This window comes from Erwinia aphidicola, from assembly GCF_014773485.1.
GTDB lineage: Bacteria > Pseudomonadota > Gammaproteobacteria > Enterobacterales > Enterobacteriaceae > Erwinia > Erwinia aphidicola.
Genome location: NZ_JACXBP010000014.1, coordinates 1 through 86,078, shown reverse-complemented (window position 1 = coordinate 86,078; position 86,078 = coordinate 1). Strand labels below are relative to the sequence as shown.

Sequence of the window (86,078 nt, the reverse complement as noted above, 5' to 3'; positions counted from 1 at the left end):
CAGGATTGCAGGATTGCAGGATTGCAGGATTGCAGGATTGCAGGATTGCAGGATTGCAGGATTATTTTTGCTTAATGTTGTTGTGACTGCAACCCTCTAAGCATTTCAAGATGCTAGACTCTCCTGGTCGTTGCAACATTTGAAAGGATTTTCATACCGACGATTATGGAATTATGGAATTATGGAATTATGGGATTATGGAATTATGGGATTATGGGATTATGGGATTATGGGATTATGGAATTATGGAATTATGGGATTATTTTCTCAAATCCCTGCTACGGTTTCCAACTCATAATTACGGTGTCAAATCAGATCAATTACTGAACGACGAAGTAAAAGCGCATATCCCCAAAATATCACCACGGTCATCATGCATGAAGCCAGTAGCGCAATCCAGAAACCCCATCGTTGAAACATGAGGGGAAAGCAGAGAAACATCGGGAGGGTAGGGACCACATACCAAAATGTGTACCATGCATGACTGGCAATTTTTTCCTGTGTTTGCCCTTCCAGCTTCATCCATACGAGCACCAGAACGGTCACCAGCGGTAGGGCAGCCAGCAGCGCACCAAATCGATCGCTTCGCTTTGCCACCTCCGAAACAAGCACAACAACTCCGGCAGTTACCATATACTTCACAATCAACCAGACCATTGGACACCTCTTCTCAAAATGACTCGCATTTAATCGGGTTTCATCAGGCCACAAATCCGTTATAGCCCGCCAACGTTACCGCTAACATAGGCAGTAAATCCCCGCATCTGATACAGACTATATAAATTAGCGCTAAGAAACCTGAAGTACAAAGGCTGAGCATGTCGCCTTTGAAATTACGATTACCAATAATTCTGTGATTCTGTGATTCTGTGATTCTGTGATTCTGTGATTCTGTGATTCTGTGATTCTGTGATTCTGTGATTCTGTGATTCTGTGATTCTGTGATTCTGTGATTCTGTGATTCTTGCAGGGTATCTTATTGTTCCTGATAAGGGATTACTATATCCTGTAATCATATAATCCCGTGATTTAAAAATCCCAGAATCCTGGGATTACGTAATCCTGTGATTCACCAGAGATAAACTTTAGGGGGCGTCTGATGACAACCAAAATTATCTCCTTCCTGAACGGGAAGGGCGGGGTAGGGAAAACGACGACCTCCATCAATATCGCAACATGCCTGGCTCGCAAGGGTTTCAAGGTTGTGATGGTGGATACGGATCCTCAGGGTAGCATCAGCAATTGGTACGACGAAACCAAGTGCAAATTTGATTTGGCTGAAGCGGCATCCGAAAAAGAAGTTTATACCGTGCGTAAACAGCTGAAGGACTATGACTACGTGGTCATTGATGGCGCTGCGGCCATAACGGCGATATCTTCAGCAGCCGTTATGGTCAGCGATTTGGTGCTTATTCCGGTGACGCCTTCACCTCTCGATTTTGCTGCCTGTGGCGCGATTCTGGCGGTGGTCGAGGCGCGCGAAAACTTGCAGCCGGTGATTGCGCGATTCCTGATTACCAAAAAAGTTGCCTCTACGCGCATGCTTGAGGTCCTTAAAGAGTCAATCGAGGATACCGGTGTTCCGGCGCTTAAAACTGCGACGACTCAGCGACAGGTGTACATACGCACAATGCTGGATGGTGGAACCGTATTTGACACGACAGACGGCAGTGCAAAAGGGGAGATCGATGTGATGACAAACGAAATTCTGGAGCTGCTTGCATGAAAATGAAACTGGGACAACATCGGCAGTTAGCACCGGCGCTGGATGCAGTGAGTAAGCCACCTGCCGGGACTGTAAAAAAATTGCAGACTAATATCGACGAAGATCTGCACCGTAGGTTTAAGACGGCCTGCTTTATGCAGGGTCGTGAGATGAAGGATGTGCTGACAGAACTGATTGAGCACTGGCTTCCAGAGAATGAATCCCGCTAACAAGGATCCTCTTAGACTGGTCTCGCGGCATCTCTTTTTTTGAGGGATGTCCTTGCTTTAAGGATCGGTTTTTAGAGGATCTACTCAAAAAAAGATCCTATAACGTTTGTTCTTTTCTTTATAGTTTAGATCTTTATAGTTTAAGGGGGTGTTTTTTTGAGATAAATCATATAGTTGCAGATGTTTATGTGGATGTTTTTCCTGTCTGAAGTGGAGTGATTTTCTGTTATATGTGGAGTTTTTTCCTGCTATACGTAGAGTTTTTTCCTGTTGATAACTTTCTGATCTGGCGAAATATTTTATGTGGAGTTATTTTCTGTGGATAACTTCTACTCACCGTTGCCTCCTGATATTCATGCACGTTCCTGCCTTTCCTGATGAAAATCGAAGTTGTCACATCTTAAGAAATAGTCACGTTACATTGTCACATAAGTCAGTCTGAGTTAATCATTATCATAAAATTAAAGCGTTATAACAATAAGTTACTACATTTCTGTATTTCTTATGTGGAGTGATTTTAGGTTGTACCTGTTTGACTAAGACATACGTGGAATTCTTTTATGTATGAGTCGCGTAACAGGAAAGGCTAAAGGTGGAAAAATTTTCTGTACTAAATTTTGATTGTGACCATGTCACTTTTCTGTTCCATGTGTGGATGGATTTTATGTTTGGCATGCTGCCCAGTTCTCGAGTCGTACTCAAAGGTGGATAAATTTTCTGTTTACCTGCGCAAAAACGCCTAGCGGCACCCCTGTTGAATAGTTTTTCGCTAAAATGTGGAAAGATTTTCTAAGGAAATTTATTTTATCTTTTTGATAAACAAAGAAATAGTGGTGTTAGTGAAATTACTTATAGCCCCCTTACCATGGACAGAGGGAGCCTCAGAGATAAGCCTGGCCAAAGGTGGAGTAATTTTCTGTAGTGTGTCCGAAGGTATGTGGAATGATTTTCTGATGGCCTGTTTCAGGCTGCCGGGCATATGTGGAAGAATTTCCGGTTAAGTTGCGCTGAGTTCTGCTATGGATATGTGGAGTGTTTTCCTGTTGCCATCTCGCACTTTCAGGATCGAACCACGACTAAATTGGATCCTGTGCTGCCTGAATGTGGAGGAATTTTATGTTAACACAAACTGTGTTACTTATTAAATTATTGATTTTAAAGAGCTAATAATGATGTTATTTTACTTTACCTGAATATTTTTTGTGTGGAATACTCTGCTGAACATTCCACACAGGGATCCTGCTAAATGGAGCTAAACAAACTGACGGTCGTACAAGGTAACGATCTCCTTGAAGGGGCCTACAGTGTCACGCTGGATGAGATGCGGTTGCTGAACCTGGCACTTGCTCAAATCGACAGCAGGAAACCCCAGCCTGACGCGCTGTATCGCTTATTTCCCCATGATTATCAGCGTATTTATGGGTTAAATCCAACCAGTAGCCATCGGCAGTTGCGTGAAGCTGCCGAAAGCTTGATGAAAAAACCCGTTACCATCTATCAGCCCGATCGCAAAACCGGCAAAATGCGTACCGTCCAGCTTTCCTGGTTTTCCCGTCTTGAATACGTCAGCAGTGATGAGCAGAGTGCGGTGGTACTGCGCTTTGGTCAGGATGTTGCCCCCTATCTTTATGAACTAAAAGAGTCGTTTACCAAGCTTAATTTTATCAATATTGCCAAGCTTGATACGGCTTTCTCTGTGCGGCTTTACGGTTGGTTAATCAAAGCCAAAAACCTTTACGGACGTAAGAGCAGTAAGGCGATTGAAGTGACGCTGGCTCTGGACTGGATGCGTGAAAAAGCCGGGCTGCAGGGCAAATATGAAGATTATCGTGACTTCCGCCAGAAACTGCTGGAGCCCACGCTGGCGCGCATTAATGCTAATACGGATATCTCCGTTATTTGGGAACCTATTAAAAAAGGGCGCACCGTAGTGTCGATTAAGTTCTCATACGTGGACGAATCTTCTCATGAAGCCAGTAAGCCGCTGCGCCCTAAATTTCCCCGCAGGCCGCGGGCGACGGTGGGTTCAGACCTGGAAGGAGAGTGGGCACGCCGCTGTATACATATCATGGAGCAGTATCGGGAACGCCTGGCTACTTACGATCGGAACGAGAAAGTCCCGTTGACGGACGTCAGAAAACTGGCAGCCTGGTATAAGACAATCGGTGATAAAAGCAGCCATAAGCGTGTAATGACGGAAGTCAGCGAGCGCGCAAAAAAATAGGTGACTAATCATATTGATAAGCCGCTTATTAACATTTTTTAGTACGGGCTTACCTGAGTTACACACCAGATTATCCCCCGTTTCTGTGGATAAATATGGCAAGCTTGCTACATAGCGATTATCGCAGTCTCAACAGCATCTGAATCCGTTACGGGTTTGCATAAAATTCTTCCACATTAGGTTGCGAGTCGGCTCACAGGTGGAAGAATTTTATGTAAGAATTACCGCCTTACCAGCCCGAATCGATGGTTGCGGTATCCTGCAGAAATCACGGCGACGGTTCTTTATAGAAGTACGTCACCGTTAGCGAAGCGATGACTTTACTGTGGTCATAGTTATTAATGACTTCTGATACCGGCAGGCGCTGTGCTTTATGCTCAAGGCCGTAGGTATCAAAGTTCTTCGCCAACGCGCTAGCATCCAGCGGCGTACCGCCAGAGATCGTCACGCCGGGACAGAGTTTAAAGGTGTTATAGGCGTTGCGCGTCCAGCTTTCGGCAATTCATGGCTCCACCTGTAAGGTCGCGGGATTCTGCCACGTTAATGTGTCGGTAATCTGATTGAGGGTGCCGCCGTTGAGATAAGAACCCCCAGCGGGAGGGTAGCGGTTGGTATGCGCCTGCTGTTCCAGATAGATCAGCGTGCCGCTCTGAATCGGCTGTTCCCCGGCAGCGTTAGCCATTCCACTAATTAATGCCATTGCCCCGGTAATCCCCGTCAGGTGCCAAGTTACGTGCAGGATGAATGCCTTTATTGTCAGTTGAGTCGTCGCTGACGATAAATATGAAGCCTGACAAGGGGTAGAGTGAATCAGGAAATTCATCTAGCCATTTTCGTTTATTGCATGATGATTAAGTAATTTTTTTAACGTGCGTTGAGTCAGCCGAAATCTCTTCTCCCTGCTGATTCAGCACGCGCAATGCCGCCAGCGGCTGCCCGGTGGCACTTTCCAGCAGCTGCGAATGGGCTTCACCTGGGGAAAACAACTCACTCTCACCAAATTGACGCAGGGCGACAATGAGCGGAAAAAGCGCATAACCACGCTCGGTCAGCACATATTCCTGCCAGGCGGATCCGTCGGAGGCGGGTTGGATCGTTAACAGTCCGCCGTCAACCAGGCGGCGTAAGCGGTCAGACAAAATATTGCGCGCCATACCCAGTCCGCGCTGAAACTCGCTAAAGCGACGGCTGCCGTCAAACGAATCGCGCAGGATCAGCAGCAGCCAGCGATCGCCGATCAGATCGACGCTGCGCGCCACCGGGCACGGGGCCTGGCTTAAAGAGAGACGGTCCGCCATGTTTTCTTCCTTCGCTGAATTTGGTTGCATTTTAAAACCACTTCCGTCAGGCTGCAAATGGTTTTAATTCGAAACCAAATGGAGCGCAGTATGGTCAGTACGCCAGAGAACCCCCCTTTGTTGCCTAAATTGTCTTCGTGGCAACTGGCCCTGCTTGCCTGCAGCAGCGGCTTAAGTGTGGCCAACGTCTACTATGCCCAGCCGCTGCTGGATGCGCTGGCGCTAACGTTCGCTATAACGCCAGCCAGTGCTGGCAGCATGATTTTTGCCACGCAGGTGGGCTGTATCGCCGCGTTGCTGGTGCTGGTTCCTTTAGGCGATGCAGCCGATCGCCGTAACCTGATGCGCTGGCAGCTTTTGGGACTGATCGCGGCACTGTTATTAACGGCTGTCGCCAGTTCACCGCTGATGCTGCTTCTGGCGATGATGCTGACGGGCCTGCTGGGTACCGCAATGACGCAGGGGATGATTGCTTATGCCGCTTCAGCGGCCAGCGAGAGCAACCGTGGGCGGGTCGTCGGGATAGTCTCTGGTGGCGTGGTGGTAGGGTTATTGCTGGCCCGCACGTTTGCCGGGCTGGTCGCCGATGTGAGCAGCTGGCGTGGCGTATACCTCGTTTCGGCGCTGATGATGACGCTGCTGGCGGCGTTCATCTGGCGTAACCTGCCACAATTACCGCGCAGTGATTCAGGCAACGGCTGGCAGATGATGCAATCGCTGTGGCAAACGCTGTTGCGCAACCCCGTACTGCAGCTGCGCGGCATGCTGGCGCTGTTGATGTTCGCCAGCTTCAATATTTTCTGGAATGCACTGGTGCTGCTGTTACGCGATCCTCCGTGGCAGCTGAGTCATGGTCAGATAGGAGCGCTGGGACTGGCTGGCGTCATCGGTGTGCTGACTGCCAGCCGCGCCGGACGCTGGGCCGATCGCGGGCTGGCTCAGCGAACCAGCGGTGTTGCCCTGAGCCTGCTGCTGCTCAGCTGGTTGCCGCTGTGGTTAGGTGCGGGTTCTTTATGGTGGTTAATCAGCGGGATTCTCCTGCTTGATGCCGCCGGACAGGCGCTGCACGTCACCAGCCAGCAGCTGATTTTCGCCAGCCAGCCTGATGCCGGTGGGCGCCTGATTGCTGGTTATATGCTGTTTTATTCGGTAGGCAGCGGACTGGGTGCGCTGCTTTCCACTCAGGCCTATGTTCTCGGTGGGTGGTCGGCGGTGTGCCTATGTGGCGCGGCGGTTAGCCTACTGGCGCTGGTTATCTGGAGCTATTACGTGATGAAAAGGGGTCAACAATGAATGATCTGGAACTGCTGGCTGCAGCGGATGTGCGCGCCATGAATTATACGGCTTCTCTCCCGACGCGGCAGGTATTCCCCGACAGTGGTGCACTGGCCGGGTTGACGCGTTTTGATGAACCGCTGCCGCCGCAGGGGCTGCCGCCAGAGCAGACGCTGGCGCTGCTGGACGATGTTGGCTCCCCTGCCACGACTGCGTCTAACGGGCCCGATTACTTTGGTTTTGTCATCGGAGCTTCTCTGCCAGTGGCGACGGCAGCTGAGCGCCTGATGATTGCCTGGGATCAGTGTGCATCCAGCTGGGATAATTCGCCGGTGTCGGCCACTCTGGAGCTCCTTGCCGCAAAATGGCTGCTGGAGATACTCGATCTGCCCAGAGAAAGCGCGGTGGGATTCGGTACCAGCGCGACAGCGTGCACGCTCAGCTGCCTGGCGACAGCGCGGCGCGAACTGCTACAGCGTCACGGCTGGGACTTTGATCGGGATGGATTAGCTGGCGCACCAGAAATACGCGTCGTAATCTCTGAACTGACGCATATCACGGTAAAAAAAGCGTTGCGCATACTCGGGTTCGGCCTGCGCCATTTGATCGTCGCGCCGGTGAATGGCCGAGGGCAGATTGACCTATTACACCTGCCGGAGCTGGATGATCGCACCATTATCTGTCTGCAGGCTGGCGAGGTGAATAGTGGGGAATTTGATGACTTCGCTGCGCTGATGCCGCTGGCCAGAGCGGCAGGGGCCTGGGTACATATTGATGGCGCATTTGGTCTCTGGGCGCGGGCGTCAAAATTTAAAGCCTTCACGCAGGGAATTGAACAGGCAGATAGCTGGACCACGGATGGTCATAAGTGGCTCAATACCCCTTATGACTGCGCTATGGCGATATGCCGTCATTCCGCCGCGCTTTCGTGCGCAATGAATGCCGATGCGGTCTATTCTGCCGCCTCCCAGGATGCGCAAAAAAATCTGACGCTGGAGTTTTCCCGCCGTCCACGCGGTATTCCTGTGTGGGCTTCGTTGCGCACATTAGGGCGTGATGGCGTCGCGGCGATGATAGAGCGGCATTGTTTGCTGGCGCAGCAGATAGGCGAGGGGTTAAGTGAGGCCGGGTTTGAAGTCATTAACCGGGTCGTCATCAATCAGGTTCTGTTTCGGGCATCCAGCGAGGCGCTTACGCTGAGAGTACGCGAAGCATTACAGGCGTCGGGTGAGGCGTGGTTTGCCGGGACATTCTGGCAGGGTAAAGCGGCGCTGAGAGTCAGCGTGAGTTCATGGCGCACGGAGGAAATCCATGTACAGAAATTTATCGTACTGATGGCAAGAATTTATCGGGAAATATTAGCAGAAGGGTAATTGCATCCGGCCGCACGGTGAGATGCGGCCGGTCAGCATTTACTTGATCAGGAAATCTTCAAGTTTCTTGCCAGCATCCAGTGCCTGCTTAATAACGGCCGGGGTACGGCCCTGGCCAGTCCATGATTTTGCTTCGCCGTTCTCATCAGTATATTGATACTTAGCAGGACGTGGAGCACGCTTGGCACGTGTTTTGCCAGCGGTATTATCAGCTGCAGTCAGTTCGCTTAAATCGATACCATCTTCTAGCAACATCTGGCGATATTTAGCCAGTTTTTCTTCTTTTTCTTTAATCTCAGAAGCGATGGCCGCATCTGCTTCACGACGTTCGTTCACTACCGCTTCGAGTTTTTCCAGCATCTCTTCCAGTTCAGATAAAGACACTTCACGAGCCTGGGCACGAAGGGTGCGAATGTTATTTAATACTTTCAGCGTTTCGCTCATAACGGAATCCATAACCTGTGAGTTGGTTTAAATTTGTTCACTATTGTAACGGAGACCAGTGTACAGACAATTCGAGGACGAAAAAACATTAAATTAAAAAAATGTTTCTTTAAATGTTACCTGGATACCGTTTCTCTTAAGCGGAAAACAAGGGGGGGCATAGGTATATTTACAACTTATGGGATAAATCTTAACAATCTTTAAGGTTAAAAGAGCCATCTGAAAAGTTCTTAGCATATTAATCACTTCTTTTATGACTATGCCATTTTAAGATTAGCCTCGTGAAATCAGGCATTTTGAAGCTAACTCCTTTAAATCCTTACGCCATGCATTGGAGGGATAAGCGGATCAGGTGACGCTGTCACCTGCATGGATTCAACCCTGCGGATACTGTTCGAACTTTTATTCTCAGACAGGTCGCGTTGATTAGTGAAACTTTAAAGAATGGCAATGAGAAACGTAGCCAGATTGCTGTACAGTCGTTTTTTGAGGTGCAGTGCCGCCCGTTTCACCGGTTATTATCACTGAATGTCGGCCTGAAAAATTGGATGTGGTGATGCGGTTCACAGGATTCTTAGGGGCTAACCATCCAAAGGGGCAGAGGGATGTTTATCAGCTGAATGTTTTTGACGCGTTAACCCCATTCCTGCAGAAGCACCCTTATATCCTAAGTAGCAACCCGGCCGCGTCCCGCATTTATCCATACAGGGTGAAACCAAGTCTCGTTTTCGGATGCCATCATTCCACCGCCGGTTTTATACTTGCAAGAGGTCTCACCTTAAACATGATACCCGGCGGCGGTTTACTGCTGGTCACGACGGGTGGACGATAAGCCTGTTTATGCTGTTAGTCTCTTCAGTACAGGTGAAAAACGGAGAGGGATTGATACCTCCTGTGATTTCGTCCGTATTAAATTATGTCGTTGAGATATGGCAGTCAGACTAGACATATTGGTCCGCGATAGCGGGACACAGGTTAAGTCTGGAGTCCTTTCCGCTGTCAGGTTAAGGTATTTGCGGCTAACCCAATTCAGTAATCCAAGTTGCCAGGATTCTACAATCCTGTGATTACATAATCCTGAGATTACGAGATTACGAGATTACGAGATTACGAGATTACGAGATTACGAGATTACGAGATTACGAGATTACGAGATGGCAGGATGCTGCCGCTTTTTATGGAACCCCAACATGTCAACGACCAGGCAATACGCCAATGAGAAGTTCAGCCGCTCCCAGTTCATGGGCAGTATCGTTGAGCACTGCCAGTTTATTAATTGCGACTTTTCCTCGACAGACCTGACTGATACCCGCTTTCTCCACTGCCAATTCTACGATCGTGAAAGCGAGATCGGCTGTAACTTCAGCCGGGCAATCCTGAAAGATGCCAGCTTCAAGCTTTGCGACTTAACCATGAATAATTTCGGCTATGCCGAAGCGCTGGGCATTGAGATCGCCGAATGCCGCGTGCAGGGTGCGGATTTCCGTGGCGCCAGCTTTATGAATATGATCACGGCAAAAACCTGGTTTTGCAGCGCCTATATCACCAAAAGCAATCTGAGCTACGCCAACTTTTCTAAGGTGGTGTTGGAAAAGTGCGAACTGTGGGAAAACCGCTGGGTCGGCACTAACGTGCTGGGCGCCTCTTTTAGCGGGTCCGACCTCTCCGGTGGCGAATTCAGCTCGTTTGACTGGCGATCGGCGAATTTCACCCACTGTGATTTAACCCAATCCGTGATTAGCGAGCTGGATATCCGTACTACGGATCTTGAAGGCGTCAAGCTGAACAGCACGCAGCTTGCTATTCTGGCGGAACGCCTGGGAATTATGCTGGTCGACTAAGACTGGCGGGTGCGACGCCTTAGCGGGTAGGGCAGCCAGCGGCATTTTTATGATAAATTACGCTACTTTTTCGGCATGCAATGAGGCGAGATGAATATTCCGGTAACCCATACCACCCGTGAAATGAAGAAGAATAATATTGCGCTGGTGACCACGACTCTCAAGGCGTTGGGTACAGCGACCAAGGGCGATCTTGCGCTGCAGACCGGCCTGAGCAGTGCTACCTGCGGTGCAATACTTAACGAGCTGAGTCTGACGGGTGAGCTGCTGGCGCTGGAGCTGGAAGCCTCGCGCGGCGGGCGACCTGCTCAGCGTTACGCCTGCAATCCTGAATTTTTCTCGTTGCTCAGCCTGTATGCCGCAGGCAGCGATGAGGATGCGCAGCTGGTCTGGTCCCTCAGCTCTGCCGTAGGCGACACGCTCGCAGGCGGTGAGATGCCGTTTCATCCCCTCACGCCTGAAACCTTCCATCAGCTGATTGATACATTGCTGCGGCGCTGGCCCAACATCGCGGCTATCGGTATCGGTTTGCCGGGCGTGGTTGTTGATGGGGTGGTCACCTCGTGTGATATTTCACTCTTTAGCGGTCTGGCGATAGTGAAAGACGTGGCGATGCGCACGGGCCGCTTTGTCGAAGCGGGCAACGATATCAATTTTACCGTCTGGGGTTTTTATCGCAGCGACTGTGCGGGTGTCAGTGCCCCGGTTGCTTATATCTATAAGCCGGATGTTCCCTGTACCGGCTGTGGAATGGTGATCAACGGGCAGGTGTTGCACGGTGCCAATGATTTCGCCGGGGAAGTGTCCCGACTGCCGTTTCAAACCGATGCCGGATTACCGCTTATTGATGAGATGGCGAAAATTGTCATTTCGCTGGCCGCGCTGATTAACCCGGTCAAGGTGGCACTCGGCGGTACACGTCTTAAAGCTTCTCATTTGCCTGAAATACGCGAGCGCTGTCTGGCCAATATTCCTGTACAGCACCTGCCAAAATTGGTTTATCGTGAAGAAATTCGCCAGGATTATCTGCAGGGTATCAGTGAATTGACCCTGAAAAACTTCCTGCACTACCGTCTGTTTACCTCGCCCACGACCTGATTATTATCCGGCGAACGTATTGACTTCGTCGACTCTGCCAATATACTGCCTACTTATTAAAAGTCTTTTAATAAGTAACTTTCAATGAGGAGCGCTGCCTTTGTCACTTCAAGATACCGTAACTTTTGACGCCAGTCCGGCCAGGCGCTTTGGCACGCGGGCGATATTTTTTGTCACCGGTATGGCGATGGGATTATGGGCCGCGCTGGTGCCATACGCCCAGCAGCGCACGCACGCGGACCCCGGCGATCTTGGATTGCTTCTGCTGTGCCTTGGGGCCGGGTCGCTTATCGCCATGCTGGGTTCCGGGCGCGTTATTGGTGCGCTGGGTTGCCGTAAGGTGATTAGTGGATCGGTAGTATTGTATTGCCTGATGCTGCCTCTGCTGGCAACGCTCGGCGACATTCGCCTGCTGGCGCTGAGCCTGTTTATCTTTGGCATGGGCATCGGACTGGCTGACGTTGCCGTCAACGTTCAGGGGACGTTGGTGGAACAGGCGGCGGATAAGCCTTTAATGTCCGGTTTTCACTGTTTATGGAGTGTCGGAGGGATAGCTGGCGCCGGTGGCGGTGCGCTGATGCTCGATGCAGGAATGTCGCCGCTGTTCAGTAGCGGGGGCGCGATAATGCTGATCGCACTGGTCTTCACGTTTGCCTTTCGCGGATTGCTGACCTCATCGGGTAATGAACAGCAGCCGCAGGAAGGTGGAGCGGGGCGGCCCAACCTGCGCTTGATGCTAATGGCCGTCATGGCAATGATCTGCTTTATGGCTGAGGGCGCTATTCTTGACTGGGGTGGGATTTTTATTACTCAGGATCGGGGTATGGCACTGCAGCATGCCGGATGGGGATTCGCCGCCTTTGCCATTGCTATGTCCCTGATGCGCATGATGGGTGACGCCGTGGTGAGCGTGCTGGGGCGCAAGAGAATATTAATTATCGGTGGCGGCCTGGGGATTGCAGGGTATCTGATCGCCGTACTGCTGCCGGGCTGGCCGATGACGCTGTTAGGCTTTGCACTCGTGGGGGTTGGCGCGGCAAACATTGTCCCGGTATTGATAACTCTGGCCGGGCAGGAAAAAAGCATGCCGGTCAACCGCTCGGTGGCGATGGTGGCGACGCTGGGCTATTTCGGCGTGCTTGGCGGCCCGGCACTGATCGGCTGGATTGCGCATCTTGCCGATCTTTATGTGGCATTTATGGTGGTTGCCGCGGCTTTTCTGCTTATCGTAATCGGCGCTTTTCGCCTGAAATATTAGGCGGTGGCAGTGATATGGGGGCACACGCCCCCATCAACTTGGCGGTCCGATGATTTGATGAGCGCTTCCCGAAGAGCAATCTACTGGCTCAGCATGTCGATTTTTGCCGCACCAGGCTTAGGCATCGCTGTTTGTGTCATCGCACTGATAGCTGACTGGCTGTTTATGCCGTCAGCGAGTTTTCAATAAAGTCGTGTATATACTCTTTGATTTTGGCTTGCTGGTAGCGCCGCTGATCGAGCACGCGCGTCAGATAGACCAGTTCAACGCCCAGTGGATTGATGGCGCGGTGGAAAGGCTGATAGCCACGGCGTAGATAGAGTTGAGTCAGCCACGGGTGCTTAATCGCCGTTGCCAGATAGACGGCGGGCGATTTCAGAGTGTCGCGCAGAAAGCTCTCTTCGACATAGCGAATAATCCGGCTGCCGTAACCCTGCCCTTTGTAATCAGGTTCGACGGCGAACCAGTGCAGAAAAGGCCACGGTGCCAGCTGCGTATTATCCTGCGTCCAGGGAAAGCGCACGGTCAGCGTGGCGACTCGCTGGCCATCGCGCTCCAACACAAAGGTTGATTCACTGGCGATCACGGCAGCCACGTCGGCGACCGTGCTGCGGGATACGGTGAAGTTGATCCCCTGCGCAACCAGCGGAGTATAAGCACGCTGTAACAGCCCGTGCAGCCACTCTGCCTCTTCCGGCTTAGCTAAACGAATACGCTCGGTCATGATCGTCCCCCCTGAATACGTTAAGGTGGGACAATTATTAACAGCATGCGCGATCGCTTGGAAAGATGAAGATCTGATAACCATACGCGGTGAGCATCTTTATCCCTCGCGCTGCTGCCGATTAGCGGGCGAGCTGCGTGGTGTAATTTGCCGCGACCCACCGGTAACCACTGCCGTCGCTTTTAACATGGCCAAAGCCCGGGAACGCGATATGCGCCGCCGCCACCCAGTAACCCTCCTGTGCCGCCTGTTTTAACACCCGCTCACGGGTTTTTATCGCCTGCTGCTGATCAACGTCGAAGTGGATTGCTACATGTGGGTCCGGCATCTGCACCGCTTTGGCGTGAATGATATCGCCCCATAACACCAGCGTCTGTCCTTCACTCTCCACCCGATACATCACGCTGCCCGGCGTATGGCCAGCCGTTGAGGTGGCCTTAATCCCGGCAAATACCGTTCCCGGTGCGGTAAAGGGCTTCAGTCGTCCTGCCTGGATAACCGGGCGAATGGTCTGCTCAGATTCAGCAAAGGTGTGCTTCTGGCTGGCTTCTACCTTCTCAGCATTCGCCGGGTTGAGCCAGAAATCGACATCTTTCTGCTCGACGAACACCTGAGCGTTTGGGAAGGCGGGTTTGCCCTGGCGGGAGATACCGCCGGAGTGGTCGGCATGAATATGCGTCAACAGCACCGCATCGATGGTTTCCGCCGGATAGCCCGCGGCAGCCAGATTATCCAGCAGGTGCCCGCCGTTGTGGCCAAACAGATCGCCCGCACCGGCATCAACCAGCACCCGCTGCTGGCCGTTATCAATCACAAAGGCATTGATTGAGGTTTCAGCCTGCGGCGTCATGGCATCGTTCGCCAGCTGTTGGCGCAGCTTATCGGTGGAAATGTGGGTCAGCAGCTTATCCAGCGGGATCGTCACCGTGCCGTCGGAGACGGCAGTGATGCGCAGTTTGCCCAGCATCATGCGGTAATAGCCCGGTGCTTGCGCATCCAGTGGGGTAACCGGTGCAGTAGCTGCCAGCGAGTTTACGGAGATGGCCAGGGTGGTCAGCAGAGTTAGCAAAAGTTTCATTAAATCCTCGATAAGTTCTGTTATTTCAGTAAAGGCAGCAGTATCCTGCGGCTTTAAACATCATTCAAATTGATTAAAATAATGAGCACTATCAGGGGAAATGATTTAAATCGGGTCGACCTGAACCTCGTGACCGTGCTGCTGGTACTGCATCGCGAGGGAAGTGTTTCACGCGCGGCCAGCAAGTTACACCTCGGCCAGCCCGCGGTAAGCGGAGCGTTGGCCAGGTTGCGCGAGATGTTTGACGACCCGCTGTTTGTGCGCACGGCAAGGGGAATGGCGCCGACGCCGCGCGCGCAAGCGCTGGTGACTGCGTTACTGCCGATGATGGAGCAGATGCAGCAGGTGATATTTCAGGTGCCGGGCTTTTCTCCCGCTGAAGATCGGCATACCTTTCGTCTGGGAATGAGTGACTGGGTAGAGCGTTGGTTGATGCCGGGGGTGATGGCGGATATCGCCCAAACGGCACCCGGTGTCCGCCTGCAGGTCACGGCAACCGATCCGTTCCAGGATGGCGAACAGGTGCAGCAGGATAAGGTCGATGTGGCGATCTCCGTCGCTGAACGGGCCCCCGCTGGCGTGGTACACGAAAGGGTGACGCAGATGGGATTTTGCACGCTGTGGAACCCGCTCCAGTTAGCACTCACTTCACCGATAAGACTTGATCAATATAGTGCTAATGACCATCTTCTCGTCTCCTATCGTGGCGCCAGCAGTAGCCCGATAGACCAGCTTTTGGCGGACTGCGGGCGCAAAAGAAGAGTGCGCTACGTCACGCCGAACTTCTCGTCTTTACCGCTGTTGCTGAAGCAGATGCCGGCACTGGCTACGGTACCGCAGGGGCTGGCTGCCGGATGGGTAGCGGATTACGGGCTGCTATGTGCTGATGTCCCCCTCAAGGTTCCGGCCTTTACACTCTCTTTGCTGTGGAACAAACGGCGCGACAACGATGAGGCGCTGCGCTGGCTGCTGAAGAAACTGCGCGCTTGCATGCTGGGCTGAGGTTAGCCCCACTGCAGCATGCCCAGTTTGTCCTGCAGCTCCGTTAAGTCCTGGCAGCCGAGTTTAAGCATAATGCTGTCACTGCCCGGCACTACGGCGCGCTGGCTGTTCTTCTCACGCGCCAGGTTTTCCAGCAGCCGGAACTCTTCCGGCGTTAAGGTTCTGCCATCAGCGGAGAGATATTCCCAGATCATCGCCTGCGAAGAGCTGTTGAATTTATTACCGCTGTCGCTGGCGAAGATGCAGGATGCCAGCTGTGTGAAGCTGTCACTTTTCAGCACCAGATTGCAGTGGGGAACGTGACGTACCACAAAGCGCATCAGTACCGGGTCGGTAAAATGGGTGAAGAGGATCAGGCGCACATCCGGCCAGCGGCAGGTCAGATGCGTCAGATAGTCAATGCAGCTGAAAAGCGTGTCATCCACGGTCGCCAGCTCGGCAATCACTACGTGGACAGGTTGACCTTGCAGCGTGCTTTCCAGTTCTGCCAAATTAGAACAGGAGAGGGTGCGGATATCCCGGGTACTAAAGTAATCCGTGACACCTTTGCAGCTGAAGGTATCGCTGTCGAGAATGGCAATATTAAACATGGCAATGGCTCCCTGACTGCTCTCTCCTTATTAAAGCCCGAAGCCATGCGGGGAAACATCATCCCTTACTGATATTGTTGTAAGAAGTCTCTTACGTTATCTCATGGCCTGCTGCAAAACGTGAAAAACACGCTCATCGCTGAGGTGTGCCACGTTAAAACGCAGAAAGTCTCCAGCCGTTTGAGAAATGCTGAACACGTTGCCGGGTGCCAGCACGACGCCCTGCTGGCGACAGCGCCGGGCGACTACGGTTGAATCAAGCCCTTCCGGTAAACGGCACCAGAGATAAAAGCCGCCGCGTGGAACGCTCCAGGGAACAATCCCCAGCGCTGAGAGGCGGACGATCGCCTCTTTCCGCGCCCGGTCGAGGCGTTTGATCACCTCGTCCAGATGCTTCCGATAGCTGCCGCCCGCCAGTACGCCGGCGACCAGCTCGCTAGACAGCGGGCTGGGGCCGCCAAAGTTAGTGGCGATTTGCAGATCGACTAACCCCTCAATCCACTCTTCACGGCAGGCGATATAGCCGCAGCGTACCGAGGCAGAAAGCGTTTTAGAAAAGCTGCCCATGCGGATAACCCGCTCAAGGCCGTCAGGTATGGCCAGCCGCGGTGACAGTTCAGGCTCGAAATCGGCAAAGATATCGTCCTCGACGATAATCGTATCGTACAGCGTTGCAGCGCGCAGCACCCGGTAGGCCGCCTGGGCGGACAGGCAGCCGCCGGTGGGATTATGCAGCGCGGAGTTGGTGATATACAGTCGTGGTCGCGTGGTGCTTAGCACCTGTTCAAACATCGCGACATCGGGCCCTTCCGGGGTAAACGGCACGCCAACGATATTGACCTGATGCGCCCGCAATAGCGCCTGAAAGTTGAAGTAGCAGGGGTCATCAACCACCACTGTGTCCCCCGGACGCAGCAGGAGGCGGCAGATGAGATCGAGCGCCTGGGTGCCAGAACCGGCCAGCATTATCTGCGACATGGAAGCCGCCAGCCCTTCCTGAGCAAAACGCGCCAGCAGCAGGCGGCGCAGCGTGGCTGAACCGCGCGTACTGCCGTAATCGGTCAGGGTATTATCTGGCGATCGTGCCAGCTGGCGCAGGCCCTTGCGCAGCGCTTCCTGCGGCATCCAGTCAGCCGGTAGCCACCCACAGCCGGGCTTCAGTTCCCCCGCTGCGGCATCCAGCGACTGCCGCGAAACCCAAAAAGGGTCGACTTCGGGTTGGCGCTGGCTGCTCTCTGTCAGGCTTAACGGGGCGGTATGCGCGCCGCAGACGTAAAAACCTGAGCCGCGACGTGCGCGGATAACGCCTTCAGCCGCCAGTCTTTCGTAGGCTTCGACCACGGTGGATGGGGAAACATGCATCGTGGTGGCAAAACGGCGTACCGAAGGAAGGCGCTCGCCGCTGCACAGCAAACCCGCCGTAATACGCTGGCGAATCTCATTGATTAACGCTTCGGTACGTGTCATGGCCGATCCTGAATGTCTAACTGTATGGGTAAATGGAACCATACAGAATGGCGAAATTGTACTGTAGTGTATCTTCGCTGCGGCTCGTTTGCTTCTTACTATCGTGGAAAATTATTTTTCCAGTCATGATGAGGCAACATGGAACAAACTAAAGCAGGATGGTGGAGTGGGCTGGCGGGCGTGGTGATATTTAGCGGCTCGCTGCCTGCGACACGCGTGGCCGTCACCGACTTTTCCCCGCTTTTTCTTACCTCCGCACGCGCCGTTATCGCCGCGCTGCTGGCAGCGGGACTGCTGCTGTTGCTACGTCAGCGCCGACCGCAGCGTGGCGATATCATTCCGTTGCTGATTATCGCCGCGGGCGTGGTGGTGGGGTTCCCGCTGCTGACGGCACTGGCTCTACGCCATATCACCGCTGCGCACTCGCTGGTGTTTATCGGACTGCTGCCGCTTTCAACGGCAATCTTCGGCGTCCTGCGCGGCGGCGAGCGACCCCGGCCAGCCTTCTGGCTATTCTCCCTGCTCGGTGCCGCGACCGTGGCGGGCTTTGCGATCGCCTGCGGAACGGGCGGCTCATTCAGCGGTGATTCGCTGATGATCGCCGCTATCGTGCTGTGTGGACTGGGTTATGCGGAAGGGGCAGGGTTATCGCGACGGCTGGGCGGCTGGCAGGTGATTAGCTGGGCGCTGCTGCTGTCCCTGCCTTTAATGTTGCTAATCGGCCTGTTCACGCTGCCGACCAGCTGGCACAGCATCAGTGCACCGGCTTGGCTCGGGCTGGGCTATGTTTCACTGTTCAGCATGCTGATTGGTTTTATCTTCTGGTACCGCGGGCTGGCGCTCGGCGGCATTGCGGGAGTGGGGCAGTTACAGCTGTTACAGCCATTCTTCGGCCTGGTGTTCACCGCGCTGTTTCTGCATGAAGCTATAGCTCTGAGCATGGTTGTCTGCGCAGGGGTGATTATCCTGTGTGTGGCGGGCGCGAAGCGCTTTGCTCACTGAGTGAAGCACGCTCCGGGCTTAAGGCTCGCTGTTAACCCGAACTCAATTCATCGGTTATACAGCAGTTGGATAATCATGCGTTCCAACTCAGTTATTTAAACTAATCAAACGACATCAGGCCACATCGCTGATAAAAAAACCAGGCCGAAGCCTGGTCAGAGTGATGCTCAGCGGGTTACGCCTCAGGGAACGGCATGGTGTTGCCCGGCGCTTCACGGTGAATGTGCAGGAAGGTCATATGACGCTCGTACTGGTCGAGAATGTCATTGATGATCTGCTCACGGGTGTAGTCCATCAGGTCATTGCCTTGGGTGCCCTCCAGCAGGAAGGTTTCGAGGCGGAAGTAATCGGACTTGCCGCTGCGGGCGCGATAAGTAAACGCCGGAACCGAGTAACGCTGCGGCCAGATCTGATACAGGAAGCTCTGCTCCTCACCCAGATTCACCAGCAGCTCCAGGTGATTCAGGCGTTCATCTTCCAGCGGCGGCATCTCGGTGACTTGCACTTTCGCGCCCCGGCGTTCCAGCTCGCGCCCCACTTCTTCCATCGCCGGGCGACAGACCTCTTCCAGCATCTTGCGGGTATGCGTGGTGCCCGGATAGTTCATCACGCGTGAAATACGCTGCTTCCAGTTCAGACGGTCATCGCGCGAGACCGGCACCGGCGGCGTATTCACCGTGGCGCTGGCGCGGCGGTGATCCTCCACGCGCAGGGATTTATACAGCCCTGCCATCACAAAGAAGATCACAAAGCTGAACGGCAGGCCCATGATAACCGTGGTTTTTTGCAGTGCGGTCACGCCATTAACCATCAGCATGCCCAGCGTCAGTACCCCGATCGCCAGCGACCAGAAAATGCGCAGCCAGTTTGGCGCATCATTATTGATGTCTGCCAGGCGGGAGGTGAAGTTACCCAGCACCAGCGAGCCGGAGTCCGCTGAGGTGACGTAAAACAGCAGACCGGTGATGGTGGCGACAGAGGCGCTGAAGGTAAAGGCCGGGTACTGCGCCAGCAGGCTGTAGAAGCCGCGCTCTGGGTGCGCCATGGTTTCCTGGGCGAACGCCATATTGCCGTGAATGATCTCATACAGTGCGCTGTTGCCAAAAATTGACAGCCACAGCAGGGTGAAGATAAACGGAATGGTCAGCGTCCCCAGCACGAACTGGCGAATGGTACGGCCGCGGGAAATACGCGCAAGGAACAGGCCGACGAACGGTGACCAGGCAACCCACCACGCCCAGAAGAACAGCGTCCAGTTATTCATCCACTCGGTCGGGCGATCGAAGGCAAAGCTGTTCAGCGTCATGCCCATAAAGCGGTTGATGTAGTCACCAACGTTCAGCACCAGCGCATTCAGCAGGAAGCTGGTATCGCCGACAAACAGCACAAAGAGGATCAGGCCAAAGGCCAGCAGTACGTTCAGCTCAGAAAGGAAACGGATCCCTTTGTTGACGCCGGAGGTAACGGAAATGGTCGCCATAATCACCGACAGTACAATCAGCCCTGCCTGCGCCGTCAGTCCTTCTGGCACGTCGAACAGCACCTTGAGGCCATAATTGAGCTGCACCACGCCAATGCCAAGGGTGGTGGCGATACCGAAAATGGTCCCCAGCACGGCGGCGATATCCACCGTATGACCAATCGGACCGTTAATGCGCTTGCCAAAAATGGGGTAGAGCGCAGAGCGGATGGTCAGCGGCAGGCCATAGCGATAGCTGAAGTAACCCAGTGCGATCCCCATCAGGGCATACATCGACCAGCCAGTCAGACCGTAGTGGAACAGCGTCCAGACCATTGCCTGACGTGCCGCTTCCATCGTCTGGCCCTGGCCTTCCGGAGGCATCATATATTGCGTGACGGGTTCCGCGACCGAGAAGAACATCAGGTCAATGCCGATCCCGGCGGCAAACAGCATTGCCGCCCAACTCATCAGGCTGAACTCGGGCTTCGACTGCTCCGGTCCGAGCTTGATCGAGCCAAAGCGTGAACAGGCCATAAAGATTACAAAAACGATGTAAACCGTGGCCGCCAGCAGGTAATACCAGCCAAAGGTATTCGACACCCAGTCAAGGGTGAGATTGATCCAGCGGTCGGATAAATCGGTGAAGAAAATAGTGGTCAGGGAAAATAGCAGGATAAGAACCGCTGAGGTGTAAAACACCACGGGATTAATACGATCTTTTTGAGGTTTTGCAGGTATTTCGATTGACGGCATAATGTCTCCGCAAACAGTGACCAGAAAAATAGCCTGAAGTCCGCTCTGCGAAGCGCGCATTAGCGCATACTGGGTAAAATCCGCCGTATATCCGCTAATTACACTGGGAGAACTCTCAGGTGATGAGTGGTGTAACTTTATGATTTTATTGTTTTAGTTTTTCTGCAAATGGCCTCCTGACGCTAAGTTTTGAGTAAATTTGAGCACCGATGATAAGTTTTATTGATTGAGCATTCAATTAAAAAAAACTTTAGCGTCTCATTTTCAGCTATTTTTCGGCAGAAAATCGGTAAGTCTCGGCGATATTTTCCCGGGCAGCCTGGGGATTTATCGTCGTCAATTTCCTGTCTCTGGGCTGTTTATTCTTTATGAGAATTTACTTATAACCGCGTTAATATTGCGGTTATCCCCTCGTGATTAATTCTGCATGAATTTTATCATTAAGCACCGATACTGACTTGCTGCCAGGGGGGCATTAACGCCCGTCAAAACCATCAAGGTAGGCACCGGAGGCTTCAGTAATGAAGATGTGAACTCTTCTTTTACCTGCCGGAGAGTTGATGGTCTGGTTCACGAACGTCTCCTGCTTTTGCAGCCCATTTAGTGCTTCATCGTGATACATCGCCGCCGCTTTTTTCTCGGCCTCGCTGCGGCTTACTCCTGCCTGACGATCTTTCGTCCCCATATCGTAGAACTGAGCAAATACCGGGGTCATGGCTTTAATGGTATCGGACGTTTTGGTGTAGAAGTTAGGATCGAAATCCGTCTTCGTTTTGAACACATAACTTTTGGCATGAGCTTGCGGGCTGGGAAGGTGATTGTTGCAGCCGGTTAAGAACGGGAGCAATGAAGCGACAATCATGGCGAAGAATGTACGAGGCATAACATTTCCTTTTGTGGGGGTAACATCCTGTTTATAAAACTGTAGCGCTGCTGATTCTGTCGCAAAATTTCCTCCAGATACAGTTATTTTCACCTGCTGCTATGATGGCGGAGATTGCATAACGCGTTTGCGCTCAGTATGGTGTGCGCAATTTTCTGACAGAACCGGAATGACCATGACCACTCACTCTTCAAAAGATCCCCTGCACGGCGTCACGCTGGAAGCGCTGGTCACCGCGCTGGTTGAGCGATATGGCTGGGAAGATCTGGCGCAGCGCATCAGGATCAACTGCTTCAAAAGCGACCCGAGCATCAAATCCAGCCTGAAATTTTTACGCCGCACGCCCTGGGCGCGCCAGGAAGTGGAAGCGCTCTACATCGCCACGGTGAGTGAGCCTAAAGCCAGTGAGAAACCTCAGGATAACGATCCCTGGGCCAACGCGAAAAACCGCCTCCGTTCGTAGTCAAGCTATCTGTGGTTGCACCAATTATGGTGCAGCCTGCTCTGTTTTAGTGCGTCATACTTCCCTTCTGCGCTACCTGTTCCAGCCCACTGCGGCTCTTCCTCAATAGAAGTCCTGGCATAATTGTTGCTTCAGTTGTCTGTACAAGACATGACAAGTTACGGCAACATTTAATTAACCTGGACCAGCTCACAACTTTGTCTTTCGCCGAAAGCATTATTTGGTATTTACTTGTATATACATGACATAACCACTTAGACGTAGATCGCGTGTGCCTTTAGCCCGTTTTCTCTTTATCAGGCCAGCTGACCTGCTGCCAGTCAGCGGCCCTCAACGCCAGGAGCACTAAATGAAAAAACTGTTATTCCGCCAGGTACTGATTACCTCACTGATCACTTCCTCCATGCTATGTTCGCTGCCGCTGCAGGCCAAAGAGTGGAAGTCGATCACTATCGCTACCGAAGGTAGCTACGAGCCCTGGAATATGACATTACCCGGCGGCAAGCTTGGCGGTTTCGAACCTGAGTTAATGACCGACCTCTGCCAGCGCATGAAAATCAGCTGCAAACTGGTGGTGCAGAACTGGGATGGCATGATTGCCGGCCTGCAGGCGGGTAAGTACGACGTGATTATGGATGCCATCGTTATCACGCCGGACCGCCGCAAAGTGGTCGACTTTACTGTGCCTTATGCCTCCACTCCGGCCAGCTTTATCAGCGTGAAAGGCGATCTGCTTCCGAAGGCAGGTAACGCGGATAACGTCGTTAAGCTGCACAACGACCCGAAAGAGATCGAACCGGCGATTACCAGCCTGAAAGCGGCGCTGAAGGGGAAAACTATTGGTATTGCCTCTGGCACTGTCTACACACCGTTTATCGATAAATATTTCAAGGATGTCGCCACGGTACGTGAATACAATGCCTCGGCGGATGCCCTTCTCGATCTGCAGGCTGAGCGAATCGACGCGGTATTTGATGATGTGACCTTTGCTAACTCGATGCTGAGCAAGCCGGAAAATAAAGACCTGCAGCTTAGTGGTCCGCAACTGGGCGGCCCGATCTGGGGCGAAGGCGAAGCGCTGGGTATCCGTAAGTCCGACGCCGACCTCAAGGCCAAACTGGATGAGGCGATCAAAGCTGCACTGGCCGACGGCACGGTGAAAAAACTCAGTGAGAAATGGTTTAAAACCAACGTCACCCCGTAAGGAGCCGAAAGATGGCCATACCTGGATTTGAAGAGAATGGCTGGGGACCACTGATCCTCACCGCCGCGCTCACTACGCTGCTGCTGTCGCTGGTTGCGATGATGGTTGGTGCCGTGGTCGGCAGCGGCGTGGCGGCGGCAAAACTGTCATCGCGGCGACCGGTGCGTTGGCTTGGCGATAGCTATTCGGTGCTGTTTCGCGGCATCCCTGAGCTGCTGATAATCTATCTGTTCTATTTCGGTGGCTCCGGGCTGATTACCCAAGTTGGCAAACTGTTCGGTGCTGATGGCTTTATCGAAGTGCCGCCATTCCTGATTGGTGCGCTGGCGATTGGGCTGATTTCCGCCTCTTATCAGGCCGAGGTTTATCGCGCCGGACGACTGGCGCTCAGCCAGGGCGAGATCGAAGCGGCGCAAGCGATCGGCATGCCGAAGTGGCGTATTCTGCAGCGCATCATGCTGCCGCAGATTGTGCGCTACGCGCTGCCGGGCCTGTCCAACGTCTGGCAAATGAGCCTGAAGGACTCGGCGCTGGTCTCCGTTACCGGCATTGTCGAGCTGATGCGCGCCAGCCAGGTTGCTGCCGGTTCAACCCGTCAGTATTTCACCTTCTATCTGATTGGCGGTACCTGCTACCTGGTGCTGACCATACTGTCGAACACCGCCTTTAAGCGGGCAGAGAAGCGTCTTGGCAGGGCACATCAAAGCCGCACCGCGGCCCAGAACTAACGGAGCGCCAGATGATAGATTTTGCTTTCCTCAGTGAGACGTTTCTCAAGCTGGCCGCCGCGCTGCCGGTGACGCTTGGGCTGTTCTTCTCCTCATTCCTGCTCGGCGGGGTACTGGCACTGTTGATCCTCGCGCTGCGCATGAGCCGTAATCCGCTGTTGAGCGGTTTTGCCCGTCTCTATATTTTGGTATTTCGCGGGTCGCCGCTGATGATCCAGCTGTTCCTGATTTACTACGGGCTGGGTCAGTTCGAAGCGATCCGCCACAGCTTTGTCTGGCCGGTGCTGCGCGAACCGTTCTTCTGTGCGGTCGTAGCCCTGGCATTGTGTACCGCTTCCTATACCGCTGAGATTTTTCGCGGCGGTCTGCTGGCGATCCCCAACGGACAGATTGAAGCCGGGCTGGCCTGTGGCATGTCACGCTGGTTGCTGCTGCGCCGCATTATTGCACCAGTGATGCTGCGCTATGCGCTGCCCGCTTACTCAACCGAAGCGATCCTGCTGGTGAAGTCTACCGCGCTAGCCAGTCTGGTGACGGTTTGGGATGTGACCGGCGTGGCGCAGCAGATTATTCAGCGAACCTACCGCACCATGGAAGTGTTCCTCTGTGCCGCGCTGATTTACCTGATCCTCAACTTTATCATCGTGCAGATCTACGCATGGATTGAGCGCCGCCTGTCACCGCACTCACGCCCCGTCATGACCGATCTGCCCCTGCCTACTCCTTCTGTGATAGCCGGAGAGAAACATGACTAATTCCGCGCCCGTTACGCTCTCGATGCGTGATATCCGTAAATCCTTTGGCTCGCTGGAAGTGCTGAAGGGGATCTCCCTTGATGCACGCAAAGGCGATGTGATTTCCATTCTTGGTGCCAGCGGCTCCGGTAAAAGTACCTTCCTGCGCTGCATTAATCTGCTTGAGATTCCCGACTCCGGGGTGGTCAGCGTGGCGGGTGAAACCATCGAGATGAAGCGTCACGCCCGAGGTCATCAGTTGGCTGCTAACCACAAACAGGTTGAGACGCTGCGTTCGCGCCTCGGCATGGTTTTCCAGGGTTTCAACCTTTGGTCGCATATGACCGTGCTGCAGAATGTCATCGAAGGCCCGCACTTCGTGCTGAAGCGCAGTCGCAAAGAGTGCATCGAGCAGGCGGAGCAGATCCTCGATCGCGTTGGCCTGCTCAACCGTAAAGACTTTTATCCCTCGCAGCTCTCCGGCGGGCAGCAGCAGCGCGTGGCAATTGCCCGGGCGCTGGCGATGGAGCCGGAAGTGATGTTGTTCGATGAACCGACCTCCGCGCTCGACCCGGAGCTGGTCGGTGATGTGCTGAAGGTGATGCGCAGTCTGGCGGAGGAGGGGCGCACCATGCTGGTCGTCACGCATGAGATGGGGTTTGCGCGCAACGTCTCTAATCGCGTGGTGTTTATGCATCAGGGAACGATCGACTGTCAGGATACGCCGGAAGCGATGTTTGGTGCGCAGGGTTCGCCGCGCTTTCAGCAGTTTATTTCCAGCCACCGGGTTAATTGAGATGAATAACATTACCTGGGGTGATGCCCCGCTGCGCTGGCCGGATGTGGCCAGCGTTGCGCGCCATAATGCCACGCTGCAGCTAAGTGAAGCCGCCTGGCAGCGCATTAGCAACGCGCGCGAGATCGTTAATTTGATCGTCACCGAACGGCAGATTGCCTATGGCATCAACACCGGGCTTGGCGCGCTGTGCGACATTATTCTGGAACCCGATCAGCTGAGCCAGCTGTCGCGCAATACCCTGATGAGCCACGCCTGCGGCGTTGGTCCGGTATTGAGCGACGTGCAGGCTCGGGCGATTATCTGCGCCGCCATTGCCAACTTCAGTCACGGCAAATCGGGCGTCTCCCCGCACGTGGTGCAGGGGCTGCTGGCGCTGCTTAACCACCATATTACGCCGCAGATCCCCTCCCAGGGCTCGGTCGGTTATCTGACGCATATGGCTCACGTTGGCCTTGCACTGATTGGCATCGGCAACGTCAGCTACCGGGGTGAAATTGTTCCGGTAGCGCAGGCACTTCAGTCAGAAGCCCTTCAGCCGCTGTCGCTCGGCGCCAAAGATGGTCTGAGCCTGGTCAATGGCACGCCGTGCATGACCGGGCTCTCCTGCCTCGCGCTGGATGAAGCGCAACGGCTTATGGCATGGGCGGACGTGACCGGTGCGATGAGTTTCGAAGCGCTAAGCGGCCAGCTGGATGGATTTGACCCGGAAATCCTTGCGCTGAAGGGCAGTATCAACGTGCAGCGCGTTGGTGAGCGGCTTAACCGCCTGCTGGCCGGTAGCGCGATTGTGGCGGCGGGCAGGGGCATACGCACTCAGGATGCGCTTAGCCTGCGCTCAATGCCGCAGATCCACGGCGCCTGCCGCGACCAGTTCGAACACGCTGCAAATCAGATTGAGACCGAGCTGAATGCCGCTACGGATAATCCATTAGTCCTCGGCACGCCCGCCAGCTGGCGCGTGGTGTCGCAGGCGAATCCGCACGGCGAATCGGTGGCGATGGCCGCCGATCTGCTGGCTATTGCGCTGGCGGAAATGGGCAGCGTGGCTGAGCGCCGCCTCGACCGTCTGATCAATCCGCTGGTCAGCGGACTACCGGCGTTTCTGGTGGCGCAGCCCGGCGTCAACTCCGGCATGATGATTGCGCAGTATGTCGCGGCCTCGCTGTGCGGTGAGAACCGCCAACTGGCGCAGCCTGCGGTACTGGATAACTTTGTCACATCCGCACTGCAGGAGGACCACCTCAGCATGGGCACCAGCGCTGCGCTGAAGCTGCTTAAACTGGCAGAGAATGACTGGCAGATTCTGGCAATTGAATATCTGCTGGCGGCGCAGGCGTTAGACTTCCACGATGCCAGCCGGGCGGGGGAAGGCACGCGCAGGGCACATGCGCTGCTGCGTGAGCAGGTTGCGACCTGGACTGACGACCGCTGGCTTGCACCTGAGATTGCCAAAGCAGCCCTGCTGATGAAAACGCAGTCGCTAGCGGCCTAACCGTTTAATGTTGTCATCCATCCGCGCCTGCAGGGTACGCAACGTTTCCCCGGTGATTTGGCCGGGGAACATATCGCCAGCCTTCAGCGCAAAGCCCGCTGCCACATCACAGCACTTCGCAATAATATTACCCGCCTGCTGCGAACTCAGCTCGGCTTCCTGCTCAGCAAGCGCCAGGAGATGTTCACGGCCAATCTGTAACGCTTCGCCCATTACGTCCATTTGATGATAACCACCCGGTCCCTCGCACCAGGTGACATCGTAGGCCGGTGCCAGCTGCCACTGGCCGTTGTGCGTCATGGTGTAAGCAAAATTTTTCGGATGATCGTCGCGGTTATTGAACACGATATTGAACACGACGCGCTCAAAAGCCAGGGCTTTCTGGCGTACGTCGTTGGTACACAGCTGTGTTGCACGCAGGAAGCTGGTGTAATCCAGCGCGCCGGGTACCTGATAATTGGCCCCGGTGTAGGCCGCAAGGCTCTGCATCGGCACCCGCAATCCGTTCTGGCGGTCAAACCGTTTTGAGGCAAACGCCGCCTGACCATTAGGCAGAGAGAAATAAGCGGTGTCAGGCGTATCGATCTGACACTCGCGCAGGCACTGTGCATACACCGCCTCAATCGCGCACACTTCAGGATGTTCCTGGCGGGCGGGAAATTTAATCAGCCAGGCCTCCAGTTGTACAGAGGCGGCAGTGGTGAAATGGCCGCTGGCCGGATCGCGGTACAGTAGCGCTTTCGGCCTCGCACCCTGAGGCGACCCGCCCATCTGGAGTAGCCGCTGCAGAAATGCGCCACCTTCGCCGTCCAGAACTTCCTGAACCTCCGTCGCCAGCTTCGACAGCGTAATATCCTGCGCCAGGGCAGCAGCTTCCGATTGTGAAGGTTCAAACGACATTGCCCCCATCGCATTGCTACCGATGTAAGTCAGCCGTTCAAGCGGGCCAATGCGCGCTGCATTCAGCCCGCGCTGGCGAAACAGGCGATCCATTAGCAGCATGCCCCAACCATCGGGCAGCGCATCGTAAACCGGGCCGGGTAAGCCAAGCTGATGCGCGGGGAAATCTCTGCGCAGCCGCGGCCCTTTAAGCGCCAGGCGGAGCGACGAAAGCTCCAGTCCGCGCCGCGCCGCCTCTTCGCTGTATTCAAACATGATCAGCGGGCGACCGGTTAACGCGATCGATGACACCAGCGTTCCCCACTGCCATCGTTCACCCCAGCCCTCGTAGTAAACATCGACTTTACTGACCATGGGTTGAACTCCTTTTTACGCGCTGGCGTGCAGTACTCTTCTCGTAACGCAGAAGATCGTCGATGCTGTCGATCTGAGGCATAAACAGCGCCTCCAGCTCTTTCCCGCGCCCAAGCACCATCGCCACCCGTACCAGATTTTCAAACCCCACGTTGCGCCCGGCTTCGAGGTTTGACACCGTATTGACGCCAATCCCCGCCCGCGACGCGACGTCGGCCTGCGTCATCTGCTGCGTCAGGCGCTCTTTGCGTAGCCGCTCGCAGAGCAGCTTAACAACTTCGCCGGGTTTACTAAGGGTTAAATCCATCATAATAATGCTTATCTTTAAAATATGAGGTTAATACACGTTATTATAGAGTTAAGTAGTAATTGTGGCAAAATAATTAAATCCATAATCATGGGGTTTAACAGCTTAATATCGATACAAACTATGAAATTATGGAGTTAGTTGGTTGGCAAAAGCTGTTTTACAGGGAAATGGTGCAGTTTATCAGGTGCGCGGTAAAAGCCCGTTCTTCAGGGAGGGGAGGACGTCAATTCGCTGGTTGATTAAGCGCATTGGCGGCGGGTGAGCAGAAATAGTAGCCTGCCCATTTCCATGACCGAACTCGCGTTATTAACAATATCTTGTTTATCATGGACCGTTTTTTTGTTAGTTATCTGCGCCTCAGCGATCGGTGGAGAGTGCGCATGGAACGAAGCAAGATGCTGTCGCTGCTGACAGTCTGTTCACTGTTGATCGCCGCCTGTGCGCCGCTGCCGCTTTCTCAGTCTGCCGAACAGTTTTTCTCCGCGCTCGAACAGGCTCCGACTCGCATAGCGATCCCGCTCAGCACGCTGCAACAGCTGGACCCGTTGCTATTACGCCCTTCTTCACTTTATCCCGACTTTGACGACGTGCCATTACCGGTATTGTCGGCGTTGTACCATTATCAGCAGCGCTGTACCGGGTCACTTCGTGAGGTACCCAGGGCGAGCCGTCAGCTGGCGCTGGCATTGTGTCATGACACGCTGCTTACGGCTGACTGGTTTGCCGCACATCCCGTCTCTCCGCTTGGAGGAAGCAACGCCTGGTACTACTTGCAGCGCCACCCTGAGCAGCGTGCTGCGCTGGAAAAGGTGCTACACGTGCGGGAAAGACCGCAGGCGCTGGGAGGCATTGGCCTGCTATCTGATGAGAACCTTGATGCGTTGGCAAGTGGGCAGGGCTGGCTGATGCAGAACGGCACGCTGTGGCGATTACATCATCAACAGTGGCTGCTATACGCGCCCCAGGTCTGGCAGCCACTAGCCAGACGCGCAGGAATAACATTACTTGCTGCTGGCGGGCGTTGTGATATTGCCCTGAGCACGCTTTGCATCATACCAGGCGTTGAGAGCAGCGCAGGCTGGCGATCGTTACTGACCGGTGCGGCAATCATGGCGTCTGTATCCCTGATCTGGTTTGCCTGGCAGCGGCGACGTTTGCAGCAGCGGCATCGCTTTATCCTGCAGATGCTGACGCATGAACTGCGCACGCCCATCGCCCGCCTGGGCAACGTGGTGGAAGATTTTCGTCGTGATTTCGACACTCTGCCGCTGCCTGCACAGTCCGGTTTTGCCGCGCTGGCGGATTGCGTGCAGCGCATGCGGCAGATGGCTGAAGCCAGCCAGCACTATCTGACTGGTGACAGTCGGCGGAAGGTGCTGGAGGCCCCCACCGCGCTGTTACTGAGCGACTGGCTTAGCCATATAACGGGATGCTGGCCCGGGCTGACGTTTTGCCTCGCCAGCGATCGCCGGGTCGCACTGCCAATATATTGGGTCACCCTGTGTCTGAATAACCTCTTGGATAATGCCTTTCGCCACGGACGCGCCCCGGTTCGTCTGAGCGCAGAGTGGGGTAAAGGGCGGCTCACTTTGCGGGTGACGGATGCAGGTTCACTGCAGTCACCGCGTTTACCCCACCTGGGGCGGTCTCTTTCAGCGCAGTCCGGGATGGGCCTCGGACTGGCGATTGTCAGACGCATTATCTGGCGACTTAAGGGGCGCCTGACGCTCAGCGGGCCACCTACCACCTTCACTCTGGAGCTGCCTTGTGACAAGCAATAATACGCTGTTGCTGATAGAGGACGATCTTGCACTTGGTGAGGGGTTGACCTCCTTCCTGCGGCAGGAAGGGTTTATCTGCCACTGGACGCGCGAAACAGCAGCGGTATCGCACCTGTGGAATCTGGCCGGGCTGGTTATCCTCGACCGGCAGTTATCCGACGGTGACAGCCTGCGTTTTCTCCCGCGATGGCTGGCAAAAAAAGCGCTGCCGGTGATTGTGCTGACCGCTCGCGCCAGTATTGATGACCGGGTTGATGGTCTTGAAGCCGGGGCCCGCGACTATCTGACTAAACCTTTTGCGCATGTCGAACTACTGGCGCGCATTCGTGCTCAGTTGCGTACATTGGGCGAGGGGCAGCTTACGGTCGGGGAACTTCAGCTTTTCCCATCAAGGCAGGCCGTGATTTGGCAAAAAAGAGAGGTTACCCTGACGGCAACGGAATTCTCACTCCTGTCAACGCTGGTGCAAATGACCGGACGGGTGTTTACCCGTGACGAACTGCTGAATCAGGTCTGGGGCTACCAAAGTTTTCCCTCGACCCGCACCGTGGATACCCATATTTTACAGCTGCGGCAGAAGCTGCCGGATATCGCTATCAGCAGCGTGCGCGGTGTCGGTTATCGTCTGGAAAAACTGCCTTGATGCGTCCGTTTCTAACGTTTATCGTCGGGCTGCTTCTCCCCACTGGAATCGCAGCCGTCACGCTGCCCGCCACGCCGCTGACACCGCTCTATCACGCGCTTCTCACTAAGCGCAGCGATCTGGCCTGGCAACAGCTGCTTATCAGCTGGCCTCAGATAAGTAGTGCGGCGCAGCGTGATGCATGGCTACAGGCGCTGGATGCATTGATCACAGTCCAGTGTGGCAATGACCTGCCGGTAGCAATCCCGGACTGGCTGGATCACCCCTCGTTGTCGCTGATCCAGCGCGATATGCCCCTCAACCGTATTTACCGGGTGCAGCTGAGTGGGAACAGCCCGTCTCGTCAGTTACGTGTCGTGCTCTCTTCCCCGGACGGCAGGGATTTAATGGCGGGAGCTGAGCAAGAATATAACGGCAGTGATGGGTTCAGCATTCAAAGCCAGGACCTGAATAAACCGTTAGCCGCCGGTATCTATCTGCTGACGGTGCGTTCCGGCAGTGAAATGTGGCAGCAGCCGCTGGCTTTACAGGGCAGCAACCATCTTAACTGGATACAGCTTCAGCAGGGAAAGATTAAGCTACATCCTCCGACAGTAGCGGCTTCCTGCCCTGCTCCCTGGCTGGAGCAGGCACTGTTAAGGCGCGATAGCTTTGCGCAGGTAGCGTGGCATCGCAGCGATGACCTCCAGCTACATAACTGGCCGCCGCGTGATGATGCAGAAAATTTATGGGGCACTGCTTCCGTGATCCGCGTGGAAGCGCGGGGCGGGGTCACGCTGCGTTTTGAACACCGCATGGCCGGACCGCTACTCACGCTGAAAAACTGAGGGCGCGGGCATATTCTGACATTGCTCTGACAATTCGGCTTCCGGCGCAGGGGATACTGCCTCTCATCATTTCAAGATAAGAGAGATAACGATGATGAAAAATCTGCCCGTATCGCTGTGCCTGGCCCTGTTGCTCTGGGGAATACTGTCTGGTTTCTCGCGTGCCGCCGATGAGATCACCTTCTGGGACAGCCCGCGTCATGGAGGCAACAGCTTTAACCGCCTGCCGCCGGACAAGGCCTATTTTGCTGCATTACGTGGCTACGGTGCCAGCTGGGTACGTTTGTCCTATGACAAATGGCACCCCCAGCAGCGTGACTTTCTGATGGGCGATGCTGATCATTATCGGGGGCTACAGCCTGCGGATCTCAGCACGCTGAAGGCCACGCTAAAAAAAGCACATGATTCAGGCCTCAAAGTAGTCATCTCCCCGCTGAGCCTGCCCGGTATGCGCTGGTCGCAAAATAACGGGGGGAAATTTGATGACCGTTTGTGGCAGGACAAAAGCTACTGGAAGCAGAGTGCGGCTTTCTGGCGCGACCTGGCTGCGGCGCTGAAGGATGTTCCCGGGGTGGCAGCCTATAACCTGATTAATGAGCCCGCACCAGAAAAGCGTGCCGGGCTTGCCGAACACGCCGGCATCGAAGAGATGCAGCGCTGGTACCAGCATTATCAGGGCAGCGCACGCGATCTGCCGGCATTTTATCAGATGCTGATTAGCGCTATTCGCGAAGTAGATCCGCTTACGCCTGTCATGGTAGACGGTGGTTGGTATGGTGCAGCTGACGGGTTTGGCTACTGGCCCGCGGCGTTGGACGACACGCGTGTGCTGTACAGTTTTCATATGTATGAACCCTACGCCGCCACCAGTGGGCCAAATCTTAAGCGCAAAAAACCGTACTCGTATCCCGGAGTGGTCCTCTTCGGTACGGGAAAAGAGATGTGGAACGCGCAGCGCGTAGCACAGTATCTGCAACAACCTTTTATTTGGGCTGAACAACAGCATATACCGGCCAGCCGGATGGTAGCCGGAGAGTTCGGCTGTATCCGCATGCTGCCGGGATGCCAGCAGTACCTGGAGGATGTGCTGCAGGTACTGGATAAAAAGCAGTCGCACTGGGCCTTTTACAGCTTCCGCGAAGACAGCTGGGATGCCATGGACTACGAACTCGGCAAACGTAAGGTGCCGTGGTCGTACTGGCAGGCCATGGAGCAACATACTGCGGACACCTTACCGCGTCATCCGGGGCCTGAGTTTGAACCCATTCGCCAGCGTCTGGAGCACGGCAGAATAAAAGCTGGCCCGAAATGAATTCATAAGATGCCGGCAGATGAGCAGAGCTGGAAACAAGCACGACATCATTGCTTTGGACTGACATAAGTAGTACACATAATACATCTTATGTTAAATTAACATCCCTCTGCACATCCAGCAACTTTGACCTCATTACTTAACCCTTTTGACTCATACCCTTCGCAGTGAGCGATTAATAATCACTTTAAAAAATCGCATCCCGAAGGATAATATCCTAACCTTATATAATTAAGATTATATAAGGCCAGACATAAGCAATGAATCCCTGTATCATGTGGATCTGGGCCAGATCCTGCTCAGGAGGCTTTTGGTATCAACAGATATCCGACACGCTCAGGCTGGCGAAATGCCCGCTTTATAAATGATTAAAATATCGGCATCGCTACGTAAAGTTTTGAGGACGATACCCCTGCGAATTATTCAGATTTCACGTAGCGTTGCCAATCTCTGGCTGGATGAATACTGACCAATATGACTCAGATTGCCGGGTTCAGCAGCCCCAACTTGCTGACATCAATGGATGAAGACATTTCGCAAAGACTCGCCTCCTTCGTTAACCAGCGAGAGGCATTCTCGTCTAACACGTGGAAACAGCTCCTCAGCATCATGCGGGTGTGTTGGCGCTGGGCACAAGAAAACCATCGTTCATTCCTGCCGATGTTGGCGGAAGATCTGCAGGATTATCTGCTGCATCTGCAGAATGCTGGCCGGGCAGCGTCTACGATTTCAACGCATGCAGCTCTAATTTCTATGTTACACCGTAACGCCGGCTTCATTCCCCCTAACGTCTCGCCCGTTGTGGTGCGTGCCAGGAAGAAAATTAACCGTAAGGCAGTATCATCCGGTGAACGTACTGGCCAGGCGGTACCCTTCTGCAGGGTAGACCTCAATCGGCTTGATAAAATATGGCAAGCTTCACCTCGCCTGCAGCTGAAACGTGATTTGGCATTTTTGCATGTGGCATATAGTACACTTCTTCGAATGAGCGAGATGTCGCGCCTGCGAGTGAGAGATATTAACCGAACTGAGGACGGCCGAATCATCCTTGATGTCGGTTGGACTAAAACCATTCTTCATTCTGGTGGCATTGTTAAAGCGTTGAGTGCTCGCTCATCTCAGCGTTTAACAGAATGGATTGACGCCGCCGGACTGAACGACGAACCTGATGCGGTGCTGTTCTGCCCTATTCACCGTTCTAATAAGATTGTCAGTGTGACTACGACCCCTATGAGTGCGCCGAGTCTTGAAGATATCTTTTGTCGCGCCCGAAAAGCGATCTGCGAAAAAGAGCATGTGAAAACCAACAAGGGACGTTACGCAGGCTGGAGCGGACACAGTGCGCGCGTGGGGGCCGCACAGGATATGGCCAGAAAGGGCGTTCCACTCGCCCAGATTATGCAGGAAGGCACCTGGACTCAAACCCAGACTGTGATGCGCTATATACGTATGGTTGAAGCGCATAAAGGCGCAATGGTTGCACTGATGGAAGAAGATGACGGTGTAATTTAAGTGATTATTTATATTTTAATATTAGGTATAACTCACACTTAAATGCGTTTGTCGTCAATTGTCAGCGTCTTAACTGCTTCTGCAGGATCAAGTTCCAGGTAATTATCTCTAGCCAGTATTCATCCAGTTTCAATCCCTATGCAGTCGTGAATCCGGTAGAAATCGCTGGAAAATTGTAGCCTTAAAGCACTGTCCAGGAGCAGCCGAGCTGCACCCAGTATAGGAATCCGTTATACCATTGATGGCGCCCTGTAGTACCTGAGTGACGATTTCGTATGACCCCAATTTTTGAGCTCTATAATTAGAATCTCTATACTTCTGACCTCATTAGGTGCTTTTCTACTTTGTGCCTGTGGCAGGTTAGACAGCCACTACATATAGTGTCAGGGTGAAAATCCGCCGTCGGGAGGGGTGGGATCCGGTTCTGGCGGTTTTTCGAGCTGCGGGTTTAACAGGACTTTGTTGAATAAGGGGGGCAGTTTGGAGATTGGAGATTGGAGATTGGAGATTTTTGTACATTAATCGCATAATTTAACCAATCTCGATGCGTAACTTTTTTAGTCATTCAGTTTTACCGATGATTTTATCGTCATTTTTAAAAATTAATTTTATTATTCTACGACTCAGTAAAGAAAAAGATATCAGTGAGCTGATGGTGATGACAAATTTCGACACTTCAGCTGAAGGTGTAAAGGTGAAGAATTCCGGATAAATACCCACACCACTTAGGAATAAAAAACCAGTCATTATTGACAAGAGTAATATTAAATTTTTTAAGATTAACTTCAATTTATCCTCCTTATGACCCACCCGAAACACGCAGCGGGTGATGATTATTTATTGGGTGCAGGAGCCGCCCATTCCACCAGAGTTACAGCTTCCAGATGAATTATTACCACCGTTACCGCTGAAACAACCGCTGCAAACGTACCACCGGCCATGCCTAAATCTGCCCCGGCAATAACTCCACCGATCATACCATTATTACAGGATGCACTACACTCTGACTGTAGTTTGGGTTACCTTTATTTTGTGACCCCGCCCCTCACTCATTACTGCTGTTGTTACATTCTGAATTAAAGGGTGGGTCGTTACGACCGCCTGCGCCAGAAACTTCGGCTAAAAACTCTCTTTCGATTACTTTCATAAACAACTCCTTTGTTATGACATTGGTTAACTTCGTGACAATTCTTTGTCAGATAGACTAATACATTGCCACAGCATTGTTCTCAACTTTTATTTTTATAAAAATCGGAAAGTACTGGCGTTATCTGGCGTTTTTTCATTTCCCTCTATTTCTTATTGTTGAAATATATAGTCTTTTATTAAATCGCTTCATATTAATTAAAAAATCATGCCTCGATATGGGGGTTTTATGTATTTGAGTGGCTTTGTTGATTAAACCGAACGGTAGCACGCCTGCTGCGTGAGCTCGTCTGCTGCGCAGCCGAAGACCTTTCCACCTTCCTCGACGCATTTTATACTGTGTTTCATGTACATACCGCGCCCTGCAAAGCTTCTGTTCCAACACGATGAGGGCTGGGAACGCTTCCTTGAGAAGAATGGCCATCAGCTCACCGATTGGACCAAACTCTCCGTCGAGCGCATGCTTGCCTGCGGAACCTGCGCCATGGGCGTGCGCCGCTATTGCTGCAGTTCACCTGACTGTACGCACTCTCGTTTTCTCTGTCAGACCTGCAAGTCCAGGGCCTGCAGCAGTTGTGGCCTTAAAGGCACCGAGCAATGGATTGCCGAGCAGCAGCACATCCTGCCCGACTGCGACTGGCAACATATCACCTTCACCATGCCGCACCTGCTGTGGCCGTTCTTCAACAACAACTGGCCGCTGCTCAACGACCTCTTTCGCTGCGCCACCCGCGCCATGCTCAGGCACGCGCGAAAGTTGGGTGTCGAGGTCGGCATCTTCTGCGCGCTGCACACCTACGGACGCCAGCTCAATCAGCATCCGCACATCCACGTCTCAATTACCCGGGGCGGACTCGACGTTAAGCACGGCGTCTGGCGCGATCTGTTTTTCAAAAAACAGCAGGTTGAAGCCATCTGGCGTGGTGCCGTTATCCGCCTGCTGCGTGCCAGCTACGATCGCGTTAATCCCGCTAAGCTGCCCAGCTTCGGCCATATCCGCGATGCCAGGCAGTGGAAGCGCTACCTGCAGGCGCAATATCAGCGCCACTGGAAAGTCCACTTCGCCAAAAAGACCCGCGGTGCCTGGCGCAGCGTGAAATACCTGGGCCGTTATCTGAAGCGTCCGCCGGTGGCGGCGTCACAGCTCCGTCATTACCGTGGCGGTTCGGTTGTTCACCAGTATTACGATCACAACACGCAGCAGCACAAACGCCAGAAACTGAGCCAGGAAGAGATGCTGTGGCGTTACATAAGCCACATCCCGGCGCGACATTTTAAAATGGTGGTTACTACGGCTTCCTGGCCAACCGCAAGCGCGGCTCGTTACTGCCGAAAGTCTACGAAGCCCTGGAGATGACGCCACGCGAAAAACCGCAGAAGCCGGGGTTCGCTGTGTTGATGAAAGCGTTCCTGGGCACCGATCCGTATCAGTGCATTCTTTGCAAAGACCGGTTGCGTTTTGCCGGCGCTATGGCGGGCGAGCACGCCACAAAAATGCTCTCAGACAGGCTGTATCGGATGGCAAAAAAACGATGGCTTCAGGCACCGGCTCTGGATAAGTGCGCCTGAAAAACGGCATTTATATGAAAAAAAAGCAAAAACGTCTTTTTTACTCATTTTCAAACGACAGTTCCCATCCAATAATCCCCTTTCTCGCCAAGGTTCATGGTTAGGAAGCCCAAAAAGGCCGATTCAGTTTCCTAACCATGAACGGTACAGTTAAGATATGTGCCAGAAAAACATTCGAGTGTTATCTGGGGTCAGCGTTATTTCTCATCTTTAATTAACTTAATCAGGAAAGAGAGCGGTACTGCCGCTAATTTCACTGTAAATTTCCGAGACCTTGCCATGAGCGAAAAATTTCTGCGTTTTTATCAGCCAGCAGCCAGTGCACCATTACTGTTAATCTGCTTCCCGCATGCCGGTGGGTCAGCAAGCAGTTTTCGTCAGTGGTCTGATTTTCTCGATAGCTCTGAGGTGGAACTGGCAGTAATACAATACCCAGGCCGGGAAGACCGTTTTGATGAACCTTTAATTAATGATATGTTTGAATTGCTACACGCCTTGCAGCATGCGTTACTGCCGCACCTGAAAGCGCGTCGCTTTGCTTTTCTCGGGCACAGCATGGGTGGCGCAGTCGCGCATGAGCTGGCCCAACTGCTTGCAGCACTCAGCCTGCATCCACAACTGCTAATTATCTCAGGTCGTCAGCCACCTGAGTTTCATAAGCTGGATAGTCGTATTCACCTCAGCAGTGACAAACATATCCTCGAAGAGCTCGTGCGACTCAGTAGCAATAACCAGACATTGTGCCAGCATCCTGAGCTGGCTGAGGTATTGTTACCAATCATTCGCAATGATTACCGCTTGGTTGAAACCTACCGACCACAACCTGCTCGACCACTCTCCTGTCCGATTATGGTGCTGAGTGGCGAAGAGGATAGCGAACTGCCGCTGTCTCAGGCTCAGGCCTGGGCATCCTGCACAACGGAAGAGTGCATCGTACATCGCTTCCCTGGCGATCACTTCTTTATAGCCAGTCAGCGCGCAGCAGTGATTAGCTGCGTAACACGTGAACTACGTAACTATTACGTCACCCCGGCTGAACATAACGTTTAATTAAGTGCATTTAGAAAGATTGGCTAGGTTGACTCTCAGGACCTTACCCTTTCATATTCAACAGGTGTGGCGAATGCTGGTGTCGCTATCTTGCTAAAATCTGAGTTCGGTCATGATTATAATGGAACCTGACTGAAGAGGGGCAGATTTCATCCCTGATAACCCTCTATATATTGCAAGATGGCATCCGCTCCTTTCTCCAGGGTATCTAGAGAGATGCGCTCATCACGACCGTGGATCAACTGGTTGAAGGCAATGTCTGGTGGCATGATCATTGGCAGAAAACCGTATGTCTGGATCCCTAACGTAGAAAAATGCCTTCCATCAGTTACGCCCGGTAGCAGCATAGGTACTGGCGTTGCATCAGGTGCTACCCTGCTCAATATCTCGCTCAACTGGGAAAACTGACTTATATCCGGCTCCCGGGCCGACCTCGATGAAAATTTTAACGTAATTTGCTCGGTTTTTAGCCCAGCTTTTCTCAGACGCTCACGCAGATCTTGTTCACTGTCGCTGGCCAGCATGCGAATATCATATTCAAGGGTAAGGGCCTCAGGTATCACATTACGTTTAAGCCCACTGCGAATGACCGTTGGCGTCACTGACGTACGCAGCAGAGGTTCGAAAATCTTACGTGCGCCTCCTGCCAGCTTTAACCCAATGGGTATCGTTGGAGTAAATAACAATAAACTTAAAACCAGCTTTGGCATTCCATGCAAACGTGCACGAATACCCTTAATCATACTGCGTGCAACAGGGGTAATACTCCATTTCGCTTGGTTTTTTTCAATGGCTAGCATGACTTTTGCAGCAATCAGATTCACGTTATCTTTACTAGGTATTGACGCATGTCCGCCGATTCCGCTCAGGTTGATATCCAGTGAACAGTGTATTTTTTCCTGAATTTGTATCGGCAAAAAGTGACAGCCGCGGACATAAAAACTAAAGGCACCAAATTCTCCGATGGCATGTTGTACGCGCTGAAACAGATTAGCATGCTGCTCACACATAAAATGAGCACCATACTTTCCTCCCGTTTCCTCATCACTAAGTACCGTCAAAATGAGATCTGCCTCGCCCGGAGATTGATTGTAATGAAGAAAAGCTGCAATCAGCATCGCCAACCCGCCTTTCATATCCAAAGCCCCACGCCCCCAAAGGTATCCATTTTTTATTTCACCTGAGAACGGATCTGTAGACCAAGAAGATTCATCCACCGGCACCACGTCAACATGTCCATACAGCAGCAAAGGAGGGACATTGTTACTTCGCCCAGCAATACGCGCGACTAAATTGGGTCGATTAGGATCTTTACTATATAGATCGCAATGAATGCCATGGCGGGTCAGGAGGTCAAAAATATAATCAATAGCGGGCTTCTCATTGCCGGGGGGATTGACGGTCGGTATTCTAATCAGGTCTTGCGCAATCTTCACAACATTAAAAATGAGTTCTTGCATACGATTTCCATAATGAAAGCGGACACCGTCCGCTTTATATTTTTGTCTTAAAGCGCTACGTCATAGTTGGAAGCTTTAGTCGTAACAGGAATATCAATCCAGTGACGATTTTGTTCAAAAGCATAGGTAGGCAGCGAAATGCGATAGCGTGGGGACTCTTTATACCAGGCTTGCAGATCAACCCGGTGCCCGGACAGCCACAGCTCGCCAGCCAGTTTTAATACAGCATTTTCATTGTCTGTAAGATAATCGTCCCAGCCAATGACGCGTTCAGACGAATGGCCACATGAGATCGTGACCATTTCCCAGCTGCTGTCAAAGAAAACGTCCGGAGCAGCTGTGACTGCCGGGGCGACTGCCAGACGGTAGATCTCTCCCGCAGTCAGTCTATCACCGGCACCAATTTCCTTGTTGAGTATTTCTGAGAAGATGGCGTGTTCGGCCCCAGAGCGCTCACGCTGATCGATTAGCGCGTTAATTTTAATTTTGCGCTCTGCATTATCAGGTAATGCAGCAAGGCGGGTCAGCTCAAGAACTTCCTTTATAGTCAGGACGGAGGCAAGCTGTAGGGCAAGCAATTCATTTTCGCTGCTGACGCAGTCAAACTGAATTCCGCTATTGAGCAAATCGCTACCTAAGAGACTTCCTGCAATCAGGCTCAGGAGTTTATTCTGCAAGACATCAGAAGTGCCTGCTGCAAACGCAGCATCAAGCTCCGGTTCGGCAGCCAGGATCTGCTGGAATCTCTTATCCGAGAGGCCTAGGATCGACTTTGCTTCAGAAGATGCCAAGTAGAGCCCGAGATAAGAGCGCGTCTTATCTGAAGTATTAACGCACGGCGAAAATTGCAGAGAGCCCTGAAAACTCTGCTCACTTGCCAGCGCATAGCTACGATAGGAGAGCTGCTGCCGTCCCTGGTTGAGCGTGAATGCCACGCTGCCATAGTCCTGCTGCTCGCTGGCGAGAAATTCGCTCAGTTTATTCTTCCCCTGTTTCAGACTGTTTTCTGAATTAGCTGACAGCAGTAACAGATGATGCCGACGCGGGCTGGCGTCAATTGTACGCTCAGGGGCTTGTTCGAGTATCGCATGGGCGTTAGTGCCGCCCACACCATAAATATTCACCGCGGCCCGGCGTGGGCCGGGAATTTGTGGCCAAGGAGTCAGTTTGTCGCAAACATAGAAGGGGGTTTTAGAAAAGTCGATTGCCAGATTCGGCTTCTCAAAGTTAATTGAAGGGGGCACTTGACCCGCCTGCAGGGCGGCAATCGTTTTACATACAGCCCCCATCCCGGCCGTGACATTCATATGGCCAATATTACTTTTCACCGAGCCTAAAGGGATGGATTGAGGTTTTAGATCGTACTGGTTGTATGCCTCAGCCATGCCAGCAACTTCAATCGGATCGCCGAATAAGGTACCCGACCCGTTTGCTTCAACCATCCCGATGCTTTCAACGGGAACCTGAGCAAGTTCCAATGCCGCAGAGGATACGCGTTCAATCCCCTCAGCGCTTGGCATTCTGAACTGCGCTTTACGATTGCCGTCGTTATTGATCGCCGTAGAACGGATTACGGCATAAATATTATCGTTATCCCGCACGGCTTCTGAGAAGCGTTTCAGCAGAACGACGCCAACCCCGGAGCTATATACCGTTCCGCCTCCGTTGGCATCGAAAGAGCGCACATGGCCGTCAGGAGAAATAATGCTGTCAGGCTCATACAGATATCCTTTCACTTGGGGTGAATAGATAGTTACTGCCCCGGCTAAAGCCATATCACTTTCGCCCGACAGGATACTCTCACTGGCCATATGGATTGCGGCCATTGACGTTGAGCAGGCAGTTTGCACAGTGACACTGGGCCCGGTCAGCCCAAGCAGATAGGAAGTCTGCGTTGACAGAAAATCTTTATCCGTCATCACCAGATACTCAATTGAGTTAAAGCGATGGGTGAGATTACGATCGGCATGCCGCAGGTTATTAAGCACGTAAGTATTAATGGCGCAGCCTGCGTAGAGGCCGATTGACCCCGGGTAACGATGCGGGTCATAACCACTATCTTCCAGCGCCTCCCAGCACTTTTGGATGAATACTCGGTGCTGAGGATCCATTAACAAGGCACGGTCTGGCTCAATATTGAATAATTCGTGGTCAAAATTTTCCACGTTAGTCAAAATGCCTTTTGATTTAATATAGTTTTTTGCATATAGACGATCTTCACGTACGCCCGCCGCAAGCAACTCTTCATCGGTAAAGTGGCTTATAGTTTCTTCACCGTTTGCCAGCACTGACCAAAATGATTTGAAATCAGCCACCCCAGGAAATTGGCAGGCAACACCAACAATCGCGATGCCATGCTCATTATGGAGTTCGTTCGAATTTTTTTCATTGTTCATAACACATCATCCTTAAGTAAGTTAAATAGAAAACTAAAATGTCCTATTGCCTGATTTTCTGTGCACGTCGCTGCTGGGTTTGACGCTGACGAATTTGCAACCTTCGGTTTGTAGTCGGCACTTCAGCACTTTTTTTGGCAGTGCCATTCAACATCACTTTTTCTTCAATATGCCGTCCCAACTTTTCCGGCGTTGCAAAACGGAAGATGTCTGCAACCTGAACGCTGACGTTAAATACGCTCTGGATTTTAGACTGAACTCTGATCACCTCCAGTGAAGTGCCCCCTGATTCGAAGAAATTGGCATGTGGTTCCATTTGTGGGAGAGACAATATTTCGGAGAATATTTGACATACCGCATTTTGATAATGGTTGGCAGGAACTCGTGTGATCCTTTTCTCCTCTTCAGGCGGAACTGGCAGGGCTTTCCTGTCAATCTTGCCATTAGAGGTTAATGGGAAGGCGTCCAGCACAATGAAACGCGCCGGGATCATATATTCAGCCAGTTGTTTGCGTAGGACTTGGCGCAATGCGGAGCTATCTAGTGCGTAACCTTGTTCCACGACTAAATAAGCAATCAGGGCTTTGCCATTGCCAGCGTGTTGATGAGCAATGACCTGCGCGGCGGTGATGCCGGGATGGTTAAGCAGGGCATGTTCAATTTCACCAGGTTCTACGCGATAGCCATTAATCTTCAGCTGGAAATCTTTACGGCCAAGGAACTCTATCTCACCCTCTGGCATCCAGCGGCCAAGGTCACCTGTTCTATAGAGCCGCTCCTGAGTATCAGGATGGTGTATAAAAGCCTTAGCAGTTAACTCTGCGTTGTTCCAGTAACCGTCTGCCAGCCCGGCACCCCCGATCCAGATATCACCGACAGTGAGGCAGGGACAAGGATTAAGATGTTGATCAAGGATATACATGGTCTGGTTTGCCAGCGGCCGTCCGTAAGGAATACTCACCGGGTAGGCGCGCGTGGATATCTCATGATAGTTTGACCAAATCGAGGCTTCGGTTGCCCCCCCTAATGACACCAACTGAGCTTTGGGGGCAAGCTGGCGGATCTGCTCCGGTAATCCAGGCGGTATCCAGTCGCCACTCATCATCACCAATCGCAAACTGTCAGGCAGTCCGCGTTGGTTATCGAGGCAATACTGCACCAGCATCTGCATAAGGGCAGGAGCGCTGTTCCAGATCGTTACACGGTGCTGGTGCAGTTGCTCAAGCCAGTGTGCGGGTTCGCGCAGATATTGTGCATCTGGTAGCACTAGTTTTGCGCCTGCCGCCACTGCGCCAAAAATATCGTAAACTGATAGATCGAAATTCAGGGATGAGATCCCATATACGCAATCTGCTGTAGTGACAGAGAAGCGTCGGTTAATCTCCTGGATGGTGTTTGCCGCGCCAGCATGCGAGATGACAACGCCTTTCGGTTCACCCGTAGAACCTGAGGTGAAAATGATATAGGCAGTCTTCTCCAGTCCCTCATCTGGCTGTATCGGTAACGGGGGTGCGGCAAAAACAGGCTCAACCAGCTCAGGAGTCAAACAAAGCTGGGTTTGCGTCTTACGGCAGATTTCCCTGTGTTCAGCACTGTCGCTAAAAGCAAACTGACAGGCAGTGGCAGTCAGGATCTTCGCGATACGCTCCTCGCCTTGGCTGGTATCAACAGGTACATAGAAGCAGCCTCGCAGATGAGAGGCAAAGCAGGCGGCAATCTGATCCACAGACTTACGCAACATTATGGCTACTGGGCTGCCTTCCATCAGCGTCGTCGGAATCTGTGCAGCCAGCTGCGTAGAGCGCTGATAAAGCTCCTGCCAGCTGACCTGCTGCCCCTCTCCGTAGACTAGGGCAAGGGTATCCGGCGCGGCTGCACTGCGCTGACTTAACGCCGCTGAAAGTTTTTCCAGTTTAAACGGCTGGCGATTATTATTTGCCAGCTGTTGCATTTGCCGATCTTCAAACGACAGTGGTACCTGTATAGCTTCACGCCAGCACTCTGGGTTCGCGTCCAGTTTATCAAGCAGTGAGGTACATGCCGCAAACATGCCTCTAATGGTGTCCGGATAGAACACATCTTCCAGCACATCCCAGTAGAAGAGTAAGTTATTCTGCTCATCCTCTTCACACTGGCAATCAAGCCATACCTGCGGAGTGCGGGAAATGCCATACTCTTTATCCCCCAGCCAGGGGTAGCGCGTTCTGTTATTACGGCGTAACCCAAGTTTGCTAGTAAATACCACTGGCATAATTTGCATAGTGTTATCTTCAGCCGCCGACTGATTAATTTCACGAAGTACATCAATACCACTGAGATATTGATTCTCCATCTCTGCCAGCATGCTGGACTTATGCTCAAGACAATATTGCGTCAAACTCGCCTGCGCGGAAAAGTTCATTGGCAGCATAATGACAGAGGTGAAGTCGCCCACGATCTGATTCACATCGGGGTGCCAGGTTTTGCGGTCGAAGGTTGTGATATTCAGGGTAAACTCTTTTTGATCACACCACTGCGCTATAACCCGCCCGATAAGTGTAACCAGCAATACCGTTGGTGTAATCGATTGCGCTCGCGCGATATCCTGAATCCTTTTCCATTTATTTTCAGGCAGCTGGTAAGTTAACCGCTTAAAGTGCGGCTCGCTAATTTTCTCAGTCGTTTTAATATAGGGAAGCTGCGGTGCTTTAGGATAGCGACCAATTTCTGCTGCCAGTGTTTTCAGCGCCGCTTTTCGTGCCGTTGATTGCTGCCACTCTTTTTCTGCCAGCACATAATCGCGGAAGCTGATAGCGGATTTGGAGAGAGAACTATGTTCACCGCGATAAAACGCATCCAGATCACCTAGAATGATGTTCCAGCTCCAGGCATCGGCAACGATATAATCTATTCGGAAATGTAATAGCGAAGTTTCGTTGCCCAGCACGGTTTCTTCAATCAGGAACAATGGCCAGCTGTGCAGATCAAATTGCTGGTTCGAGAGCTTTTCCCTTTTACGCTGCAGATGAGCGGTACGTTCTGCCAGTGAATATTGTGATAGGTCTTCGCGCCGGATTGCATAATAAGGTACTTCTTCAGGAGAGAATTGCTGCCACTCTGCTGTAAGGCGGGCACGCAAACCCGCATGATGAGCAACCACTTTGTTCCACGCCTGCTCGAAAGCTAGGCTGTCCAGGCTATGCACGCGATATTCATAATAAGATTGTGAAGCGATATCGGTGGAGCTTAGCGCTTTTTGTCGACCAGCCACATAAGCTGACTGGATATCATTTAACGGGAATGGCTCACTTGCGGCTTGCGGGTATGCGCTGATGGCGGGTGAGCTCGTCCCCTGGCTTTCACCTATGGCTTGCATAATTTCACTGGCAAGCAATGCAATTGATGGGGCATTCAGAATGCTGGCCAACGAAATAACAGCCTGCCACTCCCTGTATACTTTGCTTTGCAGCTGAAGCGCCGTCAGCGATGAGCCGCCAGCGTGTGTAAAGGAGCGGCTGGGGTCGGCCCCATGCGCTGCAAGCGTACTCAAAATTAAGTCGATCGCCTGCTGTTGTTTTTCACCATAATGCCGATCGGCGTCCGGGGTGTTTTCGGTGACGTACAGCGCCAGAAGCGCTGTTTCATCAAGCTTACCGTTAGTAGTCAGTGGTACCTCGTTAATCTGCTGAATAGCGTTCGGCATCATCCAAGAGGGTAAATAGTTGCCCAGATGCGCCATCAATTCCTCTTTGCGCGCATCTGAGAGTACGAACAGGGTGATCTGATTCTGCTCCTCATTAACCAGCAAGCGGGAAAAAGTTACGCCAGGATAGCAATTTATCGCGCTCTCAATTTCGCCCGGTTCGACACGATATCCACGAATATTGATCTGTCGATCTGCACGTCCGGTACAAATTATCTCACCGCTGCTGGTGTAATAGCCCAGGTCACCGCTGTAATAACAGGTTCCCCATTCAGCAAGACAGGCAAAAGGTACAAGTTTATCACCCGCAAGATACCCTTTAGCCAGGTGAGGTGATGCAATGACGATCTGGCCAATCTGCCCAACATCTGCCAGTCTGTTTTGCTCATTCAGTACCAGCAGCCTCATTCCCGGTGGAACAGTGCCCAATGTAATTAGCGCATTATCTGACGTGCGCTCAGTAATATAATGTGAGAGCGCCCGCTGGCTCTCGGTCGCGCCATAAAGTAAAACTACCTCAGTCTGCGGCGCCAGATGGTGCAGAGTGGCTAATTCTTGCTTGCTGATCCTTTCGCCCACTAGAAAAAGCTGTTTCAGTGTTGTCAAAGGTTCACTATCCGTATTACCGAGTGACAGTAAGCGAGCCATTGAAGGTGTCAGATTGCTAAATGATATTGCCTGCTGGTTAAACCACTCCCGGAACAGATACCCTTGGCCTATGATGTCCTCGTTGGGTATGACCAGCGTCGCCCCGAGCCACCAGGCGGTGAAAATATCCCGTTGCAGCGGATCGTGAGCTAAGCCAGAAAGCATCGATATACGGGCGTTATGATCCAAGGCGAACCTCTTTACCTGCCACGGGAGGAAAGCGCTGAGCCCGCCATGTGACCCTAGAATAGCCTTAGGTACTCCGGTGGTACCGGAGGTAAACGTAATACAGGCTGGCGCACAACTGCCATGCTCCGGAGCGGATAAAAGCACCGAATCTGGCACGTAACAGCGTGCGTCGTTGAAGCAGCTCAGATCCATAGTTGCAGCGGTATTAAATGACGTGGCCTGTAAAGGTTGACGACGAAGATCAATCACTAACTTAGGTGAGAGGACAGACAAGGCCGCTGAACAGCGCACCTCTGGCCAGGCGGCATCCAGCACCGCATAGACGGCGCCGAGGCGTAATGTCGCCAGAATCGCCAACACCAGATCTGGCGTCCGCTCGGCAATAATCGCGACGATATCCTGATGATTGACGCCTCTCTGCTGGAAAGCTAAGGCAAGATTATCTGCGAAGCCGATTAACTGGCGATAACTTATTCTTTCCTCGCCATACTCCACAGCAATTCTTTCGCCGTGAGTTTTAGCCCAACGATAAGCCTGTTGGTCAACGCTTCCTTCCCAAGGATTAGGTTCAGGGGCAGATAGCTTATGTTCAGAAGCCAGCTGCAGGCTTTCCAGTGGCTGATTAGCGGTTGAACGCGCCTGAGCGATAATATCCAGTAACTGTCGGGTGAATATGGCAGCGCGCTCCTGATTAAAGGTGGAATTTCGCCAAGTGAAGAGTAGTTCGCATTTTTCTAGTCCATCAAGCACATACAGGGTTAAATCGAAGTTTGCCGTCTGAGCCAGGCAAGGTTGTAAATGGTACTCCAGATTTTCCACTTCTCCTTTACTGCGGAAGTTGGGTAAGTAATTAATAAAGCATTGAGGATTGAAACCTAGCCCTTGCGCGTTAGCACCATCGATATGATCAAGAGAGGTGGCGGCCTTCTTCGATTCCTCCAGTGAAGCGGATACCTGTCGGCAATAAGCGGCAAAATCCATTTCATCCTCAATAGCAATTTTGACCGGAATAATACTGAGATAAAGGCCGATACTATGCAGGGCACCCGGTGATTCACGTAGCGCGCATGGTGTGCCAATGAAATGCAGCGTTGTGGCGCTGAGCCGGGCAAGCGTCAGGCCATACAAACTCATCCAGATGACTGCCGGCGATAAAGCAAATTCTTTAGCAAGGTGAGCGATATCCTCTCTCTGGTCTGCTGTCAACGTCAGGGTCAAGGATCCACTTCCGCCCTCAGTCGTTGCTGGCTCACGTGGTAATTGTGTTACCGGGTAGTCGTTCTGCCGGGAAGATGAACGTTGTTCCGGGCGCCTGCTTTGAAGCCAAGAATCCAAAGTGCGATAGGATATGGCTGGTGATAGTGAAGGTGTAGTGAACTCTAGGGCTGCCTTATAATAAGCCATTACCTCATTGGTGAAGATGTCCAGCGACCATCCATCAAAAATAATATGATGGCAGCAAATAAGAAGATCATGGCTGTTTTCCTGCCGCGTTAACAACGCGAATCGGTACAGGCGCTCTGTATTGTTGAAAGGCCGAGCAAAAAAGTCGTCTTGAAATTTTTCGGCTTCATTTGGCTGAGAAACCGCGAGCAGATAGGCTATTTCAACCTGCTCAGGCGCAACATAATGCACCTTATTGTTCATTATTTCGCTGTCAAAACGGAGCCAGAAAGCATCATGGCGTTTCAAAACCTGCAATACGCATCGCTCCAGCAGACGCATATCAAGCTCGCCCTTCAGTGCTAAAATGGCCGAGACGGTTAATGGATACTTTTCATCCTGTAACTGGTCTAACAGCGCATATCGCATCTGCAAACGAGATAAACCGCCGTTTATATCCTGTTGCTCTTTTTCAGCCTCGGGCAGTGCAGATGAAACAGCGGCTTGATGACTTATATGATCCAGCATGTCATGTAGTGTGGCATCAGCCATTTCTTCGTCCATGTTCAGGCGGACACCAAAATGCGTTTCGATGGCGGCAATAAAACGGAATATGGAGATCGAATCAAGACCCAGCTGCGTAAAGGAAAACCTTAATTGGGCTACGCTAATATTTTCGCCTGAATAGCGATTGATAATGTTTAAAAATTCGGATATCAGGCCGGGCTGTACATTCATACGATGAAGCGGGACTTCAGCACTGTTTTGCAATGGAACATAAACGCCGGTTAAATTCTCTCCATCCTGAGAGGCTAACTGGCGGCACTTACCGCGCTGAATTTTACCGCTAGTAGTTCTGGGTAAAGAGCCATACTTAGTCATCGCGACTTTGCCAACGCGGACCCCAAAATAACTGGTGACGCCAGTACAAACGTTTCTGGCAATCTCTTCCCAGTGCGGCTGTGATTTTGGGTTAACCTCTACCAGGATCCCTATGGCAACACTGCCTTCATTTTGGTATTCAAAGACTCCTGCGGCCCCCAGTTTAATGCGGGCGTCCAGTTCGGGAATCTTAAGCTCAATATCCTGCGGATAGATATTACGGCCGTTAATTATGATAAGATCTTTAAGGCGTGCGGTGATAAAGAGCTCACCTTGATGCAGAAAGCCTAAATCTCCGGTGCGAAGCCAGTTGCAAGCGGTTTCCCCCGCGATAGCAGAAAATGGCTGAACTTCACTATTGAAATAACCCGAGGTTATGCTTGATCCGCATAACCAGATCTCTCCTTGTTGCTGCTCAGAAACTATTTTGCAACTAACAGGATCGACGATTTTTAACTGGAGACGAGCATCAGGAAAGCCTGATGAGACCAATTTTTTATCACCTGAATGCAATTCAGCATACCCATCGGAAGCAAGCTTATCGCCATCTACTTCAATTATAGTCACTCCCGTGCCGTGCTGTTTTCCTGAAACAAATAGCGTGGCTTCAGCAAGTCCGTAACATGGCAAAAATGCTTCAGGCTTGAACCCGTTCTTGGAAAAAGTGCGGATGAATGTATTGAGAGTTCGTGCATTAACGGGTTCAGCGCCATTAAAAGCAACCTGCCAACTGGAAAGGTTCAAATCCTTATCACAGATCGCAGAAAGGCATAAGTCATAGGAAAAATTAGGCCCCCCTGAAGTCGTAATACCAAAGCGCGATATTGCGTTAAGCCAATCGGCAGGACTTCGTGAGAAGTGAGAAGGTGACATTAACCAGCAGGGTGCAGCCGCATATAATGGCTGCAAAATAATGCCAATCAAACCCATATCATGAGTAGCAGGTAGCCATCCCAGTATTCTCGACTCGCGGCTATGCCCAAAGCAATCGTAGATCATCTCCTGGTTATTTATAATATTTTCGTGGCTGACTTTTACCCCTTTTGGCTCGGACGTAGAACCTGAAGTAAACTGAATAAAAGCGATATCTTTACCAGTCGGATATCTCAGTTGCGGCGTGGAAAGCGGGTTAAAATCATCTTGGGTAATAATATTAATTTCTGTTTCAATTAGCAGCGATTCAATAACCTTTCTGATTTTACTTCCTGATTCAACATTGGTCATAACAATGTCACTGTTGCAGGCATGCAAAATTTGTTGAAAACGTTTTGAGCTGCGCCGGCTAGGCAGATGGACGGGAACAGCGGTTTTAGCGGAGAAAGAGCACGCAAGAAATGCTGCAATAAAATCTAAACCTGGAGGGAAGGCCAGCAGAATATTTTGACTCTGGACGCTTTCCAAGGCACTACACCATAAAATAATTTTGTTGAAAAGATCTTTATAGGTCCACTGTTCGTTAACGTTAAGGTTTTCATCCAGGAAAGAATATGCAAGTCTGTTGGGATCTGATTTACAACGCTCGTGGACTATTTCGTTCAAACTTGCATACTGCATTCATAATTCTCCTGTGAAATTAAAACGACTCTACGATCCGAGTACATGAAATAGAAAAAATTCAGGCGCGGTAAATTTACGAAACTAGAAAATCCAAAATGAACATAATTCTGGTCTTGAAAATCTTGAAAATCTTGAAAATCTTTAAAGTTTAGCTCGCGGAAAACATGCGATTAATTTATATGTTCCTAGAATGAAATGTCAATAGGATGTTACCACCCTAATGAGAGGCTAGTAGAAATTCTTATAAAACCATCAAAATCATTAGAATTTTGTTAGTAAGGAAAAATCTTAAGCTTAGACTATAATTTAAGTTAATTCTTATATTTCAATGACATGTAAAATATTTTTGTACAGATATGGTGTTGACATCACTTAATCCCGTGGTATATTGATTACGTATTTTACAGATAAAAGAGCAGAACCCCGGATTTTGTTGATAACAAATATGCAAAGAGAGTTCTGTTGACAGACAAGAAAATGAATAATTACTTATGTGTTTTGACCCGATTTAACTAGACAAAGGTGAAATAGAGGTTGATTATATTTTGAGGCATGGATAGGTCTTAGTCGAAACTAATTAAAATAAAAAGGGACAATATGTCTTTATCGCACTCAACTGAAAATGAGCTTATCGCCAAACCCTCTCTACCTAATCTTTTTATAGGGACATTCTCTTCTGCTTTTAGTACGACACTGCTCCTGCTTAGCCTGGCATATCTTTTTTATACTCAATCCGGGTCTATTTTCTTAGCTGGATTAGTATTTGTCATGCAGTGGTTTTCTCCTATTTTGTTTATCCAACTGATTAGTTTCTTTGCTTCAGCATCAAACATTAAACGTTCATTAGTCATTGTTGAAGTACTACAATTTGTTTTATTATCTAGTTTTTTTTATCTTCCGGCTTCAGGTATGTTAATAGCCCTTATCTTAAGAGGTTTACTCGACAGCATTTCCAAGTCAGCGCGTAACGTTTACATTAAAAATGCGCATAGCAAAAATCAGTTAGAGTCCAGTTTCAATCTTGTTAACGCGGCTCAATATGTTGGATTGTCCTCCTCAGGTATCGGGATGCTATTCCTAGATAAAAATGGTTTGGATGTCATTATTATCATTGCGATGGCCATGCATTGCATTAGCACTCTTTCTTATCTACTTATACAGCCGATTATTGTATCCACAAGTAGCACGAAGGTTAAACAGGGTTTTATAGCATTATTTTTATATGCGATAAAAAATCAACTAATAAGAAAGCCTTTTATTTATCTGCTGATTGTCACAGGGTTTTTGCAAGGTTTTCACAACATAGCCAGAGCTTCTTTACCAGCCTTTATAGAAGGTGCGGATTTAATCGATATATCTTTTTTACAGGTTGGTGTAGGGCCTGCCATTCTGTTAGGGTTAACAGCATACTCATACTTACGAAAAAAAGTAACGTCTAGGGAAACTATATTTCTAGTTAGTTCTTTCTTGTCAGCTTTAACTCTTCTGTTAGTTCCAATTTTTACTTACAAATATATTTCTGTTTTATTTTATTTGTTGTATATGTTCTTTTTTGAGATAGCTTACTCTAAACTATATAACGACATAATGTTACTCTGCACTAAAGAAGAAATTGCCAATATATCTACTGTTACACAGGTATCGGTCATGGGAGCGATGGCGATTGTTATCCTGCTTCTCTCTTCTATCATCAGCCTGACATCACCTTTTACAGCATTATTAGTGACTTCAGCGGTTATTTTTATAATGACCATTTTTCATTTCTTCTCATATCTCAGGAATAAATCATGAGTGAGATCATCAAGCACAGCAATGATCGGGTGGCGGTAATTATTGATGGCATGGGAACTGGCCGCTATTTAGCACCTGCCTTTATTTCCCTTGGATTTTCATGTATCCATATTGAAAATCAGACAGAAAAACATCCTCAGACTTCTCTCTATTACAACCCAGAACTCTATAAAGAAAACCTGAGTTTTTCAGGAAATATGGAAGGTCTCGTTGAACAACTTGGTAAATATAAAGTCTTTTCGGTATTGGCGGGTGGTGAATCAGGGGTCCAACTTGCCGTAAAATTAAGCCAGGCTTTAGCCGTGCCTGTTGCGAGCGATCGTCTTGAGGAAAGCGTTTTTCGTGATAAAAAAATGCTTTATGAGGCACTTGATTATCCCGGAAACAGATTTTTCCTTAGAGAGTTCACTAACGCTGAAAATTTAATATCAACTTGTTCAGCCTTGGAAAAAGATTTTCCATTGGTGATTAAACCACGAGCAGGGGTGCTGGCCTTAGGCGTAACTATCTGCAACCACTCCTCGGATTTAGCTTCAGCGGCTGAAAAAGCATTCAGACTTAATGACCCTTTTGGCAGGGGCGAATCTCCTTCGGTTATTGCCATGTCAAAAATCGTTGGTAGCGAGTATATGGTCAATAGTATAAGCTCACAGGGTAAGCATGTGGTTCGCGAGATCTGGCACGTGCGCAAAAAAGAGATTATGGGATCACCAGCTTATTATACCGGTGATTATATTCCTGCAGAATCACCGGTATTCTCGGTTATTGAACAGGAGGTGTTGGCGTCTTTGGAGAAGCTGGGCGTTCTAAACGGCCCCTGCCATATTGAAGTCATAGTCAATCACCAAAACCAACCCATTATTATCGATTTTGGATTCCGCTTACAGGGGATGATGGATCCGACCTTCCCGCTTGCAATTTATGGCTCCTCTACGGTACTGGATACGGTGTTATCAAGCGCTCATCAGGGCTGGTTTGATACGTTGAGAAAACCCACTAACGCCAAATTTGCCAGAACTGTCACTATTCACGCCCCTAATCCAGGTGTCATCACTCATGAAATTCACTGGGATCTGTTCTCTGTTATCCCTCAGCTACATGGTATCAGAAAAGGTTGCCAGCAAGGTGACAGAATAGCCATGACTGAGAATGGCATGAATAGCTTTGCAACTTTGTATCTTGTTGCTGAATCTTATGATGAGATTGAATCAGCAACGCAGGCTATTCATGAAATTGAACACAACAGTAAGTTTTATAGCTGCATAACCTCTTAGTTTAACTTTTGACTCCCGCAGTTAAAACCTATTGCCTAGCGGGAGTTTTAATTATGCGCAGTTCGCGCTGCGTAAAGGGTCGAACAAAGCCTTTATGATAGGGCACAATGCGCAGGATGACGGCAATTATCACGCATAGTTAGAAACAGGCAACAGGCAACAGGCAATTCCAGGCCACGACTAATGGGCCCTTAAATAATCATTATCATTATCATTATCAGTATTGGTGGTGATTCAGTGACTAAATTGTGGTGACTCATTCTCTATTTCTTAGAGCCCCGGCTCCTCCATAGTTCGTGAAAAAACGCTTTTAGCTGTAGATAGGTTTCTGTTTTCAATGCGCGAGCGCATAAAGGCGACAGCCATAGTCCCACAGAACACAGTCGGTCAGGGTCGCCGTGACGCGGCGCAGCCGCCCGATATCGATAGGTTTTACTAATCCCACCTCGCCCTGCTAAGCCAGCCCCGCTAACTGCGACGTAGAATCTTGTCCTGCGCCGTCGGAGTGGTCCGGTCGAAGACCGGGCGTATCTCCGCGTTAGCGGGCCGGTAGGGCCGCTTACGGGCGTGTATCCATAACCTGAAGCCATGCCTCCCAAAGCCATAAAATAGATAGTTACAACACCCGGCATCAAAGCCACTCTGTTCCGGGCCTACGGCCCGGGGCGGCGGGGCTTTGCAGTGGGGAGCTGGAAGCTTACCGTTTCTATGAAGCTGAGGTTTACACAGAAAACTGGAACAGAATCGTGTGTGTTGTAACTAATGTCCCTCTTATCTACTACTCCGGCTTACCTGGAAAGATATCGTTAATAGATTATCTCGTATAATTTATCTGGCATATTCATCCTTTTCTTTGCACTGACATGCTATCCAGCCTACTGAGCATCAGCCTCCACCACCCCACCTGACTTACGGAAATCAATCACCAAGGTACTGTTGACAACATAGGCGTCATACTCGGGCCCCTGAGAAAGATAGTTATGCGGCTTTGCCGCCCGAATCAGCTCAGTCGCTCTGATTGATTTTAACGGTAAGTCGGCATGGGCGATTAGCGCCTGCCAAATCCAGGGTTCTGACTCGCCCAGCATTTTCATGCGTATGTTGTTAATCAGGGGGAGATTTTTGATATTAGTTCGCACCTCAGGCGCATCATCTAATTGACCGATAAATGCCATGCTATCAATGCTGCGTGCGGGCAGTCGGTAGAAGTCACTTTTAATTTGAGCCATCACGCTAAACTCGTAGCGCTGGCTGTTGACCACCGTGTTAAAGCAGGCCAGCATCACCACCAGATGGTACAGCAGCAGAACTCCGCTCAGCCCAGCTAACCACCGCCTCAACGCAGGCCATGCCTGAACGCTGATATAAAAGCAGAACAGCAGAGTCACTCCCCAGGCTGCCAGCATGCGCGGAACAAAAACCGGGCTGGCCAGCATAAGCGAGAGTCCGGCAACGGATGCAATGGCCACTGGTAGTGTTGTTGACAGCAGCAGCAGAGTGGAGACATTGAGTCTTTGCTGCTGCTTTAACCGGATTCCAGTAATGCCAAGGCCGACGGCAGCAAACAGAACAGGCCCCCAAACAAACCCGGCTCGCCACCCAGGGTAAGCGCTGAAAAACAGGGAGTAATAACGTCTGATGCTTTCAGTCAGAATATGCAGCGCGCCCGGCCCGGGAATCAGCAGCTGATTATGCTGCATGCTGTATAAATCCGCTTTATCAATCAGGGGGCCGCTGATGCCGTATTTATAGATCAGCACAGCAATCAGCAGCGCGAATATCTTGACGCCAAGCCATTGCCAGACGGGTAAATGTTGAATAATGCGGCATACAGCCAGTAACGCCACGCAGCCAATAAACAGGTTTAAGCCGGACTGATAGAGCGTCAGAACCATCAGCAAAAGCAGCACGTCAAGGATGAGCTGCTGCAACCCGCCCGGCCTCAGCTTCAGGCTGGCCATCATCGCAATGGCGAAGGCAAGCAGGATGGTCAGACTGTCATAGGCGTAAAGCAGGCACTGCACCAGAAAAGGGTTAAGGATGATGAACAGGGGGGGTATCAGCGCCCAATAACCGGTGAGTGGGATGCGCAGCTTCTCGATATAGATCACCGAGGCAATGCTCAGCGCCAGCAGACCGATTAACAAATTAAGTGGTGAGATATCGCTAAGGTTGCTGCTGAACGATAGCATCGACTGCAGCAGCCAGGTCATTGGCCGGCCATTTGACAGCCACGCCGAGGTGCTGCCATTGAATATCCGGTACAGATCGTCACGGTAATAGAGTTTGCTGGTCCAGACCGGTAGGGTCGCCAGCAGCGCTATCGCGAAGGTAAAGACTATCTGCCGTAAACGGGAAACGGGCTGAATCTCACTGGCCGTCATTTTTCTTCCTCAGCACGCTCTCAATAATATAACGCGGCCTGTTCTTACTCTCGGTATACATGCGACCGATATATTCACCGAGAATACCAATGCCAATCAGCTGCACACCGCCGAGGAACAGCATGACCGTCATCAGCGAAGAATAGCCGGCAACCGCATTGCCCCAGATAAATTTTGATAGCACAATCCAGATACCATAAAGCAGAGAAATAACGGCGACGACGCCGCCTATATAGGTCCACACGCGGAGTGGCAGTGTAGAAAATGAGGTAATACCGTCAAGGGCGAAATTCCACAGGCTCCAGCCGTTAAATTTCGTTTTACCCACCACGCGCGGCATCCTGGCATAGTCCAGAATAGCGGTCTTGCCCCCCACCCACGGCATCATGCCTTTCATAAACACGGTGTGCTCGGGAAGTGAACAGATCGCATCAACCGTATTGCGCGATAACAGGCGAAAATCGCCAACGTTCTCTTCAATCTTCTCGCGCGCTAACACGTTATGCATTTTGTAATACCAGCGCGAGGAGATACGTTTCAGGAAGGAATCAGCACTCCGATCGCTGCGCCGCGCCAGTACCATATCCACCCCCTTCTGCTGCCAGATGGTGACCAGCTCGGGAATAAGCTCTATGGGATCCTGCATATCAACGTCCAGCGGAATAACGGCATCGCCAGTAGAATAATTAAATCCCGCCAGCAGAGCGGCTTCTTTGCCGAAATTACGACGCAAATTAACCAGCACCAGCCTCTCATCGTTGGCTATCAGTCGCTCAATCACCTCGGCGGTGCTGTCACTACTGCCGTCATTAACAAATATAAGTTCCAGCTGCAGATCGCCGAGGATATCCAGCGCGCGGTAAAAAACCGGTACGGCCTCCTCCTCATTCCACACGGGCACCACCAGAGATATCAGCATTCCGATCCTCACCTGAAAACGAAACGGTTGGCAAAAAAAAACCGATCACCAGACTTAACGCAGAAAAAATTATCAGCGTAAGGAAGGGATTGAGCACCAGTAAGTCCCCACACCAGCCGGTAAAGAGAGCGAAAAACGCCATAAAGCTGACCCACAATAGATAGCGCTTAAGCGACACAGGGCTACTGAACGTCCAGCGGGCGTTAATAAAAAAGCTCACCGTTACCGCGCAGGCAAAGGCGACTGCGTTGGCGCTGGCCTGATTAAAATGAAACAGGCTATAGCCGGTGAAAAACACCAGCCAGTGCACCAGGGTATTAAGCCCCCCGGTTAAGCCATAGCGGATAAAGGTGATTGGAATACCGTAAACGGTACCTGCAGAAATGCCCTTATTACCCATCGATATTCCTCAGGAACAGTCGCTGGCAAAACTGGTGATACACAAGCATAGCGGGGAATCTCATCATTCGCCGCGGAATATGTCTATAGCTAAAGCATTGACTTAATTTTGGATAATAAGAGAATGTTCGCTATCTCATCACCACCGTAATGAACCGGAGCATACCATCACCCGCCCTCGCTGCTTGCCATCGTTATCCAGCATGAAGACAGTTAGCACAGCCTGTGTAGCTCTCCTGCTGCTGGTCAGCTGCTCTTCGCAACCGCCAAAGTCGCTGGTTACTCCTTTCCCGGTGGTCACAAAGCCATTGCCGGTGGAACCGCAGCAGGGTCAGCCGCCGTTAAGAGGTGTCTGGTTGGCAACCGTTTCCCGCCTTGACTGGCCGCCGGTGGCCTCAATCAATGCCAGCAGTGCCGCCGCGCGCATCAGCCAACAGCAGAAAGCGCTGACCGATAAGCTGGATAAGCTGAAAAGTCTCGGTGTCAACGCCGTGTTTTTCCAGGTGAAACCGGATGGCACTGCGCTGTGGGCATCCAAAATACTGCCGTGGTCCGATATGCTGACGGGCGAGATTGGCAAGGATCCTGGCTACGACCCGCTGCAGTTTATGCTGGATGAAGCTCACAAGCGCGGTATGAAAGTCCACGCCTGGCTCAACCCTTATCGCGTGTCGGTGAACACCAAAGCGTCCACCGTTGCTGAGTTAAACCGCACGCTGTCGCTGCATCCGGCCAGCGTTTACGTGCTGCATAAAGAGTGGATCCGCACCGCCGGTGACCGCTTTGTGCTGGACCCTGGCATCCCGGAGGCGCGTGACTGGATCACCAGCATCGTGGCCGAAGTGGTGGCGCGTTATCCCGTTGACGGCGTGCAGTTCGATGACTATTTCTATGCAGAATCCGCGGGTTCAATGCTCAACGACTCTCAGACCTTCCGGACCTATGGTCAGGGCTTTGCCAGCAAAGCTGACTGGCGGCGGCACAACACCCAGCAGCTGATCGAACAGGTATCACGCACCATCAAACATCTGAAACCTGACGTGGAGTTTGGCGTCAGTCCGGCGGGGGTATGGCGCAACCTTTCGCACGATGCGGCCGGCTCCGACACGCGCGGCGCGGCGGCATACGATGAAGCCTATGCCGATACTCGCCGCTGGGTGCAGCAGGGGCTGCTGGACTATATCGCCCCGCAGCTCTACTGGCCCTTTGCCCGCCAGGCGGCACGCTATGACGTGCTGGCAAAATGGTGGGCGGATGTGGTCAAGCCGACTCATACCCGCCTCTACATTGGCATCGCGCTGTATAAAGTGGGTGAGCCGTCAAAAAATGAACCTGACTGGATGATTGGCGGCGGCGTGCCCGAGCTAAAAAAACAGCTCGACCTGAACGAAGCTGTGCCGCAAATCAACGGCACCATCCTGTTCCGGGAAAACTACCTAAACCAGATGCAGACGCAGGAGGCGGTTAACTACCTCAGAGAACGCTGGGGCGAATAGATGGCAAAGTCAGGCCGCAAAAGTTTCTGCCAGAGGCACGCCGATTAACACACAAATGTGTTAACCGGCGGCTAATAATCCCGCCAATCTATTTGGTGCTTCTCTTATGCTGAGTAACCGTAGCAAGTAAAACCCTGAAATTTTTATCAGGTTACGCTCGCTGTATCACATTCACTAAAGGGAAAGTCCAATGAAAGTACAAAAGATTGAACAGCCAGCGGCTATAGAAGTGTTAGAACCCTGGGGCAGCGTTGACGGTCTGCCGGAAACGTCGCCAATTCAGCTGTCGGGTATTCAGAAAGTGATCCCGGGAAAAGAAGATATTGATACCGGTATTTTCGAGTGCAGCGCCGGCAGCTATCGCCGCTCGGTGAAGCAGGCCGAGATAATGCACTTTCTCGCCGGCAGCGGTTCCTTCACGCCGGACGGCGAAGAGACGTTGACCTTCAAAGCTGGCGATTCCTTTTTCTTCGAAGCGAACACCGCAGGTACCTGGGTGGTCGACACGCAGATGCGCAAACTCTACGTCATTTTTGATGCGAGCTAATTTCTGCCCCCACTCCTGCTATTATCCGTGAATCATTTCGCAATACCGGACAGGAGAAATAGCGTGGCAGATTTCAACACCCTCATTGAGAACAGCGTTGGCTATGAAGAGTTCGTCAGCCAGGGGACAGCGCAGGAGATCGCGCAGCTGCGCATTGAGCAGGAGAAAACCACTCGACCGGACTTTCTCAGTCAGGAAACCACCGCGGATATCGCGGCGCTCTCAGGAAAATTCGTCATCCTGGCGGCCGCAGAGATGTGGTGCCCGGACTGCCAGCGCAATATGCCGGCAATTAACGCGCTGTGCGAGCGCTATCCTGATGCTCAGCTGGCCGTGATCACCCGCGATCAGTCAGAGTCACTGTTCAAACAGCAGTTCAATCTGGATAAAGTACGCATCCCGTTTGCCGCAGTACTGGATGCACAGCTTTCCCCGCTGGGTGCGTTTGTCGAGCGGCCAAAGTCGCTACAAAGCGGCGGTGAAGAGGCCCTGCTCGCCTACAGGCGCGGCGAGCGTCTGGCCGATACGCTTGAAGAGATTGTCAGCATTATGCGTCAAAACTAATCATTTCCTGCCCCGGTCCGCCCAACGCGGCGCCGGGTTAGCCTTCCCTTCAACCCGCTTCTTTTTCGCTATAACTCCTCATAACTCCCTGTAAATAATGAAAAGTAATACTCTGCTACTCATGCTGACAAAAATTTTACAATGATAATCTTAAAGAAAATGATTATCATCTGCATTGCGATTTCTATTCTAGCGAGATTTAATGTCGCCAAAATAGGCACGCCGCCAATAAACGCCATACCAAAAAAATAATGCTTCCGCGTGGGGAACGATGATGTCTTTTAATTTCAGGGAAAACAATGCACGGCGCATGCCGTACATGGCGACAACGTTTGCCGTCTCGCTGCTGGCACTGGCGATCAACTCATTGCTTCATCCGGCGCAGGCCGCCAGTGAGGAAACCGCTGTCGCCCAGCCCGATCTGGTGGTCGATGCCACAGTTGATAATGCCGCCGATGAGCAGCAGGACTACAGCGTTAAAACCACGCGCGCAGGCACCAAAATGCTGTTGACGCCGCGCGATGTGCCGCAGTCGGTCAGCGTTGTGACCGGGCAGCGCATGCAGGATCAAGATCTGCAATCAGTGGGTGACGTGCTGAATAATACTACCGGCGTCTCCGCCGAAATTATCGACAGTGAACGCTCGGCCTACTTCGCCCGTGGATTCCAGATAACCAACTACACATTCGACGATATCCCAACTTCCGCCAGCGATAACTGGAACTATGGCGATGCCGGGGAAGATACGGCGATTTATGACCGCATCGAAATAGTGCGCGGTTCCACCGGGCTGATGACTGGCGCGGGTAGCCCGGCGGCGTCGGTCAATATGGTGCGCAAGCACGCCGATAGTAAAGAATTTACCGGCAACCTCAGCTCCAGCTACGGCAGCTGGAATAAGCAGCGTTACGTTGCGGACGTTTCCGGTCCGCTGAACGAGGCTGGCAGCGTGCGTGGACGCGTGATAGCGGGTTATCAGGATCAGGACAGCTCGCTGGACCGCTACCACAAAAGCAAAAAATTCCTTTATGGCGTAATCGATGCTGACGTAACCGATAACACCACCGTGTCGCTGGGCTACGATTATCAGCAGAGCAATACAGGCAATCCGACCTGGGGCGGGTTGCCAACCTGGTACAGCAACGGCTCACGCACTGGCTATGACCGCCGTACCAATCCGGCGGCCGACTGGGCACGTTACAGCCTCGATTCACGTAAGGTGTTTGCAAACGTAACGCACGATTTCAATAACGGCTGGAATTTCCGCGTCAATGCCACGCACGCCGAACAAACTTTCAACGACAAGCTGCTCTACGTGATGGATTTCCCGGACGTGGTCACCGGGCAAGGCACCTCGGGCTTTGGCAGCCTCGATCGCGGTAAGCGAAAGCTGGATTCAATCGATACTTACGCCAGTGGGCCATTCGAACTGTTCGGCCGCCAGCATCAGATGATGGCCGGGGTCAGCTACAGCCGCCAGCACAATGCCACCTACAGTGCCGACGGCGCCCTCGACAGCAGCCAGATGGGCAGCTTCAACGATGCATGGAGCGGCAACGTGGCCGAACCTGAGTGGGGAGACTGGTATCAGAATGCTGACGACGTGGTGCGCCAGAAATCGGCTTATAGCGCCGCCCGTTTCTCACTGGCCGATCCCCTGTCGCTGATCCTCGGCGCGCGCTATACCCAGTGGAGCACTAACGGCAGCAGTGGTGACGTGACTAAAAACAACATCACTCCTTACGGTGGGCTGGTGTATGACATCAACGAAAGCTGGTCCGCCTACGCCAGCTACACCTCCATCTTCCAGCCGCAAACCTATCGCAACAGAGACGGTCGCTACCTCGACCCGGTTACCGGAAAAAGTTATGAAACCGGACTGAAATCCGCGTGGATGGATGGCCGCCTGACGGCAACGGTGGCGGTATTCCGCATTGAGCAGGAAAATGCTGCGCAAACCGACGGCAGCAACTTCGTTAACGGCAGCAGCGAACAGGCGTATATCAGCACGCGAGGGGCCGTAAGCAAAGGCGCAGAGTTTGAACTCAACGGCGCGTTAACCGATAACCTGCAGATGACCTTTGGCGCCACGCGCTATGTGGCCAAAACAGAGAGCGGCCGTTACAACAGCAATATGCCGCAGACTTCGTTCAAGCTATTCAGCCGCTACCAGTTGCCGATGCTGCGCGACCTGACAGTCGGTGGCGGCATCAACTGGCAGAACCGCACCTACCAGGATACTACCGGGCCGGACGGGGAAACCCAGCGTGTCTATCAGAGCAGCTATCCGCTGGCTAACCTGTTTGCCCGCTATCAGGCAACGAAGCAGGTGGCAGTGCAGGCCAACATCAACAACCTGTTTGACCGCAGTTACTATGCCTGGGCCAGCGACTACACGCTGTACGGCGAACCGCGTAACTACTCTGTCAGCCTTACCTATGCTTTCTGATAAGCGCTCCCCCCGGTTTACTGCCGGGGAGATTGACCATCGGCGGCGGCAGCTATTGATCGCGCTGGCGCTGGCCCCCTGGCTAACGGGATTACCCGCCCGCGCTGCGCTGCCAGAGCCGCGCATTATCGCCCTCGAATGGCTGCCGCTGGAGATGCTGTTTGCCCTTAGCGTGCTGCCAATTGCCGCAGCGGATACCCACGAGTATCGCCTGTGGGTGAAGGAACCCGCCCTGCCCGCCAGCGTGCTCGACATCGGGCTGCGTTCAGAGCCTAACCTCGAATTTATGGCGCAGCTTAAACCGGACCTGATTGTTTATTCGCAGGGTTACGGGCCGCACGCGCAGCAATTGCAGAAGATCGCCCCGACGATGGAGTTAGCTTTTATTGATGAGGAAGGCCAGCCCCTGGCTAAAGTGCGCAGCGGATTGCTGGGGCTGGCTGAGCGCTTAGGGAAAATGGCAGAAGCCAGAGCACATCTGGCGTGGTTTGACCAACAGCTGGCGCAAGCCCGCGACCAGCTGGTAGCCTGGCGCCAACAGCCGCTGCTGGTTTTTACACTGCTCGATGAACGCCACGTGGTGATCCTCGGTAAACGCAGCCTGTTCGGCAACGTGATGCAGCAGCTGGGCATAGAGAATGCCTGGCAGCAGCAGGACAGTTTCTGGGGAACGGCAACGGTGGGAATTGAGCATCTGGCAAAGCTGCCAGCACTGCGGGCGGTGTGTCTCGATCATGGAGATGAAGGCTTGCGCAGCCGCGTCAGCGCTTCGCCGCTGTGGCAGGCTCTTCCTTTTGTGCGCCAGAGGACGCTGCGAACGGTTCCGGCTATCTGGATATTTGGCTCAACCCTGGCGGCTCTGCGCTTCACTCATATGCTGCAACAGCTGGACAGAATCTGGCAAAACTAACGCTATCCGGCAGAGACGGATAGCGTTATTGATTAGCGACTGACTTCGTGGCCGATAACGCCACCGATCGCCGCACCGCCCAGGGTTCCCCAGGTGCTGCCGCCGGTCAGCACTGCGCCACCCACCGCACCGACACCGGCGCCGATAGCGGTATTCCTGCCACGATGGGACATGCCGCACGCCGTCAGTGAAAACGTGACCAGCAGAACAACGGCAACAGTACAGCTGCGTTTTAAAAGCATTCAAGACCTCATCACCATTAGAATTAATGGAAGGTAAAAGTGTTAATTATGATTTTTCTGGTGCCAAAGTAGGGGTCGTGCCCTCTCCCCGGCGCAGGAAATTTACTGCTTATCCCTGTTTTGCGACAGGTAAAAAATCCTATTTCAGTACCAGCTTTTGTTGGTTACCTGTTTAGCGATCGTCCGGCGTTAATTTTGTGATACTTCCGGCGTAAAAGGCGTGAAAAATTCGTTGATTAAATAATTTCATCAAGTTATCAATAAAGACTTTCCCTCGCTGGCCGATACTCGATCTCATCTGGCTGCGCTTTGGGCCAACAACTCTTAATGTGAAGCGTAATCATGAGCGGGACTTTTAGTAGCGACGATGCCAAACGTCTGGCTGCCCTGGAGATGTTGAAATCCGAGGATGCGGCGCGCGATGATATTTTAAAAAAATTCAGCCAGCTGGCCAGCGAACTGCTGGAAATCCCCGGTGGTTTCGTATCGGTGCTGGACGATGAAAACCAGTACATTAAAGCGGCCTGCAACTTCGATCTGAAACAGACCTCGCTGCAGGATGCGTTCTGCCGCCACACGCTGGAGCTGGATGACGTGCTGGTTTGTGCTGATACGCATCTTGATCCACGCTTCAGCGCGCATCCTCTGACGCTTGGCGCGCCCTTTATCCGTTTCTATGCCGGCGCCCCGCTGCGCAACCGTGAAGGCATCATCATCGGCACGCTGTGCGTCACAGATACCCAGCCGCATGCCTTCAGCGCAGACAAAGCCGCGCTGCTGGCACTGCTTGCAGGCCTGGTGGTGGGCTACCTCGATGCCTGGTATATCACCGGCTATCAGGATGTCGTCACGCTGCTGCCTAACCGCCAGCGGCTGCTGAAGGATATTGAACTGCTGCAGCAGGCGGGCAATAGCGAACCGCATAATCTGACGCTGATTGACTGTATTGATATGCCGCGCGCCTATGAGATCGCCCGTTCGGTAGGAATGAATGCGGTGGAAACGCTGCTCAAAGAGATGGCAGCCACGCTGCGCACCCGCCTGCGTTTGGACAGTGATGATGTGCTGTACACCGTTGCACTGGGCCGCTTTGCCCTGCTGAGCGACAAGCCCGACGCACCCAGCGGACGTGAGCTCAGCCAGCGCCTCGGCGGCATTCGCGCACAGATTTTCGATAATATTACGGTTGATGCCAAACCGTATCTCGGGGAAGTCAGCTTTGTTCCGGTCGATTCGCAAGTTTCGGAAGTGTTGCGCCGCGCAGTCAGTGCACTGCATGAAGCAATCAGCCTGAAACAGAACTATATGGCGTATAACGCCGACAGCGATGGGCGCAGAAATCAGAGCTTCCGCCTGCTAAACGACCTGGCCGCAGCGCTACGCGGCACGCCGGGACTTTATCTGGTCTATCAGCCACAAATCTCGCTGCGCAACGGCAAACCCGTCGGACTGGAAACGCTGCTGCGCTGGGATCATCCGCTTTACGGCAATATCCCGCCTGACGAATTTATCCCTCTGGCTGCACAAACCAACCTAATGGAGGAGCTGACCGACTGGGTGTTAGACCATACGCTGGCGCAGCTCAAACTGTGGCGGAGTAAAGGACTGAACCTACCGGCGTCGGTGAATCTGTGCGTCAGCGATTTTTCGCGCCCGGACTTCGCCAATAAGCTGGAAGAGAAGCTACTGCGTGCAGGATTGCAGGCTGAAGATCTCAATCTTGAATGTCTGGAAACCGAGCAGGTGCTGGAGAGCGCCGAGGCGCGGCGCGGGCTGGATATGCTGAAGCTACGCGGCTTTCGCATCGCGCTGGATGATTTCGGATCCGGTTACAGCAACATCAACACGCTGCGCCGCATCCCGGTTGACGTTATCAAGCTCGACCGTTCGCTGATCCAGCAGCTGTCGCACGATCCGGCCAGCGAGGTGATAGCCCGCCACGTGATCACCATGCTGAAAGAGCTGGAGTATGTGGTGCTGGCCGAAGGGGTGGAGGATCTGCAAACCCTGGCATCACTGCAGCGATTAGGCTGCGATGAAATCCAGGGTTTTTATTACTCACGCCCGCTGATACCGGAAGGCCTGGAGAGCTGGCTTAGCCGCTACTACCCGCAGGCCAGCTAAGATCAGGACTCGATCCACACGGTCTGCGTGTTGGTGAACTCGCGCAGGCCGAAGTGAGACAATTCGCGACCAAAACCACTTTTCTTAACGCCGCCAATCGGCACGCGCGGGTCAGAGAAGCTCGGCGAGTTGATAAACACACCGCCGGTTTCGATGCGTGATGCCAGCTGCTGAGCGCGGGACAAGTCCTTGCTCCACAGGCTGCCGCCAAGGCCGAACTCAGAGTCATTCGCCATCGCTACCGCATGATCGGCATCATCCGCCACAATCAGCGAGGCAACGGGACCAAACAGCTCCTGATCGAAGCTGGTCATACCCGGCTTCACGTTGCTCAGCACCGTGGGGGCATAGTAGTTACCTTCCCCCGGCAGTACATGGCCACCCAGCAGCAGCGTTGCGCCCTCTTTCAGCGTCGCCTGCACCTGTGAGTCAAGCTCGTCGCGCAGATCGTAGCGCGCCATCGGGCCAATCCATACGCCGGCTTCACGCGGGTCGCCGATTTTCATTGCTTTAACTGCAGTGACAAATTTCTCGCAGAACTGGTCGAAGACCGCCGCTTCCACAATGATGCGCTTGGCCGAAATACACAGCTGGCCGTTGTTCATAAAGCGCCCGGCAATTGCTCCTTTAACTGCGGCATCAATGTCGGCATCGGCCAGCACGATAAACGCATCGGAACCGCCCAGTTCCAGCACGCATTTTTTGATTGCCGCACCGGAAAGCGCGGCAATTGCCGCACCGGCACGCACGCTCCCGGTCACGGTGACGGCGGCAATACGACGGTCGTTGATCGCCTGCGCCACACCGTCGTTGTCGGCATTGACCACGGCAAACAGCCCTTCCGGCACGCCAGCATCCTGCAGGATCTGTTGCAGCAGCAGCGCACAGCCCATGACGTTCGGAGCAGGTTTCAGCAGGTAGCTATTCCCCGCCAGCAAAATTGGCACCGCTCCGCGTAGCACCTGCCAAACAGGAAAGTTCCACGGCATCACCGACAGCACCGGGCCGAGCGGTAAATAGTCAACAAAGGCCTTATCGCCTTCGACCAGCGTCGGTTCACGCTCAAGGTAGGCAGGGCCGTGTTCGCCATACCATTCACACAGCTTTGCGCTTTTTTCAACTTCGGCCAGCCCCTGGTCAATCGGTTTGCCCATTTCACTGGTCATCATCTCAGCCAGCTCGCGTGCCTGCTGACGCAGGCCGCCGGCAATTGCGTTTAGCAACTGTACGCGTATGATCATCGCGCTGCTGCGCCAGGCCTGAAAGGCGTTATTAGTCTGTGCCAGCGCGCTGTCGACGTCCTGCGCCGTGGCAAATGGATAGCGGGCAAAGATTTCACCGCTGGTTGGATTACGAGAAATTGCTGCGTTTGAGGAAACCTGAGTCATGATTGCCGCCTTAAGTTGTTCACAATGGAATCCATCATAGGCTTGCCGTTGATTCTTTAAAAATGAATAATAAAGAAAGTTATTTACTCTAAAAGAGAATGATATGGATCTGACCCAGCTGGAAATCTTTCGCACTATCGCTGAAGAGGGCAGCGTTACGGCGGCGGCAGAGAAGCTGCATCGCGTGCCCTCCAACATATCAACGCGCTTAAAGCAGTTGGAAGAGGAGCTGGAGTGCGAACTGTTCCGCCGGGAAAAGCTGCGCCTGTACATCACCGATAGCGGCAAAACCTTCCTCGACTATGCGCGGCGCATTCTGGCGCTGGCGACCGAAGCAAAGCACAGCGTTTCCGGCCAGCTACCTAGCGGGATTTTTACCCTTGGCGCCATTGAGAGCTTTGCGGCCGTACGCCTGCCACCGCTGATCGCCCGCTATCACCAGCACTGGCCGCAGGTTGAGCTGGATCTCTCAACGGGACCGTCCGGCGATATGACCGACGGCGTGCTCGCCGGGAAGTATTCCGCCGCCTTTATCGACGGCCCGCCGAAGCACCCGCTGTTGGAGGGTGTCGCGGTGGTGGAAGAAGAGATGGTGCTGATCTCGGCGCTCAACCATCCCCCCGTACCTGATGCCACCAGTATCTCCGGTTCAACCATCTACGCCTTTCGCGCCAACTGCTCTTACCGCCGCCTGTTTGAAAACTGGTTCTCACGCGAGAACGCCGCGCCGGGAAAAATTTTCGAAATGGAGTCGTATCACGGCATTCTGGCCTGCGTCAGCGCCGGAGCCGGTCTGGCGCTAATCCCGCGTAGCATGCTGGAGAATATGCCAGGGCGCGATAATGTGCATGCGTGGCCCTTAAGTGAGGGAATGGGGCAGATTGCCATTTGGCTGGTATGGCGCAAAGATACCCGTTCCAATAATTTGCAGGCGATGATTGCGGCGTTAAAGCAGGAAACCCCTCGGGGTAAACTTCTTGAGGACAGATAAAAAAAACGCCGCTGACTGAGCAGCGGCGTTTTTGAATATCACAACTTAATGATAGCTAATCGTGGTGCCACACAGGCTGCTCGCGCCAGAGGCCGAAGCGGTACGCAAGGCTCTGGCTACGGGTGCGGCCTGCTTTCCCGACAGCTGCACATCCAGCGACACCAGCGTGGTACTGCCGGTCACATAGCTGCTGGTTGTCAGCGGCTGAACGGTAATGACTCTACCCTCAGGAAGTGCTGCCAGGCTGGCACCCGATATTGTGCTCAGGATGACGGCAACAAGGGCTAATTTACGGCTTTTCATCATCCCCCCTTGATGCTCATTCAACATTTTCATTGTTACTGGTAAATCACCGCAGTACCGTTCATTTTGTTATCACCTGATGCTGAGGTGATACGGAATGATTTGGCACCGGCCTGATCCGCTTTAGCGGAAAGCTGAGCTTCCAGTGAAGATAGATTGGTTGCGCCACTGGCAGAAATCACGCCAATCTGCTGCTGCTGAACCGGCTCGTTGTTGACCAGGTCAGCGGCGAAACCAGCGAAAGATACGGAAGTCAGAGCGATAGCGGCCAGAGCCATTTTGATGTTTTTCATTATGATTTCTCTTAAGTAATTTAGGTTGTCTGATGTTGCCGTCGTCAATTAATTAACGATCGATAGGTAAATACTAAACGCCTTGTTGACCTGCGTCAAAGACAATTTATTAATGATCGATAATTTAATAGTTAACACATTGAATTTATTTATTTTAAATTTAGGATCTTCTCTTAGGAACATCCTTATAAACCAGACGACAATCTCGCTCGACAAGAGCGAACATTATTTTTATACTGATTGATAATTTATTCGTTAATGCGGTATTGCGTAAGTGAGGAATGATGACTACTGAGCAGGACGCAGGGACACGTAAAAGCCGGGGACGGCCAAAGACTTTCAATCGCGAAGCCGCGCTGGACAAAGCGCTTGAGCTTTTCTGGCGTCACGGCTATGAAGGCACTTCTCTCGCGGATTTAGTCGAGGCAACGGGAGCCAAAGCGCCCACGCTGTATGCAGAATTTACCAACAAAGAGGGTATGTTCCGCGCGGCTGTGGACCGTTATACAGAGAAATTCGCCCGACAGAATGAAGCTGCGCTCGCCTGCCCGGAAAGCTGCGTCGCCAGCGGCATTGAGAACTATTTCCGCTCAACCGCTTCCTGCTTTACCGATGGCAAGAAACCGGGCGGCTGCTTCTTTATCTGCACCTCCAGCGGGCTGTCGGCAGACTCCAGCGAAGTGGCCGAGATGCTGCGCCACCGTCATAATAATCAGGAAAGTAATCTGCTGGAGTTTCTGCAGCTACGCCAAAAGGCGGGTGAACTGGATGAGCGCACCAATATTCGTGCGCTGGCGGCTTTTCTTGGCTGTCTGCTGCAGGGCATGTCGGTACGCGCCCGCGAAGGCGCGACCAGAGCGGAGCTGGACGAGCTGATCGATACGCTGATGAAGCAGTGGCCGGCGCTGAGCAAGCTAGGCTGCTGATGAGAGCGGAAGGTGAACTGCCTGACGCTCATCCTCTGCTCACGGGCATAAGCCAGCATCGGTGCAAAACGTTCGCGGCGCGCCAGCCGATCGGCGATGTCCGGCATCGGGTCGTCTAAACCGTGCTGCGCCCAGTCATAGTTCATGGTATTCGACAGATGCGTTAAGGTGGCCAGTGGATGATGGAGCTGCGACAGTTCGGCCAGCAGGTCGTCGGCCTCTCTCTGCGTACGGCCTATCACCGGCTGTAACCCCGGCAGGATCTTCAAACTATTCGCGTCGCGCCCGTGAGCCTCCACTCGCGCTTTCAATTGGGCATAATAGCGCTGAGCGGAGGCGAGGTCGGGTTTCTCCGCGGCGAAAACCGCATCAGCCTCACGCGCCGCCAGCTCTATAAAGGGTCCGGATCCTCCGGCCTGAAATGTCACCGGGTGGCCCTGCGGTGGGCGCGACATATTGAGCGGGCCACGGCTCTGGAACCACGGAGTATTGATGTTGGCATAGCGGATACGTTCACCGTGCGCATAGATCCCCTGCTGGCGATCGGCCACGATAGCGTTATCCGCCCAGCTGTCCCAAAGCGTGCGCACCGCCTGAATAAACGCTGCCGCCTTCTGATATCGCAGCTCATGGCATAACAGCGTCTGACCGAAATTCGCCGCTTCTGCATCACTGGTTGATGTCACCACGTTCCAGCCCGCACGACCGCCGGTCAGATGATCGAGGGTGGCCAGAGTGCGCGCTGCGGCAAACGGCTGGATAACCGAACTGGACACCGTGCCCGCCAGGCCTATTTTTTCCGTTACCGCGCCAATCGCCGACAGCACCGAAAAGGGTTCGGGCCTCTCCGTGACCCGATGGCGCACCGCCTCGACCACGCTGTCACCGTAGATATCATCAACAGACAGTTTATCCGCCATAAAAATCAGATCGAACTTTGCCGCCTCTGCTTTTTGCGCCAGCGATTTAATCGTGGCCCAGTCAGCGGGGTTAGCCTGAACAGCCCCCGGCATACGCCAGCCTGAGTAGTGGCAGCCCGTGGTTTCCAGGAACAGCGCAAGATGCAGTGACATCAGCGTGATCCTTTTACTGGCTGTGAGCTGACGCTGAGATCGCTGTCGAACCACTTCTCGGAAATCTTCTTCAGCGTACCTTCTGCGCGCAGTTCTTCCAGCGCCACATCCACTTTCGCCTTCAGCGCCTCTCCGCGCTCATCCTTACGGAATGGCAGAGCCACCTGCTTTTCACCAAAGGTCTCGCCAACCACCTTCAGCGGCAGATGCTTTTTCTTAATCTGTCCCAGCAGGATCACCTGGCCGGAGACAAACGCATCCACTTTCCCCTGCGCGATGCTGCTGACAATCACATCCATCCCCTCAAAGGTGACCAGCCTGATTTTATTCTGCGGGTCGAACTCCTTGAGCACTTTGGCATAGTTGGAGCCCAATTCCGCCGCCACGCTTTTTCCGGCCATATCGTTCAGGCCGTGAATAGTGTGATTATTTTCGCTAACCGCCAGCGCGGCGGCCGAGTAGTAATACGGTACGCTGTAGTCATATTTTTTACGCCGCTCCGGGGTGTCCGCAAAGTTGCCGACGGTGTCAACCTTACCCGTTTCCAGCGATCCCAGTACGCCCACCCAGTCGGAAGTCACCCACTCAATTTTGTAGTGAATTTTGTCCGCCACCGCCTGCAAAATATCGGCACTGAACCCTTTGATGACCTTATTTTCGACAAAATAGTGCGGATAGCCGTCAGGCGTTGCCCCAACGCGCAGTACTGGCTGGTCGGATGATGAATCAGCCGGTTTATCACAGCCATAGAGCAGAGGTAACGCGCAGGCAATCAGCGCCAGCTTTACTAATTTCATCCCAGTTTTTTCCCGCTAATCAGACCACGTAAGGTTTACCGATCCAGCGCTCAAGCTGACGCTGTAACGCGCTCAAAATTATCGTCAGCGCCCAGTACACCAGGCCGACGGCAAAATACGCTTCAAAATACTTCAGCGATTCCGTGGCAATCAGCTTGCCGCCCGCCAGCAGTTCACTCACGCCAAGGGTGAAAGCCAGCGAGGAGTTTTTTATCAGGCCAATCCAGATATTTCCGGCCGCAGGGACCGCATTACGGCACGCCTGCGGCAACAGGATGCGGCGTGCAGCCTGGAAGCCATTCAGCCCGGAAGCCAGCGAGGCTTCCCACTGGCCTTTATCCACCGAATCGATCGCGGCGCGAAACACTTCCGCAAGATAGGCCGCGCTGTTCAGGCTCAGGCCAATGATAACCGCCCAGGTCGCGCTAAGGCTGTTCATCGCCGGGAACAGCTGCGGCAGACCGAAATAAATAATCAGCAGCTGGACCAGCACCGGCGTCCCGCGAAAAAAGGAGATATAGAGATGCGCCAGCACCGCCAGCGGGCGCGCACCGCGCAGCAGCAGCGCAACGGCCAGCCCCAGCACGGTAGCCAGCACAATCGACAACAGGGAAATAGTCAGGGTGATCGGCAGATAGCCGAGGAGCTGCGGGAGGATCCCCCACATATAGCTGATATCAAAATTCATCGTGGATTTCCGTACCGGGTTCAGGCGGCTTCATGCAGGAAGCGGTGTACACGGCTGCTGCCGGAGGCATCGAACAGCTCATCCGGCGTGCCCTGCTCAATAATCTGCCCCTGCTCCATAAACAGCAGGCGCCGGGAGATATCGCGGGCAAAGCGCATCTCATGGGTAACGATCAACATTGTGAGCGAACGGGCGGCAAGGTCGGCAATCAGATTGAGGATGTCGCGTCGCAGCTCCGGGTCAAGTGATGAGGTTGGCTCATCCAGCAACAGCGCCTGCGGCTCCAGGCTCAGCGCCCGGGCGATGCCAATACGCTGCTGCTGCCCGCCGGAAAGCGTAACCGGGTAAGCAGAGGCTTTATGTGCCAGCCCGACGCTGGTCAGTAGTTCCATCGCCCTGTCACGTGCGTCCTGGCGTGAATAGCCGCGGCCGTAGATCAACACCTCAGTGATGTTTTCCAGCGCAGTTTTATTACGAAACAGGTTGTAATGCTGGAAGACCATCGCGCTCTGTTGGCGGAACGGGCCTACATCACGGCGTTTTATACGGGCAGCATCAACGGTGCGATCGCCGATCGTCAGCTGGCCGCTATCGGGCTTAACCAGCAGGTTAAGGCAGCGTAACAGGGTCGATTTTCCGGAGCCGGAAGGGCCAATAATCGATACCACCTCACCCCGTGCAACGCTGAAGTTGATATCGTTAAGTACCTGATGATGCTTGAAAGATTTATTAAGTCCGCTAACCGATATCATCGTTACTCCGGGTAAAGTTGCGCTACCGGAGAGTGTATCGTTGCAGCAAAGAGGTGACGAATGCTTAAAAAAGATAAGGTTAGCAGATATGCGGGGAAGTGACGGGCGGTTACTTTTCTGACGCGAATTCAACAATCAGCGTACCGCAATCAAGCATTCCGAACTGCTCCTTGTCTTGATAGCGATTATCGTAGAACGGGACGAACCAGGAGTCCTCTCCCTTATGCAAATCCCAATCAACAAAGCCAATACCGGCTTCATTAGCCGCCCGTTGCGCTGACGGCCAGTCACTCCAGTTATTCTCTTTATGCAGCATAGCCTGAAGCACACGCATTTTCGCCTGCTCGGGTGTATAGGCAACACATTCAGCAAGGTTTTCATCACTGTATGCATAGGCCCCTGTGCGTATATAAATAAATAAAAGAACGACCGAAGCCATTAACGTAAGAGCGATAAATATGATTAACACTAGGGGTAATAAAAATTTAGCCATATAAAAAATCCTTTTTAAGGCAACCTTTAGAAGGTGTTGTAGAAAGATAAATCAGGTTAACGCGTTACAGACTTGGACGACAAACCTTGCGTGACATGCGCACAAACACGCAAATATAAAAAAGGGCTCCATAAAAGAAGCCCTATGATCCGAATAATAATAATCTTTAAATCAGTTATTAACCGGGATCACCGCGCCTTTGTACTTGGTGCGGATCCAGTCCTGAATCGCTTTAGAGTGCAGCGCGTTAACCAGCGCCACGATATCCGGCTTCTTCTCGTCGCCGCGATGCACGGTAATGATATTGGCATAAGGATTGTTCTCACCACTCTCCACCGCAATCGGGCCTTTCACCGGATCGAGTCCGGCATCAATTGCGTAGTTCGCGTTAATCACCACCGCATCGCCTTCGTCATTGTTGTACATCTGCGGCAGCAGCGCGCCTTCAACGTTGGCGAGGAACTTCAGGTGTTTCTGGTTCTCAACGATATCGCTGATGCGCGCATCAACCTTACTGACGCCCGGCTTGAGTTTGATCACGCCCGCTTTCTCGAAGATGGAAAGAATTCGCCCCTCTTCCGCCACCGCATCACGCATGATCACTTTGCCATTTTCAGGCAGATCCTTCAGCGATTTGTATTTCTTCGAGTAAATGCCAATCGGCTCGATATGGATTGCCCCGGCGCTGACAAAATCATAGCTCTTATCATCAGCATGGTCTTTCAGCACGCTGTTCAGATAGGGAATGTGCTGGAAGTAGTTGGCGTCGATATCACGACTCGCCAGCGCGGTGTTTGGCAGGATGTAATCCTGGAACGGTTTGATTTCCAGATCGATGCCCTGCTTCGCCAGTATCGGCTTAGCCTGCTCCAGAATTTCAGCGTGCGGCACGTTAGAGGCGCCAACGGTCAGCGTATCCGCCCATGCACTCAAACTCAGCGCACCCAGAGTTGCTGCAGCCAGCAGTGTCAGTGTTTTTTTCATTTTGTTTTCCTAAAAAGTTAGCGTTTATCGAGCCGTGTTGTAATGACATCACCTAAGAACTGGATGATAAAAACGATCACCAGAATCATGAGCGTCGCCACAAGCGTGACATCACTGTGGTTGCGCTGAAAACCTTCCAGATAAGCGAGATTGCCAAGGCCGCCCGCGCCAATCACGCCCGCCATCGCGCTGTAGCTCACCAGCGCAATCAGCGTCACCGTAATACCGGACACCAGCGCCGGGGAGGACTCCGCCAGCAGAACACGGAAAATCAGAGTGCTGAGGCGCGCGCCCATCGAACGGGAAGCCTCGATCACGCCCTTGTCTACCTCTCGCAACCCAATCTCGACCAGGCGGGCGTAAAATGGGGCAGCACCGACAATCAGCGCCGGAAGTGCCGCATCGGCACCCAGAATGGTGCCAATCAGCGTTTTGGTGAACGGGATTAGCAGCACAATCAGGATGATGAAAGGGATAGAGCGGAAGACATTAACCAGCAGGGAGATCGTCGAGTAAACCGCACGGTTCTGGAACAGCCCGCCGCGCGCGGTAAGGAACAGCGCCAGCCCGAGCAAAATCCCCAGCACAAAAGTTGCCACGCCGGACAGCGCGGTCATATACAGCGTTTCACCGGTGGCGGACCAGAGTGCGTCCAGCTTCAGATGAGGAAACAGGGTCTCAAACATTTTTTACCACCTCGGTCGTGATTGCGTGGGCGTGCAGGTCCGCAAGGATATTTTCCAGCTGGGTGCTGCTGGCCGGGACCTGCAACCACAGTTCGCCAAAGGTTCCGTTGGTGGTTTGCGTCATTTTTCCATGCAGAATATTGAACGGTAATGCGTATTTCAGCGTCAGTTCACCGACGATCGGCTGCTGCGTGCTCAGCCCGACAAAGGTCAGCTTCAGCACTTCACCTTCGGTGGGATTGACCAGCGCCAGGTTAAAGGGTGTGTTCGCACTGCTGTATTCAGTGGTCTGCTTAACGAACTGGCAAGTGATTGGCTGCTGCGGGCGGGTAAATACCGACAGCACCTCGCCCTCTTCCACGATGCGCCCGGCTTCCATCACCGCCACGCGATGGCAGATTTTGCGGACGACATGCATTTCGTGAGTGATCAGCACGATGGTGAGCCTCAGCTGACGGTTGATATCCAGCAGCAGCTCAAGAATGGCGTCGGTGGTCTGTGGATCGAGAGCCGACGTTGCCTCGTCACACAGCAAAACATCCGGGCTGTTAGCCAGCGCGCGAGCAATTCCGACGCGCTGTTTCTGCCCGCCGCTCAGCTGGGACGGATACGCGTGTTCTTTGCCGCTCAGCCCGACCAGGGCTATCAGTTCCTGCACGCGGCGCTGGATCGCTGCTTTCGGCGCACCGGCAATCTGCAGTGAGAAAGCGATGTTTTCACTGACGGTACGCGACCACAGCAGATTGAAATGCTGGAAGATCATGCTGATTTTTAAGCGTGCCTGACGCAGCGTTTCACCACTGGTCTGGGCAATATCCTGCCCGGCGACGGTCACGCTACCGGAGGTCGGCTTCTCAAGACCGTTCAGCAGGCGGATCAGGGTGCTTTTCCCTGCCCCGCTGTAACCGATAATGCCGTAAATCTGCCCCTGCTCAACCTGCAGGCTGACATCATCAACGGCGGTTACCGGGCCGGACCGGGCGTTAAATATTTTAGTAACGTTGCGCAAAACTATCATCTGATGCCTGTTTTCTGCCGTTTTATCAGCAAAATATGCTGATTAATTAAACTGATTATTTTTAATGCATTATTGGTAGCACTAATTGCCAAGTGATATTAATCAGGCCAGGATTTATTGGAAACGACCGAAAAAACATGGCTTATAACTAAAAGAAATATCTGAGGAACAATCTAAAGCTTGTCGGGAGGGGTTTCAGGCCAGCAGCGTCTACAGTTAAACCTCTATATCAACGTTAACTAAGCCCTGAACCCATGCGTATTTCATTGCAACATTATTTGCACGCCCGCCTGCGGCTGATCGTATCCATCACCGCCGGTCTGCTATGTTTCTTCCTTCTTCCTGCTCAGCTGGGTCTGCTTCAGCGGCTGCTGATCGGCTGGAACGTGCTGGCGTGGCTGTATCTGTTTTTCTTGTGGTTACGCATGCTGCGCACGCCGAATGAAGATATTCCGCATATCGCGAAAATTGAGGATGAGAGCGCCACGCTGGTGTTGAGCATGGTGACGCTCACCTGCCTGGTCAGTATTGTGGCGATTCTGCTGGAGCTGACCACGCTAAAAGCACTGCATGGCACCCCGCGCGTGCTGCACCTGCTGCTGACCGCCGCCACGCTGGTCGTGTCATGGGCGCTGCTGCCCACCTCTTTTGCCATGCATTACGCCCATCATCACTACTTACATCGAACGGCCAAGGTCACGCCGATGATTTTTCCTGAAAAGCCCGCCGAGCCGGGATACTGGGATTTTATCTACTTCTCCTTCACCATCGCCGTGGCGGCACAAACCGCCGACGTGGCAACCGGCACCACCGATATGCGACAGATCGCGCTGCTGCACTCGGTGATTTCATTTGTGTTTAATCTGGCAATTCTGGGGCTGTCGGTGAACGTCGGGGCGGGATTGCTGAGTTAGGGGTAATAAAATCATCTGCCTCAAGGGAGAGGCAGACTTTAACAAGTTACAACACGCTGGCGAGAAATTCGCGCAGGCGCGGATGTTGCGGATTGTCCAGTAATGTGCGCGCATCGCCGCTTTCCACTACTGTTCCGTTATCCATAAACACGATGTTATCCGCCACTTCGCGGGCGAACCCAATTTCGTGGGTGACCACCACCATGGTGATACCGGAATGTGCCAGCTGCTTCATCACCTGCAGTACTTCACCCACCAGTTCAGGGTCCAGCGCCGAGGTCGGCTCATCGAACAGCATCACTTCCGGCTCCATTGCCAGCGCCCGGGCAATCGCCACGCGCTGCTGCTGGCCGCCGGACAGTTCGCGCGGCCACGCCTGCGCCCGGTGCGCCAGCCCGACCTGCTCCAGTAATTTCAGCGCGCGGGCTTCCACCACGGCACGCTTCTCACCACGAATGCGCAGCGGCGCATCGCTGATATTCTGCAGCACGGTACGGTGCGGAAACAGATTGAACTGCTGGAACACCATGCCGATGCGCTGACGCTGCGCGGCAACGCGTTTCTCCGGCATCTCCACTAAATGCCGCCCCTTGCGGCGGTAGCCAATCATCGATTGCCCCACGTGGATGGTGCCGGCATCAAGTTTTTCCAAGTGGTTAATACAGCGCAGCAGCGTTGATTTCCCGGAGCCGGAAGGCCCGAGGATTACCGTCACCGAACCGGCGGCAATATCCATACTGATATCGCGCAGTACCGTTTTGCCGGAAAATTGTTTATGAATGCCGCGCAGGCTGATCGATTCACTCATGATTCCTGCTCCTGTTGCTGCGGCAGGCGGCGAAACCAGCTGCGTTTCGCCGGGCTGTTACCGCGGCTGAACCACGCTTCAACATAATGCTGGCCAATGGACAGTACTGAGGTCATCAGCAGATACCAAGCGGTGGCAACCAGCAGCAGCGGGATCACCTCGTAGGTACGCTGATAGATAATCTGTGCCGAATAGAGCACGTCCTGCAGCGCAATCACCGAAACCACGGCGGTGGTTTTCAGCTGACCGATCACTTCATTGCCTGCCGGAGGCAGAATGGTGCGCATCGCCTGCGGCAGCACGGTCTGGCGGAAAATCTGGCCGGGACGATAGCCTAACGCTTTCGCCGCCTCCAGCTGGCCCGGATTAACGCTCTGGATCCCGGCACGGATAATTTCCGCCGCATAGGCCGACTGGTGCATCACCAGCGCAATCACCGCCGCGCTGAACGGGCTGATAATCTCGTTGGTGGTGGCATGCCAGACCTCGCCGATAAACGGCAGCGACAGGGTTAACTTCGGATAGAGCGCAGCGATGTTGTACCAGAGGAACAGCTGGACCAGCATCGGCACCGCACGGAAGAACCAGGTATAGGCCCAGCTCACCCCGACCAGCACTGGATTGGCCGACAGGCGCATCAGCGCCAGCAGCGTTCCCCCGGCAAAGCCGAACAGCACGGAGATCGCCGTCAGCTTGATGGTCATTATCACGCCGTTGAGGATCGAGGCTTCCGTCAGATTCTGCGCCACCACGTCCCACTCGAAGCGCGGATTGCTGACCACCGATGACCCCATCAGCACCACCAACAGCAGCACGATCAGCGCGCTAAACCAGCGCCCGTAATGGCGGTGACCGACAATGCGCAGCCCGGCGCCTGAGTCGTCAGGCCGCACACTCATTTGGCAATCTCTTCATTCAGGCCCGCTGTTTTCACCGCGCCGAAGCCAATTTCCCATTTATCGAGGATCTGCTGATAGGTACCATCTTTGATAAGTGAGTTCAATGCGGCCTGAATCGGCTTCTCCAGCGGCGACTGTTTTGGCAGAGCGATAGAGACGATGGTGTCCTCAATGGTGATCTCACCCGCTAATGCCAGCGGCTTAACGTGGCTGGCCTGGTAGCGCAGGCCTTCATACGGACCAAAGAACATCGGCACGCGACCGCTGATTACTGCCTGCACGCCCGCCGGACGATCCGGGAATACCGGGATAGTTATCGCTGGTTTTTTATCGGCAATGCAGGCTTCGCTGGCGGTTTGCAGGCGGGTGATCTGCGACGTACCTGCTCCCGCGCCCACGGTCTTGCCACACAGCTCGGCGAAGGTGTTGAATGGCCCCAGCTCCGCATCTTTACGGGCGACCAGCGCCAGTTTAGATGCGTTGTAGTAGCCAACAAAATCAACCTGCTGCAGACGCTTCTTATTGGCATCGATATTAGACGCGGCCAGATCGTAACGACCAGATTTCAGACCAGGAATAATGTTGTCAAAGCCCCCGGTATCACGCCAGTGCACGGCCACACCGAGGCGGTCAGCAACCGCGCTGACAATATCAATCTCGCGCCCGGCCAGGGTTTTATTATCCGCCTGGTAAAAAGTAGTAGGCGGCGTGTTGGGGTTGGTTCCCGCCACAATATAGCCCTTCTTCAGAATGTCTTCCGGCAGCGTAGCGTGCAGCGCCGCATCGGCCTTCGGCTTCACGCTGCTGGCAAAGGCAACATCCTGATCGGCGGCCAGGGCGGAGGTGATTGGAGCCAGCGCCAGTACGGCGGCAGTCAGTACAATGTGTTTCATCAGTTACCCCTCAGTTGCCAGTGCAGGCACGGCAGCAAAATTTTCATCGATAGACGGCAGCCCCAGGTTTTCACGCAGAGTGCTGTAATGATATTCGGTGCGGAACAGGCCACGGCGCTGCAGCTCAGGCACCACCAGTTCGACAAACAGCTCCAGCTGATTTGGCAGCACCGCTGGCATGATGTTGAAGCCGTCCGCCCCGTCCTGTTCCAGCCACTGCTGGAAGTCATCGGCGATATCTTCGGCGGTGCCCACAATCACCCGGTGACCGCGGGAACCGGCCGCCACGGCTGCCAGCTGGCGCAGGGTGAGGTTTTCACGCGCGGCGAGGTCGGTCAGCAGCTTGACGCGGCTCTGCCCGCCTTCCGTACCGCCAATCTCCGGCACCGGCCCATCCAGCGGATAGGCGGTCATATCCACGCCAAAGCGCGCGGACAGCTGTTCAATACCGTTATCGATATCAACCAGTTCATTCAGCTGGTTCCAGGTTTCCTGCGCCTCCGCACGCGTGCGCCCGACAATCGGCATCACGCCCGGTAGGATCAGCAAATGATCCGGCTGGCGACCAGCATCGCGCACAAACTGTTTCTGGCTGCGGTAGAACGCCTGCCCCTCTTCCAGTGAGGCCGCTGCGGTAAACACCACTTCAGCAGTTTCAGCCGCCAGTTTCTGACCGGCCGGGGAAGATCCGGCTTCAATAATCACCGGACGCCCCTGCGGGGAACGGGCGATGTTCAGCGGTCCCTGCACCTGGAAATATTTACCTTTGTGGTTGGCAGCGTGAATCTTCCCTTCGTCAGAGTAACGACCGCTCTCTTTTTCGCGCACGATTGCGCCCTCTTCCCAACCGTTCCACAGTTTAAAGGTCACATCGAGGAACTCGCGCGCCACGTCGTAGCGTTCGGCGTGGGAAGGCAGATCTTCACGGCTGAAATTGCGCGCGGCATCAGCAGAGAATGAGGTCACCACGTTCCACGCACCGCGGCCACGGCTGATATGGTCGACCGATGACAGCGCGCGCGCCAGGTGGAACGGCTGATCGAAAGTGGTAGAGGCTGTCGCCGCCAGACCAATATATTTAGTCTGCACCGCCAACGCGGAAAGCAGCGTCAGGGGCTCCAGGCGTGACATGGTGGAAGGGAGGCGGTGAACGCTGGTTGCCAGCGCATCGCCAACGAAGAACATATCAAACAGGCCTTCTTCGCCTTTTTTGGCGATCCAGGTAAACCATTCGACATCGGTCGGAGAGCCTTTCGCCCCCTCAGCACGCCAGCCGCCCACGTGGTGGCCCAGCGCCTGAACAAACAGGCCGAGGCGCAGCTGGCGCGGTGAGGTTTTCTGCACAGACATGGGAGATCCTTTCGTTATTGGCTAATCAGGAAAATAAGACGCTGCAGCGCGGCGCTATCCGCCAGGCATGCATCGTTGAAAATGGTTTGTGCCTGAGCGGCAGGCAGAGCTGCCAGACTGTTGCGCAGCTTGGCCTCGACGTCAGTGGGCGCTGCGGCGGTTTCACGGCGCGTAACACAGTGGCTGAGCGAGCTGCCGTTGCGCAGATAAAGCGTGACGCGATGGAAACGACGATCGGGATCGAGCTCATCCGCAGGCGCACTCGGGTCGGGATGGCGGCTGACGCGCGCGGCGAGTTCAGCAATCACGTCGTCAACCGGCGCTTCACTGTAATTTTCCAGCGCAACGCTGCCGTTCAGCAGCGCATCGGCAATCACGTATTCGAGGCTGAAACGCGCTTCAACGCCGTTACGCGGCGCGGTGATATTCGGTGCGGTATCGGCGCCTGGTGGAAAGCTGACTTCAATCCGTTCAACGTCAGACAATTTCGCGTTCGCCTGCAACTGCTCACGCAGGATGAATGCGGCTTCGGCCGCGCTGTGGGTGCCACCACAGGTCGGGTAGCGTTTAAACTCCAGGCCCGGTGAAACAATGCGCCACGGGGATCCCCACTCATGTAGCAAGTCAGCCGGCTGTCCGGCACCAAAGCCCAGCGCCTGCAGGAAGCTCTCCAAAACACCGCTGCTCTGCCCGGCGAAACCCGCCTGAGCCAGCTGTACGCTGTTGACCGCGCTGCGGGCGGCCAGCCCGGCATGCAGAGGTTTAGCCGCTGAACCAAACTGGCTGCGTAAACCGGAGGCCTGAGTCGCCGCCAGCCCGATGGCCACCTGCGTTTCGGCGTTACTGAGCTGCAATAACCGGCAGGCTGCGCCAGTGGCAGCAAGGGTTCCAAGCGTGGCAGTGCTGTGGAATCCGGCCGAATAGTGGCGCGTGCCGATGGCTTTCCCTAACCGGCCTGCCAGTTCTACCCCGACAACATAAGCATCGAGGAAATCCTCCACGCTTTGCGCTTTACGCGTAGTACTCAGCGCCAGCAGTGAGGAGAGCACCACAGTAGTGGGGTGGCCGCGGAAATTAGCGTGGTAATCATCGAAATCCAGAGAATGACTGAGATAGCCGAGCTGCAGCGCCAGGTTTTCCAGCGAATGTTCAGCCGGGAATACGCGAAATATTGCGTCCAGGCCGCTGTCCAGTACGCTTCCGTGCAGTACAGGAAACAGACAGGCGAAGTAATCCATGACGCCAGCACGGGCATTATGCCGCTCAGTCGCGCCAGGATTGATGCTGGATAGCGTTTCTGCCAGCCGTGCAGTAAGCGAAATGTTCAAAAGACACCTTTTTTGATAAGGTATTGACATAAATCAATACGTTATAAATTACGGTTATTTTCTTTTGTTCGCAGTTGAGGGGCCAATATCCAACGGTTATACGCCATTCCGAAATAAACTAAGCAGAATGATAATTCGCACTATCTTTTCTCAGAAAAACCGTATCTGCCAAATTGAGACGCTGCTGCGCTGCGCTGGATCTACAGTTGGATATCAGCCCGCTGGAAAACACTCGCAAGCAGGATGAGGGAACTTGGTAATGACCGTTCAGCGACTTTACTGCTTTATGAACGATCTTCCGCTTGGCGAACTGACGCGAAACAATGGCAAAATATCAGCGGCTGGCGGGTAAAGGCTAAAAACGCATTGACCTGACGTTGCAAAAAGCTAAGGTTAATCCCATATCAATAGCCAATATGCAGGAAAACCCCTGAAGGAGTTAAACATGGCGACAGAATACGCAACTATTGGCGGAGGCTGCTTCTGGTGCACTGAAGCAGTCTTCAAACAGATTGACGGCGTGGAATCGGTCGAGAGCGGCTACATCGGCGGCCACACCGAAAACCCAACCTATAAGCAGGTTTGCAATGGGGACACCGGCCACGCTGAAGCTATCCGTATTGGCTTCAACCCTGACAAAGTCAGCTATGGCGACCTGCTGGATATCAGCTTTGCCACTCACGATCCCACCCAGCTGAACCGCCAGGGTAATGATATCGGGACGCAGTACCGCTCAGCGCTGTTCCCGGCAGATGCTGCACAGCTTGCTGAAGCGAAAGCGGCGATTGCGCGCGCGCAGACTGAACACGCCGATCCGGTTGTGACCACCATCGAAACCGATGCGAAATGGTGGCCGGCAGAAGATTACCACCAGGATTACTGGGCGGGTGAAGGTCAGGAAAACCGTTACTGCCTGGCAGTGATCCCACCGAAGCTGCAGAAGCTACGCAAAAAGTTTGCGGCGAAAACCATCAGCGGCTAATCATCGCTCTGCGCCAGCCGCTGTGTGCTGGCGCGCTTTGCCGCCCTAAGTGCCACCACTACGGCAAGCAACGATCCCACGGCAAATCCTATCATAACCCGCTGAAAACCGCCGTCGGCACCGCCTGCCTGATAGATTTGTGCAGCAATGGCCAACCCAAGTGCGCCGCCGAGATTATGCAGCGTCCAGGAAATCCCAATCCCCTGCGCATGCCTTGACGCAGGCAAAGCGCCGCATTAACCGAAGGCCCGAGGATCGCACCCCATCCGGCCCCCATCAGTATAAATGCAGCGAAAACGGTAGTTATAGGAATATTGCCAAAGCTCTGTAGCAACGCTGACAGTGACAGCGCGATGAATCCTGCCGCCATCACAGGCCAGGGAGTGAAGCGGTCGGCAGCGTGGCCTGCAATCGGTGAAACCACCGCCATCACCAGCGTCACCGGCAGCAGCATCAGGCCGATCCGGGCATCACTGGGTTGGAAGACTGCAACCAGCCTGAGTGGGATCAGCATGAATGCGCTGCAATAAAATATGGCCAGCAGCACCGATAACATGCAGGCAGCCGCAAAGTCCTTATTGCGCAGCATATGCAAATCAAGTAGCGGCTGGATCGTGCGCTTTTCTAAGGTGAGGAAAACCCGCAGAAACAGCAGCGACAACATCAACAACAGGAGTGAATTTACACTCAGTAGCCCCCAACGCGCCACCTGACTGCCCAGATCAGCAGCGGTATCAGCCCGGCATTCATCATTAACCAGCCTGAAATATCGAGTCGGACCTGCACATTCCTTGAGGACGTCGGGATGGCGCCCATGCAGCATAGAAAACTGACCAGCATTAGCGGCACATTGATCAAAAAAACCGATCGCCAGCCTAACCAGCTGACCAGAATACCTCCGGCTATCGGCCCCAGAGCCAATCCTAAACCATTAGCAGCAAACAGCATGCCCAGCGCCCTGCCCCGCCCTGCAGACGGCATAACACTGACCAGTATGCTCGCGCTGACGGTATACAGCACTGCACACCCTGTTCCCTGTAACAAACGGCAGAAGTTCATCACTGTCAGATTGACCGCCAGCCCCGCTCCCAACCAGGCGACGCCAAACAGCAACATACCGCCGAACAGTACGTGCTTAGCGCCAAAGCGCTCAGCCAGACGGGCTGACATTACCATGCAGCAGCACAGCGCCATCACAAATAGCGTCATCGACCACTGCATGGCAACCACGTCGCGACTGAAGTAGCGCTGCAGCGCTGGCAACGCGGTATTCACGATGGTGAAATCCAGGCAGCCAAGGAAGCTGGCCAGGCATATCCCGCTTTGCAGCCTGATTAACTGAGTGCGGGAAAGAGTGAAAGAAGTTGTCATGCAGCATTCCTGGGGGGAAAACATTAGCCTGCCACGATATTTATTCTTCAGTTACGCTCATTTTTCACCATACTGATGAATCCAAATCGCCAATCTAAGAGTTGTTTTTCATGATTAATGCTGACCGGCTTAACAGCATCCGCGCTTTTGTACAGGCCGCTCAGGCGGGAGGGTTCAGCCAGGCAGCTTACCAACTGGGTCTATCCCGCTCGACGGTTGGGAAAGCCGTTGCCCGTCTGGAAGCTCGTCTGCAGGTAAAATTGTTTCAGCGCACCACCCGCTCTCTTTCGCTCACCCGTGAAGGTGAATTGTTTTATCAGGACTGCCTGCAAATACTCGCCAGCCTCAATGCCGCAGAAAACCGTCTGATGGCACATGTCAACGCCCCCTCAGGTCAGCTACGAATTGCAGCCCCTCCCCTGCTGGGTGAAAAATGGGTATTGCCGGTTTTACTGCCGTTGACGCAACGCTGGCAGGGGCTTGGTCTGGACCTGAGGCTGTCCACACAGCGAGTAGACCTGGCCGCCGATGGTATCGATCTGGCCATCCGTATCGGCGCTCCGGGGCACCATGTCGATCTCACCGCTCATCTGCTAGGGCATCAGGCGCTACTGCTTTGTGCCTCCCCTGCTTTGCTATCTGAAGGCGATGTTCTTCATCGTCCTGATGATCTCACCGACTTTCCTCACCTCACGCTGCTGGAGCAGGGGCGCTCTTAACCTTGGTTGATTAAAAATGCGCAGGAAGAAATGATTTACTGGCAGCCGAATGGACGACTACGCTTTAGCACGATGAGTGCCGTCTACGCGTCAACGCTGGAGGGTTATGGTATTGCGTAACTGCCACGCTGGCTGGTGAACCAGGACATTGAACATGGAAGGCTGGTTGAAGTTTTACCGGGGACACGCTGCAGCAGTTTGCCCATTTATGCCGTGTGGCTGAAAACGTCTGTCATGCCTCGGCGGATACGTTGTGCTATCGATGCGCTTAAAGCGCCGTTTACTACCACTCCTTTATAAAACCGATTCCCAGTCTGCGAGAATGGAAAGCACAATATCACCGTTAAACGGCCGACTGGAGCAATGATACCGTCGGTTATCCCAGCAACCGCAGATAATCGTGACTCCTATATCTATTCCCCGACCGATAGCTGTTGTCATTGGCGGTACCGGCGAAATCGGTCTGGCTACGGTTGAAAGATTTGCGGCCAGTCATCAGGCCTAGTCATTTGGCAGGACGGATAATACTCAGGCAGGATTGCAGGATTGCAGGATTGCAGGATTGCAGGATTGCAGGATTGCAGGATTGCAGGAT

Annotated in this window: 69 protein-coding genes and 4 pseudogenes; 36 read left to right on the top strand and 37 right to left on the bottom strand. The window is 53.0% G+C overall.

Annotated features, from left to right (window positions below):
* Positions 1-306 precede the first annotated feature (306 nt).
* Positions 307-657 (bottom strand): DUF3147 family protein, encoded by a 351-nt coding sequence (locus tag ID864_RS22485; protein WP_048918637.1) that lies wholly within the window; start codon positions 655-657, stop codon positions 307-309.
* Between the two features lie 442 nt (positions 658-1,099).
* On the opposite strand from ID864_RS22485, the gene parA reads away from it, so the two are divergent.
* The 3 genes from parA (at position 1,100) to ID864_RS22470 (ending at position 4,159) form a co-directional block, all read left to right on the top strand.
* Positions 1,100-1,726 (top strand): ParA family partition ATPase, encoded by a 627-nt coding sequence (gene parA / locus ID864_RS22480; RefSeq protein WP_048918721.1) that lies wholly within the window; start codon positions 1,100-1,102, stop codon positions 1,724-1,726.
* Entirely contained in the window at positions 1,723-1,935 is a 213-nt protein-coding gene (locus tag ID864_RS22475; protein ID WP_048918722.1) for a plasmid partition protein ParG, read from the top strand. Before parA ends, ID864_RS22475 begins: the two co-directional genes overlap by 4 nt.
* A gap of 1,246 nt (positions 1,936-3,181) precedes the next feature.
* Positions 3,182-4,159 (top strand): replication initiation protein, encoded by a 978-nt coding sequence (locus tag ID864_RS22470; protein WP_048914834.1) that lies wholly within the window; start codon positions 3,182-3,184, stop codon positions 4,157-4,159.
* 271 nt (positions 4,160-4,430) lie between these two features.
* Here the strand turns inward: ID864_RS22470 and ID864_RS22465 are convergent.
* Positions 4,431-4,859: pseudogene (locus ID864_RS22465) on the bottom strand (TIGR04028 family ABC transporter substrate-binding protein); the annotation flags it as partial.
* Positions 4,860-5,010: 151 nt separating this feature from the next.
* Positions 5,011-5,457: a winged helix-turn-helix transcriptional regulator gene (locus tag ID864_RS22460; protein WP_048914836.1), complete on the bottom strand. Its 447-nt coding sequence runs from the start codon at positions 5,455-5,457 to the stop codon at positions 5,011-5,013.
* Positions 5,458-5,535: 78 nt separating this feature from the next.
* On the opposite strand from ID864_RS22460, the gene ID864_RS22455 reads away from it, so the two are divergent.
* Positions 5,536-6,750 (top strand): MFS transporter, encoded by a 1,215-nt coding sequence (locus ID864_RS22455; RefSeq protein ID WP_099754508.1) that lies wholly within the window; start codon positions 5,536-5,538, stop codon positions 6,748-6,750.
* Entirely contained in the window at positions 6,747-8,105 is a 1,359-nt protein-coding gene (locus ID864_RS22450; RefSeq protein WP_048914838.1) for a pyridoxal phosphate-dependent decarboxylase family protein, read from the top strand. Before ID864_RS22455 ends, ID864_RS22450 begins: the two co-directional genes overlap by 4 nt.
* A 39-nt stretch (positions 8,106-8,144) precedes the next feature.
* On the opposite strand, the gene ID864_RS22445 is transcribed toward ID864_RS22450, so the two are convergent.
* Positions 8,145-8,549: an H-NS family histone-like protein gene (locus tag ID864_RS22445; RefSeq protein WP_048914839.1), complete on the bottom strand. Its 405-nt coding sequence runs from the start codon at positions 8,547-8,549 to the stop codon at positions 8,145-8,147.
* Between the two features lie 1,190 nt (positions 8,550-9,739).
* Between ID864_RS22445 and ID864_RS22440 the strand changes: the two genes are divergently transcribed.
* From ID864_RS22440 to ID864_RS22430, 3 genes are all read left to right on the top strand, one after another.
* Complete coding sequence (locus ID864_RS22440) at positions 9,740-10,390, top strand: Qnr family pentapeptide repeat protein (protein WP_048914840.1); 651 nt, start codon at positions 9,740-9,742, stop codon at positions 10,388-10,390.
* A gap of 90 nt (positions 10,391-10,480) precedes the next feature.
* Positions 10,481-11,488, top strand: coding sequence for an ROK family protein (locus ID864_RS22435; protein ID WP_191150388.1), 1,008 nt, complete (start codon positions 10,481-10,483; stop codon positions 11,486-11,488).
* Positions 11,489-11,588: 100 nt separating this feature from the next.
* Positions 11,589-12,746 (top strand): MFS transporter, encoded by a 1,158-nt coding sequence (locus ID864_RS22430; protein WP_062818091.1) that lies wholly within the window; start codon positions 11,589-11,591, stop codon positions 12,744-12,746.
* A 163-nt stretch (positions 12,747-12,909) separates the two neighbouring features.
* On the opposite strand, the gene ID864_RS22425 is transcribed toward ID864_RS22430, so the two are convergent.
* Positions 12,910-13,470: a GNAT family N-acetyltransferase gene (locus ID864_RS22425; protein WP_048914843.1), complete on the bottom strand. Its 561-nt coding sequence runs from the start codon at positions 13,468-13,470 to the stop codon at positions 12,910-12,912.
* A gap of 121 nt (positions 13,471-13,591) precedes the next feature.
* Positions 13,592-14,548, bottom strand: a complete 957-nt coding sequence (locus tag ID864_RS22420) for an MBL fold metallo-hydrolase (protein WP_191150387.1) — start codon at positions 14,546-14,548, stop codon at positions 13,592-13,594.
* 81 nt (positions 14,549-14,629) lie between these two features.
* Here ID864_RS22420 and ID864_RS22415 point away from each other — a divergent pair, with 81 nt between their 5' ends.
* The gene (locus ID864_RS22415) at positions 14,630-15,550 is read left to right on the top strand and encodes a LysR family transcriptional regulator (protein ID WP_062818096.1); all 921 of its coding nucleotides are present in this window, start codon (positions 14,630-14,632) and stop codon (positions 15,548-15,550) included.
* A gap of 2 nt (positions 15,551-15,552) precedes the next feature.
* Here the strand turns inward: ID864_RS22415 and ID864_RS22410 are convergent, their stop codons facing one another.
* On the bottom strand, positions 15,553-16,140 hold the full coding sequence (locus tag ID864_RS22410; protein ID WP_191150386.1) for a hypothetical protein: 588 nt from the start codon (positions 16,138-16,140) through the stop codon (positions 15,553-15,555).
* Positions 16,141-16,236: 96 nt separating this feature from the next.
* Entirely contained in the window at positions 16,237-17,607 is a 1,371-nt protein-coding gene (locus ID864_RS22405) for an aminotransferase-like domain-containing protein (protein ID WP_224750600.1), read from the bottom strand.
* A 138-nt stretch (positions 17,608-17,745) separates the two neighbouring features.
* On the opposite strand from ID864_RS22405, the gene ID864_RS22400 reads away from it, so the two are divergent.
* On the top strand, positions 17,746-18,609 hold the full coding sequence (locus ID864_RS22400; RefSeq protein ID WP_048914844.1) for a DMT family transporter: 864 nt from the start codon (positions 17,746-17,748) through the stop codon (positions 18,607-18,609).
* Between the two features lie 175 nt (positions 18,610-18,784).
* Here ID864_RS22400 and ID864_RS22395 read toward each other — a convergent pair whose 3' ends face one another.
* The gene (locus tag ID864_RS22395; RefSeq protein WP_048914845.1) at positions 18,785-20,824 is read right to left on the bottom strand and encodes a choline transporter; all 2,040 of its coding nucleotides are present in this window, start codon (positions 20,822-20,824) and stop codon (positions 18,785-18,787) included.
* 475 nt (positions 20,825-21,299) lie between these two features.
* Complete coding sequence (locus ID864_RS22390; protein WP_191150384.1) at positions 21,300-21,707, bottom strand: Exc2 family lipoprotein; 408 nt, start codon at positions 21,705-21,707, stop codon at positions 21,300-21,302.
* Positions 21,708-21,882: 175 nt separating this feature from the next.
* Between ID864_RS22390 and ID864_RS22385 the strand changes: the two genes are divergently transcribed.
* The 6 genes from ID864_RS22385 (at position 21,883) to ID864_RS22360 (ending at position 27,127) form a co-directional block, all read left to right on the top strand.
* A complete protein-coding gene (locus ID864_RS22385) occupies positions 21,883-22,170 on the top strand; it encodes a VF530 family protein (RefSeq protein WP_099754502.1) in 288 nt (95 codons plus the stop codon).
* Between the two features lie 403 nt (positions 22,171-22,573).
* A complete protein-coding gene (locus tag ID864_RS22380; protein WP_396018896.1) occupies positions 22,574-23,374 on the top strand; it encodes a transporter substrate-binding domain-containing protein in 801 nt (266 codons plus the stop codon).
* 11 nt (positions 23,375-23,385) lie between these two features.
* Positions 23,386-24,102 carry an ABC transporter permease gene (locus ID864_RS22375; RefSeq protein WP_191150382.1) on the top strand — a complete coding sequence of 239 codons (717 nt, stop codon included), beginning with the start codon at positions 23,386-23,388 and terminating at the stop codon, positions 24,100-24,102.
* 11 nt (positions 24,103-24,113) lie between these two features.
* Positions 24,114-24,857: an ABC transporter permease gene (locus ID864_RS22370; protein ID WP_099754501.1), complete on the top strand. Its 744-nt coding sequence runs from the start codon at positions 24,114-24,116 to the stop codon at positions 24,855-24,857.
* Positions 24,850-25,632, top strand: coding sequence for an ABC transporter ATP-binding protein (locus tag ID864_RS22365; protein ID WP_048918043.1), 783 nt, complete (start codon positions 24,850-24,852; stop codon positions 25,630-25,632). Before ID864_RS22370 ends, ID864_RS22365 begins: the two co-directional genes overlap by 8 nt.
* Before the next feature lies 1 nt (position 25,633).
* Positions 25,634-27,127 carry an HAL/PAL/TAL family ammonia-lyase gene (locus ID864_RS22360; protein WP_099754500.1) on the top strand — a complete coding sequence of 498 codons (1,494 nt, stop codon included), beginning with the start codon at positions 25,634-25,636 and terminating at the stop codon, positions 27,125-27,127.
* Here the strand turns inward: ID864_RS22360 and ID864_RS22355 are convergent.
* A complete protein-coding gene (locus tag ID864_RS22355; RefSeq protein WP_048918045.1) occupies positions 27,116-28,381 on the bottom strand; it encodes a type II toxin-antitoxin system HipA family toxin in 1,266 nt (421 codons plus the stop codon). The genes ID864_RS22360 and ID864_RS22355 overlap by 12 nt on opposite strands.
* Positions 28,371-28,688 (bottom strand): helix-turn-helix domain-containing protein, encoded by a 318-nt coding sequence (locus ID864_RS22350; RefSeq protein ID WP_048918046.1) that lies wholly within the window; start codon positions 28,686-28,688, stop codon positions 28,371-28,373. Before ID864_RS22350 ends, ID864_RS22355 begins: the two co-directional genes overlap by 11 nt.
* A gap of 383 nt (positions 28,689-29,071) precedes the next feature.
* Here ID864_RS22350 and ID864_RS22345 point away from each other — a divergent pair, with 383 nt between their 5' ends.
* The 7 genes and pseudogenes from ID864_RS22345 to ID864_RS22315 all read left to right on the top strand — a co-directional run bounded on the left by ID864_RS22345 (position 29,072) and on the right by ID864_RS22315 (position 38,531).
* Positions 29,072-30,472 carry an ATP-binding protein gene (locus tag ID864_RS22345; protein ID WP_180276843.1) on the top strand — a complete coding sequence of 467 codons (1,401 nt, stop codon included), beginning with the start codon at positions 29,072-29,074 and terminating at the stop codon, positions 30,470-30,472.
* Entirely contained in the window at positions 30,459-31,115 is a 657-nt protein-coding gene (locus ID864_RS22340) for a winged helix-turn-helix domain-containing protein (RefSeq protein WP_048918701.1), read from the top strand. The genes ID864_RS22345 and ID864_RS22340 overlap by 14 nt, the downstream gene beginning before the upstream one ends.
* Positions 31,115-31,942 carry a DUF2861 family protein gene (locus tag ID864_RS22335; protein WP_048918702.1) on the top strand — a complete coding sequence of 276 codons (828 nt, stop codon included), beginning with the start codon at positions 31,115-31,117 and terminating at the stop codon, positions 31,940-31,942. The genes ID864_RS22340 and ID864_RS22335 overlap by 1 nt, the downstream gene beginning before the upstream one ends.
* A 91-nt stretch (positions 31,943-32,033) precedes the next feature.
* Positions 32,034-33,254 (top strand): glycoside hydrolase family 5 protein, encoded by a 1,221-nt coding sequence (locus ID864_RS22330; protein ID WP_224750599.1) that lies wholly within the window; start codon positions 32,034-32,036, stop codon positions 33,252-33,254.
* A 474-nt stretch (positions 33,255-33,728) separates the two neighbouring features.
* Complete coding sequence (locus ID864_RS22325) at positions 33,729-34,766, top strand: tyrosine-type recombinase/integrase (protein WP_099755314.1); 1,038 nt, start codon at positions 33,729-33,731, stop codon at positions 34,764-34,766.
* Positions 34,767-36,258: 1,492 nt separating this feature from the next.
* Positions 36,259-37,481 (top strand): annotated as a pseudogene (locus ID864_RS22320) (IS91 family transposase).
* 159 nt (positions 37,482-37,640) lie between these two features.
* On the top strand, positions 37,641-38,531 hold the full coding sequence (locus tag ID864_RS22315) for a thioesterase II family protein (RefSeq protein ID WP_318153241.1): 891 nt from the start codon (positions 37,641-37,643) through the stop codon (positions 38,529-38,531).
* Between the two features lie 149 nt (positions 38,532-38,680).
* On the opposite strand, the gene ID864_RS22310 is transcribed toward ID864_RS22315, so the two are convergent.
* From ID864_RS22310 to ID864_RS22300, 3 genes are read right to left on the bottom strand one after another with little or no spacing between them, the layout of a single operon-like run.
* Positions 38,681-39,991, bottom strand: coding sequence for a M20/M25/M40 family metallo-hydrolase (locus ID864_RS22310; RefSeq protein WP_191150381.1), 1,311 nt, complete (start codon positions 39,989-39,991; stop codon positions 38,681-38,683).
* Between the two features lie 47 nt (positions 39,992-40,038).
* Positions 40,039-42,387, bottom strand: coding sequence for a beta-ketoacyl synthase N-terminal-like domain-containing protein (locus tag ID864_RS22305; RefSeq protein WP_191150380.1), 2,349 nt, complete (start codon positions 42,385-42,387; stop codon positions 40,039-40,041).
* A gap of 43 nt (positions 42,388-42,430) precedes the next feature.
* Positions 42,431-50,725 carry a non-ribosomal peptide synthetase gene (locus ID864_RS22300; protein WP_191150379.1) on the bottom strand — a complete coding sequence of 2,765 codons (8,295 nt, stop codon included), beginning with the start codon at positions 50,723-50,725 and terminating at the stop codon, positions 42,431-42,433.
* A 600-nt stretch (positions 50,726-51,325) separates the two neighbouring features.
* Between ID864_RS22300 and ID864_RS22295 the strand changes: the two genes are divergently transcribed.
* Complete coding sequence (locus ID864_RS22295; RefSeq protein WP_191150378.1) at positions 51,326-52,519, top strand: MFS transporter; 1,194 nt, start codon at positions 51,326-51,328, stop codon at positions 52,517-52,519.
* A complete protein-coding gene (locus ID864_RS22290) occupies positions 52,516-53,793 on the top strand; it encodes an ATP-grasp domain-containing protein (protein WP_099755172.1) in 1,278 nt (425 codons plus the stop codon). The genes ID864_RS22295 and ID864_RS22290 overlap by 4 nt, the downstream gene beginning before the upstream one ends.
* Positions 53,794-54,668: 875 nt before the next feature.
* On the opposite strand, the gene ID864_RS22285 is transcribed toward ID864_RS22290, so the two are convergent.
* From ID864_RS22285 to ID864_RS22275, 3 genes are read right to left on the bottom strand one after another with little or no spacing between them, the layout of a single operon-like run.
* Positions 54,669-56,177, bottom strand: a complete 1,509-nt coding sequence (locus ID864_RS22285) for a glucosyltransferase domain-containing protein (RefSeq protein ID WP_191150377.1) — start codon at positions 56,175-56,177, stop codon at positions 54,669-54,671.
* Positions 56,164-57,096 (bottom strand): glycosyltransferase family 2 protein, encoded by a 933-nt coding sequence (locus ID864_RS22280; RefSeq protein WP_191150376.1) that lies wholly within the window; start codon positions 57,094-57,096, stop codon positions 56,164-56,166. The genes ID864_RS22285 and ID864_RS22280 overlap by 14 nt, the downstream gene beginning before the upstream one ends.
* Positions 57,062-57,496: a GtrA family protein gene (locus ID864_RS22275; protein ID WP_062818098.1), complete on the bottom strand. Its 435-nt coding sequence runs from the start codon at positions 57,494-57,496 to the stop codon at positions 57,062-57,064. The genes ID864_RS22280 and ID864_RS22275 overlap by 35 nt, the downstream gene beginning before the upstream one ends.
* 202 nt (positions 57,497-57,698) lie before the next feature.
* Between ID864_RS22275 and ID864_RS22270 the strand changes: the two genes are divergently transcribed.
* The 5 genes from ID864_RS22270 to fhuD all read left to right on the top strand — a co-directional run bounded on the left by ID864_RS22270 (position 57,699) and on the right by fhuD (position 63,461).
* Positions 57,699-58,991, top strand: coding sequence for a glycoside hydrolase family 10 protein (locus ID864_RS22270; RefSeq protein WP_048918562.1), 1,293 nt, complete (start codon positions 57,699-57,701; stop codon positions 58,989-58,991).
* A 190-nt stretch (positions 58,992-59,181) separates the two neighbouring features.
* On the top strand, positions 59,182-59,538 hold the full coding sequence (locus ID864_RS22265) for a cupin domain-containing protein (protein ID WP_048918556.1): 357 nt from the start codon (positions 59,182-59,184) through the stop codon (positions 59,536-59,538).
* A gap of 63 nt (positions 59,539-59,601) precedes the next feature.
* Complete coding sequence (locus ID864_RS22260) at positions 59,602-60,102, top strand: thioredoxin family protein (protein ID WP_048918557.1); 501 nt, start codon at positions 59,602-59,604, stop codon at positions 60,100-60,102.
* 274 nt (positions 60,103-60,376) lie between these two features.
* Positions 60,377-62,551 carry a ferric-rhodotorulic acid/ferric-coprogen receptor FhuE gene (gene fhuE / locus ID864_RS22255; RefSeq protein WP_224750601.1) on the top strand — a complete coding sequence of 725 codons (2,175 nt, stop codon included), beginning with the start codon at positions 60,377-60,379 and terminating at the stop codon, positions 62,549-62,551.
* Positions 62,541-63,461: a Fe(3+)-hydroxamate ABC transporter substrate-binding protein FhuD gene (fhuD, locus tag ID864_RS22250; RefSeq protein ID WP_191150375.1), complete on the top strand. Its 921-nt coding sequence runs from the start codon at positions 62,541-62,543 to the stop codon at positions 63,459-63,461. The genes fhuE and fhuD overlap by 11 nt, the downstream gene beginning before the upstream one ends.
* A 32-nt stretch (positions 63,462-63,493) precedes the next feature.
* Here the strand turns inward: fhuD and ID864_RS22245 are convergent, their stop codons facing one another.
* A complete protein-coding gene (locus ID864_RS22245) occupies positions 63,494-63,703 on the bottom strand; it encodes a glycine zipper 2TM domain-containing protein (RefSeq protein WP_048918560.1) in 210 nt (69 codons plus the stop codon).
* Positions 63,704-64,045: 342 nt separating this feature from the next.
* Here ID864_RS22245 and ID864_RS22240 point away from each other — a divergent pair, with 342 nt between their 5' ends.
* Positions 64,046-65,827: a sensor domain-containing diguanylate cyclase gene (locus ID864_RS22240; protein ID WP_048914847.1), complete on the top strand. Its 1,782-nt coding sequence runs from the start codon at positions 64,046-64,048 to the stop codon at positions 65,825-65,827.
* A gap of 2 nt (positions 65,828-65,829) precedes the next feature.
* Here the strand turns inward: ID864_RS22240 and ID864_RS22235 are convergent, their stop codons facing one another.
* On the bottom strand, positions 65,830-67,215 hold the full coding sequence (locus ID864_RS22235; RefSeq protein WP_048914848.1) for an NAD-dependent succinate-semialdehyde dehydrogenase: 1,386 nt from the start codon (positions 67,213-67,215) through the stop codon (positions 65,830-65,832).
* A gap of 103 nt (positions 67,216-67,318) precedes the next feature.
* Here ID864_RS22235 and ptrR point away from each other — a divergent pair, with 103 nt between their 5' ends.
* Positions 67,319-68,206: a putrescine utilization regulator PtrR gene (gene ptrR, locus ID864_RS22230; RefSeq protein WP_191150374.1), complete on the top strand. Its 888-nt coding sequence runs from the start codon at positions 67,319-67,321 to the stop codon at positions 68,204-68,206.
* 45 nt (positions 68,207-68,251) lie between these two features.
* Here ptrR and ID864_RS22225 read toward each other — a convergent pair whose 3' ends face one another.
* Positions 68,252-68,509, bottom strand: a complete 258-nt coding sequence (locus ID864_RS22225) for a hypothetical protein (RefSeq protein ID WP_099755002.1) — start codon at positions 68,507-68,509, stop codon at positions 68,252-68,254.
* A 35-nt stretch (positions 68,510-68,544) separates the two neighbouring features.
* Complete coding sequence (gene bhsA / locus ID864_RS22220) at positions 68,545-68,802, bottom strand: multiple stress resistance protein BhsA (protein WP_048914851.1); 258 nt, start codon at positions 68,800-68,802, stop codon at positions 68,545-68,547.
* Between the two features lie 284 nt (positions 68,803-69,086).
* Between bhsA and ID864_RS23805 the strand changes: the two genes are divergently transcribed.
* Complete coding sequence (locus ID864_RS23805; protein ID WP_048914852.1) at positions 69,087-69,728, top strand: TetR/AcrR family transcriptional regulator; 642 nt, start codon at positions 69,087-69,089, stop codon at positions 69,726-69,728.
* A 17-nt stretch (positions 69,729-69,745) separates the two neighbouring features.
* On the opposite strand, the pseudogene ID864_RS22215 reads toward ID864_RS23805, so the two are convergent.
* From ID864_RS22215 to ID864_RS22180, 8 genes and pseudogenes are all read right to left on the bottom strand, one after another.
* Positions 69,746-70,801 (bottom strand): annotated as a pseudogene (locus tag ID864_RS22215) (NtaA/DmoA family FMN-dependent monooxygenase); the annotation flags it as partial.
* Positions 70,801-71,598 (bottom strand): transporter substrate-binding domain-containing protein, encoded by a 798-nt coding sequence (locus ID864_RS22210; protein WP_099755180.1) that lies wholly within the window; start codon positions 71,596-71,598, stop codon positions 70,801-70,803. The gene ID864_RS22210 and the pseudogene ID864_RS22215, both read right to left, overlap by 1 nt.
* A 19-nt stretch (positions 71,599-71,617) precedes the next feature.
* Positions 71,618-72,286 carry an amino acid ABC transporter permease gene (locus ID864_RS22205; RefSeq protein WP_191150373.1) on the bottom strand — a complete coding sequence of 223 codons (669 nt, stop codon included), beginning with the start codon at positions 72,284-72,286 and terminating at the stop codon, positions 71,618-71,620.
* Between the two features lie 20 nt (positions 72,287-72,306).
* Positions 72,307-73,038 (bottom strand): amino acid ABC transporter ATP-binding protein, encoded by a 732-nt coding sequence (locus tag ID864_RS22200; protein WP_048914855.1) that lies wholly within the window; start codon positions 73,036-73,038, stop codon positions 72,307-72,309.
* A gap of 109 nt (positions 73,039-73,147) precedes the next feature.
* Positions 73,148-73,531, bottom strand: coding sequence for a hypothetical protein (locus tag ID864_RS22195; RefSeq protein ID WP_191150372.1), 384 nt, complete (start codon positions 73,529-73,531; stop codon positions 73,148-73,150).
* A gap of 171 nt (positions 73,532-73,702) precedes the next feature.
* Entirely contained in the window at positions 73,703-74,515 is an 813-nt protein-coding gene (locus tag ID864_RS22190; RefSeq protein WP_191150371.1) for a MetQ/NlpA family ABC transporter substrate-binding protein, read from the bottom strand.
* Between the two features lie 17 nt (positions 74,516-74,532).
* Positions 74,533-75,201, bottom strand: a complete 669-nt coding sequence (locus ID864_RS22185; protein ID WP_048914860.1) for a methionine ABC transporter permease — start codon at positions 75,199-75,201, stop codon at positions 74,533-74,535.
* Positions 75,194-76,219, bottom strand: a complete 1,026-nt coding sequence (locus ID864_RS22180; RefSeq protein WP_191150370.1) for a methionine ABC transporter ATP-binding protein — start codon at positions 76,217-76,219, stop codon at positions 75,194-75,196. The genes ID864_RS22185 and ID864_RS22180 overlap by 8 nt, the downstream gene beginning before the upstream one ends.
* Before the next feature lie 254 nt (positions 76,220-76,473).
* Between ID864_RS22180 and ID864_RS22175 the strand changes: the two genes are divergently transcribed.
* Complete coding sequence (locus ID864_RS22175; protein WP_191150369.1) at positions 76,474-77,133, top strand: DUF1345 domain-containing protein; 660 nt, start codon at positions 76,474-76,476, stop codon at positions 77,131-77,133.
* Positions 77,134-77,179: 46 nt separating this feature from the next.
* Here the strand turns inward: ID864_RS22175 and ID864_RS22170 are convergent, their stop codons facing one another.
* Genes ID864_RS22170 through ID864_RS22150 form a run of 5 tightly spaced genes read right to left on the bottom strand, consistent with a single transcriptional unit; the run spans position 77,180 to position 82,411 of the window.
* The gene (locus ID864_RS22170; RefSeq protein WP_099755096.1) at positions 77,180-77,941 is read right to left on the bottom strand and encodes an amino acid ABC transporter ATP-binding protein; all 762 of its coding nucleotides are present in this window, start codon (positions 77,939-77,941) and stop codon (positions 77,180-77,182) included.
* Positions 77,938-78,840: an amino acid ABC transporter permease gene (locus ID864_RS22165; RefSeq protein WP_048914864.1), complete on the bottom strand. Its 903-nt coding sequence runs from the start codon at positions 78,838-78,840 to the stop codon at positions 77,938-77,940. Before ID864_RS22165 ends, ID864_RS22170 begins: the two co-directional genes overlap by 4 nt.
* The gene (locus ID864_RS22160) at positions 78,837-79,733 is read right to left on the bottom strand and encodes an ABC transporter substrate-binding protein (RefSeq protein WP_099755095.1); all 897 of its coding nucleotides are present in this window, start codon (positions 79,731-79,733) and stop codon (positions 78,837-78,839) included. Before ID864_RS22160 ends, ID864_RS22165 begins: the two co-directional genes overlap by 4 nt.
* Positions 79,734-79,736: 3 nt before the next feature.
* A complete protein-coding gene (locus ID864_RS22155; RefSeq protein ID WP_062818101.1) occupies positions 79,737-81,083 on the bottom strand; it encodes an LLM class flavin-dependent oxidoreductase in 1,347 nt (448 codons plus the stop codon).
* Between the two features lie 14 nt (positions 81,084-81,097).
* On the bottom strand, positions 81,098-82,411 hold the full coding sequence (locus ID864_RS22150) for an MmgE/PrpD family protein (RefSeq protein ID WP_224750596.1): 1,314 nt from the start codon (positions 82,409-82,411) through the stop codon (positions 81,098-81,100).
* Between the two features lie 445 nt (positions 82,412-82,856).
* On the opposite strand from ID864_RS22150, the gene msrA reads away from it, so the two are divergent.
* Positions 82,857-83,393 (top strand): peptide-methionine (S)-S-oxide reductase MsrA, encoded by a 537-nt coding sequence (gene msrA, locus ID864_RS22145; protein ID WP_048914869.1) that lies wholly within the window; start codon positions 82,857-82,859, stop codon positions 83,391-83,393.
* Positions 83,394-83,484: 91 nt separating this feature from the next.
* On the opposite strand, the gene ID864_RS22140 is transcribed toward msrA, so the two are convergent.
* A complete protein-coding gene (locus ID864_RS22140) occupies positions 83,485-84,057 on the bottom strand; it encodes an efflux MFS transporter permease (protein ID WP_191150367.1) in 573 nt (190 codons plus the stop codon).
* A gap of 23 nt (positions 84,058-84,080) precedes the next feature.
* Positions 84,081-84,764: an MFS transporter gene (locus tag ID864_RS22135; protein WP_191150366.1), complete on the bottom strand. Its 684-nt coding sequence runs from the start codon at positions 84,762-84,764 to the stop codon at positions 84,081-84,083.
* Between the two features lie 110 nt (positions 84,765-84,874).
* Between ID864_RS22135 and ID864_RS22130 the strand changes: the two are divergent.
* Positions 84,875-85,783: pseudogene (locus ID864_RS22130) on the top strand (LysR family transcriptional regulator).
* Positions 85,784-86,078: the final 295 nt, after the last annotated feature.

Coding starts and splice junctions, on each gene's coding strand:
- ID864_RS22470 (WP_048914834.1), top strand. CDS start 3,182: ATGGAGCTAAACAAACTGACGGTCGTACAAGGTAACGATCTCCTTGAA.
- ID864_RS22350 (WP_048918046.1), bottom strand. CDS start 28,688: ATGGATTTAACCCTTAGTAAACCCGGCGAAGTTGTTAAGCTGCTCTGC.
- ID864_RS22450 (WP_048914838.1), top strand. CDS start 6,747: ATGAATGATCTGGAACTGCTGGCTGCAGCGGATGTGCGCGCCATGAAT.
- ID864_RS22265 (WP_048918556.1), top strand. CDS start 59,182: ATGAAAGTACAAAAGATTGAACAGCCAGCGGCTATAGAAGTGTTAGAA.
- ID864_RS22460 (WP_048914836.1), bottom strand. CDS start 5,457: ATGGCGGACCGTCTCTCTTTAAGCCAGGCCCCGTGCCCGGTGGCGCGC.
- ID864_RS22140 (WP_191150367.1), bottom strand. CDS start 84,057: ATGTTGTCGCTGCTGTTTCTGCGGGTTTTCCTCACCTTAGAAAAGCGC.
- ptrR (WP_191150374.1), top strand. CDS start 67,319: ATGGATCTGACCCAGCTGGAAATCTTTCGCACTATCGCTGAAGAGGGC.
- msrA (WP_048914869.1), top strand. CDS start 82,857: ATGGCGACAGAATACGCAACTATTGGCGGAGGCTGCTTCTGGTGCACT.
- ID864_RS22175 (WP_191150369.1), top strand. CDS start 76,474: ATGCGTATTTCATTGCAACATTATTTGCACGCCCGCCTGCGGCTGATC.
- parA (WP_048918721.1), top strand. CDS start 1,100: ATGACAACCAAAATTATCTCCTTCCTGAACGGGAAGGGCGGGGTAGGG.
- ID864_RS22170 (WP_099755096.1), bottom strand. CDS start 77,941: ATGAGTGAATCGATCAGCCTGCGCGGCATTCATAAACAATTTTCCGGC.
- ID864_RS22180 (WP_191150370.1), bottom strand. CDS start 76,219: ATGATAGTTTTGCGCAACGTTACTAAAATATTTAACGCCCGGTCCGGC.
- ID864_RS22370 (WP_099754501.1), top strand. CDS start 24,114: ATGATAGATTTTGCTTTCCTCAGTGAGACGTTTCTCAAGCTGGCCGCC.
- ID864_RS22335 (WP_048918702.1), top strand. CDS start 31,115: ATGCGTCCGTTTCTAACGTTTATCGTCGGGCTGCTTCTCCCCACTGGA.
- ID864_RS22420 (WP_191150387.1), bottom strand. CDS start 14,548: ATGAAACTTTTGCTAACTCTGCTGACCACCCTGGCCATCTCCGTAAAC.
- ID864_RS22445 (WP_048914839.1), bottom strand. CDS start 8,549: ATGAGCGAAACGCTGAAAGTATTAAATAACATTCGCACCCTTCGTGCC.
- ID864_RS22325 (WP_099755314.1), top strand. CDS start 33,729: ATGACTCAGATTGCCGGGTTCAGCAGCCCCAACTTGCTGACATCAATG.
- ID864_RS22155 (WP_062818101.1), bottom strand. CDS start 81,083: ATGTCTGTGCAGAAAACCTCACCGCGCCAGCTGCGCCTCGGCCTGTTT.
- ID864_RS22435 (WP_191150388.1), top strand. CDS start 10,481: ATGAATATTCCGGTAACCCATACCACCCGTGAAATGAAGAAGAATAAT.
- ID864_RS22400 (WP_048914844.1), top strand. CDS start 17,746: ATGGAACAAACTAAAGCAGGATGGTGGAGTGGGCTGGCGGGCGTGGTG.
- fhuD (WP_191150375.1), top strand. CDS start 62,541: ATGCTTTCTGATAAGCGCTCCCCCCGGTTTACTGCCGGGGAGATTGAC.
- ID864_RS22135 (WP_191150366.1), bottom strand. CDS start 84,764: ATGACAACTTCTTTCACTCTTTCCCGCACTCAGTTAATCAGGCTGCAA.
- ID864_RS22415 (WP_062818096.1), top strand. CDS start 14,630: ATGAGCACTATCAGGGGAAATGATTTAAATCGGGTCGACCTGAACCTC.
- ID864_RS22290 (WP_099755172.1), top strand. CDS start 52,516: ATGAGTGAGATCATCAAGCACAGCAATGATCGGGTGGCGGTAATTATT.
- ID864_RS22395 (WP_048914845.1), bottom strand. CDS start 20,824: ATGCCGTCAATCGAAATACCTGCAAAACCTCAAAAAGATCGTATTAAT.
- ID864_RS22365 (WP_048918043.1), top strand. CDS start 24,850: ATGACTAATTCCGCGCCCGTTACGCTCTCGATGCGTGATATCCGTAAA.
- ID864_RS22195 (WP_191150372.1), bottom strand. CDS start 73,531: ATGGCTAAATTTTTATTACCCCTAGTGTTAATCATATTTATCGCTCTT.
- ID864_RS22355 (WP_048918045.1), bottom strand. CDS start 28,381: ATGGTCAGTAAAGTCGATGTTTACTACGAGGGCTGGGGTGAACGATGG.
- ID864_RS22310 (WP_191150381.1), bottom strand. CDS start 39,991: ATGCAAGAACTCATTTTTAATGTTGTGAAGATTGCGCAAGACCTGATT.
- ID864_RS22235 (WP_048914848.1), bottom strand. CDS start 67,215: ATGACTCAGGTTTCCTCAAACGCAGCAATTTCTCGTAATCCAACCAGC.
- ID864_RS22375 (WP_191150382.1), top strand. CDS start 23,386: ATGGCCATACCTGGATTTGAAGAGAATGGCTGGGGACCACTGATCCTC.
- ID864_RS22305 (WP_191150380.1), bottom strand. CDS start 42,387: ATGAACAATGAAAAAAATTCGAACGAACTCCATAATGAGCATGGCATC.
- ID864_RS22205 (WP_191150373.1), bottom strand. CDS start 72,286: ATGAATTTTGATATCAGCTATATGTGGGGGATCCTCCCGCAGCTCCTC.
- ID864_RS22410 (WP_191150386.1), bottom strand. CDS start 16,140: ATGTTTAATATTGCCATTCTCGACAGCGATACCTTCAGCTGCAAAGGT.
- fhuE (WP_224750601.1), top strand. CDS start 60,377: ATGTCTTTTAATTTCAGGGAAAACAATGCACGGCGCATGCCGTACATG.
- ID864_RS22270 (WP_048918562.1), top strand. CDS start 57,699: ATGAAGACAGTTAGCACAGCCTGTGTAGCTCTCCTGCTGCTGGTCAGC.
- ID864_RS22165 (WP_048914864.1), bottom strand. CDS start 78,840: ATGAGTGTGCGGCCTGACGACTCAGGCGCCGGGCTGCGCATTGTCGGT.
- ID864_RS22245 (WP_048918560.1), bottom strand. CDS start 63,703: ATGCTTTTAAAACGCAGCTGTACTGTTGCCGTTGTTCTGCTGGTCACG.
- ID864_RS22330 (WP_224750599.1), top strand. CDS start 32,034: ATGATGAAAAATCTGCCCGTATCGCTGTGCCTGGCCCTGTTGCTCTGG.
- ID864_RS22295 (WP_191150378.1), top strand. CDS start 51,326: ATGTCTTTATCGCACTCAACTGAAAATGAGCTTATCGCCAAACCCTCT.
- ID864_RS22440 (WP_048914840.1), top strand. CDS start 9,740: ATGTCAACGACCAGGCAATACGCCAATGAGAAGTTCAGCCGCTCCCAG.
- ID864_RS22475 (WP_048918722.1), top strand. CDS start 1,723: ATGAAAATGAAACTGGGACAACATCGGCAGTTAGCACCGGCGCTGGAT.
- ID864_RS22360 (WP_099754500.1), top strand. CDS start 25,634: ATGAATAACATTACCTGGGGTGATGCCCCGCTGCGCTGGCCGGATGTG.
- ID864_RS22380 (WP_396018896.1), top strand. CDS start 22,574: ATGCTATGTTCGCTGCCGCTGCAGGCCAAAGAGTGGAAGTCGATCACT.
- ID864_RS22455 (WP_099754508.1), top strand. CDS start 5,536: ATGGAGCGCAGTATGGTCAGTACGCCAGAGAACCCCCCTTTGTTGCCT.
- ID864_RS22390 (WP_191150384.1), bottom strand. CDS start 21,707: ATGCCTCGTACATTCTTCGCCATGATTGTCGCTTCATTGCTCCCGTTC.
- ID864_RS22385 (WP_099754502.1), top strand. CDS start 21,883: ATGACCACTCACTCTTCAAAAGATCCCCTGCACGGCGTCACGCTGGAA.
- ID864_RS22280 (WP_191150376.1), bottom strand. CDS start 57,096: ATGCTGATATCTCTGGTGGTGCCCGTGTGGAATGAGGAGGAGGCCGTA.
- ID864_RS23805 (WP_048914852.1), top strand. CDS start 69,087: ATGACTACTGAGCAGGACGCAGGGACACGTAAAAGCCGGGGACGGCCA.
- ID864_RS22285 (WP_191150377.1), bottom strand. CDS start 56,177: ATGACGGCCAGTGAGATTCAGCCCGTTTCCCGTTTACGGCAGATAGTC.
- ID864_RS22160 (WP_099755095.1), bottom strand. CDS start 79,733: ATGAAACACATTGTACTGACTGCCGCCGTACTGGCGCTGGCTCCAATC.
- ID864_RS22485 (WP_048918637.1), bottom strand. CDS start 657: ATGGTCTGGTTGATTGTGAAGTATATGGTAACTGCCGGAGTTGTTGTG.
- ID864_RS22345 (WP_180276843.1), top strand. CDS start 29,072: ATGGAACGAAGCAAGATGCTGTCGCTGCTGACAGTCTGTTCACTGTTG.
- ID864_RS22185 (WP_048914860.1), bottom strand. CDS start 75,201: ATGTTTGAGACCCTGTTTCCTCATCTGAAGCTGGACGCACTCTGGTCC.
- ID864_RS22210 (WP_099755180.1), bottom strand. CDS start 71,598: ATGAAATTAGTAAAGCTGGCGCTGATTGCCTGCGCGTTACCTCTGCTC.
- bhsA (WP_048914851.1), bottom strand. CDS start 68,802: ATGAAAAACATCAAAATGGCTCTGGCCGCTATCGCTCTGACTTCCGTA.
- ID864_RS22405 (WP_224750600.1), bottom strand. CDS start 17,607: ATGACACGTACCGAAGCGTTAATCAATGAGATTCGCCAGCGTATTACG.
- ID864_RS22240 (WP_048914847.1), top strand. CDS start 64,046: ATGAGCGGGACTTTTAGTAGCGACGATGCCAAACGTCTGGCTGCCCTG.
- ID864_RS22200 (WP_048914855.1), bottom strand. CDS start 73,038: ATGATATCGGTTAGCGGACTTAATAAATCTTTCAAGCATCATCAGGTA.
- ID864_RS22190 (WP_191150371.1), bottom strand. CDS start 74,515: ATGAAAAAAACACTGACACTGCTGGCTGCAGCAACTCTGGGTGCGCTG.
- ID864_RS22425 (WP_048914843.1), bottom strand. CDS start 13,470: ATGACCGAGCGTATTCGTTTAGCTAAGCCGGAAGAGGCAGAGTGGCTG.
- ID864_RS22300 (WP_191150379.1), bottom strand. CDS start 50,725: ATGCAGTATGCAAGTTTGAACGAAATAGTCCACGAGCGTTGTAAATCA.
- ID864_RS22275 (WP_062818098.1), bottom strand. CDS start 57,496: ATGGGTAATAAGGGCATTTCTGCAGGTACCGTTTACGGTATTCCAATC.
- ID864_RS22225 (WP_099755002.1), bottom strand. CDS start 68,509: ATGAAAAGCCGTAAATTAGCCCTTGTTGCCGTCATCCTGAGCACAATA.